General features: G+C 68.6%; 100 protein-coding genes (2 of these 100 only partly in view). 60 read left to right on the plus strand and 40 right to left on the minus strand.

Annotated features, from left to right (window positions below):
• The 6 genes from ASG17_RS04460 to ASG17_RS04485 all read left to right on the plus strand — a co-directional run.
• A protein-coding gene (locus ASG17_RS04460; protein ID WP_235560356.1) for a 2-dehydro-3-deoxy-6-phosphogalactonate aldolase crosses the window boundary here: on the plus strand, nt 1-548 show its 3' portion. The gene continues 85 nt to the left of window position 1, outside the view; only the last 548 of its 633 coding nucleotides appear in the window; the start codon falls outside the window, past its left edge; its stop codon occupies nt 546-548.
• 64 nt (nt 549-612) lie between these two features.
• Nucleotides 613-3,447 (plus strand): beta-galactosidase GalA, encoded by a 2,835-nt coding sequence (galA, locus tag ASG17_RS04465; RefSeq protein ID WP_082496110.1) that lies wholly within the window; start codon nt 613-615, stop codon nt 3,445-3,447.
• On the plus strand, nt 3,448-7,041 hold the full coding sequence (locus ASG17_RS04470) for a hydantoinase B/oxoprolinase family protein (protein ID WP_056099745.1): 3,594 nt from the start codon (nt 3,448-3,450) through the stop codon (nt 7,039-7,041). It abuts the gene before it with no gap.
• Nucleotides 7,042-7,055: 14 nt separating this feature from the next.
• Complete coding sequence (locus tag ASG17_RS04475; protein ID WP_056099748.1) at nt 7,056-7,745, plus strand: DUF969 domain-containing protein; 690 nt, start codon at nt 7,056-7,058, stop codon at nt 7,743-7,745.
• Nucleotides 7,742-8,704, plus strand: a complete 963-nt coding sequence (locus ASG17_RS04480; protein ID WP_056099751.1) for a DUF979 domain-containing protein — start codon at nt 7,742-7,744, stop codon at nt 8,702-8,704. Before ASG17_RS04475 ends, ASG17_RS04480 begins: the two co-directional genes overlap by 4 nt.
• Nucleotides 8,701-9,708: a DUF2891 domain-containing protein gene (locus tag ASG17_RS04485; protein ID WP_056099754.1), complete on the plus strand. Its 1,008-nt coding sequence runs from the start codon at nt 8,701-8,703 to the stop codon at nt 9,706-9,708. The genes ASG17_RS04480 and ASG17_RS04485 overlap by 4 nt, the downstream gene beginning before the upstream one ends.
• Here ASG17_RS04485 and gcvA read toward each other — a convergent pair.
• Complete coding sequence (gene gcvA / locus ASG17_RS04490) at nt 9,705-10,634, minus strand: transcriptional regulator GcvA (RefSeq protein ID WP_056099757.1); 930 nt, start codon at nt 10,632-10,634, stop codon at nt 9,705-9,707. The two genes, ASG17_RS04485 and gcvA, sit on opposite strands and share 4 nt — an antisense overlap.
• Before the next feature lie 128 nt (nt 10,635-10,762).
• Here gcvA and cysG point away from each other — a divergent pair, with 128 nt between their 5' ends.
• The 10 genes from cysG (at nt 10,763) to ASG17_RS04535 (ending at nt 22,823) form a co-directional block, all read left to right on the plus strand.
• Nucleotides 10,763-12,148 (plus strand): siroheme synthase CysG, encoded by a 1,386-nt coding sequence (gene cysG, locus ASG17_RS04495; protein WP_056099760.1) that lies wholly within the window; start codon nt 10,763-10,765, stop codon nt 12,146-12,148.
• On the plus strand, nt 12,145-12,417 hold the full coding sequence (locus ASG17_RS04500; RefSeq protein ID WP_056099761.1) for a DUF2849 domain-containing protein: 273 nt from the start codon (nt 12,145-12,147) through the stop codon (nt 12,415-12,417). Before cysG ends, ASG17_RS04500 begins: the two co-directional genes overlap by 4 nt.
• Nucleotides 12,417-14,084, plus strand: coding sequence for a nitrite/sulfite reductase (locus ASG17_RS04505; RefSeq protein WP_056099765.1), 1,668 nt, complete (start codon nt 12,417-12,419; stop codon nt 14,082-14,084). Before ASG17_RS04500 ends, ASG17_RS04505 begins: the two co-directional genes overlap by 1 nt.
• On the plus strand, nt 14,071-15,156 hold the full coding sequence (locus ASG17_RS04510; RefSeq protein ID WP_056099768.1) for a phosphoadenylyl-sulfate reductase: 1,086 nt from the start codon (nt 14,071-14,073) through the stop codon (nt 15,154-15,156). The genes ASG17_RS04505 and ASG17_RS04510 overlap by 14 nt, the downstream gene beginning before the upstream one ends.
• Before the next feature lie 23 nt (nt 15,157-15,179).
• Nucleotides 15,180-16,205, plus strand: coding sequence for a cysteine synthase A (locus tag ASG17_RS04515; protein ID WP_056099771.1), 1,026 nt, complete (start codon nt 15,180-15,182; stop codon nt 16,203-16,205).
• A 340-nt stretch (nt 16,206-16,545) separates the two neighbouring features.
• On the plus strand, nt 16,546-19,169 hold a 2,624-nt coding region (locus ASG17_RS15990; protein WP_304438784.1), incomplete at its 3' end, for a M10 family metallopeptidase C-terminal domain-containing protein.
• Between the two features lie 7 nt (nt 19,170-19,176).
• Nucleotides 19,177-19,443: a M10 family metallopeptidase C-terminal domain-containing protein gene (locus ASG17_RS16015; protein WP_369796689.1), complete on the plus strand. Its 267-nt coding sequence runs from the start codon at nt 19,177-19,179 to the stop codon at nt 19,441-19,443.
• A gap of 4 nt (nt 19,444-19,447) precedes the next feature.
• Nucleotides 19,448-19,807, plus strand: a complete 360-nt coding sequence (locus ASG17_RS04525) for a M10 family metallopeptidase C-terminal domain-containing protein (RefSeq protein WP_255354022.1) — start codon at nt 19,448-19,450, stop codon at nt 19,805-19,807.
• A gap of 46 nt (nt 19,808-19,853) precedes the next feature.
• Nucleotides 19,854-22,457 carry a DNA ligase D gene (gene ligD, locus ASG17_RS04530; RefSeq protein WP_056099781.1) on the plus strand — a complete coding sequence of 868 codons (2,604 nt, stop codon included), beginning with the start codon at nt 19,854-19,856 and terminating at the stop codon, nt 22,455-22,457.
• Nucleotides 22,458-22,640: 183 nt separating this feature from the next.
• Entirely contained in the window at nt 22,641-22,823 is a 183-nt protein-coding gene (locus ASG17_RS04535) for a DUF3606 domain-containing protein (protein WP_047413801.1), read from the plus strand.
• Here the strand turns inward: ASG17_RS04535 and ASG17_RS04540 are convergent.
• From ASG17_RS04540 to ASG17_RS04550, 3 genes are all read right to left on the minus strand, one after another.
• On the minus strand, nt 22,820-23,686 hold the full coding sequence (locus tag ASG17_RS04540; protein ID WP_056099782.1) for a Ku protein: 867 nt from the start codon (nt 23,684-23,686) through the stop codon (nt 22,820-22,822). The two genes, ASG17_RS04535 and ASG17_RS04540, sit on opposite strands and share 4 nt — an antisense overlap.
• 73 nt (nt 23,687-23,759) lie before the next feature.
• Nucleotides 23,760-25,289 (minus strand): alpha-N-arabinofuranosidase, encoded by a 1,530-nt coding sequence (locus ASG17_RS04545; protein ID WP_056099784.1) that lies wholly within the window; start codon nt 25,287-25,289, stop codon nt 23,760-23,762.
• Nucleotides 25,286-26,593, minus strand: a complete 1,308-nt coding sequence (locus tag ASG17_RS04550; RefSeq protein ID WP_056099786.1) for a sugar MFS transporter — start codon at nt 26,591-26,593, stop codon at nt 25,286-25,288. The genes ASG17_RS04545 and ASG17_RS04550 overlap by 4 nt, the downstream gene beginning before the upstream one ends.
• A gap of 92 nt (nt 26,594-26,685) precedes the next feature.
• Here ASG17_RS04550 and ASG17_RS04555 point away from each other — a divergent pair, with 92 nt between their 5' ends.
• Complete coding sequence (locus ASG17_RS04555) at nt 26,686-27,834, plus strand: aldose epimerase family protein (protein ID WP_056099788.1); 1,149 nt, start codon at nt 26,686-26,688, stop codon at nt 27,832-27,834.
• Between the two features lie 10 nt (nt 27,835-27,844).
• Here the strand turns inward: ASG17_RS04555 and ASG17_RS04560 are convergent, their stop codons facing one another.
• Nucleotides 27,845-28,624, minus strand: a complete 780-nt coding sequence (locus ASG17_RS04560; protein ID WP_369796653.1) for a FadR/GntR family transcriptional regulator — start codon at nt 28,622-28,624, stop codon at nt 27,845-27,847.
• A gap of 57 nt (nt 28,625-28,681) precedes the next feature.
• Between ASG17_RS04560 and araD1 the strand changes: the two genes are divergently transcribed.
• The 10 genes from araD1 (at nt 28,682) to ASG17_RS04610 (ending at nt 41,847) form a co-directional block, all read left to right on the plus strand.
• Nucleotides 28,682-29,665, plus strand: a complete 984-nt coding sequence (gene araD1, locus ASG17_RS04565) for an AraD1 family protein (protein ID WP_056099792.1) — start codon at nt 28,682-28,684, stop codon at nt 29,663-29,665.
• A gap of 197 nt (nt 29,666-29,862) precedes the next feature.
• Nucleotides 29,863-31,497, plus strand: coding sequence for a TldD/PmbA family protein (locus ASG17_RS04570; protein WP_056099796.1), 1,635 nt, complete (start codon nt 29,863-29,865; stop codon nt 31,495-31,497).
• Nucleotides 31,498-31,517: 20 nt separating this feature from the next.
• The gene (locus ASG17_RS04575) at nt 31,518-32,852 is read left to right on the plus strand and encodes a TldD/PmbA family protein (protein ID WP_056099799.1); all 1,335 of its coding nucleotides are present in this window, start codon (nt 31,518-31,520) and stop codon (nt 32,850-32,852) included.
• Between the two features lie 19 nt (nt 32,853-32,871).
• Nucleotides 32,872-33,573: a DUF4159 domain-containing protein gene (locus ASG17_RS04580; RefSeq protein WP_056099801.1), complete on the plus strand. Its 702-nt coding sequence runs from the start codon at nt 32,872-32,874 to the stop codon at nt 33,571-33,573.
• Between the two features lie 28 nt (nt 33,574-33,601).
• Nucleotides 33,602-34,588 (plus strand): MoxR family ATPase, encoded by a 987-nt coding sequence (locus ASG17_RS04585; RefSeq protein ID WP_056099802.1) that lies wholly within the window; start codon nt 33,602-33,604, stop codon nt 34,586-34,588.
• Nucleotides 34,589-34,605: 17 nt separating this feature from the next.
• Nucleotides 34,606-35,475, plus strand: a complete 870-nt coding sequence (locus tag ASG17_RS04590) for a DUF58 domain-containing protein (RefSeq protein ID WP_056099804.1) — start codon at nt 34,606-34,608, stop codon at nt 35,473-35,475.
• Nucleotides 35,472-36,629 carry a BatA domain-containing protein gene (locus tag ASG17_RS04595; RefSeq protein WP_056099806.1) on the plus strand — a complete coding sequence of 386 codons (1,158 nt, stop codon included), beginning with the start codon at nt 35,472-35,474 and terminating at the stop codon, nt 36,627-36,629. The genes ASG17_RS04590 and ASG17_RS04595 overlap by 4 nt, the downstream gene beginning before the upstream one ends.
• Nucleotides 36,626-38,746 (plus strand): DUF4175 family protein, encoded by a 2,121-nt coding sequence (locus ASG17_RS04600; RefSeq protein ID WP_056099808.1) that lies wholly within the window; start codon nt 36,626-36,628, stop codon nt 38,744-38,746. Before ASG17_RS04595 ends, ASG17_RS04600 begins: the two co-directional genes overlap by 4 nt.
• On the plus strand, nt 38,743-40,539 hold the full coding sequence (locus ASG17_RS04605) for a hypothetical protein (protein WP_056099811.1): 1,797 nt from the start codon (nt 38,743-38,745) through the stop codon (nt 40,537-40,539). The genes ASG17_RS04600 and ASG17_RS04605 overlap by 4 nt, the downstream gene beginning before the upstream one ends.
• Before the next feature lie 54 nt (nt 40,540-40,593).
• A complete protein-coding gene (locus tag ASG17_RS04610) occupies nt 40,594-41,847 on the plus strand; it encodes an MFS transporter (protein WP_082496111.1) in 1,254 nt (417 codons plus the stop codon).
• Here the strand turns inward: ASG17_RS04610 and ASG17_RS04615 are convergent.
• The 4 genes from ASG17_RS04615 to ASG17_RS04630 form a co-directional block, all read right to left on the minus strand.
• Entirely contained in the window at nt 41,844-43,331 is a 1,488-nt protein-coding gene (locus ASG17_RS04615; protein WP_056099821.1) for a tryptophan halogenase family protein, read from the minus strand. The genes ASG17_RS04610 and ASG17_RS04615 overlap by 4 nt on opposite strands.
• Entirely contained in the window at nt 43,328-44,386 is a 1,059-nt protein-coding gene (locus ASG17_RS04620; RefSeq protein ID WP_369796655.1) for a cupin-like domain-containing protein, read from the minus strand. The genes ASG17_RS04615 and ASG17_RS04620 overlap by 4 nt, the downstream gene beginning before the upstream one ends.
• A complete protein-coding gene (locus ASG17_RS15635) occupies nt 44,383-45,102 on the minus strand; it encodes a SapC family protein (RefSeq protein ID WP_200935025.1) in 720 nt (239 codons plus the stop codon). The genes ASG17_RS04620 and ASG17_RS15635 overlap by 4 nt, the downstream gene beginning before the upstream one ends.
• Nucleotides 45,103-45,229: 127 nt before the next feature.
• Nucleotides 45,230-48,355: a TonB-dependent receptor gene (locus ASG17_RS04630; RefSeq protein ID WP_162238771.1), complete on the minus strand. Its 3,126-nt coding sequence runs from the start codon at nt 48,353-48,355 to the stop codon at nt 45,230-45,232.
• 251 nt (nt 48,356-48,606) lie between these two features.
• On the opposite strand from ASG17_RS04630, the gene ASG17_RS04635 reads away from it, so the two are divergent.
• The 5 genes from ASG17_RS04635 to ASG17_RS04655 all read left to right on the plus strand — a co-directional run bounded on the left by ASG17_RS04635 (nt 48,607) and on the right by ASG17_RS04655 (nt 54,306).
• The gene (locus ASG17_RS04635; protein WP_082496113.1) at nt 48,607-49,617 is read left to right on the plus strand and encodes a LacI family DNA-binding transcriptional regulator; all 1,011 of its coding nucleotides are present in this window, start codon (nt 48,607-48,609) and stop codon (nt 49,615-49,617) included.
• 367 nt (nt 49,618-49,984) lie between these two features.
• On the plus strand, nt 49,985-50,890 hold the full coding sequence (gene cysD / locus ASG17_RS04640; protein ID WP_056099830.1) for a sulfate adenylyltransferase subunit CysD: 906 nt from the start codon (nt 49,985-49,987) through the stop codon (nt 50,888-50,890).
• Complete coding sequence (gene cysN, locus ASG17_RS04645) at nt 50,890-52,779, plus strand: sulfate adenylyltransferase subunit CysN (protein WP_056099833.1); 1,890 nt, start codon at nt 50,890-50,892, stop codon at nt 52,777-52,779. Before cysD ends, cysN begins: the two co-directional genes overlap by 1 nt.
• Nucleotides 52,776-53,528 carry a 3'(2'),5'-bisphosphate nucleotidase CysQ gene (locus ASG17_RS04650; protein ID WP_200935026.1) on the plus strand — a complete coding sequence of 251 codons (753 nt, stop codon included), beginning with the start codon at nt 52,776-52,778 and terminating at the stop codon, nt 53,526-53,528. The genes cysN and ASG17_RS04650 overlap by 4 nt, the downstream gene beginning before the upstream one ends.
• Nucleotides 53,529-53,532: 4 nt before the next feature.
• Nucleotides 53,533-54,306, plus strand: coding sequence for a sulfite exporter TauE/SafE family protein (locus ASG17_RS04655; protein ID WP_056099836.1), 774 nt, complete (start codon nt 53,533-53,535; stop codon nt 54,304-54,306).
• 3 nt (nt 54,307-54,309) lie between these two features.
• On the opposite strand, the gene ASG17_RS15560 is transcribed toward ASG17_RS04655, so the two are convergent.
• Complete coding sequence (locus ASG17_RS15560) at nt 54,310-54,483, minus strand: DUF4175 domain-containing protein (RefSeq protein ID WP_162238772.1); 174 nt, start codon at nt 54,481-54,483, stop codon at nt 54,310-54,312.
• On the minus strand, nt 54,480-55,568 hold the full coding sequence (locus ASG17_RS04660; RefSeq protein WP_056099839.1) for a PepSY domain-containing protein: 1,089 nt from the start codon (nt 55,566-55,568) through the stop codon (nt 54,480-54,482). Before ASG17_RS04660 ends, ASG17_RS15560 begins: the two co-directional genes overlap by 4 nt.
• Nucleotides 55,569-55,738: 170 nt before the next feature.
• Between ASG17_RS04660 and ASG17_RS04665 the strand changes: the two genes are divergently transcribed.
• The 5 genes from ASG17_RS04665 (at nt 55,739) to ASG17_RS04685 (ending at nt 64,074) form a co-directional block, all read left to right on the plus strand.
• Entirely contained in the window at nt 55,739-57,331 is a 1,593-nt protein-coding gene (locus ASG17_RS04665) for a DUF1800 family protein (RefSeq protein WP_056099841.1), read from the plus strand.
• Nucleotides 57,328-58,743, plus strand: coding sequence for a DUF1501 domain-containing protein (locus ASG17_RS04670; protein ID WP_056099844.1), 1,416 nt, complete (start codon nt 57,328-57,330; stop codon nt 58,741-58,743). Before ASG17_RS04665 ends, ASG17_RS04670 begins: the two co-directional genes overlap by 4 nt.
• Before the next feature lie 9 nt (nt 58,744-58,752).
• Nucleotides 58,753-59,904: an FMN-dependent L-lactate dehydrogenase LldD gene (gene lldD / locus ASG17_RS04675; RefSeq protein WP_056099847.1), complete on the plus strand. Its 1,152-nt coding sequence runs from the start codon at nt 58,753-58,755 to the stop codon at nt 59,902-59,904.
• 33 nt (nt 59,905-59,937) lie between these two features.
• The gene (locus tag ASG17_RS04680; RefSeq protein WP_082496114.1) at nt 59,938-62,082 is read left to right on the plus strand and encodes a response regulator; all 2,145 of its coding nucleotides are present in this window, start codon (nt 59,938-59,940) and stop codon (nt 62,080-62,082) included.
• A gap of 66 nt (nt 62,083-62,148) precedes the next feature.
• Nucleotides 62,149-64,074 (plus strand): hypothetical protein, encoded by a 1,926-nt coding sequence (locus tag ASG17_RS04685; RefSeq protein WP_056099850.1) that lies wholly within the window; start codon nt 62,149-62,151, stop codon nt 64,072-64,074.
• On the opposite strand, the gene ASG17_RS04690 is transcribed toward ASG17_RS04685, so the two are convergent.
• On the minus strand, nt 64,071-64,421 hold the full coding sequence (locus ASG17_RS04690; RefSeq protein ID WP_056099854.1) for a DUF2200 domain-containing protein: 351 nt from the start codon (nt 64,419-64,421) through the stop codon (nt 64,071-64,073). The two genes, ASG17_RS04685 and ASG17_RS04690, sit on opposite strands and share 4 nt — an antisense overlap.
• 101 nt (nt 64,422-64,522) lie before the next feature.
• Here ASG17_RS04690 and ASG17_RS04695 point away from each other — a divergent pair, with 101 nt between their 5' ends.
• Entirely contained in the window at nt 64,523-64,933 is a 411-nt protein-coding gene (locus tag ASG17_RS04695; RefSeq protein WP_056099857.1) for a response regulator transcription factor, read from the plus strand.
• Here the strand turns inward: ASG17_RS04695 and ASG17_RS04700 are convergent.
• Nucleotides 64,911-66,929 carry an ATP-binding protein gene (locus ASG17_RS04700; RefSeq protein ID WP_056099859.1) on the minus strand — a complete coding sequence of 673 codons (2,019 nt, stop codon included), beginning with the start codon at nt 66,927-66,929 and terminating at the stop codon, nt 64,911-64,913. The genes ASG17_RS04695 and ASG17_RS04700 overlap by 23 nt on opposite strands.
• A 169-nt stretch (nt 66,930-67,098) precedes the next feature.
• On the opposite strand from ASG17_RS04700, the gene ASG17_RS04705 reads away from it, so the two are divergent.
• The gene (locus ASG17_RS04705) at nt 67,099-68,271 is read left to right on the plus strand and encodes a glycosyltransferase family 4 protein (RefSeq protein ID WP_156367726.1); all 1,173 of its coding nucleotides are present in this window, start codon (nt 67,099-67,101) and stop codon (nt 68,269-68,271) included.
• Nucleotides 68,268-69,017, plus strand: a complete 750-nt coding sequence (locus tag ASG17_RS04710) for a hypothetical protein (protein WP_056099864.1) — start codon at nt 68,268-68,270, stop codon at nt 69,015-69,017. The genes ASG17_RS04705 and ASG17_RS04710 overlap by 4 nt, the downstream gene beginning before the upstream one ends.
• A gap of 53 nt (nt 69,018-69,070) precedes the next feature.
• Here the strand turns inward: ASG17_RS04710 and ASG17_RS04715 are convergent, their stop codons facing one another.
• The 5 genes from ASG17_RS04715 to ASG17_RS04735 form a co-directional block, all read right to left on the minus strand.
• On the minus strand, nt 69,071-69,337 hold the full coding sequence (locus ASG17_RS04715; protein WP_056099868.1) for a hypothetical protein: 267 nt from the start codon (nt 69,335-69,337) through the stop codon (nt 69,071-69,073).
• A gap of 166 nt (nt 69,338-69,503) precedes the next feature.
• Nucleotides 69,504-71,840: a TonB-dependent receptor gene (locus tag ASG17_RS04720; RefSeq protein ID WP_056099871.1), complete on the minus strand. Its 2,337-nt coding sequence runs from the start codon at nt 71,838-71,840 to the stop codon at nt 69,504-69,506.
• 309 nt (nt 71,841-72,149) lie between these two features.
• Nucleotides 72,150-74,594 carry an ATP-binding protein gene (locus ASG17_RS04725; protein WP_056099875.1) on the minus strand — a complete coding sequence of 815 codons (2,445 nt, stop codon included), beginning with the start codon at nt 74,592-74,594 and terminating at the stop codon, nt 72,150-72,152.
• Nucleotides 74,595-74,668: 74 nt separating this feature from the next.
• Nucleotides 74,669-75,235, minus strand: coding sequence for a hypothetical protein (locus ASG17_RS04730; protein ID WP_056099878.1), 567 nt, complete (start codon nt 75,233-75,235; stop codon nt 74,669-74,671).
• A 77-nt stretch (nt 75,236-75,312) separates the two neighbouring features.
• Entirely contained in the window at nt 75,313-75,726 is a 414-nt protein-coding gene (locus tag ASG17_RS04735; RefSeq protein ID WP_056099881.1) for a CBS domain-containing protein, read from the minus strand.
• A 121-nt stretch (nt 75,727-75,847) separates the two neighbouring features.
• Here ASG17_RS04735 and ASG17_RS04740 point away from each other — a divergent pair, with 121 nt between their 5' ends.
• The gene (locus tag ASG17_RS04740) at nt 75,848-77,347 is read left to right on the plus strand and encodes an aldehyde dehydrogenase family protein (protein ID WP_056099883.1); all 1,500 of its coding nucleotides are present in this window, start codon (nt 75,848-75,850) and stop codon (nt 77,345-77,347) included.
• Here the strand turns inward: ASG17_RS04740 and ASG17_RS04745 are convergent.
• Entirely contained in the window at nt 77,344-77,790 is a 447-nt protein-coding gene (locus tag ASG17_RS04745) for an endonuclease domain-containing protein (RefSeq protein ID WP_235560357.1), read from the minus strand. The genes ASG17_RS04740 and ASG17_RS04745 overlap by 4 nt on opposite strands.
• 129 nt (nt 77,791-77,919) lie before the next feature.
• Here ASG17_RS04745 and ASG17_RS04750 point away from each other — a divergent pair, with 129 nt between their 5' ends.
• Together ASG17_RS04750 and ASG17_RS04755 are read left to right on the plus strand one after the other, a co-directional pair.
• Nucleotides 77,920-78,240 (plus strand): DUF485 domain-containing protein, encoded by a 321-nt coding sequence (locus ASG17_RS04750; RefSeq protein WP_056099886.1) that lies wholly within the window; start codon nt 77,920-77,922, stop codon nt 78,238-78,240.
• Nucleotides 78,241-78,263: 23 nt separating this feature from the next.
• Nucleotides 78,264-79,940, plus strand: a complete 1,677-nt coding sequence (locus ASG17_RS04755) for a cation acetate symporter (RefSeq protein ID WP_235560358.1) — start codon at nt 78,264-78,266, stop codon at nt 79,938-79,940.
• 169 nt (nt 79,941-80,109) lie between these two features.
• Here ASG17_RS04755 and ASG17_RS04760 read toward each other — a convergent pair whose 3' ends face one another.
• From ASG17_RS04760 to ASG17_RS04780, 5 genes are all read right to left on the minus strand, one after another.
• Nucleotides 80,110-81,216: an HlyD family secretion protein gene (locus tag ASG17_RS04760; protein WP_082496117.1), complete on the minus strand. Its 1,107-nt coding sequence runs from the start codon at nt 81,214-81,216 to the stop codon at nt 80,110-80,112.
• A 17-nt stretch (nt 81,217-81,233) separates the two neighbouring features.
• Nucleotides 81,234-82,934, minus strand: a complete 1,701-nt coding sequence (locus ASG17_RS04765; RefSeq protein ID WP_056099896.1) for an MFS transporter — start codon at nt 82,932-82,934, stop codon at nt 81,234-81,236.
• On the minus strand, nt 82,931-83,482 hold the full coding sequence (locus tag ASG17_RS04770; RefSeq protein ID WP_056099898.1) for a TetR/AcrR family transcriptional regulator: 552 nt from the start codon (nt 83,480-83,482) through the stop codon (nt 82,931-82,933). Before ASG17_RS04770 ends, ASG17_RS04765 begins: the two co-directional genes overlap by 4 nt.
• 228 nt (nt 83,483-83,710) lie before the next feature.
• On the minus strand, nt 83,711-84,901 hold the full coding sequence (locus ASG17_RS04775) for a winged helix-turn-helix domain-containing protein (RefSeq protein WP_056099901.1): 1,191 nt from the start codon (nt 84,899-84,901) through the stop codon (nt 83,711-83,713).
• A 193-nt stretch (nt 84,902-85,094) separates the two neighbouring features.
• The gene (locus tag ASG17_RS04780) at nt 85,095-86,897 is read right to left on the minus strand and encodes a VWA domain-containing protein (protein ID WP_056099904.1); all 1,803 of its coding nucleotides are present in this window, start codon (nt 86,895-86,897) and stop codon (nt 85,095-85,097) included.
• A 143-nt stretch (nt 86,898-87,040) separates the two neighbouring features.
• Here ASG17_RS04780 and ASG17_RS04785 point away from each other — a divergent pair, with 143 nt between their 5' ends.
• From ASG17_RS04785 to ASG17_RS04800, 4 genes are all read left to right on the plus strand, one after another.
• Nucleotides 87,041-88,912: a monovalent cation:proton antiporter-2 (CPA2) family protein gene (locus tag ASG17_RS04785; RefSeq protein ID WP_056099905.1), complete on the plus strand. Its 1,872-nt coding sequence runs from the start codon at nt 87,041-87,043 to the stop codon at nt 88,910-88,912.
• Nucleotides 88,913-88,951: 39 nt separating this feature from the next.
• Nucleotides 88,952-89,971, plus strand: a complete 1,020-nt coding sequence (dusA, locus tag ASG17_RS04790; RefSeq protein ID WP_056099908.1) for a tRNA dihydrouridine(20/20a) synthase DusA — start codon at nt 88,952-88,954, stop codon at nt 89,969-89,971.
• Complete coding sequence (locus tag ASG17_RS04795) at nt 89,971-90,795, plus strand: sulfite exporter TauE/SafE family protein (RefSeq protein ID WP_056099911.1); 825 nt, start codon at nt 89,971-89,973, stop codon at nt 90,793-90,795. The genes dusA and ASG17_RS04795 overlap by 1 nt, the downstream gene beginning before the upstream one ends.
• A 95-nt stretch (nt 90,796-90,890) precedes the next feature.
• A complete protein-coding gene (locus ASG17_RS04800; protein WP_056099914.1) occupies nt 90,891-91,565 on the plus strand; it encodes a hypothetical protein in 675 nt (224 codons plus the stop codon).
• Here ASG17_RS04800 and ASG17_RS04805 read toward each other — a convergent pair.
• Entirely contained in the window at nt 91,562-92,074 is a 513-nt protein-coding gene (locus tag ASG17_RS04805) for a TIGR02281 family clan AA aspartic protease (RefSeq protein WP_056099916.1), read from the minus strand. The two genes, ASG17_RS04800 and ASG17_RS04805, sit on opposite strands and share 4 nt — an antisense overlap.
• A gap of 91 nt (nt 92,075-92,165) precedes the next feature.
• Complete coding sequence (locus ASG17_RS04810) at nt 92,166-92,381, minus strand: DUF1289 domain-containing protein (protein ID WP_056099919.1); 216 nt, start codon at nt 92,379-92,381, stop codon at nt 92,166-92,168.
• A 158-nt stretch (nt 92,382-92,539) separates the two neighbouring features.
• Here ASG17_RS04810 and ASG17_RS15640 point away from each other — a divergent pair, with 158 nt between their 5' ends.
• Nucleotides 92,540-92,692, plus strand: a complete 153-nt coding sequence (locus ASG17_RS15640) for a hypothetical protein (RefSeq protein WP_200935027.1) — start codon at nt 92,540-92,542, stop codon at nt 92,690-92,692.
• Between the two features lie 69 nt (nt 92,693-92,761).
• The gene (locus ASG17_RS04815) at nt 92,762-93,562 is read left to right on the plus strand and encodes a crotonase/enoyl-CoA hydratase family protein (protein ID WP_056099922.1); all 801 of its coding nucleotides are present in this window, start codon (nt 92,762-92,764) and stop codon (nt 93,560-93,562) included.
• A 38-nt stretch (nt 93,563-93,600) separates the two neighbouring features.
• Here the strand turns inward: ASG17_RS04815 and ASG17_RS04820 are convergent, their stop codons facing one another.
• The 3 genes from ASG17_RS04820 to ASG17_RS04830 are packed head-to-tail and all read right to left on the minus strand — an operon-like array spanning nt 93,601 to nt 96,535.
• Nucleotides 93,601-94,608: an HlyD family secretion protein gene (locus ASG17_RS04820; protein ID WP_056099925.1), complete on the minus strand. Its 1,008-nt coding sequence runs from the start codon at nt 94,606-94,608 to the stop codon at nt 93,601-93,603.
• Between the two features lie 14 nt (nt 94,609-94,622).
• Nucleotides 94,623-95,387 carry an ABC transporter ATP-binding protein gene (locus tag ASG17_RS04825; protein WP_056099929.1) on the minus strand — a complete coding sequence of 255 codons (765 nt, stop codon included), beginning with the start codon at nt 95,385-95,387 and terminating at the stop codon, nt 94,623-94,625.
• The gene (locus tag ASG17_RS04830) at nt 95,384-96,535 is read right to left on the minus strand and encodes an ABC transporter permease (RefSeq protein WP_056099932.1); all 1,152 of its coding nucleotides are present in this window, start codon (nt 96,533-96,535) and stop codon (nt 95,384-95,386) included. Before ASG17_RS04830 ends, ASG17_RS04825 begins: the two co-directional genes overlap by 4 nt.
• A gap of 142 nt (nt 96,536-96,677) precedes the next feature.
• Here ASG17_RS04830 and ASG17_RS04835 point away from each other — a divergent pair, with 142 nt between their 5' ends.
• Together ASG17_RS04835 and ASG17_RS04840 are read left to right on the plus strand one after the other, a co-directional pair.
• On the plus strand, nt 96,678-98,750 hold the full coding sequence (locus tag ASG17_RS04835; protein ID WP_056099934.1) for a S46 family peptidase: 2,073 nt from the start codon (nt 96,678-96,680) through the stop codon (nt 98,748-98,750).
• Nucleotides 98,747-99,271, plus strand: coding sequence for a GNAT family N-acetyltransferase (locus ASG17_RS04840; RefSeq protein WP_056099937.1), 525 nt, complete (start codon nt 98,747-98,749; stop codon nt 99,269-99,271). The genes ASG17_RS04835 and ASG17_RS04840 overlap by 4 nt, the downstream gene beginning before the upstream one ends.
• A gap of 93 nt (nt 99,272-99,364) precedes the next feature.
• On the opposite strand, the gene pgsA is transcribed toward ASG17_RS04840, so the two are convergent.
• The 6 genes from pgsA to ASG17_RS15565 are packed head-to-tail and all read right to left on the minus strand — an operon-like array spanning nt 99,365 to nt 104,254.
• Nucleotides 99,365-99,997 carry a CDP-diacylglycerol--glycerol-3-phosphate 3-phosphatidyltransferase gene (gene pgsA / locus ASG17_RS04845; RefSeq protein WP_056099940.1) on the minus strand — a complete coding sequence of 211 codons (633 nt, stop codon included), beginning with the start codon at nt 99,995-99,997 and terminating at the stop codon, nt 99,365-99,367.
• A 59-nt stretch (nt 99,998-100,056) separates the two neighbouring features.
• Nucleotides 100,057-100,683, minus strand: a complete 627-nt coding sequence (locus tag ASG17_RS04850) for a carbonic anhydrase (protein WP_056099944.1) — start codon at nt 100,681-100,683, stop codon at nt 100,057-100,059.
• Between the two features lie 41 nt (nt 100,684-100,724).
• A complete protein-coding gene (gene uvrC / locus ASG17_RS04855) occupies nt 100,725-102,617 on the minus strand; it encodes an excinuclease ABC subunit UvrC (RefSeq protein ID WP_056099947.1) in 1,893 nt (630 codons plus the stop codon).
• A 15-nt stretch (nt 102,618-102,632) separates the two neighbouring features.
• Nucleotides 102,633-103,079: a DMT family transporter gene (locus ASG17_RS04860; protein WP_056099951.1), complete on the minus strand. Its 447-nt coding sequence runs from the start codon at nt 103,077-103,079 to the stop codon at nt 102,633-102,635.
• Nucleotides 103,080-103,088: 9 nt separating this feature from the next.
• Nucleotides 103,089-103,562: an NUDIX domain-containing protein gene (locus ASG17_RS04865; protein ID WP_156367816.1), complete on the minus strand. Its 474-nt coding sequence runs from the start codon at nt 103,560-103,562 to the stop codon at nt 103,089-103,091.
• Complete coding sequence (locus ASG17_RS15565) at nt 103,556-104,254, minus strand: hypothetical protein (RefSeq protein WP_162238765.1); 699 nt, start codon at nt 104,252-104,254, stop codon at nt 103,556-103,558. Before ASG17_RS15565 ends, ASG17_RS04865 begins: the two co-directional genes overlap by 7 nt.
• A 91-nt stretch (nt 104,255-104,345) precedes the next feature.
• Between ASG17_RS15565 and ASG17_RS04875 the strand changes: the two genes are divergently transcribed.
• The 7 genes from ASG17_RS04875 (at nt 104,346) to ASG17_RS04905 (ending at nt 108,821) form a co-directional block, all read left to right on the plus strand.
• Complete coding sequence (locus tag ASG17_RS04875) at nt 104,346-104,846, plus strand: MarR family winged helix-turn-helix transcriptional regulator (RefSeq protein WP_056099959.1); 501 nt, start codon at nt 104,346-104,348, stop codon at nt 104,844-104,846.
• 51 nt (nt 104,847-104,897) lie between these two features.
• Nucleotides 104,898-106,007, plus strand: coding sequence for a dipeptidase (locus tag ASG17_RS04880; protein ID WP_056099962.1), 1,110 nt, complete (start codon nt 104,898-104,900; stop codon nt 106,005-106,007).
• A gap of 129 nt (nt 106,008-106,136) precedes the next feature.
• On the plus strand, nt 106,137-106,895 hold the full coding sequence (locus ASG17_RS04885; RefSeq protein WP_056099965.1) for an SDR family oxidoreductase: 759 nt from the start codon (nt 106,137-106,139) through the stop codon (nt 106,893-106,895).
• Between the two features lie 46 nt (nt 106,896-106,941).
• On the plus strand, nt 106,942-107,268 hold the full coding sequence (folB, locus tag ASG17_RS04890; protein ID WP_369796657.1) for a dihydroneopterin aldolase: 327 nt from the start codon (nt 106,942-106,944) through the stop codon (nt 107,266-107,268).
• Nucleotides 107,269-107,370: 102 nt separating this feature from the next.
• On the plus strand, nt 107,371-108,075 hold the full coding sequence (locus tag ASG17_RS15645) for a hypothetical protein (RefSeq protein ID WP_056099971.1): 705 nt from the start codon (nt 107,371-107,373) through the stop codon (nt 108,073-108,075).
• Between the two features lie 10 nt (nt 108,076-108,085).
• Complete coding sequence (locus ASG17_RS04900; RefSeq protein ID WP_056099975.1) at nt 108,086-108,484, plus strand: hypothetical protein; 399 nt, start codon at nt 108,086-108,088, stop codon at nt 108,482-108,484.
• A 49-nt stretch (nt 108,485-108,533) separates the two neighbouring features.
• On the plus strand, nt 108,534-108,821 hold the full coding sequence (locus ASG17_RS04905; protein WP_056099979.1) for a GNAT family N-acetyltransferase: 288 nt from the start codon (nt 108,534-108,536) through the stop codon (nt 108,819-108,821).
• 37 nt (nt 108,822-108,858) lie between these two features.
• On the opposite strand, the gene ASG17_RS04910 is transcribed toward ASG17_RS04905, so the two are convergent.
• On the minus strand, nt 108,859-109,863 hold the full coding sequence (locus ASG17_RS04910) for an SDR family oxidoreductase (RefSeq protein ID WP_056099981.1): 1,005 nt from the start codon (nt 109,861-109,863) through the stop codon (nt 108,859-108,861).
• Between the two features lie 77 nt (nt 109,864-109,940).
• On the opposite strand from ASG17_RS04910, the gene ASG17_RS04915 reads away from it, so the two are divergent.
• Nucleotides 109,941-110,597, plus strand: coding sequence for a DUF4126 domain-containing protein (locus ASG17_RS04915; protein ID WP_056099984.1), 657 nt, complete (start codon nt 109,941-109,943; stop codon nt 110,595-110,597).
• Between the two features lie 7 nt (nt 110,598-110,604).
• On the opposite strand, the gene ASG17_RS04920 is transcribed toward ASG17_RS04915, so the two are convergent.
• The gene (locus ASG17_RS04920; RefSeq protein ID WP_056099987.1) at nt 110,605-110,919 is read right to left on the minus strand and encodes a hypothetical protein; all 315 of its coding nucleotides are present in this window, start codon (nt 110,917-110,919) and stop codon (nt 110,605-110,607) included.
• 132 nt (nt 110,920-111,051) lie between these two features.
• Here ASG17_RS04920 and ASG17_RS04925 point away from each other — a divergent pair, with 132 nt between their 5' ends.
• Nucleotides 111,052-111,861, plus strand: coding sequence for a sulfotransferase (locus ASG17_RS04925; RefSeq protein WP_056099990.1), 810 nt, complete (start codon nt 111,052-111,054; stop codon nt 111,859-111,861).
• A 160-nt stretch (nt 111,862-112,021) separates the two neighbouring features.
• Here ASG17_RS04925 and nagA read toward each other — a convergent pair whose 3' ends face one another.
• The 3 genes in view from nagA to ASG17_RS04940 are tightly spaced (each overlapping or abutting the next) and all read right to left on the minus strand, a layout consistent with a single transcriptional unit that may run on beyond the window.
• Complete coding sequence (gene nagA, locus ASG17_RS04930; RefSeq protein ID WP_156367729.1) at nt 112,022-113,152, minus strand: N-acetylglucosamine-6-phosphate deacetylase; 1,131 nt, start codon at nt 113,150-113,152, stop codon at nt 112,022-112,024.
• Nucleotides 113,149-114,183: an SIS domain-containing protein gene (locus ASG17_RS04935; RefSeq protein WP_056099995.1), complete on the minus strand. Its 1,035-nt coding sequence runs from the start codon at nt 114,181-114,183 to the stop codon at nt 113,149-113,151. The genes nagA and ASG17_RS04935 overlap by 4 nt, the downstream gene beginning before the upstream one ends.
• Nucleotides 114,173-114,433: the final stretch of a GntR family transcriptional regulator gene (locus ASG17_RS04940; RefSeq protein ID WP_056099997.1), read on the minus strand. Its footprint extends 492 nt past the window's final position; the window shows 261 of its 753 coding nt (coding positions 493-753); its start codon lies beyond the right edge, outside the window; the stop codon is at nt 114,173-114,175. Before ASG17_RS04940 ends, ASG17_RS04935 begins: the two co-directional genes overlap by 11 nt.

A 114,433-nucleotide genomic window follows, 5' to 3' on the forward strand; every position in this document is an offset into this window, starting at 1 on the left:
TGGGCGAGGCCCTGCTGTCGGCCGGCTTCACGACGCTGGAGGTGCCGCTGAACTCGCCGGAGCCGCTAATCAGCGTGCGGCGGCTGCGCGATGCGCTGGACGGCCGGGCGGTGGTCGGCGCCGGCACGGTGTTGAGCATCGAGGCGGCGAAACAGGTCGCGGACGCCGGCGGGCAGATCATCATCTCGCCCAACAGCAATCCAGAGGTCATCCGCGCCACGCGCGACGCTGGGCTGGTCTCCATGCCCGGCTTCTTCACCCCGACCGAGGCCTTCGCCGCGCTGGACGCCGGCGCCGATGTGCTGAAGCTGTTCCCAGCCGAGATCGCCGGACCGGGCGGGCTGAGGGCGGTCAAGGCCGTGCTGCCCAAGACCACGCCCGTATACGCCGTGGGCGGCGCCGATCCGGCGTCGGTGGGCACATGGCGCGACGCGGGCGCTGACGGCTTCGGCATCGGCTCGGCCATCTACAAGGCCGGTCGCTCGGCCGCAGAGGTGGGCGAGCGGGCCAAGGCCTTCGTCGACGCCTGGACGGCTTCAACCCGCTAAGGGTTGGCCCCGCCCGCTGGGGCGGATAGACCTTTGCCTCATAAGGGGCGGCAGGGGTCTGGGAATGAATCGACGCGGCTTTCTCCTGAGCGTCTCGGCGACGGCCTTGGCTGCGCCGGCTCTGGCGCATGCGCATGGAGGGCTGACGGCGACGCCGCCGCCCCTGCCGCGCGAGACCTTGTCGCTGGACGACGGCTGGCGCTTCCACGAGGGCGACATCCCGATGCCAATCATCATCGGCCACGGCTGGAGCTACGCCAACGCCAAGGCAGGCGCCGCCTGGGGCGCGGCCTCTCCGGCCTTTGACGATTCGACCTGGGATCAGGTGCGGCTGCCGCACGACTTCGTGGTCAGCCAGCCGTTCGATCAGAACGCCAACATCTCGCAGGGCTACCGCAAGCGCGGCGTCGCCTGGTACCGCCGGGCGTTGCGTTTCGAACCGACCGATCGCGGCCGCCACATCGAGCTGCAGTTCGGTGCCGCGGCCACCAACGCCACCGTCTGGTTCAACGGCACGATCGTCGAGCGTAACTTCAGCGGCTACAACTCCTTCAGCGTCGATCTGACCCCCTTCGTCCGCTACGGCGACCAGACCAACAGCCTGGTGGTCCGCATCGACGCCAACGCCATGGAGGGCTGGTGGTACGAGGGCGGGGGCCTGTACCGCCACGTCTGGCTGGTGAAGCGCAGTCCGATCCACATCGCCACCGACGGCGTCCACGCCGACCCGCGCAAAGGCGCGAACGGCCAGTGGACCGTCCCGGCGACTGTGACGGTGGCGAACGTCTCGGAGACCAGGACCAATGCGCGTGCGGTGGTCGAACTGGTCGACGCCAGGGGGGCGGTGGTCTCCAGCGGCTATGGCGACGTCTCGGTCGATCCGCTGGAGAGCGCCGACGCCACCATGACCCTGGCGGTCGCCGATCCCAAGCTGTGGTCGGTCGATCAGCCCAACCTCTACACCGTGCGCGCGCGGGTCGAGGCCAATGGCGCGGCCAGCGACAGCGTGGAGCTGAAGACCGGCTTCCGCACCTTCCGTTTCGACGCCGAGGAGGGCTTCTACCTCAACGACCAGTGGATGAAGATCCACGGCGTCTGCGTGCACCAGGATCACGCGGGCGTCGGCGTCGCCGTGCCCGACGCCATCTGGGACTTCCGCACCCGGCGGCTGAAGGAGATGGGCTGCAACGCCATCCGCATCTCGCACCACGCGCCGGCGGTCGAACTGCTGGACGCCTGCGATAAATACGGGATGCTGGTCCTGGACGAGAACCGGGTCTTCAACCCCTCGCCGGAATACTTGGCCCAGCTGGAATGGCTGGTGCGGCGCGACCGCAACCGGGCCAGCGTCTTCATGTGGTCGGTCTTCAACGAAGAACCGATGCAGGCGTCCGAGCAGGGCTATCAGATGGTCCGCCGCATGCACGCGGCGGTCAAGGAGCTGGACGACAGCCGCCCGGTCACCGCCGCCATGAACGGCGGCCAGTTCACGCCGATCAACGTCTCGCACGCGGTGGACGTGGTCGGCTTCAACTACGCCCAGGACACCTACGACCGGTATCACGCGGCCAATCCCACGACGCCCATGCTGTCGACCGAGGACACCTCGGCCTTCATGACGCGCGGGGCGTGGGAGACGGACAAGGCGCGCAACGTCATCGCCTCGGACGACAGCTGGGGGGCCGACTGGGGTGCGACGCACCGCGCGGGCTGGAAGGCCGTGGCCGAGCGCAAATTCGTGGCCGGCGCTTTCGTCTGGACCGGCTTCGACTATCGCGGCGAGCCGACGCCGTTCGAATGGCCCTCGGCGTCCAGCTTCTTCGGCTGCATGGACCTGTGCGGCTTCCCCAAGACGGCCTTCTTCATGCACCAGGCCCAGTGGCGAAAGGACATACCGGTCCTGCACGTCGCGCCGCACTGGAACTGGCCCGACAAGGTCGGCCAGCCGATCAAGGTGATGGTGATCTCCAACGCCGAGGAGGTCGAGCTGGTCGTCAACGGGACGAACATGGGCCGCCAGCCCGTCGATCCGTACGAGTTCAACACCTGGGAGACGGTCTATGCGCCCGGCCGACTGGTCGCCATCGGCTACGCGGGTGGAGTGAAGGTATCGGAACAGGTCGTCGAGACGACCGAGGAGGCGCGCCGCATTCGCCTGACGCCCGACCGCACGCGGATGCTGGGCGACGGCCGCGACGCCCAGCCGATCACGGTCGAGGTGCTGGATCGAAAGAACCGCCCCATCCCCAACGCCGATACCGCGATCCGCTTCATCGTCGAGGGCGGCGCGATCATCGGCCTGGGCAACGGCGATCCGAACAGCCGCGAGCCCGAGAAGGGCGTGGCGCGCAGCCTGTTCAACGGGCTGGCGCAGGTGATCGTCCAGACATGGCCGAGTTCGCGCGGGCAGTTACGGCTGCGCGCCGTCTCGACCGACCTGCGGTTCGCCGAGGCGATCATCGATCTGGACCGGACGGAGGTCCCGTCGGCGCCCTTGGTCGCCCCGGTGATGATGGTCGAGGGCTGGCGGCACGCGCCGATTTCGGCCCAGAAGCCGGACCCCAATGTGCAGGTCTCGGACTCCGATCAGAACAGCTGGACCTGGGTCACGCCCGGCACCCTGATTCCGGCGCCGACCGAGAACGGTTTCGTGCTGATCCGCGTGAAGTTCACGCCCTATCAGGCGGCGCAGGTGCGCGGCGGGGTGCTGAACCTGGGCCGCATGACGGGGCCGGCCGAAATCTGGCTGGATGGTCAGAAGGCACGCGACGCCCAGCGTGACGAGCAGGCGACGCTGCGGATGCCGCCAAAGGCCGGCGAGCGCACGGTGGCCATCGTGATGGCCGTCCGCGCCGGCGAGGCGTTCGGCTTCCGCAACGCCGTGACGAGCGGATACTAGGTGGCTGACGCATCGTCGGGCTGGCGTTTCTGGATCGACCGGGGCGGCACCTTCACCGACATCGTCGCCCGCGCGCCGGACGGCTCGCTGAAGGTCGACAAGCTGCTGTCAGTCAACCCGGAGCGATATGCCGACGCGGCGGTCGAGGGCGTGCGCCGCTTCGTGGCGACGGACCCCGCGCCGATTGAAGCGGTGCGTATGGGAACCACGGTCGCCACCAACGCCCTGCTGGAACGCAAAGGCGCGCGCACGGCCCTCGCCATCACGGCCGGGCTGGGTGATGCGCTCAAGATCGGCTGGCAAAGCCGGCCTGCTCTCTTCGACCTGAACATCCGCCTGCCAGAGCCGCTGTACGATGCGGTGCTGGAGATCGATGAGCGGATCGGCGCCGACGGGGCGGTAGTGCGGCCGATGGATGTGGCGTCGGCGCGGGCGGGCTTCACACGGCTGCGCGCCGAAGGGATCGAAGCCCTGGCCATCGTCCTGATGCACGGCTGGCGGCACACGGCGCATGAGCGGTGGTTGGCCGAGATCGCGGCCGAGGTTGGTTTCGCACAGGTGTCGGTCAGCCATGAGGTCGCACCGCTGATCAAGCTGATCAGCCGGGGCGATACGACGGTGGCGGACGCCTATCTGTCGCCGGTCCTGCGCGCCTATGTCGACCGCGTGGCGACGGCGCTGGGCGCCGAGACTGAGCTGCAGTTCATGCAGTCGAACGGCGGGCTGACGGCGGCGCGTTCGTTCCGGGGCAAGGACGCCATCCTGTCGGGACCGGCCGGCGGCGTGGTCGGCATGGCGGCGACGGCCGAGGCGGCGGGCTTCAGCCGGGTCATCGGCTTCGACATGGGCGGCACCTCGACCGACGTCTCCCACTACGCGGGAGCCTATGAGCGGGTGTCCGAAAAGGCGGTAGCGGGCGCTCGCTTAAGGGCGCCGATGCTGGACATTCACACGGTGGCGGCGGGCGGCGGATCGATCTGCCGGTTCGACGGATCGCGTCTGCGGGTGGGGCCGGAATCGGCCGGCGCCGATCCGGGGCCGGTCGCCTATCGGCGCGGCGGGCCGCTGAGCATCACAGACTGCAACCTGATGCTGGGCAAGCTGCGGCCCGAGGACTTCCCCGCCGTGTTCGGGCCGGACGGAGACCTGCCTCTGGACGCTACGGCGGTGCGCGAGGCCTTCGATGCTTTGTGCGCGCAGGTCGAGGCGGCGACCGGTCAGGCGGCCGATCCGCTGGTGCTGGCCGAGGGCTTTGTCGAGATCGCCGTCCAGAATATGGCCGAGGCGATCAAGGCGATCTCGATCCAGCGCGGCCACGACCTGACCGGCTATGTCCTGCACTGCTTCGGCGGCGCGGGCGGCCAGCACGCCTGCAAGGTGGCCGACGCGTTGGGGATGACCCAAGTGCTGCTGCACCCGTTCGCGGGGGTATTGTCGGCGCTGGGCATGGGGCTGTCTGACGTGCGCGAGCTGCGCGAGGCGACGGCCGCGCTGCCGCTTGAAGGCGCCAGCGACAGTCAGGCCGAGGCGCGGATCGCGGCGCTGGCGGACGAGGCGAAGGCAGCCTTGGTCGCCCAGGGCTTTGCGGCCGATACCATCGAAATCGAGCGTCGGGCGGCCGTGCGCTTCGACGGATCGGACACCAGTCTGCTGGTCGACTTCGGTCCGGCGGAGGGGATGGCGGAGGCGTTCGAGGCGCAGCATCGCCGGCGCTTCGGCTACGGGGGCGCGGGCCGGCGGTTGGTGATCGAGAGCCTGCAGGTTGAAGCGGTCGGCCGGGCCGAACGCCCAGACCTGTCGCTGGCGCCTGAGGCGGTGCCCGCTTCGGCGATCGGCGCGGCGGCGGTGCGAACAGAGGGCGCGGCGCATCAGGCGACAGTCTGGCGGCGTGAAGCTCTGGGCGTCGGCGCCGAGGTCGCAGGGCCGGCCCTGGTGCTGGAGGCGACGGGCACGGTGATGATCGAGCCTGGCTGGTCCGGGCGGATCGACCCGCTGGGGAATCTGATCCTGACCCGGAAGGCGCCGCTGACCAGCGCGGGCTTGGGCGCCACGGCGGTCGATCCTGTGCGGCTGGAGCTGTTCAACAGCCGCTTCATGGCCGCCGCCGAACAGATGGGCGAGGCGCTGCGAGCCACCGCCTCGTCGGTGAACATCAAGGAGCGGCTGGACTTCTCCTGCGCCGTCTTCGACGCGGGCGGCGCCCTGATCGCCAATGCGCCGCATATCCCGGTGCATCTGGGCTCGATGGGCGAGAGCGTGGCGGCGGTGGTGCGTGCGCGGGGCGACTGTCGGGACGGGCGGGGCCTGAAACCCGGCGACGTCTATATGCTGAACGCGCCCTACAACGGCGGGACACACCTGCCGGACATCACCGTGCTGATGCCCATCTTCCTAGACGATGATGCGCCCGCCTTCTTCGTCGCCGCGCGCGGGCACCATGCGGACGTGGGCGGTCGAACACCCGGCTCCATGCCGCCGGACAGCACCTCGGTCGAAGAGGAAGGCGTGCTGATCGACGATTTCCTGCTGGTCGATCAGGGTCGGCTGCGGGAGGTCGAGACGCGGGCGCTGATGGCGTCGGGCCCCTGGCCGTCGCGCAATGTGGATCAGAACCTGGCCGATCTGGCGGCCCAGATCGCCGCCTGCCAGCGCGGCGCGGACGAACTGAGGCGGATGGTCGGCGAGTTCGGTCGGCCGGTCGTCGAGGCCTATATGGGTCACGTCCAGGACAACGCCGAGGAGGCCGTACGCCGCGCCCTGTCGGCGCTGAAGTCCGGCGCCGCCGAAATCGAGATGGACGACGGAGCATGCATCCGCGTCCGCATCGACATCGACGCGGACGCCCGCTCGGCGGTGATCGATTTCACCGGCACCAGCGCGCAGCGGCCCAACAACTTCAACGCCCCGTCGTCGATCACGCGAGCGGCGACACTCTATGTTCTGCGGACTCTGGTGGACGACGCCATCCCGCTGAACGACGGCTGCCTGCGCGCCGTCGAACTGATCGTGCCGGAGGGCTCGATGCTGAAGCCGCGCTATCCGGCGGCGGTGGTGGCGGGCAATGTCGAGACCAGCCAGGCGGTGGTCGACGCCCTCTATGCGGCGCTGGGCGTCGTCGCCTCCAGCCAAGGGACGATGAACAACTTCACCTTCGGCGACGACCGGCGGCAGTATTACGAGACCATCGCGGGCGGCTCGGGCGCCGGCCCCGGGTTTGACGGCGCGGACGCCGTACAGACTCACATGACCAACAGCCGCTTGACCGATCCGGAGGTGTTGGAGATGCGCTTCCCGGTGCGACTGGAGACCTTCGCAATCCGGCGCGGCTCGGGCGGAGCGGGGCGCTGGACGGGCGGGAACGGCGTGGTCCGCAAGGTGCGTTTCCTGGAGCCGATGACGGCCGCCATCCTGTCCAACCGACGGCGCGTGCCGCCACAGGGCGCAGGCGGGGGATCGAGCGCGGCGCCAGGCGTGAACGCGCTGGAACGGACGGACGGGTCGGTCGAGGCGCTGAGCTCGACGGCGACGGTGACGCTGGGCCCCGGTGACGCCATGATCATCCAGACGCCGGGCGGCGGCGGCTTCGGCGAATAAGGGGGTAGGGCGCCATGCTGGTTCTGCTGGGCATCGCGGTGGTGGTGGCGGGGTTCGCGCTGCGGCTCAATCCTCTGCTGACCATCGTGGTTGCCGCCATCGTCACCGGCGTGCTGGCGGCCGTAGCGCCGGGGGCTGGGATCGACGGCCTGACGAAGGCGGCGGTCGATACGCTGGCCCTCTTCGGCAAGGCTTTCAACGACAACCGCTACTTCCACATCACCTGGCTGGTGCTGCCGGTGATCGGCCTTTTGGAGCGTGAGGGGCTGCAAGAGCGAGCGCGGATGCTGATCCGGCGTATCCGGGCGGCGACGCCCGGGCGGCTGTTGATGGTCTATCTGGCGCTGCGCCAGGGGACCTCGGCCTTGGGCCTGACCTCGCTGGGCGGCCATCCGCAGATGGTCCGGCCGCTGGTCGCGCCGATGGCCGAGGGCGCGGCCGAGGCGGCCAATGCGGACATCAGCGAGGACAAACGCGTCCGCATCCGCGCCATGGCGGCGGCGACCGACAACATCGGCCTGTTCTTCGGCGAGGACATCTTCATCGCCATCGGCTCCATCGTCCTGATCGTCGGCTTCCTGGAACAGGCGGGGATCACAGTTGAGGCGCTGCACGTCTCGCTGTGGGCCATTCCCACGGCCATCGCGGCTTTCGCGGTTCACACCGTGCGGCTGTGGCTGTTCGATCGGGCGGTGCGCTCATGATCACGCTTGAGCACGCCTATGGGCTGGTCGGGCTGATGTTCCTGGCCTTCAGCGTCCTGACCGCGCTGGACCGGACCCACCCGACGCGGATCCGCTCCAGCCTGTTCTGGGGTCTGATCGCCCTGTCGATGCTTTTGGGCTCGCGGTTCGGCGATCTGGGCAATGGCGTGCTGGTGCTGTGCCTCGTGGCGCTGGCCGCCGTCGGAAAGATGGGCGTGGCCAGCCCGGCGACCACCAGCTTCGAAGAGCGCCGCGAGGGGGCCGAGCGGCGCGGCGGGGCGCTGTTCATCCCGGCCCTGATCGTGCCGATCGTGGCGGTAGGGGGCACGCTGGCGGCCAAGCACACGTCGGTGGGCGCCTGGCTGATCGGCCCGGTCCAGACCACGCTGATCGCGCTGGGCCTTGGCTGCGTGCTGGCCCTGATCGCGGCGATGAGCTGGCTGCGGCCGCCGGTTTCCGCGCCGGCGCAGGAGGGGCGGCGTCTGATGGATTCCATCGGCTGGGCGGCGCTGTTGCCCCAGATGCTGGCGTCGCTGGGCGCGGTCTTCCTGGCGTCCAACGTCGGCGGGGTGGTCGGTGAGGCGGTGACCCGCGTCATCCCCCTGACCTCGCCCTTCCTGGCGGTCAGCGCCTATTGCATCGGCATGGCCCTGTTCACCATCGTCATGGGCAACGCCTTCGCCGCCTTCCCGGTGATGACTGCCGCCATCGGCCTGCCGCTTGTGGTCCACCAGTTCGGGGGCGACCCGGCGGTCGTCTGCGCCATCGGCATGCTGGCAGGCTTCTGCGGGACGCTGCTGACGCCGATGGCGGCGAACTTCAACGTCGTGCCGGCGAACCTGCTGGATCTGCCGGACCGGGAGCGGCCGTTCAACGGGGTGATCCGCGCACAGGCGCCGACGGCGGCGATCATGCTGGTCGTCAACATCGTCCTGATGCAGCTTCTGGCCTTCCGATGACCCGCCTGACCGCAGAGACCGCCAGCCTGTTCGCCCGCACCGCGCTGGGCCACGTGGCGCGCGAATATCCGAACAAGATGGACCACGTCCTGTCAGGGCCGGAGGACGTACGGGGGCCGCGCGACCTGCATCCCATCTTCTTCGGCAGCTTCGACTGGCACTCCTGCGTACACGGCTGGTGGACGCTGATGACGGTCCGGCGGCTTCATCCCGAGATCGCAGAGACAGACGCGATCCGCGACCTGGCTGACCCCCTGTTCACGCCGGAGAACGTCGCCGTCGAGGTCGACTATCTGGCGTGGCCCGGTAGTCGGGGGTTCGAGCGGCCCTACGGTTGGGGCTGGCTGCTGGCGCTGGGCGCCGAACTGGCGCGGCATGAGACGCCCGAGGGCCGACGGTGGGAGGCGGCGCTGCGGCCGCTGGTCCAGGCCTTCGCCGAGCGATTCAAGGCCTATCTGCCCATCGCCACCTATCCGGTGCGCGTCGGCACGCATTTCAACACCGCCTTCGCCCTGATCTTGGCGCTGGACTACGCAGAGGGCTCCGGCGATGTCGTACTAGCCGACCTCTGCCGCGAGCGGGCTTCGGCCTGGCACATGCACGATCGCGACTGTCAGGCATGGGAGCCCTCTCAGGACGAGTTCCTGTCGCCGGCCCTGATGGAGGCCGAGCTGATGCGGCGGGCCTTGCCGCCCGAGGCCTTCGCGGCCTGGCTCCCAGCCTTTCTGCCCCATCTTGACCGGGAACAGCCCGCCACCCTGTTCCACCCGGCGTCGGTCAGCGACCGCTCGGACGGCAAGATCGCGCACCTGGACGGGCTGAACCTGTCGCGGGCCTGGTGCTGGCGCGGACTGGCGTCGTCGCTGGACACGCGCGATCCCCGTCATGAGGTGATGCTGCGCGCCGCCGACCGGCATCTGGTCGCCGCCCTGCCGCACGTGACCGGCGATTATATGGGCGAGCACTGGCTCGCCAGCTTCGCCTTGCTGGCCCTGACGGCCTAGAGCTCGCCCAGGGCGTCGTCCTGCTCGAAGGCCTTCTTCTTCAGCCACTGTGCGAAGACATTGGCGCCGGGCGTCGGCGCGCGGTCGCGCGGCAGGATGACGTAATAGGCGTATCCGACCGCCTCTGATCCATCGGGGAACGGCGCGATCAGGCGTCCAGAGGCCAGGTCCTGCTGGGCCAGAGTGCGTTTGGCCAGGGCCACCCCTCGACCGGCTATGGCGGCCTCGATCAGCAGGCTGGACTGGTTGAAACGCGAGCCGCGCCGCGCGTCCGGATGCTTCACGCCCCGCGCCTTCAGCCACATGGACCAGTCCGGCCGGCTGGGGTCGTCGTCGTCCGAAACGTCGTGCAGCAGGGCGTGGTGCTGCAAATCCCCCGGCGTCAGGATCGGCTGCTCGCCCTTCATCAGCGACGGCGCACAGACCGGCAGCACCGTCTCGCCCATCAGCTTGTCGGCGATATAGCCCTCATAGCCGCCCGGCCCGTAGCGGACAGCCAGATCGGCGGCCATGTCATAGAGGTCCACCGGCTCCAGGTCGGCCGAGATCCAGACCTCGATCTCGGGATGCGCCGCATGGAAATCGTCCATGCGCGGCATCAGCCATTTGGCGGCGAAGGACGGCGTGACGCTGACCGAAACCTGCCGGCGGCGTGGCGGCTCGCGCAGCAGGGATGAGGCGTCCATCAGGCGCTCGAACCCTTCGCGCAACAGAGGCGCGGCGGCGCGGCCCAGCGGCGTCAGCTGCAGGCCGCGGGCTTCGCGCTTGAACAGAGGGCCGCCCACGGTCTCCTCCAGCAGGCGGATCTGCTGGCTGACGGCGCCGGGCGTGACGAACAGTTCGTCCGCCGCGCGGGAGAAGTTCAGGTGCCGGGCGGCGCTTTCAAAGGCGCGAAGGGCGTTCAGGGGCAGGAGAGGGCGGGCCATGCCTGTAGAAAACCTATTGGCGCGCCCAAGACAATCTCGTTTGAACGGGGCGGGCGCCGACACGATGTAGGTCTCCTGCCGACGTGCCGCCTGTTTCCTCAGGTCCGCCGGACCCAAAGGAGCGTTCGATGCGTGTATTCCTGGCTTCCATCCCGCTGGACGGCGCGCGCGTCGTCGTGGTCGGCGGTGGCGAGCCGGCGATCGCGAAGCTGAGACTTTTCCTCACGGCGCCGTCACGCCTGGACTGGTTCGCCCCGGACGGCGCCCCCGCCGCCATCGATACGCCCCAGGGCGCGCCCCTGCCTGTGGTCGCTACGCCGTCGGCCGAGGACTTCGCCGGGGCGCGTCTGGTCTTCATCGCGCTGAGCGATGCGGCTCAGACGGAGCGTCTGGTCGGTCTGGCACGCGCGGCCGGCGCCCAGGTCAATGTCGTGGACCAGCCCCATTTCAGCGACTTCCACACGCCCGCCCTGGTCGACCGTGACGAGGTGGTGATCGGCATCGCCACGGGCGGCTCCGCGCCGATCCTGGCGCGCGACATCCGCTCGAAGATCGAGGCGGTGCTGCCGCAGGGGCTGGACAATGTCGCCCGCATGGCGCGAGAACTGCGCGACACGGTCAAGGCCAGCGTGCCGGACTTCCTGGCGCGCCGCCGGTTCTGGGAGAAGGCCTTCCGTGGTCGCGCCGCCGATCTGGCCGCGGCCGGCCGCACGGCCGAGGCGCGCCGCGAGATGCTGCGCCTGCTGAACGTCGCGGCGCCGGAACAAGGTGTCGTCCACATCGTCGGCGCGGGCCCGGGTGATCCTGAGCTGCTGACGCTAAAGGCGCTGCGAGTGCTGCAGGACGCCGATGTCATCATCCACGACCGTCTGGTGCCCGAGGCGGTGCTGGAGCGGGCGCGGCGTGACGCCAAGCGCCTGTATGTCGGCAAGACGCGCGGCCATCATTCGGTGCCGCAGAACGAGATCGAAGACCTGATGATCGCCGAAGCCAGGGCCGGCCACCGGGTGGTGCGCCTGAAAGGGGGCGACCCGTTCGTCTTCGGACGCGGCGGCGAGGAGCTGGACGCCATGCGCGCGGCCGGGGTGCCTGTGTTCGTCATCCCCGGCGTGACGGCGGCCCTGGCCTGCGCGGCCTCGGCGGGCATTCCGCTGACGCACCGCGACCACGCACAGGCGGTCACCTTCGTGACCGCGCAGGGCAAGGTCGGTGGCGAGGACGCCGACTGGACCCGGCTGGCTGCGCCGAACCACACCCTGGCCATCTATATGGGCTCGGATCGCGCCGACGAGACGGCCGCGCGCCTGATCGAGGCAGGCCGCGCGGGCTCGACCCCCGTCGCCATCGTCGAGAACGGCAGCCGCCCGGACGAGCGGGTGCTGACCGGGACGCTGGACGGCCTGAGCGCCCTGGTGCGCGGCGCGAACCTGACCGGCCCGGCCTTGCTGTTCGTCGGTGAGACGGCGGCCTTTTCCGCCGCCCAGCTGGACGTGCGGGCGGAGGTCGCGGCGTGAAGATCGTCACCGCCAATCGCCTGTCGGACGGCCGTGTCATCTACGTCGGCCCAGGCGACCATCCGGTCGAGCACATCGGCCAAGCGGCTGTCTTCGACGACGAGGGCGCCGAGTTCGCCCTGGCCGCTGCGCAAGCGAACCCTGGCGTCTTCGTCGGCCCCTATATCTTCGAGACCGAGGGCCACATCCCGTCGGGCCGCGATCGGCTGAAGGAGCGTATCCGCTCGGCCGGGCCGACCGTGGGCAACAGTTTGAAAGCCCACGCCTGATGTATCGCTACGACGAGTTCGACCACGCCTTTGTCCGCGAACGGGTCTCGGAGTTCGCCGATCAGGTCGCGCGCCGCGCGTCCGGTGCCCTGACCGAGGACGAATTCAAGCCGTTGCGCCTGATGAACGGCGTCTACCTGCAACTGCACGCCTATATGCTGCGGGTCGCCATCCCCTACGGCACCTTCAACAGCCGCCAGATGCGTCAGCTGGCCCACATCGCCCGCACCTATGACAAGGGCTATGGCCACTTCACCACGCGGACGAACATCCAGTACAACTGGCCCGCCCTGACCGACCTGCCGGCGATCCTGAGCGATCTGGCCGACGTCGAGATGCACGCCATCCAGACCAGTGGGAACTGCATCCGCAACACCACGACCGACGTCTTCGCCGGCGCGGCCGATGACGAGTTGGAGGATCCGCGTCCCTGGTGCGAGATCATCCGCCAGTGGTCGACCATCCACCCCGAGTTCTCCTTCCTGCCGCGCAAGTTCAAGATCGCGGTGGTGGCGGCCGAGAAGGATCGCGCGGCGATCCGCACCCACGACGTGGGCCTGCAGATCGTGAAGGGGTCGGACGGCCAGACCGCTTTCCGCGTCTTCGTCGGCGGCGGGCAGGGCCGGTTGCCGCACATCGGCCAGGAGATCGCCCCGGCGGTCCCGGCGACCGAGATCCTGGCCTATCTGACCGCCATCCTGCGGGCCTGGAACCTGCTGGGTCGGCGCGACAACATTCACAAGGCGCGGATCAAGATCCTGGTCGCCGCCGTCGGCATGGACGCCTTCCGCGCGGAAGTGGACAAGCATTACGCCACCCTGCGCCACGAGGACCTGCGCATCCCCGACGCGGAGGTGGCGCGCATCCAGGCCTATTTCGCCCCGCCGCCCTTCGCCGACCTGCCGCGCACCAGCGATGCGTTTGATGCGGCGGTGCTGGCCGACCGCGACTTCGCCCGCTTCAGCCGCAACAACGTGCGCCGCCACCGTCAGTCCGGATACGCCTCGGTGATCATCTCGCTGAAGCCCGTCGGCGGCGTCCCCGGCGACATCACGGCCGAGCAGATGGACGCCGTCGCCGACCTGGCCCAGCGCTATTCGTTCGACGAGATCCGCGCCGCCTATGAGCAGAACCTGGTCCTGCCGCACGTCCGGCTGAACGACACGCCGTCGCTCTTCGCGGCGCTGAAGGCCATCGGCCTTTCGACGCCCAACGCCGACCTGCTCAGCGACGTCATCGCCTGCCCGGGTCTGGACTACTGCAGCCTGGCCAACGCCCGGTCCATCCCGGTCGCGCAGGCCCTGTCGAAGCGTCTGGCCGACCTGGACTATCAGGAGAAGATCGGCCCGGTCCGCATTAATATGAGCGGCTGCATCAACGCCTGCGGTCACCACCACGTCGGCCACATCGGCGTGCTGGGCGTCGATCGCAAAGGCGAGGAATACTACCAGATCACCGTCGGCGGATCGCCGGACGAACAGGCGGCCCTGGGCGACATCGTCGGCAAGAGCCTGCCGTCCGACGAGGTCGCCCCGGCCATCCAGCGGACCCTGGACCGCTACCTCGAAATTCGCACGGACGGCGAGCGCTTCATCGACACGGTGCGCCGCGTCGGTCCCGACCCGTTCCGCGACGCCATCTACGAGGCCCTCGATGCAACTGCTTGACGAAGCCGAGATCGGCCTGCGCCTGTCGGTGATTACGCCGCTTGAAGAGGTCGAGGCCGCCGCTGCGGGCGCCGACCGGCTGATCCTGGAGTTCGACGCCTTCCGCGACGGGCGCGGCTTCTCGCTGGCCGCCATCCTGCGCGAGCGGGGCTACAAGGGTCGACTGATCGCCGCCGGCAAGCTGCTGCCCGATCAGGCGCGGCACCTGCGCCGCACCGGCTTCGACGCCGTCGAGCTGTCGCCCGGCGCGGACAAGGCCGCCTGGACGCGGATGGATCAGGCCTTCTCCGCCGTCTATCAGCCTGCCAACGACGTCGAGCGCCCGATTTGGAACCGCCGTACGCTTCGCCCGGTCCCGCCGTCCGACGATCTGGACGCCCTGGCGGCGGATTTGAACGCCCGATACGCGGATGCCGACGCCTCCGAGATCCTCGCCGCGACGATGGACCCGCGCCTGGGCCTGCGCACCGCCGCCATCTCGTCGTTCGGCGCCGAGTCGGCCGTGCTGCTGGACCTCATCGCGCGCGAGAACGCGGCCACGCCGGTGATCTTTCTGGAGACAGGCCAGCACTTCCTGCAGACGCTGCAATATCGCGGCGAGCTGACCCAGCGCCTGGGCCTGACCGATGTGCGCGTTGTCGTGCCGAACGCCGAGGAGAAGGCGTCGCTGGATCCGAAGGACGACCTGTGGCGCACAGACGCCGACGCCTGCTGCGACCTGCGCAAGGTCCGGCCGCTGGCGCGCGCCTCGGCGGGCTTCAACGCCCTGATCACCGGCCGCAAGCGGTTCCAGACCTCCAGCCGTTCCCAGCTGCTGCCGTTCGAGGTCGTGGACGGCACGCTGCGGATCAATCCGCTGGCGAACTGGGCCGCCGAGGATATCGAGACCTGGCTGGAGGCGCGCGACCTGCCGCGTCACCCGCTGTCGGAACAAGGCTTCGCCTCCATCGGCTGCTGGCCGTGCACCCGTGCCGTACAGTCGGGCGAAGATGCACGCGCCGGACGCTGGTCGGGCATGGACAAGACCGAGTGCGGTATCCACTTTGGCCGTCGTCAGGCCGTCGGCGCCTGACACCCGCTTTCAGGACGCCTCCCGTGACCGTCTCATCCGTCATCGACCTCATCGGCAACACGCCGCTGATCCGCCTCAACCGCGTCTCGGACGAGACGGGCTGCGAGATCCTGGGCAAGGCGGAGTTCATGAATCCCGGCCAGTCCATCAAGGACCGCGCCGCCTTGTCGATCGTGAAGAAGGCGCTGGCGTCCGGCGCCCTCAAGCCCGGCGGGACCATCGTCGAGGGCACGGCGGGCAACACCGGCATAGGCCTGGCGCTGGTCGGCTCGGCGCTGGGCCACCCCGTCGTCATCGTCATTCCGCGCACCCAGTCCGAAGAGAAGAAGGCGGCTATCCGATCGCTGGGCGCCCGCCTGGTCGAGGTGGACGCCGCGCCCTTCTCCAGCCCCAACCACTTCGTCCACTATTCCGGGCGTCTGGCGCGTGAGTTGAACGAGAGCGAGCCGAACGGCGCCCTGTGGGCCAACCAGTTCGACAACACCGCCAATCGCGACGCCCACTATGAGACGACAGGCCCGGAGATCTGGGCCCAGACGGACGGCAAGCTCGACGCTTTCGTCAGCGCGGTCGGCTCCGGCGGCACCATCACGGGCGTCTCAGCCTATCTGCGCGAGCAGAACCCGGACGTGAAGATCGCCCTGGCTGATCCGGCCGGCGCGTCGCTGTTCAACTGGTACACCCGGGGCGAGATGTCGGGCGAAGGTTCGTCCATCACCGAGGGCATCGGCGTGGCGCGGATCACCGGCAATCTGGAAGGCTTCGCGCCCGACTATTCGTACCGGATCGAGGACGCCGAGTTCCTGCCCATCCTGTTCGATCTGGTGCGGTATGAAGGGCTGTCAGTGGGCGGTTCGGCCGGTGTGAACATCGCCGGCGCGGTGCGACTGGCGCGCGACCTGGGACCGGGCAAGACCATCGTCACGGCGCTCTGCGACCCCGGCGCGCGCTATTCGTCCAAGCTGTTCAACGCCGAGTTTCTGGGCGCGCGCGGCCTGCCCGTTCCGCCCTGGACGGCAGGCGCGGCCACCCCTGCGGAAGCAGCCTGAGCAGCCTGCAAGCTTAGCTGGAACCCAGGCCGTGGCTCGCCGCTCGCGCGTAATTCACTGGCGTGAGGCGGACTGATCCGATAGCCCTGTCAAGGGGATCGCCAGCCCGGCGACGCCGTGTGGGGAGTATCCGATCATGCCGACCAACCTTGCCGGACCGGGTGATTTCGACTCTGGCCAGCCATCCTGGCTGTTCGGCAACGACACGCGCGGCGGCACCTCCAGCAACCCGGATTCCTTCACGATCGAGGGCGCGGCCGGGCAGATCGCGCGCGACGGATCGAGCTGGGGCGTGGGCGCAACCCTGACCTTCGCCTTCCGCTCGACGGCGCCGGGAACCATGCCCGACGACACCACGGGCTTCAGCCAGTTCAACGCCGCCCAGATCGCCGCCACCCTGCTGGCGCTGCAGGCCTGGTCCGACGTGGCCAACATCAACTTCACGCGCGTCGGTTCGGGGACGTCGGGTTCGGGCGCCTTTTCGAACAACGCCACCCTCCTGTTCTCCAACTACAGCGACGGCTCCGACGGCGCGGCGGCCTTCGCCTACATGGCTCCGTACGGCGCTCGCGGCGGCCGGGGTACGGGTGATGTCGAGGGCGACAGCTGGTACAACAACTCGCTGGCCTACAACGCCACCCCTGTGCTGGGCGGCTATGGTCGCATGGTGCTGATCCACGAAATCGGCCATGCGCTGGGTCTGTCGCACCCGGGCGACTACAACGCCGGCGATGGTGATCCGTCCTACGCCGACGCCGAGTATCGCGAGGACAGCACCCAGTACACGGTGATGAGCTATTGGTCCGAGGCCGAGACCGGGGCCAACTTCCTCGGTTCGAGCGGTGGCCCCTACTATGCCGCTGCACCGCTTCTGGACGACATCGCCGCGATCCAGATGCTCTACGGCGCGAACATGTCGACGCGCACAGGCGACACGACCTACGGCTTCAACTCCAACACCGGTCGCGATTTCTACTCCGCCGCCTCCGGCGCCGACAAACTCGTGTTCGCCGTCTGGGACGCGGGCGGTTACGACACCCTGGACTTCTCGGGCTATGGCCAGACCCAGACGATCGACCTTCGTCAGGGCCAGTTCTCCAGCGTCGGCGGCCTCATCGGCAACGTGTCCATCGCCCAGGGCGCCGTGATCGAACACGCCATCGGCGGGTCCGGCAACGACACCATGGTCGCGCAGGCCTATGCCGCGCCGGTCTTCGTGGCCGACATCACCAAGGCGCAGAGCACGGCCAACGTCAGCCGCGGCTCGGCCGTCTCGCTCGAAGGCCAATTCGGTCTTCAGTTCGACGTCAACATCATCTCGTCGACCGCCATCCCCCACGCGACCGTCAACGCGACGTCCGCAGGCGGCACGGACTACTATGCGGTGACCGTGGTCGCCGGACAGCAGATCACGATCGACATCGACTCCGCCAACACCTTCGACGCGTGGGTCACCATCCAGAACAGCTCAGGATCGCGGCTGGCCTATGACGATGACGGTCCGCAGGACGCCGGCAGCGCCGCACCGCAGGATTCCTTCCTGACCTACACCTTCACCTCGGCGGGCACCTACTACATCGCCGTCGGCCAGTTTAAGGACAACAGCCTGAACGGCGATCCGCTGACGGCCGGCTCGCGATACACGCTGAACGTTTCGCTGACCGGCGAAGACGCGCCTGTCGGAACGCCGACGGGGTCGCGGCTCGATGGGGGCGCGGGCGACGACGTGCTCACGGGATCGGCGGGGGCCGACATCTTGAACGGCGGCTCAGGCGCCGACAGCATGAGCGGCGGCGCGGGCGACGACATCTACTATGTGGACGGCGGCAGCGACACGGTGCGCGAGGCCTCCGCCAGCGGCGGCTCCGACACGGTCCGCTCGGCGATTACCTACACATTGGGGGCAAATGTCGAAAACCTGATCCTGGACGGGACCGGCGGTCTGTCGGGCACGGGCAATGAACTGGCCAACCGCCTGACCGGCAACACCGGCGCCAATGCGCTGGACGGCAAGGCCGGCGCGGACGTCCTGATCGGGGGCGGCGGCGCGGACACGCTGACGGGTGGGTCGGGCGCGGATGTCTTCGTATGGAACAGCCTGTCTGATTCCACCTCAGCGTCGACCGACCTCGTCACCGACCTGAACGATGCGATCGACAAGCTGGACTTCAGCAACATCGACGCCGACATCACCACAAGCGGCATGCAGGAGTTCACTAAGGTCAGCGCCTTCTCGCGCACGGCCGGCGAGCTGGTCATGACCTACGACGCCACGACCAACACCACCTCGTTGACGGTGGATGTGGACGGCGACGGCGTTGCGGACATGCGGGTCAACTTCACCGGCGACCACAGCGCCTTCGGCGGCTTTGGATCAGCCGACGAGGGCATGGTGCTGACGGGGACGTCGGGCTCGGACATCCTGACCGGCGGCGCGGGGCGGGACACGCTGGACGGACGCGCCGGCGCGGACACCATGTCGGGCGGCCTGGGCGCCGACACCTACTATGTCGACAACGCCGGCGACCTGGTGATCGAGGCGGCGGGCGGCGGCGTCGATACGGTGTCCAGCTCGGTCAGCTTCCGGCTGGGCGCCTACGTCGAGAACCTGACCCTCACCGGCTCGGCCGGCACGGCGCGCGGGAACGACCTGGACAACATCCTGATCGGCAACGCCCGCGACAACTTCATGCGCGGCGGCGCGGGCGCGGACACGATGTCGGGCTCGACCGGGGACGACCGCTACTACGTCGATAACGCGGGCGATCAGGTGATCGAGCTGAGTTCGGAAGGCCGCGACTGGGTCTATAGCGAGATCAGCTGGACGCTGGGCGCCAACATCGAGGCCCTGACGCTGACGGGCGAYGCGTGGATCAACGCCACCGGCAACTCCAAGGGCAACGCCATCTACGGCAACGCCGGGCGCAACGTCATCACGGGCGGGCGCGGGGCGGACGTGATGACNGCGTGGATCAACGCCACCGGCAACTCCAAGGGCAACGCCATCTACGGCAACGCCGGGCGCAACGTCATCACGGGCGGGCGCGGGGCGGACGTGATGACGGGCAAGGCGTCCTCCGACACCTTCGTCTTCACCTCGACGGCGGATTCGACCGTGGCGGAYTCAGACCGSATCACCGACCTGAACGACACGTCGGACAAGATCGACTTCCGCCAGATCGACGGCGACGTGAACACGGCTGGGGTCCAGGGCTTCACCATCGTGGACAGCTTCTAACGTCATCACGGGCGGGCGCGGGGCGGACGTGATGACGGGCAAGGCGTCCTCCGACACCTTCGTCTTCACCTCGACGGCGGATTCGACCGTGGCGGATTCAGACCGCATCACCGACCTGAACGACACGTCGGACAAGATCGACTTCCGCCAGATCGACGGCGACGTGAACACGGCTGGGGTCCAGGGCTTCACCATCGTGGACAGCTTCAGCGGTCACGCGGGAGAGTTGGTGCTGAGCTACGACGCCGGAACCGACATCACCTCGCTGACCGTCGACGTGAACGGGGACGGGCAAGCCGACATGCTGGTGCGGCTGAACGGCGAGCACGAGAGCTTCGACCGGTTCCTGTTCGGCGGGGGTTGATCGCTAGAGCGCGTCGCGCGTTGAGTCCGCCGCAAGGGAGGGCGAGATGCGCGGCGAGCTCGACACCTATCAGGCCAAGCGGAACTTCGGCGATACGCCAGAGCCCAAGGGCAAGAAGGCTGTCTCCAAACGGGGACGGCCGCTTCGCTACCTGATCCAGCGTCATGCGGCGACGCGCCTCCACTATGACTTCCGCATCGAGGTCGACGGCGTCCTGAAATCCTGGGCCGTGACCAAGGCGCCCTCGCGCGACGGCAAGGTGAAGCGGCTGGCGGTCGAGGTCGAGGACCACCCCCTGGACTATGGCGACTTCGAAGGGACGATCCCGGCGGGCAACTACGGCGCCGGGACGGTCCAGATGTGGGACACCGGACACTGGGAGCCGCAGGACCCGGATCTGGACGCCGCTTTCAAGGCGGGCGAGATCAAGATGGTCCTGCACGGCGAGCGGCTGAAGGGCAAATGGGCTCTGATCCGGCTGAAGAGCGACCGCGGCAAGCCCTCGAAACGCAACAACTGGCTGCTGATCAAGGAGCGAGACGAGTATCGCGTCGAGGGCGAAGGCGACGCCAATATGGAGATCGACGCCTCGGTCGTCAGCGGCCGGACCATGGCCGAGATCGCCGACGGCGAGACGCAATGGAAATCCTCCAAGACGACCAATCGGGCCCCGCCGGCAAAGCCCAAGGCGACGAAGGCGCAGCGGCAGACCGCGACCAGGCCACCGGCCTTCGTTCCCATCCAGCTGTGCAAGGTGGGCGACTATCCACCGCGCGGCGACGGCTGGGCCCATGAGATCAAGTTCGACGGCTATCGTATCCAAGTCGGCGCGGGCGGCGGGAAGGCGGTGCTGCGCACCCGCAGCGGGCTGGACTGGTCGGCGAAGTTCGAGGCGCTGGCGGCCGACGCGGGTCAGTGGCCGGATGGGGTGGTGGACGGCGAGCTTTGCGCCCTGGCCGGAGATCACATGCCCGACTTCTCGGCGCTCCAGGCGGCGATTTCCGGAGGAACGACAGACGAGCTGATCTACTTCGCTTTCGACCTGCTGTTTGAGGGATCGGAGGACCTACGCAAGCTGCCGCTGTCGCATCGCAAGGCGCGCTTGCAGGCCTATCTCGACCGCATTCCCAAGGCGGCAGGCGCGCGCGTCCGCTTCGTCGAGCATTTCGCCAGCACGGGCCAGGCGGTGCTGGAGAGCGCCTGCCGGATGGATCTGGAAGGCGTCATCTCCAAGGATCTGAATGCGGCCTACACGGCGGGACGATCGACGACCTGGATTAAGTCCAAATGCCGGGGGCGCGACGAGGTGGTGATCGGCGGCTGGACCAGCGAAGGCGACCGCTTCCGCTCACTGATCGTCGGCGTACAGGACACGGACGCCAAGCAAGGCAAGGGTCTGCGGCACCTCGGCAGGGTCGGAACGGGCTACAGCGCGTCCGTCGTCAAAACGCTGGTGCCGGCGTTGAAGGCGGCGGCGTCGGACGCCAGCCCGTTTGTCGGCAAAGGCGCGCCGAGGAAGGCGACGGGCGGGTTGACCACGCACTGGCTGAAGCCCGTGCTGGTCGCCGAAATCGAGCACGGCGGCTACACCGACAGCGGCTCTCTGCGGCAGGCGGCGTTCAAGGGCCTGCGCGAAGACAAGACCGCGCCCGAGGTGACCGCCGAGCCTCAGGCGCCGACCAAACTGAAGGGCGGGTCCGCCAAGGCGCCGCCGCAACTGACGCTGGGCGCCCCGAAGACCGTGGGCAAGGCTGGAAAGCTGGTGGTCGCGGGCGTGACCATCTCCAATCCGGACAAGGTGCTGTGGCCCGCAGCCGACGGCCACGATCCGATCACCAAGGCCGACCTGGTGCGCTATTACGAGATGGCGGCCGAGCGCATCCTGCCGCACGTTTCAGACCGCCCGACCTCGATCATCCGTGCACCAGAGGGGATCGTCGGCGAAACCTTCTTTCAGCGCCACGCCATGCCCGGATCCAACCCGAGGCTGAAGCTGATCGACGTGCATGAGAGGAAGCCCTACGTCGCCGTCACCGATGTCGGCGGCCTGGTCGCCATCGGCCAGTCGGGTGGGCTGGAGCTACATCCCTGGGGCTGCATGCCGGGCGACCCGGAAACGCCCGAACAGATCACCTTCGACCTGGACCCCGACGAGGGGCTGGACTTCGATGACGTGATCGCCGCGGCCAAGGTGATGCGAAAGGCGCTGGAGGCTCTGGGTCTGCCCAGCTTCGTCAAGACGACGGGCGGCAAGGGCCTGCACGTCGTGGTGCCGATCAAGACTGACGCCCGATCGCGTATCAGCTGGGATCAGAACAAGGCCTTCGCCAAGGCGGTGTCCGAACGGGTCCGCCAGGCCGCGCCAGAGCGCTTCACCACCACCCTGGCCAAGAAGGCGCGGGGCGGGAAGATCTTCCTCGACTATCTCCGCAACGGGCGGATGGCGACGGCGGTGGCGCCCTGGTCGCCGCGCGCGCGACCGGGCGCGGGCATCGCCTTCCCCCTCAGCTGGGGCCAGGTGAAGACGGGGCTGAACCCTAAGGCCTACACCCTTCGCACAGCCCCGGCGCTGCTGAAAAAGGCTGACCCATGGGCGGACTTCCGCGCCAGCGCCGTCAGCCTGAAGCCGGCGTTGAAGTCGGTGTCTTAGGGCCTATCGCGCCATCAGAAAGACCGCGGCCCAGATCAGGACGAAGAAGGCCACGAAGACCAAGCTCCCGACCAACTGGCCCTTGCGGACCAGACGCGGCCTGCGCGGCCCGGGCGCTGGCTGAGGGTTCTCCGGCGGCGTCTTCATGCTAGGCAACCTGTTCCAGGAATAGGCGGGCGTCTCATGGCGGGATTGAAGGACAAGCGCGGCTTCATCGACAAGGATCGGCTGGACCTGTCGGAGCGGCAGGCCGTCGAATACTGGATGAAGCGGTGGGGCGTCACGCGCGACCAGATCACCGCCGCCCACCGCAAGGTCGGCCGGATGACCAAGGACATCGCCGCGGAGTTGGGCAAGAAGCGCTAGGCCGCCTTCTTCTTCGCCGTCGCCTTTTTGGCCGGAGCCTTTGGCGCGGGCTTCTTGGCCGTCGTCTTCTTCGGCGAGGCCTTGGCGGCGGGTCCGCCCTTCAGGCTGTTCCGCAGCGCTTCCATCAGGTCGATGACGTTGGTGTCGTCCGGCTCGGGCGCCTCGACCACGCCCTGTCCCTTCTGCTTGGCCTTGACCATCTCGCGCAGGGCCGTGTCGTAGCGATCTGTGAAGTCCTTCGGATCGAATTCCGCTTCTTTCTGGGCGATGATCCGGCTGGCGATCTCGACCATGTCCTTGTCGGCCTTCACCGTTGGGATGTCATCGAAGTAGTCGTCGGCCTCACGCACCTCTTCATGCGGCCGCAGGGTGTAGGCGATCAGCCCCTTGTCGCGAACCTCAAGCGCGAGCTGGCGCTCGCGGCCCCGCAGGACCAGCTGGCCAAGGGCGATCTTGCCGGCCGATTTCATCGCGTCCCGGATGACGGCGAAGGCTTCGACGCCCGCACCTTTTTCTGGAACGACATAGAAGGGATCGTCCCAGTACAGGCGGTCGATCTCGTCCTCGTCCACGAACTTGTCGATGGAGATGGTGCGGGTGCTCTCCAGCCGGACCTTCTCGAAGTCGGCGTCGTCGAACAGGACGTACTCGTCCTTCGACACCTCATATCCCTTCACCAGGCTGGAGCGCTCGACCGGGCCGGTGTCCGGGTCGGTGGTGACCATGCGAATCCGGTTGTTGGTCTCGGGATTGATCAGGTGGAAGCTGATGTGGCTGGCGCTGGACGTGGCCGTGTAGAGCGCCACCGGGCAGGTGACGAGCGACAGCTTGAGATGTCCTTGCCAGGTCGGACGGGGGGCCATGACGCGTCTCCTTGAGAGGCGACTCAATGCTCGAGCCGGCGAATCGGTTCGGCCTTCCTGTCTCGGGGCACGGCTAGTCCAGCGTCAGGACCACCAGAGACTTAGCCGGCAGGCGCGCCGTGAGGCGGCCGTTCGCGATCCGGGCTCCGGTGAAGGCGACGGGGTGGACGGCGTCGGGCGCGTCGAAGGTGTTGTGCGCATCCATCGCCCCGGCGGTCAGGACCTGGCCGGAGACCCGGCGGGCTGTTCCGCCTCCCACGCTGACGTTCACATCCGCCGCGTCGTCGGGATTCAGGTTGATCAGGGCGATGTGGACCTTGCCGTCCGTCCCGCGCGCGGCCGTGCCGTCCACGGCCTTCACCTCGCCCTGAGCCGGCGACTGGAGGGTCAGCGGCAGGACCGTCGCCCCCTGGAAGGGCCGGTACATCGCAAAGGCGTGGTAGGTCGGGGTCAGGGCCATGCGCGGCCCGTCCGTCAGGATCATGGCCTGCAGGACGTTGACCATCTGGGCCACGTTGGCGATCCGCACCCGGTCCGCGTGGCGGTGGAAGATGTTGAAGTTGGCGGCGGCCAGCAGGGCGTCGCGCAGGCTGTTTTGCTGCTGCAGGTAGCCCGCGTTCGTGCCCGGCGTGGGATCATACCAGGCGCCCCATTCATCGACGGCGATGATCTTTTTGTTCTCGGGATCGGTTTCGTCCATGACCGCGTCGTGGCCCTGGAGGAAGCCTTCCATACGGTAGGTCTGGGTGAAGGTGGCGTTCCACTGCGCTTCATCGAAACCTAGAGCAGGACCCTTGGTGGTCCAGTCGCCGGTCGGCAGGGTGTAGTAGTGCAGGGACAGGGCGTCGAAGTCGTTACGCGCCTGCTCCATCATCACCCGCGTCCAGGTGTAGTCGTCGCCACTAGGGCCGACCGCGATATTGGGCGTGCCGTTGGCGGTCACGAAGCCCACGAACTGACGGTAGACATCGGCGTAATAGGGCGCGCGCATACGGCCGCCGCAGCCCCAGGTCTCGTTGCCGATGCCCAGATAATCGATCTTCCACGGCGCATCGCGGCCGTTGGCGCGGCGCATCTCGGCCAGGCGCGAGTGTCCGGGGGCGGTGACGTATTCGATCCAGTCGGCGGCCTCGGCCGGCGTGCCGGAGCCGACGTTGATGCTGAGATAGGTCTTGGCCCCGATCAGCTCGGCGAACTCGAAGAACTCGTGCGTGCCGAAGTGGTTGTTCTCTTCCTTGTTGCCCCACCAGCGGTTCAGGGTGACGGGCCGCTGAGCACGCGCGCCGACCCCGTCGCGCCAGTGGTAGATGTCGGCATAGCAGCCGCCCGGCCAGCGCACGACCGGCACCTTCAGCGCCTTCAGCGCCTCGACGACATCGGTGCGATAGCCGCGGACGTTGTGGATGGGCGAGTCCGGGCCGACCCACACGCCTTCGTCGATGCCGGTGCCCAGTTGCTCCATGAACTGGCCATAGACCTCCGGCGCGATCACAACGCCGGGCTGGTCGAGGCGCAGTTCGGCCGTGGCGGTGAATGGCTCGGCATAGGCGGCGCCGGCGATCAGCGCGGTGGTCGCTGCGAGGGCGGTCAGCAGGCGCTTCATGCGGCGGTCTCAGGCTGGAGGTCGGGCAGGGCGTTGGTCGGCTTGGAGCCCCACAGGGCGTAGAACAGGATGTAAAGCTCGCAGACAGCGGTCAGCAGGAAGGACAACTGCAGGCCGTAAGTGTCGGCCAGCCAGCCCTGCACCACCACCAATGCACCGCCCGCGATGGCCATGATCAGCAGGCCCGAGCCTTCCTCGGTCAACGGTCCCAGCCCCTTGATGCCCAGGGTGAAGATGGTCGGGAACATGATCGAGTGGAACAGGCCCACCGAGATCAGCGCCCACATGGCCAAGGGGCCGCTGGTGAAGGTGGTGACGATCATGGCCGCGAAGGCGCCGATGGCGAAGACGGCCAGCACCTTGTCCGCCGGGAACCGGTGGGTCAGGAAGCTACCGATGAAACGGCCGACCATCATGCCGCCCCACAGGATGGCCAGATAGCGCGCGGCCTCGGCGTGGCTGATGGCGGCGATGTTGGGCTGGCTGACGAAGTTGATGAACAGGTTCGCCACGCCGATCTCGGCGATCAGATAGATGAAGATGGCCGGCACGCCCCACACCAGGTTGCGGTGCTTCCACAGGGACAGGCCCTTGCGCTCGGCGGCGGTCGCGCGGCGCGAGGCGTTGTGCATCGAGGGCAACGGGAAGCGGGCGATGACGACCGCCAGCAGCACCAGCACCGCCGCGACGATGATGTAGGGCAGAATGACCGTCTGGGCGTCGGCATAGCGCTCGGCGGCGGTCAGCACGACCTCGCCGTCGGCGACGCCGCCCTTGGAGCGGCTTAGGATCAGATAGCCGGCGAACAGCGGCGCCAGGGTGGTGCCCAGCGAGTTGAAGGCCTGCACCAGATTGAGGCGCGACGAGCTGGTCGCCGGCGGTCCGATGACGGCGACGTAGGGGTTGGCCGCGACCTGCAGCAGGGTGATCCCGCTGGCGATCACGAACAGGGCGATCAGCACCAGCTCATAGGACGCCAGCCGCGCCGCCGGGACCATCGCCAGGGCGCCGACGGCCATGGCCAGCAGGCCGACGACCATGGAGCGCTTGTATCCGATCCGCTCGATCAGCTTGGCCGATGGGATCGACGCCACGAAATAGGCGATGAACCAGACCGACTCGATCAAGGTGGTGCGGGTGTAATCCAGCACGAACACGCTGCGCAGGTGCGGCAGCAGCGCGCCGTTGATGACAGTGATGAAGCCCCACATGAAGAACAGCGAAGCCAGCAGCGTCAGCGCCGGGCGATAGGGTATCGACCCGCCGGATGCGGTCGCGGTCGAAGGTCCTGTGGATGCAGGCATCGTTTCCTCCCGACCGCTTGGCGCGGCTCTATTTGTCGGAGTATAACGACGCCAATCGCGCGTCAACGCGCTGAACCTTCGAGGGAGGGGTCATGACCGCAAGTCGGTTCCCGGGTCTGGCGGCCGGCGTATTCGCCGCCGTCGCACTGGCGTCCACGGGCGCGCTGGCTGCCGACGCGCGGCGCGAGGCGGCCGGAACGCTGGCCGACGGGCGGGCGGTCGAGGCGGTCGTGCTGAGCAACAGTCACGGCGTCTCGGCGCGCGTCCTGACCTATGGAGCGACGCTGCAGTCGCTGATCGGACCTGACCGGCAGGGGCGTCCGGCCGATGTGGTGCTGGGCTACGACAACGCGGCCGACTTCGAGAGCCGGCCCAACTACTTCGGGGTGACGGTCGGGCGCTACGCCAACCGCATCGCCGGCGGCCGGTTCGACCTGGATGGACGCACCTACCAGCTGCCGCTGAATGACACGACCAACAGTCTGCATGGCGGGACCGTCGGGTTTGACAAGGCGATCTGGCGGGTGAGCGAGATGCGCAGCGGCGACGCGGCCTTCGTGACCCTGGCCCTGACCAGCCCCGACGGCGACCAGGGCTATCCGGGAAAGCTGGATGTCACGGTCAGCTACAGCCTGGACGAGACCGGCGCCCTGACGATCGCCTTCGGAGCCGAGACGGACCGGCCGACCGTGGTCAATATGACCAACCACGCCATTTTCAACCTGGCGGGCGAAGGCGCGCCGGGCGGGGTCGAGGGGCATCGGATGACCATTCCGGCGACGGCCTACACCCCGATCGACGCCGCCCTGATCCCGACCGGCGAGCTGCGTCCCGTCGAGGGCACGGTGTTCGACTTCCGCAGCGGCCGGATCATCGGCGAGGGTATTCGCGACGGGCGGGACGATCAGATCGTCCTGGGCCGCGGCTACGACCACAACTTCGCGCTCGACAAGGGCCAGACGGCGACGCCCGAGTTGGCGGCGCGGCTTGAGGATCCGGCGTCGGGCCGGGTGCTGGAGGTGCTGTCCACCGAGCCCGGCCTGCAGGTCTATACCGGCAACTTCCTGACCGGCCTCTTGGTCGGCAAGGGCGGCCACCTGTACCGCATGGGCGACGGCATCGCGCTGGAGCCGCAGAAGTTTCCCGATACGCCGAACCGCCCCGCCTTCGGCTCGGCGCGGGTCGAGCCGGGCACGCCCTATCGCCATGTGATGGTCTATCGGCTCAGCGTCGCCGACTGACGCCCGCCGTCTAGGGCTGTGGCGTCATGGCGCTGTGGGTGTCGTCCAGCGCTAACGTGACCAGATCGCGCATCGCGGCCTCGGCCGCCGCGCCGTCTTGCGCGGCGATGGCGTCATAAACGCGGGCGTGGTCCGGGATCGGATTGCGCGGCAGGTCGCGGGCCCGCTGCTTGAACTCGGTGGTCCAGTTCACCGCCGCGCCGATGCTGGCGCTCAGCGTCGTCAGGGCGTCGTTCTGCGTCGCCTTCAGGATCAGGTCGTGAAAGTCGCGATCGGCCGCGCGGCCCTCGTCGGTGGCCAGGGTGTGCCGGTCCATCAGGTCCAGCGCCGCCTTCATCTGGGCCAGCTCTTCGTCACTGCGGCGCTCGGCGGCCATGCGAGCGGCGGCGGGCTCGATGACCGCCCGCAGTTCGAACAGGCTGCGGACCAGACGCGGATCGGGCTCTCCGGCAAAAGCCCAGGCGAGAACGGCTGGGTCCAGCAGGTTCCAGCGGTGACGCGGCAGGACGCGGGTGCCGGTCTTCGGCCGGCTTTCCACCAGACCCTTGGCGGCCAGCGCCTGCATCGCCTCTCGGTAAGCGCCGCGCGAGACGTCCAGTTGTTCGGAGAAGGCCACCTCGCCCGACAGGATGTCGCCGGGCGCGTGCTCGCCTGACAGGATCGCAACGCCGATACGGTGCGCGATCGACCCGTGCAGTCGTCGGCCGGGTCCGCGCAGGGTGCGCGCCGCCTCGGGAAAGTCGCTCATCGCATGATGATCGCTGAACGCTCCGGCAGCGGCAATCGCCAAGATTGCATCCAAGCCCCCGACGGGCATATGTCGGAGTAATAGCTGAGGACAAACTGCATGCGCCTGCTCCAACACCGCTCCGAAGACGGTCGCCGCCAGGTGATCGTGGCATTCGGCGACGACGCAGCCTTTGTGGACGGCGTCGACAGCGTGCGCGCGCTGGCGCTGCACGCCATTGAGTCGGGCGTCGGGCTGGAGGCGGCGGTACGGTCGCTGGGGCTCGGAGGCGCGGTCGATCTGGTCGAGGCCCTCGAAGCGGGGCGGCTGGTTGCGCCGATCGATCACGATGAGCCCGCACGCGTGACCCTGTCAGGGACCGGCCTGACCCACCTCGGCTCGGCCGAGGGGCGGGACAAGATGCACAAGGCCGCAGCCGCCGGGCAGACCACGGACTCCATGCGGATGTTCCTGGAAGGACTGGAAGGCGGCAAGCCCGCGGAAGGCCAGCTCGGCCAGCAGCCGGAGTGGTTCTACAAGGGCGACGGGTCGCAGCTGGTCGGGCCAGAGCAGCCGCTGACCATGCCCGACTTCGCCAAGGACGGCGGCGAGGAGCCGGAGCTTGCAGGCGTCTATCTGATCGGGCCGGACGGTACGCCGTGGCGCCTGGGTCTGTGTCTCGCCAACGAGTTCAGCGACCACGTCACCGAGCGGCACAACTATCTCTGGCTGGCCCATTCCAAGTTACGGCCGGCCTCGATCGGGGCGGAGCTTCTGACCGGCGCACCGCCGTCCGACGTGCGGGGAACCAGCCGCATCCGACGCGGCGCCGCCGTGGTCTGGGAGAAGCCCTTCCTGTCCGGGGAGGCGAACATGAGCCACGCCCTTGCCAATCTGGAAGGGCATCATTTCAAGTACGACCTGTTCCGGCGGCCGGGCGACGTCCACGTCCATTTCTTCGGAACGGCGACCCTGTCGTTCGCCGACGGGTTCGAGACACAGGCGGGCGACCGGTTCGAGATCGAGGCTCAGCCATTCACCCTGCCGCTGCGAAACACCCTCCGGCGCGCCACGGGGCGGGCGCCCGGGGTGCGGGCGCTCTAGAACGCCTGCGATCCCGGCGCGTGCGGCGAGGGCGCACGGGGTTCCAACCTGACAAATGTTTAACCTGGGTCGGCCGCTAAACGTTTGACCCACCTACCGGCCACGACGATGATCCCAGCCCATCCGAGGAGGGGCTGGATGCGCCTCCTTTCGACATCGCGACGCCCGGGGGCGGGCGCGCAGGGGAGAGGCACATCATGCTGAGACGAGACTTCCTGTCGCTGGCGGCGATGGGAGCTGGCGGGCTTGCCCTACCGGCCTCCTTCGGCACGCCGGTGGCCGCCCAGGAACTGATGACGGTCATGGATGTGGCCAACAAGAAGCGGCTGGCGGACGCGGCCATGAACGCCGCGACCGGCGCGGGCGCCACCTACTGCGATGTGCGGGTCGGCCGCTATCTGCGCCAGTTCGTGATCACCCGCGAGGCGACGGTCCAGAACATCGTCAACACGGAATCGACCGGCGTGGGCGTGCGCGTCATCGCCGGCGGCGCCTGGGGTTTCGCGGCGACCAACAGCCTGACCATCGAGGCGGTCGCCGCCGCCGCCCGTCAGGCCGTCGCGATCGCCAAGGCCAATGCGCCGACGCTGAGCGCGCCAGTCCAGCTGGCCCCGACGCCCGGCGTGGGCGAGGTGACCTGGCGCACGCCGATCGCCAAGAACGCCATGGAAGTGCCGATCGAACAGAAGGTCGAGCTGCTGATGGGCGTCAACTCGGCGGCCATGGCCGCGGGCGCCGACTTCATCAACTCCATGCTCTTCCTGGTGAACGAGCAGAAGTATTTCGCCTCGACCGACGGCTCCTACATCGACCAGGACGTTCACCGCATCTGGGCGCCGTCGACGGCTACCGCCATCGACAAGACCACCGGCAAGTTCCGCACCCGCGAAGGCCTCTCGGCGCCGATGGGCATGGGCTACGAATATCTGGACGGCGCGGCGTCAGGCAAGTTCACCACGCCCAACGGCGTCATCAACTACGGCAAGTCCTATGACCTGCGCGAAGACATGGTGGCGGCGGCCCAGCAGGCCCGCGCCAAGCTGACCGCGCCGTCGGTCGAGCCGGGCCGCTACGACCTGGTCCTGGACCCCTCGCACACCTGGCTGACCATCCACGAGTCGGTCGGCCACCCGCTCGAGCTGGACCGCGTGCTGGGCTACGAGGCCAACTATGCGGGCACCAGCTTCGCCACCATGGACAAGATGCGCGACCGCTTCCAGTACGGCAGCGACAAGGTCAACATCGTCGCCGACAAGACCCAGGTCGGTTCGCTCGGCGCCGTCGCCTACGACGACGAGGGCGTTGCCACCAAGAAGTGGGACCTGATCCGCGACGGCAAGCTGGTCGGCTACCAGGCCATCCGCGACCAGGCCCACATCGAAGGCAAGGCCGCTTCGGACGGCTGCTGCTACGCAGACAACTGGGCCAATGTTCAGTTCCAGCGCATGGCCAACGTCTCGCTGGAGCCCAGCAAGACCAAGCACAGCGTGTCGGACATGATCGCGGGCGTCGAGAACGGCATCTACATCATCGGCGACGGTTCATTCTCGATCGACCAGCAGCGCTACAACGCCCAGTTCGGCGGCCAGCTGTTCTATGAGATCAAGAACGGCGAGATCACGCGCCAGATCGAGGATGTGGCGTATCAGATCCGCACGCCGGAGTTCTGGAACGCCTGCGTCGGCGTCTGCGACGAGAGCGACTATCGCCTGGGCGGCTCCTTCTTCGACGGCAAGGGCCAGCCGAGCCAGGTTTCGGCCGTGTCGCACGGGTCTTCGACCGCCCGCTTCAACGGCATCAACGTCATCAACACCGCGCGCGCGCTCGGCTGATCGCCCCAGGAGACCGACAGATGAGCATTCTTCCTGAGGCCCAGACCAAGGCCATCCTGCAAAAGGTCATCGCCCTTTCGACGGCCGATGACACCTATGTCCAGATCGACGGCGTGACGCGCGGCAACGTCCGCTTTGCGCGCAACGACGTCTCGACCGCCGGCGTCGTCGACAACACCGACCTTCAGGTCCAGGTGGCGTTCGGCACCAAGACCGGGACGGCGACGATCAACCAGTTCGACGACGCCTCGCTGGAACGCGTGGTGCGGCGGGCCGAGGCCCTGGCGCGCCTGGCGCCGGAAAATCCGGAGTACATGCCGCCGATCGATCCCGAGACCTATGTCTCGACCTCGACCTTCAGCCAGGCGACGGCGAACATCGACGCCGCCTATCGCGCCAAGGTCGCCAGCGACTCCATCCAGCCGTGCAAGGCGGCCAATCTGGTGGCCGCCGGCTATCTGGAGGATGCGGCCGGCTTCACGACCTTCCTGAACAGCAAGGGCGCCTACGGCTATCAGACCTCGACCTCGTCGGACTACACCTGCACGGTGCGGACCGAGGCGGGCACGGGGTCGGGCTGGGTCGGCCACAACGTCCAGGACGTGACGACCTTCAACGCGGCCGACGACGTCGCCATCGCCATGCGCAAGGCGGCCGCCTCGGCCGACGCCCGTGCGCTGGAGCCCGGCAAGTACACGGTCATCCTGGAGCCCGCCGCGGCCGCCGGCCTGGTCGGCTTCATGCTGAACTTCTTCGACGCCCGTTCGGCGGACGAGGGCCGCAGCTTCCTGTCCAAGGCGGGCGGCGGCAACAAGATCGGCGAACAGGTCTTCGGGCCCGAGGTCACCATCTTCTCGGATCCAACCTACGACGGCGCCGCCGCCCTGCCGTGGGACAACGAAGGGATGGCCCGCAAGCGCCTGCCCATCGTCGAGAACGGCGTGGTCAAGAGCCTGATGTACAGTCGCTATTGGGCGAAGAAACAGGGAACCACCGCGGACGCCGGTCCGGGCAACATCATCATGGTGGGCGGCGACAAGTCGACGGCCGAGATGATCCGCACCACCGAGCGCGGCATCCTGGTCTCGCGCACCTGGTACATTCGTCTGGTGGACCCGCAGACGGTGCTGCTGACCGGCCTGACGCGGGACGGGACGTTCTACATCGAGAACGGCGAGATCAAGTACCCGGTGAAGAACTTCCGCTTCAACGAGTCGCCCGTGATCATGCTGAACAATGTCGAGGAACTCGGCCGTTCGGTGCGGGTGCAGGCGGACGAGGGCGGTCCGATCATGGTGTTGCCGCCGATGAAGCTGCGCGACTTCACCTTCACGTCGCTGTCGGACGCCGTCTGATGAAAGCCTCTCCGGCCGCATGAACCGAGCTCAGTTTCTCCGGTTTGCGGCCGGGGGTGTGGCGTCCCTCGCTTTGGCCCGGCCGTCCGCAGCGCGGGCGGCCGGCGCCTACGACTTTCGGTTCACGCGGTTGCGCTACGATTCGGGCGACTGGGACGTCGACCAGCGCATGCCGTCGAACATGATCACCTCGCTGATCGACTACACGACCCTGCGCGTCGATCCGGAGGAGCACGTCATTCCGCTGTCGGATCCGCGGATGCTGACAGCGCCCTTCTGCTACATGGCCGGCCACAAGCTGGTGGAGTTCTCGCCCGCCGAGCGGCGCAACTTCGAGCGTTATGTCCGCAACGGCGGCTTCGTCTTCGTGGACGACTGCAACCACGACATCGACGGCCTTTTCGCCCGTTCGTTCGAGGCCCAGATGCGCGCCATCTTTGGGCCTCAGGCGCTGAAGATCCTGCCCAACGACCACGGCGTCTATCGCAGCTTCTTCCGCTTCGATGGTCCGCCGAACACCTCGATGGAGCTGAACGGCTGGGGCGACGACATCGTCCACGACCATCTGAAGGGCATCGAGATCGAGGGCCGGCTCGGCGTCCTCTACAGCAACAAGGATTACGGCTGCGAGTGGGATTACGACTGGCGCAACAAGCGCTTCCTGGCCGAGGACAACACCAAGTTCGCGGTCAACATCGTCATCTACGCCCTCTCCAGCTGACCGACCTTCTCCTCCCCGGAGCACGACCATGACCGAAGCCGAAATCCAGAGCCGACTCGATCGCCTGAAAGACCTTCGCGCCGCCATCGGCCGCGCCGTCGTGGGGCAGGAGGCGGTGGTCGAGCAGTTGCTGATCGGCCTGCTGGCCGGCGGACACTGCCTGCTGGAAGGCGTGCCGGGGCTGGGCAAGACCCTGCTGGTCCGCTCGCTGGGTGAGGCGCTGCATCTGGAGTTCCGGCGCGTGCAGTTCACCCCCGACCTGATGCCCAGCGACATCCTGGGCGCCGAAATCCTGGAAGAGGACCACGGCACGGGCAAGCGCAGCTTCCGTTTCCAGCCCGGCCCGGTCTTCACCAATCTGCTGCTGGCCGACGAGCTGAACCGCACCCCGCCCAAGACCCAGGCGGCGTTGCTGGAGGCCATGCAGGAGAAGACTGTCAGCTATGGCGGCGTGACCCACATCCTGCCCAAGCCCTTCTTCGTCCTGGCGACCCAGAACCCGCTGGAACAGGCCGGCACCTACCCGCTGCCGGAGGCGCAGCTGGACCGCTTCCTCCTGCACATCCGCGTAGATTATCCGACCGAGCAGGAAGAGGCCGACATCCTGCGCCAGACGACCGGAAACAAGGCCGATGCGGTGCCGGCGGTGATAGGTGGCGACGACATTCTGGCGCTGCAGGGACTGGTCCGCGACGTTCACTTCAGCGAGGGGCTGCTGGCGTGGGTGACGCGTCTGGTGCGATCCAGCCGGCCGGGCGACGGCGCACCAGACGTGATCCGCCAGTATGTTCAGTGGGGCGCGGGCCCGCGCGCAGGCCAGTCCCTGATCCTGGCGTCCAAGGCGCGGGCGCTGCTGAACGGGCGGCTGGCGGCGACGCGTGAGGACGTGTTGGCCCTGGCCGCGCCGGTGATGCGCCACCGCATCCTGCTGTCCTTCGCGGCCGAGGCCGAGGGCCGCAGCGCCGACGCCGTCGTGGCCGACCTGCTGCGCGCCGTGCCGCCGCCAGCCGGCTGATCGCAAGGGTCAAGGGCGTGATCGACTTCCTCGCAGCGGACGAACGGGCGCGGCTGAAAAGCCTGCGGCTCGCCTCGCGCCGCGCGCAGGGCGCCGACGGCCTGGGCCAGCACCAGAGCCGCAGCCGGGGCGCCGGTCTCGAGTTCGCCCAGTACCGCGCCTATGAGCGCGGCGACGAACCGCGCCGGGTCGACTGGAAACTGTACGGCCGCTCGGACAAATTCTTCGTGCGCGAGGCCGAGCGCGAGAGCCCGGTCAACGCCTGGATCATTATCGACGCCAGCGCCTCCATGAGCCAGGCGGACGAGGCGCGTCCGGATCATGCGCGGCTGGACGCGGCCAAGGGGCTAGCCCAGGCGGTCGCCGAGGCGGCGCTGCGACAGGGCGACAGGTTCGGCTGGATGACGCTGAGCGCGGCGGGCGTGCGCTTCGGTCCGGCGTCAGGCGGCGCCCGGCACCGCGACCGGATGCTGCTGGATCTGGAGCCGCTGAAGGCCGACGGCGACTTCGCCGGCGACGATGTGGTGCGGCCCCTGCTGGCGCGGATCGGCGCGCGCGATCTGTTGGTGGTGCTGAGCGACGGGTTCGAGGCGGCGTTGGTCGAGATCGCGACGAAGATCGCCTCGGCGGGGCGCGAAGTGCTGTTCGTCGAAATGCTGACGGCGGCCGAGCGCGACTTCGACATCAAGGACGGTCGCCGCTTCATCGATCCCGAGACCGGGCGAGAGCTGCTGGGCGACGGGCCGGCGCTGAAGGCGACCTTCCTGCGGCGGTTCGGCGCGGCGCGCGCGGACCTGCATGCCCGGCTCGACGCCGCGGGCGTGGTGCGGACCGACCATGTGCTGGGCGAGCCGCTGGACCGGCCGCTGAGGCGGCTGTTCGGATGACGCCGCTGCTGCTCCTTCCAGCGGGACTGCTGGCGCTGGTCGCCCTGGCGGCGCCGCTGATCCTCCACATCGCCCGGCGTCAGCAGGAGCGATTGACGGTGTTCGCCGCACTGCGCTGGCTGGACCCGAGGCCGAAGCCCCGGTCTCGGCTGCGCTTCGACGAATGGCCGCTGCTGATCGCGCGACTGGTGCTGGTCGCGCTGGTCGCGCTGTGGCTGGCCCGGCCGGCGCTGGAGGGAGCGGGCGGGCCGTCCGGCTATATCGCTGTGGCCCCCGGCGCCGACCTTACCCAGGCGCGCTCCATTGCCGGCGAGGCTCCTCTGCACTGGCTGGCGCCGGGCTTCGCCGAGGTGGAGGCGGGCGCGACCTTGGCCGCTCCGGCCGTGGGCCAGACCGCCAGCCTGATCCGCCAGCTGGACGCCGAGCTTTCCAAGGGCGCGACGCTAACCATCGTGACGCCGCCGGTGATCCAGGGCGTGGACGCCGAACGGCTGAAGCTGTCGCGCAAGGTCGACTGGCGCGTGGTCCCCGGCGTCATGGCCACGCCAGAGCGGCCGGCCGTCCCGCCGCCGATCCTGACCATCCGCACCGACGCCGCCCACGCGTCCGGCGCCCGCTATCTGCGCGCCGCCGCCGAGGCCTGGGTCGAGGACGGTCGGTCGGTCGAAGTCGGCGCCCTGGACGCCGCCCTGCCGCCGGATGGACAGGCGTTGGCGCGGCTGGGCGCCGGGGGTGTCCCCGAGGCTGTCGCGGACTGGGTCGAACGGGGCGGCGTGGCGCTGGTGTCGTATGACGCCGTCTGGCCGGCGGGGCTCGAGCCCTCGGTCTTGTGGCGCGACGATACAGGCGCGGCCTTGGCCACCGGCGCGGCGATGGGGCGCGGGCGGCTGATCCACCTGAGCCGCCCTCTGACGCCCGGCGACATGCCCGTCCTGCTGGACGCGGCCTTCCCGGCTCAGCTGCGTGACCTGCTGCAAGGTCGGATGCAGGCGCCGACTGGCATGGCGGCGACGGACTATCGGCCCGCGACCGGCGGACCATCCTATCCGCAGCCGCCGCTGGAGATGCGGCCGTGGCTGGCGGTCCTGATCGGCCTCGTCCTGCTGGTCGAACGGTTTCTGGCGACGCGGCGTCGCCGGGCGGACGCGCCATGAGCCCCGGCGCCCTGATCGCCCGCTGGACCGCGCCCGCTCGCCGGGCCGAGGCCGCCTATGACGCCCTGATCGCCCTGCCGCTGATCGTGTCAGCGACGGCCGTGGCGTGGCGGCTGGGCGGGGGCGGCGTCGCGTTGGTCGCGGCATTGGCGACCCTCGCAGCGGCGGTCGTCGTGGCGTGGCTGCGGGTGAAGCGGTTCGATCTGACCTGGCTGGTCGCGCGCCTCGATGCGCGGCGGCCGGAGCTGGAGGACAGCGCCGAACTGCTGTTCGCCTCGGCGCCGCTGGGTCCGTTGCAGTCGCTGCAGCGCGACCGGCTCATGGCGCGGCTGGATGCCGGATCGCCGGAGGCGCTGGCGCCTGAGCGCGACCGTCGCTGGGTGATCGCCGCATGGATCGCCGGGACCCTGATCGCGGTCGCCGCGGTCGCCTGGCCGCGTCCGGGCGACCTGCCCCAGACCCTGGCGCCGGTGACGGGACAGGCCGCCGCGCCTGGCGCGCCGCGTCTGGTCGCCCAGGGCCTGCGCATCCGCCCGCCCGCCTACACCGGCCTGCCCGTGCGCGATCAGGGCGAGCTGGATGCGCGCGTGCCGGAGGGGACACGGCTGGAATGGACGTTCCGCTTCTCGCCCGAGGCGACCGCGCCGCGTATCGAAGTGCTGGGCGGCGCGAGCCCGACGCTGCGCCATGAAGGCGACGTCTGGCAGGCCGAAATCGTCGCCCGACAGTCCATGCTCTACCGCGTCCAGGCCGGGCCGGACGCCGCCGTGGGGCCTCTGCGCCGCATTGACGTGACGCCCGACGCCCCGCCGCAGGTCCGCGTCCTGTCGCCCGAGAACAGCCTGACCTTCGTCATCGCCGGCCAGCGCAGCTGGACGCCGGTCTTCTCGGCGACCGACGATTATGGCGTGGCGGCCAATGCCCGCCTGCGCATCACCCTGGCCATCGGCGAGGGCGAGAACGTCACCTTCAGCGAGCGCGAGATTTCGATCACCGCGCGCGGCGCTGCGCGCGATCGTCGCTTCGCCCCGGTGCTGGACTTCGGCCAGCTTGGCTTCGCGGCCGGCGGCGATCTGGTGGTGCAGCTGGTCGTGCGCGACACCCGCTCGCCCGGTCCGCAGGAGGTGCGCGGGCCGAGCCTGATCCTGCGCTGGCCCACCGCCGATCCGCAGAGCAGCGGGCTGGAGGGCATGATCAACACCACCCTGCCGGCCTATTTCCGCAGCCAACGCCAGATCATCATCGACGCCGAAGCCCTGATCCGTCAGCAGCGCCGTCTATCCGATGCCGACTTCCTGCGCCGGTCCGAAAACCTCGGCGGCGATCAGGCCATCCTGCGCGGCCGCTACAGCCAGTTCCTGGGCGGAGAGACCGAAGGCGCGCCACAACTGCCGACCAGTGACGCCGCCGCGCCCGCCCACACGGACGACGACGGTCACGACCACGGTGCGCCCCCGCCTGCAACCGCCGGCGGGGGCTTCGGTCGGATGGAGGACGTGCTGGCCGAATACGGTCACGAGCACGGAGAAGCGGAGGCGTCGGGTCTGGATCCGAATACGCGCAGACTCCTGCGCCAGGCGGTCGACGCCATGTGGCTGTCCGAGCGGGAGCTGAAGACCGGCCACCCCGACCGTGCCCTGCCGCATGCCAACGAGGCGCTGGATCGGATCAAAGAGGTGCAGCAGGCGACCCGCATCTTCCTGAACCGCGTCGGGCGCGAACTGCCGCCCATCGATCCGACGCGTCGAATGACGGGCAAGCGCGAGGGCATCGACAGCCGTGACCTTCCGCTGGGCGCCGTGGAGGCCACCGACGGCCCGGCCGTTGAGGCGTGGCGCATCCTGGAGCAGTCGCGGCCGGGGAGCGGTGAGGCGGCGGCGCTGAGTGCGCTGGAAACCTGGGTGCGAGCGAACGGCGAGCGGCTGCCCGACCCGCTGGCGATCACGGCGGCGCTGGACGCCGTGCGGCGCGATCCCGGCTGCAGCGCGTGTCGCCAGCGGCTGCGCGGCGTGCTCTGGACGGCGATGGAGCGACCTGAAGCCGAGGTGCTGCGTCGACGGACGCCGGACGCGACGGGTGCGCGCTATCTGGATCGTCTGGCCGGAGGCGGTCGATGAGCCCGGCGTGGATCCTGGCCTGCGTGCTGACGGTGGCCGTGCTGGGCGCCTGGATCAGGCTCGCCCTGTGGCGGCGCGCGGCGGCTGAGCGACGCGGCGCGTCTTGGCGGTTCGCGGTTCTGGTGGCGCTCCAGCCGGTCTGCGCGGCTCTGCTGCTCTTCGGCATGTTCCCGCCGGATCGCCCGGCACCGGCCTCGGCGATCATGGTCGCCACGGCTGGCGCGCCGGCGTCCCTGAGCGGTGACGGCGCACGCCTCTACGCCTTGCCCGAGGCGCTGCCCATCGCCGGGGCCGAGCGTGCGCCGGACCTGGGGACCGTGCTGCGACGTCATCCCGGAGTGCGACACATCGCCGTGGTCGGCGCCGGCCTGACGGCGCGCGACCGTGAAGCCTTGGGCGACGTCGCCGTCTCCTTCCGCCCCAGCGTTGGGCCCAAGGGCCTGGTCGCTTTGAACGGGCCGGATCGTGTCGCGCCGGGCGCGGCCTTCACCGCCGGAGGACAGGTCGACGGCGTCCCGGGCGGTCGTGCCGAACTGCTCGATCCGGCGGGTCGGGTGACCGACGCGCAGCCGCTCGCGGCGGACGGCGGTTTCGCCCTGAACGGCTCCACCCGCGCCGCCGGCCTGACCGCCTTTCAGGTGCGGATCAAGGATGCGCGCGATCAGGTGGTAGAGACCGCCGCCCTGCCGGTGCGGGTCGAAGCGACGGCCAGGCCGCGCCTGCTGATCCTCGCGGCGGCGCCCAGCGCAGAGGTCAAATATCTGCGTCGCTGGGCGACCGATGCGGGCTTCGACGTGGTTGCTCAGATCAGCATCGGGGGCGGTGTGGAAGTGGGCGATCCGCAGGCGAGAATGGACGCAGGCGCGCTGGGCCGGTTCGACGCCGCCGTCATCGACGACCGCAGCTGGCGGGCGCTCGGCGGCGGACGCGGCGCGGTGCTGGCGGCCGTGCGCGGCGGCATGGGCCTGGTCCTGCGACCCTCCGGTCCGCTGGACGCCGGCTCGGCGGGAGACTGGCGGGCGCTCGGCTTTTCGCTGAGCGGGCAGGGCGGCCTGACGACGCTGGCGCTGCCGGCGCCACGAGCGGAGGCCGCGCAGCGCACCCGCCTGGGCGTTCCGCCCGCTGACCAGCCACTGGATGCCGGGTTCGCCGAAGCGGTGGCGCCTGACCTTCAGCGGCTGGGCCTGATCCCGGGCGGCGGCGAGACTGCGCCGTTGCTCCGAGACGCCAAGGGAACGACGCTGGCGGCCTGGCGCGCCTTTGGTCGGGGGCGGATCGCTGTCTTCACGCCGATCGACAGCTACGCCCTGACCCTGACCGGTCGCCGCGACCTCTATGCCGAATGGTGGAGCGACCTATTGTCCACGACGGCGCGCCCCGGGCCGGCCTCCGCCGCCATGCCCGGCAAGGCGTGGGTAGGCGAACGCACCATTGTCTGCGGTTTGAAGTCCGGCGCGAAGGCCGAAAGCGCGAGCCTGATCGTCGATCCCGCGGGGTGCGCGGCCTTCTGGCCCGCGCGTGCTGGCTGGATGGCCATCGAAGCCGGGAACGGCGCGATGACGCCGCTGTTCGTCCACAGCGCCGACAGCTTGAGCGCACTGCGCACGAGACGCGATCGTGACGCTACCCTGATGCTGCCCAAGACCGCGCCCGGCGCACCGCCGGCCGAGCGCGCGCCCGGCTCTTCCTGGCCCTGGCTTGCGGCGTGGTTTGTCGCGAGCGTCGCGATGTGGGCCCTGGAGCGCTCGCGCCTTGGTCGCCGCCGCGACACCGCGCCACCACCACTTGTCTGACCATTCGCCGAACGGTAAGCCTTTGACGCTGCGGCAGAGGGCTCCATCGGCGCGATGTCATCACCACCGAACGACGCCATTCCCTTAACGCCGACGGACAGCGTCACCGCGCGCTTTGTGGGCGGCTATACGCTCGCGCAGATCGGCGCCTTCATCGGCTTCGTGCCGCTGCTCAACGTCCTGCTGCCCATCAAGGCGGCCCAGATCGACAGCGAGATCGCGTCGCTGGTCCTCAGTCAGGCAGCCATGTGGGGGGCCGCGGCGGCGGGGCTTTCGCATCTGATCACCGGCCTGCTGAGTGACAGCACACGCTCGCGATGGGGCCGCCGCCGGCCGTGGATCCTGGTCGGCGGCGTCCTGACAACGCTGTCCTACGTCGGCGTCTACTGGGCCGACACGCCGGGACGCTTGATCGCGGCCATCGTCGCCTTCCAGGTCGCTTTCAACGTCATGTTCGCGCCCTTGGTGACCGTCTACGCCGATCGCGTGCCGGATCGGCAGAAGGGCGTGGTGTCGGCCTTTTTGGGTGTCGCCTATCCGATCGCAAACCTGTTCGCGGCACTGGTCATCGCTGTGGCGCTGAGCGGCGCGGCCGAACGCTACTGGGTGGTGGGGCTGACGGTCGCCGTCCTGACCGCCCCCTTCGCAATCTTCGGTCTGCGCGAGACGGCCGCCCCCGCGCCGCGCCCGCCGATCCGGCTGAGCCGCTCGTTCAGCGCCTTGGCCGACCGCGATTTCCGGATCGTCTTCGGCTCGCGCGTGTTGGTCCAGACCGCGATGGCGCTGAACAATCTCTACCTGCTGTTCTATCTTCAGCAGGACGCCGATGTGGCCAGCCGACTGCCGTCGATGCGGCCGGAGGCGGTGATGGGGCTGCTGATCGCGGGCGCCACGGCGACGGGTCTGACCTGCGGCTTCATCGGCGGTGTCTGGTCGGACAGGGTCGGCAACCGCAGGCTTTTCGTCGCCGTGGGCGCGGTGGGACTGGCGGTGGGCGCGGCCGTGATGGCGATAACGCCGGCCTGGCCCGGGCCGCTGGTCGGCCAGTTGATTTACGGACTGGGGTCGGGCCTGTTCGCCACGACCGACAATGCGCTGGTCGCCCAGGCGCTGCCCAAGCGCGAGAACATTGGTCGGGATCTCGGCATCATGAACATCGCCATCACCGTGCCCCAGATTCTGGCGCCGGCGCTGGGGATATTGCTGATCACCACGCTGGACTGGAGCCTGTCGGCCTTGTTCGGCGTGGCGGCGGTCTCGGCCCTGGCGGGCGGACTGGTCGTCCTGGCGGCGCGGCGGTCGCTCTAGGCGACCGCTTCCGCACAATAGCTGTCCACGAACGCCTGATGGGTGGGCAGCCGATCCACGGCGCGATCGATGTTGCTCTTCAGGTCGGCGAGCGCGCCGGCCAACTGATCGGTCGGCATCATGCGCGCCATGGCGTGGTGGGCGCGCGGCGTCAGATTCTGGCCCAGCATGACCTGCATCCATGACCCGACGCGGAACAGTTCGTCCGGCGCCTGATAGGCCTGGGCCTGCTCGCCGAAGAGGGCCAGGCGGTCCTTGAGCGTCTGGGGCACGTCATTCTCGCGATGCGCTTTCCAGAACGGCTCGTCGCGCTGGTTCAGGTGATAGTGCAGGACGATGAAGTCGCGGATCCGCTCCATCTCCTCGCGCGACTGGGCATTGAAGCGGTCGACCACGGCCGGGCTGATGCCGTCGAAGGGGAAGGCCTGAACCAGCCGCGCAAGGCCGGTCATGATCAGGTGGATGCTGGTCGATTCCAGCGGTTCGACGAAGCCTGCCGCGAGGCTGAGGGCGATGCAGTTGCCCTCCCACGTCTTCAACCGGCGACCGGTGCGGAAGCGAATCAGGCCCGGCTCGATCAGGCGCTCTCCGTCGATGGACGACAGCAGGCGCGCCTGGGCCTCGTCGTCCGACAGATGGTCCGAGGCGTAGACCAGGCCGTTGCCGACCCGGTGCTGCAACGGGATCTTCCAGCGCCAGCCGGCGTCATGGGCGATGGCGCGTGTGTAGGGCGCGGCCGGCTCGGTGGAGACGGTCTGCACCGCCAGCGCCCGGTTGGTCGGCAACCAGTGACCCCAGTCCTCGAAGCCGACACCCATCGCATCGCCGATCAAGAGACCCCGGAACCCCGTGCAATCGAGGAAGACATCGCCCTCGACGCGCCGTCCGCCGTCCAGCGCCAGCGCCGTGATGACGCCGCTGCCGGCGTCGCGCTCCACCGTCTCGATCTTGCCCTCGACACGCGTCAGACCGGCCGCCTCCGAATGGGCGCGCAGGAAGCGGGCGTAGCGGCCGGCGTCCAGGTGGTAGGCGTAGTTCAGGCGCCCATCGCCGCCGGCCGCGAACTTGCCTGCGTCGGCCGCCTGATGCTCGAAACAATAGTCGCCCAGCGCACCGGCCACGCCGCGATCGCGCGCCTCGAGCCAGAAATGCTGGAAGTCTCCCATCCAGGTCGATTTTCCGACGTCGCCGAACGAGTGGATGTAGCGATCGCCCGTGCGGCCCCAGCCCTCGAAGCTGATGCCCAGCTTGAAGGTGGCGCCCGTCGCGGTCATGAAGCCGCGCTCTTCGACGCCGATCAGGGCGTGAAAGCGCGTCACCGTAGGAATGGTGGATTCGCCCACGCCCACCGTGCCGATCTGTTCGGACTCGACCAGGGTCACGTCCAGCAGCGGGCCTAGCTGGCGGGTCAGCAGCGCCGCCGCCAGCCATCCGGCCGTCCCGCCGCCGGCGATCACCACGCGCGTTCGTTTCGGCTGGGTCATCGGTTCAGCTTCTGCTGGATGCGCGCGCGCAAGCGGCGTGCGGCCAGGGCGTCCAGCGGCGCCAGATCGCCGCGCGCGGCTTCTGGAATATGGGCGGTGGCGCGGTCAGGCGCGCCGAACAAATAGTAGTCGAACAGCGCGCGCCAGGCCTGCTTTTCGGCGTCAGGCCGATCGCGCAGGCTCAGCAGCCCGTGCAGCAGGGTTGTCATCGGCGTGTCCATGAAGGCCGGCGATCGGTTCCACCAGACGTTGATCATGGCGTTGAAGGGCTCCAGCGCCTCGACGTTGTGCCACCACAGGGCCGGGTAGAAGAGGACGTCGCCGGGCTCCAGCTCGGCCACCTGGCCCGCCTCGGCGGCCAGGGCGTAGCGGGGATAGCGCACCAGATCGGGCGCGGACGGGTCGACCAGACTGACAACCTGCCCGCCGGGCGTCGGCTCCAGCGGGCCAGGGTACAGGTTCTGGACCTGCTCCGGCGGGAACAGGGTGAAACGGCGCCGCCCGACCAGCGAACAGGCCAGATTGTTGGACATGTCGAAATGGGTCGCCGCCGTCGTGCGGTTGCCCAGCCAGATGCTGACCAGCGGCGGCGCGGCTCCCGGCGCGGGCGGCGGCAGGCTCAGCGAATTCTCGGCGCGCAGGCCGGGCAAATACCCGTCCAGATCCGTGGACCCGATATAGAAGGATGGCGGGTTGGGATCGTCCAGGTGATCGGCCACGGCGTCGAGATATCGTCTCAGCGAGACCGGTCGACCCTCGAAGTTCAGGCCGGTCATGGCGTCGTCGTAGAAATACCGGCCGCCGATGCCCGGTGCGCCGGTGTAGCCGACCACCGGCCGCCCGGCGTCGAACTGCTTCAGATAGTCGATGGCCGCCTTAGGGCCCTTCCGGCCGGCGGCGGCCAGCGCCCAGCCGCTCGCCAGACCGCGAAAGATCACCGGCTCCTGCGCAGCCAACAGGTCGTCCAGCGGCAGGGGACCAGAGGGCGCCTCGACCACGCGCGTGCGCCGCGTGACGACGCCCACGTCTGTGGTCTGGGCCGCGGCGGCTGTCACGCCCAGCCTTCGCGCGTGTTCTTCAGCCGCACCAGCAGGTCGATGTTCGAGATCGACGTCGCGGCCAGGATCGCCAGTGTCAGCCAGCCCTTCTGATGCAGCGACTGCAGCGTATCGCCGCTCAACGCCGCAAGCTTGTCGCGCGAAACGGCCAGGAACTGGTCGATATCGTAGCGCCGACCGTCGCCGACCGTCACGTCGATGGCGACGCCGTCCAGCAGACCTGCGTCGACCCAGGCCCCGATCATCGGATCGACCAGGCGAATGCCGTCGTAAAGCGCCGACAGAGTGTTCGAGGCGCCGTCCAGATAGGGTGTCGATCCGCCGTGCGGCAGGAAGACGGGCTCGCCCGCCTTCGTGATGCGGGCGTGGTCCAGGTCGACGTTGATCTTGGCGTCGCGCGGATCGGGCGCGTCGGGGCCCGGCAGATTGATTGAGAAGGGGCCGCGCCGATGCGCCATCGGCACATAGCGGGCCCGCCATTCGTCACCGACCAGGAACAGGTTCTCGTCGCGGTCCAGCCCCAGCAAGGCGACGGGGTCGATCTTGCCGTCAGGCGTCTGCTTGAACAGGATCGGATATTCGCGGGCGACGGCCTCGAACTCGTTGGGGAAGACGCGGGTCACATTGACGGCGTCGCCGTATGCCGCGCCATAGCCCTGGGCCACCCGAAGATCGGCGTGGTCCACGTTGTTCAGCATTACGATATTCGTCACTCGGAGCCTCGGCGTGTTGGCGACGGGACCGACGCGGCGAGTCCCACGATGTCACCATATCATCTGAGCAAAAAAGCACAGGGCCGCCGCGACGCGACGGCCCTGCTTTCTTCGGTGGTCTTCGCGATCAGAACCGGGCGCGCAGGCCCAGCAGATAGCGGGGGCTCAGCTCCTGGGCGAAGTAGAGCTGGCGCTCGCTTCGTCCATAGGTCCGGACCGTCTCGCTGGTCAGGTTGATGGCCTCGAACGACACCGCCATATTGTCGGTGATGTCGTAGCTGACGTTCATGTCCAGCGTGCCGAAGGGCGCAGTGAACACCGGGTTCCGGTTGGAGCCGTCACGGTTGGTCTGGGTCAGGTATTTGTCACGCCAGTTGTAGGCGAGACGCGCCGAGACGCCGTGGTTGTCGTAGATCAGCGTGACGTTGCCGCTGTTGCTGAGGCCGAGCAGGGCGAACTGGTCGATGCTCGGATCGGCGCCGACGTCCACTTCCACGTCGCCGTTCACGATCGTGTACGACCCGGCGATACCGAAGCCGGTGTCGCCCAGGAAGTATTGTCCGGCGATTTCAAAGCCGTCGATGTTGGCCTCGCGGTTGTTGACCGGTTGCGACACCGCGAAGTTGAACAGCGGATCGTTGCCGTTCGCGGAGATGTCGTAGGCGGCCAGCACCTGGTCGACGAAGCCCTGGTTCAGCGAGCCGTTCGGTCCGGTGCGCTGGGCATTGAACTGGGCGTCGGTCTGCGCCGTGTTGCCGTTGTTCTGGATCAGCAGCGCCGTGTAGGTGAACAGGTTCACGTCGGACAGATCCGCGCCGAGCGAGGTCAGGCGGCCCTGAGCGATGCCGGAGTTCGAGCCTGCGGCGCCCGAGCTGGGGTCGCGCAGATCGAACAGGGAGCGGTTGACCACGCCCTGGCCGATGAAGTTCCGGACGCGCTTGTCGAAGTAGCCGACCGACACATAGCTGGACGGGGCGAAGTACCATTCCGCCGAGAAGTCCAGGTTGTCTGAAACCAGCGGCAGCAGGTTCGGGTTGCCCGAGTTGCCGGTCGCCTCGCCGCCCAGAGCAGTCGGACGGCCCGGGGCGTTCACGGTGGTGGCCGAGAACAGGGCGCCGTAGTCGGCACGCGCCAGGGTGCGGCTGAACGAAGCGCGCAGCTTGATGTCTTCGCGCGGCTCGATCGAGAAGTCCAAAGCCGGCAGGACGTTGTCGTAGCCGCCCGTGCCGGTCACGGGCTGAACCGTGGCGCCGACGATGCGGGTGAAGTCGTTGTCAGAGACCCAGCGGATTTCGGTCGGGACCGAGATCAGCGAGGTCGACTCGACGTCGGTGCTCTCATAGCGAACACCGGCGACGACCTGGTAGGGCCAGCTGCCGAGGTCGCCTTCCAGGGTCACCTGGCCGTAGAGAGCCCAGGTGTCCTCGGCCACCGTGTTGTAGTCCTGGCCCGTGATCGAAACAGGGCTGCCCGCGTCGGCGACGCCGTTGAAAGGGTTCTTGTCCGCCGCATAGGCGGCCGACAGGGCGTTGTAGAGGGCGATGGCGTCGCCGCGGAACGCGACCAGCGAGGAGCCGGTCGAGCCGGGGTCGAAGCTGTCGAACCGGCAGGTCAGGCAGAACTCTTCCAGCAGGCCCGGCGCGATGGCGTTGACGTCGCCGGGATTGTTGACGCCCCAGTCGCCCAGGGTTTGCTGGGTTTGGACGCGCTGGCTGGTCATGTCCGACGAGATGTACTCGGCGCCGAAGTCGAACCGGCCGCCGGTGCTGAAGTCATAGCGACCCGAAACGCGGATCTCCTGGACTTCCTGCATCTGCTGCGAGGCGTTGGTGCGCGCGATGGAGCTGCCGACATCGGGTGTGTCGAGCACGCCGTTGTTGTTGCCGTACAGGTCGTCGCGGAAGACCACCGTCTGGACCGGGATGTCGCCCGAGAAGTCCACCGAGTGACCGCCGACGATCTTGGCGCCCAGACCGATCAGGGTCGAGGAGGCGCCGTTGGAGCCATTGGGCGTGCTCTCGGCCGTCGACGAGTGGGCGTCCAGCTCGAAGCTGAGGTTGTCGGTCGCGTCCCACTGGGCGTTGAAGCCGAACGACTCCAGGGTGTCCTTGGTCGCCCGATACTGCTGCTCGAAGCCCTCGTCCTTGGCCCCGCCGATGGTCTCCTGCAGGAAGACGGCGGTGGCGACCTGGTCGTTGTCGTCGAACCGGATCTGGCCGAACGGGCGGTTGAACCAGTTGGTCTGATCGGTGCGGGCCTCGTCCGTGGTCGTCTCGGCGTAAAGCGCATCGACGGTGAAGCGCAGGCTGTCCGACGGACTCCACTGCACGACGGCCTGGCCGTTCATGCGTTCGCGGCTGGACTCCGAGAAGTGGTAGCGGCTGTCGTTCGGGATGGCGACCAACTGGTTGGTTGACGGCGCGTTCGACACGGTCGTCTGGGCGTTCACATAGGGGCCGGCCGGGTTAAGGGCGACGTCGCGGCGCACGATGTTCCAGGCGTTGACGGTCGAGCTGGCCGCTGCGCTGTCGCGGCGCTGATAGCTGCCGAACAGAGAGACGCCGAAGGTGTGGCTGTCGTCGACCCAGTTGAACAGGCCGGAGACTTCAGGAGTGACGTCGTCGCCCCGATCGACGCTGGCGTCGTGCACCGCCTTGACGCCGATGCTGCCGCTGGCGCCCTCTTCACTGACGTCCAGGGGACGGCGCGTGACGATGTTGACGGTGGCGCCGATGCCGCCCGACGGGATGGCCGCGCGGCCGGTCTTGTAGACCTCGAGGCGGCTGACGCCTTCCGACGCCAGGTTCGAGAAGTCGAACGAACGGCTGGTCGCCGTCGAGAAGTCCACGTTCTGGTCGCCGCCGACGGCCACGACGTTGGCGGTCGGCATCTGACGCCCGTTCAGGGTCACCAGGTTAAAGCCGCCGCCGAAGCCGCGAACCGTGACTTCCGAGCCTTCGCCGTTCACCCGGTTGATCGACACGCCGGATACGCGCTGCAGCGACTCGGCCAGGTTGGTGTCGGGGAACTTGCCGATGTCCTCGGCCGAGATGGCGTCCACGACGCCGGATGAATTGCGCTTGATGTCCATGGCGGCGTCCAGGGACGCGCGAACGCCGGTGACGATGACGTCGTCGACCTGCGCGGTATCCGCGTCCTGAGCGTGCGCCAGAGCCGGCACTGACAGCGCTGTCAAAAGCGCGAGCGCCGACGACGAGCGCGCGAGCGCGCCCATGAATGTTCTACCCCTCATGTTTCCCTCCGCGGCGGCTTGTCGCCGCCGTCCGTTGTGTTTTGCCGCTGGGACTGTGACGCCAGCCGGTTGACCGTCTCTCCATTGTCCTACGCTGTCAACGGAAATGTTAGCGCTATCGGCCGATGGACGTTGCGGTGTGGCTGGAGTGACCGTCCGTCGACGCCGTGTTTGACTGGACCGCGGCGCGGGGAGGGGATAGCTGAGATGCTCAACGGCTCACCGGAGAGATCGTCTCGGTGCTGACAGGCATGCGACGCACGACCATCAGCGACGTCGCCCGCGAGGCGGGCGTCTCGACCAAGACGGTCTCGCGCGTCTTCAACGACGAACCCAATGTCACCGACCAGGTGCGCAAGCGTGTGCGCGAGACGGCCGAGGCGCTGAACTACCATCCCAACGTGCTCGCCCAGGCGCTGGTGCGGCGCCGCTCCCACCTGATCGGTCTGGTCTACGAGAACCCGTCGCCAAGCTACGTTGTCGAGTTGCAGATGGGGGTGCTCGAACGGCTGAAGAACGAGCGGTACCGCCTGGTCGTAATCCCGGTCTCGTCCGTGGCGGAGCGGGAACGCGAGGTCGTGGGCCTCCTGCGCTCGGCCGCGCTGGACGGCGTGGTGCTGGCGCCGCCGGCGGCGGACAACACCCGCATTCTGCAGGACCTGACGGCGGCGGGCATCCGCTTCGCCCGTATTGCACCGATGGAGAATCTGGAGGCCGGGCCCGGCACCCTGATCGACGACGTGTCGGCCGCGCGCGAGGCGGCACAGCACCTGCTTGACCTGGGTCACCGCGAGATCGCCGTCATTCGCGGCGACCCCACCCATGCGTCCAGCGTCGCGAGAACCCGGGGATACGACCAGGCCTTCGCCGCGGCCGGCGTCACTCTGCGTCCCGAGCGAATCAAGCAGGGCCTGTTCACACGCGACAGCGGGCACCAGGCGGCTTGCGAACTGCTGGATGGGGCGGATCGTCCGACGGCTATCCTGGCGCAGAATGACGACATGGCGGTGGGCGCCCTGATGGCCGCACGCGAACGCGGCATTGATGTGCCGGCCCAGGTTTCCATCGTCGGCTTCGACGATTCCGAGGTCTCCCGCATCACCTGGCCTCGCATCACGACGGTGCGCCAGCCGGTGTTCGAAATGGCGGTCGCCGCGACCGACATGGTCATTGCCCAACTGGAAGACGGGGGATCTTCGGAGCACCGCAAACACCCCTTCCAGCTGCTGGTCCGTGAATCGTCCAGCCCCCCGCCCACCTGACCGAGCGAACGAGGTGGTACCGGTATCAATTCGTCATTGACAACGCTGTCAACGGTTGGGCATTCTGACGTCGCCAGCCGCAAGAGGCGCGGGTGGCGAGAGGTCATTCGTGACTTCCTGGAATTCCTTTCCCACCTTCCCACGCCGCGACGACTCCCGTGCGTCGCGGCGTTTTTCTGTCCGCTTGGCAGGCCTTCTGAGAGACGTGGCGAGAATTTATCAGGTAGCGCATCGGCTCTGCGCGCGGCCCGCCCGCGAAGGGAGGGTGACAAGTCCCCTGTTCCTTCGCCATATGACCGCCGCGTGATCCGCGACGTCGGGCCGCCAGGGGACTGCTTTTGTCGACTTCTTGCTCCGAGGGCCACGCATGACGGCGTCCCTGACCCATCTTCAGCGGCTCGAGGCCGAAAGCATTCACATCCTGCGGGAAGTGGCGTCCGAGGCCGAGAACCCGGTGATGCTGTATTCGATCGGCAAGGATTCGGCCGTCATGCTGCATCTGGCGCGCAAGGCCTTCTTCCCGTCGCGCCCGCCGTTCCCGCTGCTACACGTCGACACGACCTGGAAATTCCAGGCCATGTACGAAATGCGCGAGCGTATGGCCAAGGAGCTCGGCTTCGAGCTGCTGGTGCACAAGAACCCTGACGCGGTGGCGCAGGGGATCAACCCGTTCGACCACGGCTCGGCGCTGCACACCGACGTGTGGAAGACCGAGGGCCTGAAGCAGGCGCTGAGCCAGTACGGGTTCGACGCGGCCTTCGGCGGCGCCCGTCGCGACGAGGAGAAGTCGCGGGCCAAGGAGCGCATCTTCTCGTTCCGCTCGGCCGAGCACCGCTGGGACCCCAAAAACCAGCGGCCTGAGCTGTGGAAGCTCTACAACGCCCGAAAACGGCCGGGTGAGAGCATTCGGGTCTTCCCGATCTCCAACTGGACCGAGCTGGACATCTGGCAATACATCCACCTGGAGCAGATCCCGATCGTGCCGCTGTATTTCGCTGCCGAACGGCCGGTGGTGGAGCGCGACGGCATGCTGATCATGGTCGATGACGACCGCTTCCCGCTGCGCGACGGCGAGACGCCGCAGATGCGCTCGGTGCGGTTCCGCACCCTGGGCTGCTACCCCCTGACCGGCGCGGTCGAGAGCACGGCGGCGACCCTGCCCGAGATCATCCAGGAAATGCTGCTGACCACCACCTCGGAACGCCAGGGCCGGGCCATCGACCACGACCAGTCCGCCTCGATGGAGAAGAAGAAACAGGAGGGCTATTTCTGATGGCTCACCAATCCGACCTCATCGCCAGCGACATCCTGGCCTATCTGCAGTCGCACCAGAACAAGAGCCTGCTGCGCTTCATCACCTGCGGCTCCGTGGACGACGGCAAGTCGACCCTGATCGGGCGGCTGCTCTACGACTCCAAGATGATCTTCGAGGATCAGCTGGCGGCCCTGGAGGCCGACAGCCGGCGCGTGGGCACGCAAGGCGACGACATCGACTTCGCCCTTCTGGTCGACGGCCTGGCCGCCGAGCGGGAGCAGGGCATCACGATCGACGTCGCCTACCGCTTCTTCTCGACGGATCGACGCAAGTTCATCGTCGCCGATACGCCGGGGCACGAGCAGTACACGCGCAACATGGTCACCGGCGCATCGACCGCCGATGCGGCCGTGATCCTGATCGACGCGCGGCGGGGCGTCCTGACCCAGACCCGGCGGCACTCGTATCTCGTGTCGCTGCTGGGCATCCGTCACGTCATCCTGGCCATCAACAAGATGGATCTGGTCGACTGGTCGCAGGAGACCTTCGACAGCATCCTGGCCGAGTATCGCGAGTTCGCCGAGCAGATCGGCCTGACCAATTTCCACGCCATCCCGATGTCGGCGCTGAAGGGCGACAACATCACCGAGCCCAGCGACAAGGCGCCCTGGTACGACGGCCCGCCGCTGATGCGGCTGCTGGAGACGCTGGAGATCGACGACGTCCTGGCCGCCGATCCCTTCCGCATGCCGGTCCAGTGGGTCAACCGGCCGAACCTGGACTTCCGCGGCTTCTCTGGCCTGATCGCCTCGGGCACGGTGAGGCCTGGGGATCCGATCCGCGCCCTGCCGTCGGGCCGCACCAGCACTGTGGCGCGCATCGTCACTGCGGACGGCGACCTGGATCAGGCCGTCGCCGGCCAGTCCATCACGCTGACGTTGGCAGACGAGATCGACGTATCGCGCGGCGACATCCTTGCAACCGGCGACAATCCGCCGGAAGTCGCCGACCAGTTCGAGGCCACCCTGGTCTGGATGGACGAGGACCCGATGCTGCCGGGCCGTCCCTATCTCCTGAAGGTCGGCGCCAAGACCGTCTCGGCCTCGATCACCGAGCCCAAGTACAAGGTCAATGTGAACACCCTCGAGCAGCAACCGGCCAAGCGGCTGGAGCTGAACGAGATCGGCGTCTGCAACCTGTCGCTGGAGACCGCGACGGCGTTCGAGCCCTACGGGACCAGCAAGGACCTGGGCGGCTTCATCCTGATCGACCGGATCACCAACCGGACGGTGGCGGCTGGGCTGCTGCACTTCGCCCTTCGGCGCTCGCACAACATCCACTGGCAGGCGCTGTCGGTCGACAAGGCGGCGCGGGCGGCGATCAAACGCCAGAAGGGGCGGGTCGTCTGGCTGACCGGCCTGTCGGGCGCGGGCAAGTCGACCATCGCCAATCTGGTCGAGAAGCGTCTGCACGCCGATGGGCGGCACACGTACCTGCTGGACGGCGACAACGTCCGACACGGGCTGAACCGCGACCTTGGCTTCACCGAGGAAGACCGGGTCGAGAACATCCGCCGGGTCGCGGAAGTGTCCAAGTTGATGGTCGAGGCCGGTCTGATCGTCCTGGTCAGCTTCATCTCGCCGTTCCGGGCCGAGCGCCGCATGGCGCGCGACATGATGGGCGAGGGCGAGTTCGTCGAGGTGCACGTCGACACGCCGTTGGCTGTCGCCGAGCAACGCGACGTCAAGGGCCTCTACAAGAAGGCGCGGGCGGGCGAACTGGCCAACTTCACCGGCATCGACAGCCCCTATGAGACGCCGGAGCACGCCGAGATCGTCATCGACACCACGGCCATGACCCCCGCCGAGGCCGCCGAGGCCATCGTGGCCTGGCTGGACAAGGCATGAGCACGCTGTCTCCGGGACTGGCGGCCGACATGAGCGACGCCGAACTGGCTGTCGCTCTGGCCGACGGCGCGGGCCGGCTGTTGGTCGCGCTGCGCGACACGGGGATGTTCGCCGGCAAGGCGCTGGGCAAGGCGGGCGACGCGGTGGCGCACCAGTTCCTGGTCCACGCGCTGGCGCATCTGCGGCCCGAGGATGGCGTGCTGTCCGAGGAGGGTGCGGCCGATCCCAAGCGGCTGTCGATGTCGCGTGTCTGGATCGTGGATCCGGTCGACGGCACGCGGGAGTACGGCGAGGCGCGTTCGGACTGGGCGGTGCACGTCGCCCTGTCGATCGACGGCAGGCCGGCCATCGGCGCGGTGGCGCAGCCGGACCTGCCGGCGACCTACAGCACCAGCGACTGCGCCTTGGGCGACTGTCCCGGTGAGCTGCGCATCCTGGTCAGCCGCACCCGGCCGCCGGAACAGGCCGAGCGCGCGGCGGCGGCCCTGGGCGCCCGTCTGGTCGGCATGGGCTCGGCGGGCGCCAAGACCATGGCGGTCGTGCGCGGCGAGGCGCAGGCCTATGTCCACGCCGGCGGCCAGTATGAATGGGACAGCTGCGCCCCGGTCGCGGTGGCGGCGGCGGCGGGCCTGCATGTCTCGCGGCTGGACGGCTCGCCTCTGATCTACAACCGAAGCGACCCCTACCTGCCCGACATCGTTGTCTGCCGGCCCGAGCTGAGGGATCGTCTTCTGGCGGCGCTGAGGTGAGCCGATGAGCACGGAATTCTGGATCTTCCTGCTGGTCGGCTTCGGCGCTCAGATCGTCGACGGAGCCCTGGGCATGGCCTACGGCGTGGTCTCGACGACAGCCCTGCTGTCGATGGGCGTGTCGCCCGCCGCTGCTTCCGCCAGCGTCCATGCGGCCAAGGTCTTCACGGGCGCCGCCTCGGCCGCGTCGCACGTGGCGCACAAGAACGTCGATTGGAAGCTGCTGACGCTGCTGTCGATCGGCGGCGTCATCGGCGGGGTGGCGGGCACCTATCTGATCACCTCGGTGGACGGAAAGCTGATCCGACCCTGGGTTATCGGCTGGCTGTTCCTGATGGGCCTGATCATCCTCTACCGCGCGTGGAAGAGCGCCCGTCCGCGCGCGCTGCCGGTACATGGCCCGGCGCCTCTGGGCCTGATCGGCGGCTTCTTCGACGCCATCGGCGGCGGCGGCTGGGGTCCGATCGTGACCTCGACCCTGCTGAGTTCCGGCGCGGATGTCCGCAAGGCCATCGGCACCACAAACACGGCCGAGATGTTCGTCGCGATCGCGGTTTCGACGTCCTTCATCGCCGCGCTGCTGACCGGCCACTGGAAGAATACCGAGATGGCCGATCACCTGTGGCCGGTGCTGGGGCTGATCGTCGGCGGCGTCATCGCCGCGCCGGTCGCCGGCTGGGTCACCAAGGTGATGCCGCTGAAGCTGTTGACCTGGATGGTCGGTTTCCTGGTGACCGGCCTGGCTGTCTGGCAGGGGCTGCAGCTGGTCCTGAAGTAGGCTTCAGGGCCGGCGCGTGCGCGCCCAGACGACGGCGGCGATCGACGCCCCCAGCAAGACGGCGCCGATCTCATCCCAGGCGCCGTCCCACAACAGCGCGCCGACAAGGCCGACAAGGCTCAGCACGCCCAGGACGACGGGCCAGCCGAAGGTCGAGTTCAGCCACCGCCGGATCATGACCGCCTCCGCGAGCGGGCCAGCCACAGGTAGAGGCCGGACCCCAGAATGACGATGGTGATGAGGTCCAGCACGCCCCAGACGATCTTGAGCCCCATGCCGCCATAGTCGCCGAAGTGCAGGGGCTGGGACAGCGACAACGCCTTGACGTACCAGGGCGTGGGGGCCAACGCCGACAGCTCGCCGGTTCGCGCATCGATCAGGGCCGGCGTCGTCAGATGGCGCGTCAGCGACGTCTCGCCGTGGAAGAAGACCGCATAGTGGTGGTCCGTCGAATAGTCGGTGCCGGGGAAGGCGACGAACTGCAGCGTCATGCCGGGCAGGGCGGCCTTGGCCTTCTCCACCGCCTGGTCCAGCGACGCACGCTGACCCGTCGGCGCAGGCGTGTCGTAGGCCGTGGTCAGGGTCTTCAGCGCGTCGTTCTTCCAGAACTCCAGGATCGGCGTGGCCAAGGTGTTGACCACCCCCGTGCCGCCCACCACCAGCACCCAGGCCGCGGTCACCACGCCCAGCAGGTTGTGCCAGTCCAGCCATCGGGTCCGGGCCGCCTTCTCGATCCGCAGCGTCCCGAACGGCAATCGCCGCATGAAGGGCGCGTACAGAACCACCCCCGACACGGTGGCGACGATCAGCAGCAGACCCATCGCGCCGAGGAACAGCATGCCCGGAAGGCCCAGGAACATCTCGGTGTGGAGCTGGAGCAGGAACTCAAGCACCGGATGGCCGGCGACCGCGGGCGCCGGCTCGCCCGAGGTCTGGTCGATGGGCTGGAAGCTGTAGCGGCCGGTCGGTCCGTTCGGATCGATACTGGTGACGTTCACCACCGGCCGGTCTTCGTCGAAGCTCATGAAGGCGGCGACTTCGCCTGGCCTCCGGGCCAGGGCGGCGTCTAGGACCTGATCGAGATTCAATCGATGCCCGTCCGCGCGCGTCGGCGCCCAGGGCTCGTCCATCAGCAGTTCGTTCAGCTCGTGACTGAACACCAGCGGCAGGCCGGTCAGGCAGAGCATCAGCAGGAAGGCGGTCGAAATCAGGCTCGACCATTTGTGGGTCCAGGCCCAGGCGCGGATCGTTCCGCTTTTCATGCTTCAGCCCCCCTCAGCGACGTGACTTCGCTATCGGACCGTCGGGGGGCCGCAAAGGTCCAAGGTCATCACGACGGGGGTGCCAATGGGGCCGCTGGCGGGCGTCATCCTGCCACGCTTGCTACCGGGCACGGCGACGTTATTGTCGGACCAAAGAGGGTGGGGACCCCATGGAACGACCAGGAAAGCCGACACGCGCAGAGGCCGCGCGCTTCTTGCTGCGTGCGCAGTTCAGCGCCGATGAGGCTGACCTTCAGGCGCTGACCGCCGAGGGCTACGACGCCTGGCTGGAGGCGCAGTTCGCCAAGCCCGCCTACATGACGGGCGCACAATGGCTGGACGCCCGCGGCCACAACGCCGTCACGGCCGAGGCCCGCTACTTCTGGCCGATGGCCGGCGACCACATGATCTGGAACCAGCTGCTCGCCGCGCCGGACCAGTTCCGCCAGAGGGCGGCCTTCGCGCTCAGCCAGTTCTTCGTCGTCTCGCTGAACCCCATCGACGGCTTCTGGCCGCCCTACATGATGGCGGGCTACTGGCATGTGCTGACGCGCAACGCCTTCGGCGATTTCCGCACACTGCTGGAGGAGATCACGCTGAACCCCGCCATGGGGAAGTATCTCAACACCCAGGGCAATCTGAAGGAAGACCCCGCCACGGGTCGCCAGCCTGACGAGAACTACGCGCGCGAGATCCTGCAGCTCTTCTCCATCGGCCTCTATGAGCTGAACCCCGACGGCACGGAGAAGCTGAACGCCGCCGGCCAGCCGATCGAGACCTATGTCCAGGCCGACATCTCCAACCTGTGCCGCGTCTTCACCGGCTACGACCACGACCTCAGCCACACATCCAAGACCAACGTAAGCTGGCAGGACTATCCGGTCCTGGGCACCCGCTTCTGCTCCGATCCGATGAAGCTGGATCCCGGCAAGCATTCGAACCTTGAGGTCAACTTCCTGGGCCGCACCATTCCGGCCGGGACGCCGGGACCGGATGCGCTGAAGATCGCGCTGGACCACATCGCCGCCCACCCGAACGTCGGGCCGTTCTTCGGCAAGCAGATGATCCAGCGGCTGGTGACGTCGAACCCTAGCCCCGCCTACGTCGCCCGCATCGCCGCCGCCTTCGACGACAACGGCCAAGGCAAGCGCGGTGACCTGAAGGCTGTCTGGCGCGCGGTCCTGACCGATCCGGAAGCCCTTAAGCCCGTCGACGCGACAGACCCTCTAGCCGGCCGCCTGCGCGAGCCGGTCGCGCGCATGGTCAGCTGGGCCCGCACGGCGGGGGTCGCCTCCGAAAGCGGCGCCTATGAAGTCTACGACCTGTCTCGCAGCGACGAGGGCCTCGGCCAGAGCCCGCTGCGCTCGCCCTCGGTCTTCAACTTCTACCGGCCCGGCTATGTCCCGCCGCATACGGGAATATCCGAAGCGGCGCGGCTGGCGCCGGAGTTTCAGCTGCAGAACGAGACCAGCATCGCCGGCTACATCAACTTCATGCGTGACGCGGTCCGCTGGGGCGTGAACGACGTCAAGCCGACCTATGCGGAGATGACGCCCCTGGCCCACGACGTGCCCGCGCTGATCGATTTTCTGAACCTGAAGCTGGCCGCCAATCAGCTGTCTGAACCGACGCTGGAGCTGATCCGGACGGCGTTGGCCAGCAAGGGCGTCACCGCCGACAGCTCCGTCCCCGCCAAGCGCGACGTGCTCGCTTCGGCCTGCCTGCTGGTCCTCGCCAGCCCCGAATACCTGGTGCAGAAATGAGCGGTTTCGGCGACCTCAACCGCGGCCACAGCCGCCTGACCCGCCGCGCCTTGCTGGGCCGCGCCGGGGCCTTGGGCATGATGGGGGCGGCCGCGCCCCTGGCCATGAACCTGGCCAGCGCCGGCGAAGCGGCGGCCATGAGCAACGGCGACTACCGCGCCCTGGTCTGCGTCTTCCTCTACGGCGGCAACGACCACGGCAACACCCTGATCCCGTACGATCCGGTCAACCACCGCCGCTACGCCAACATCCGTGGCTCGGTCGCCATGGGCCGCCAGCATCTGGCGGCGACGGCGCTGCATCCGGTTCAGCCCCAGACCCTGACCGACGACATGTCGTTCGCCCTGGCGCCCTATCTGCCGCGCATGAAGGTGCTGTTCGACTCGGGCAAGGCGGCGGCCCAGCTGAACGTCGGCTCGCTGGTCACGCCCCTGACCCTGGCACAGTACGAAAGCTCCAACCGCGCCCTCTATCCCCTGCCGCCCAAGCTGTTCTCGCACAACGACCAGCAGTCGGTGTGGCAGGCCTTGGGGTCCGAGGGATCCAGCGTCGGCTGGGGCGGGCGTCTGGGCGATCTGGCGCTGTCGGGCAACGACAACAGCCTGCTGACCTGCATCTCGGCGGCGGGCAACGCCGTCTTCGTCTCGGGCCGCAACGCCCTTCAGTACCAGATCAGCCCCTCCGGCGCGATCAAGGTCAAGGCGATCAAGGAGCCGGCCTACGGCTCCCCCGCCATCAGCGAGGCGCTGAACCAGCTGATCACCCAGCCGCGCGACCATGTGTTCGAGAATGAGCTGACTGTCCTGGCTCGCCGGTCCATCGCCATGGAAGGCACGGTCAACGCGGCCTTGTCGAAGGTCGATCTGACCACCTCTTTCGACACCACGCCGGGCGAGAACTCGTTGGCCGACCAGCTGAAGATCGTCGCCCGTCTGATCGGCGCCCGCAACGAACTGGGCTCGCGCCGTCAGGTCTTCTTCGTCTCGCTGGACGGCTTCGACCACCACAACGACCTGACCAACAAGCACACCGAGCTGATGGCCAAGGTCGACGAGGCCATCGCAGCCTTCTACGTCGCCACCGTCGAGCTGGGCGTGGCGCAACAGGTGACGACCTTCACCGCCTCGGACTTCGGCCGCACCCTGGTCAACAACGCCGACGGTTCCGACCACGGCTGGGGCAGCCACCACTTCGTGGTCGGCGGCGCGGTCAAGGGCGGCCGCTTCTACGGCACGGCGCCGCACATCTCGGTCGCCACAGACGACCAGGTGGGGCAGGGACGCCTGCTGCCCTCCACCGCCATCGACCAGTACGCCTCCAGCCTGGCGCGCTGGTTCGGCGTGCCCGAAAGCGAGATGGCGACCGTCTTCCCCAACATCAGCAACTTCGACCGCGGCCCCGCCTTCGTCTAAGGCTGGGTCGTGATCATCTCCTCGCCTGAAGACTATCGCGAAGCGGCGCGGCGCAAGCTGCCGCCCTTCCTGTTCCACTACCTCGACGGCGGCGCCTATGCCGAGGAGACGCTGCGCCGCAATGTCTCCGACTTCCGCGGCGTCTCCCTGCGTCAGCGGGTGTTGAAGGATGCGACCGGACTTTCGCTCGAGACGAAGCTCTTCGACGAGACCCTGGCCATGCCGGTGGTGATGGCGCCGGTCGGCCTGACAGGCATGTACGCCCGGCGCGGCGAGGTGCAGCTGGCCAAGGCCGCGGCGTCTCGCGGCGTCCCCATGACCCTGTCGACGGTCTCTGTCTGCCCGATCGAGGAAGTGGCGCCCGCGATCGATCGCCCGATGTGGTTCCAGCTGTACGTCCTGCGCGACCGGGGCTTCATGAAGGACGCGCTGGAGCGGGCGAAGGCGGCCGGCGTGAAGACGCTGGTGTTCACCGTCGACATGCCCGTGCCGGGCGCCCGCTACCGCGACGCGCATTCGGGGATGAGCGGGCCGAACGCGGCGATGCGCCGTCTCTGGCAGGCGGCGACCCACCCGGCCTGGGCCTGGGATGTGGGCCTGCACGGCCGCCCGCACGACCTGGGCAACATCTCGCGGTTCCTCGGCCAGTCCACGGGTCTGGCAGACTACATCGGATGGCTGGGCCAGAACTTCGACCCCTCGATCTCGTGGAAAGACCTGCAATGGATCCGCGACGCCTGGGACGGACCGATGATCATCAAGGGCGTCCTCGACCCCGATGACGCCAGGGACGCCGTCGCATTCGGCGCCGACGGCATCGTGGTGTCGAACCACGGCGGACGCCAGCTGGACGGCGTTCTGTCCAGCGCCCGCGCCCTGCCGTCCATCGCGGAGGCCGTGGCCGGCCGCCTGCGCATCCTGGCCGACAGCGGCGTGCGCAATGGCCTCGATGTCGTTCGCGCCCTGGCGCTGGGCGCCGACGCCGTCATGCTGGGCCGACCCGCCATCTACGCGCTCGCCACGGACGGCGCCGCCGGTGTCGCCAATCTGCTCGACCTGATCGACCGGGAAATGCGGGTCGCGATGACCCTGACGGGCGCCAACTGCATCGCCGACATCGGTCCGCACTGTTTGGTCAAGACCGCCGCCTCTGCCGAGTAGAGAGTTTTAAGACGTGCGCCTTAGGGTTGGCGCATGGACAGACGGTTGGGGGCCAACGACATTCGTTGGCGACTGTTTCGGCATGATGGGGGCAGGGCGGCGGGGCCGCCCGCCTGGGCCTATGTCCTGCTGTTCGCGGCCTGCCAGCTGGTCGGCTTGTGGAGCGCACATACCTTCCATGCGACAGTGCTTTGGCCCGCGAATGCGGTGCTGGTCGCTGCCCTCCTGCAACTGCATCGGCGTCAGGCGCTCACCGTTCTGGCGGCCTGCGTGGCCGTCAACCTGGGCAGCAACATCGTTCGCGGCGATCCGGGCCTGTTCGGCATCGCCAACGTCATTCTGAACGTCATCCAGGCCGGCATCGCCACCATCCTGGCGCGGCGCTTCTGCGGCGCTGCGCTGGACATGCGGCGGCCGCGACGCCTGTTTCGCTTCGCCCTTCTCGCCGCAGTTCCGGCCGTCGCCGTCAGCACCGTGATGGCTGCCGCACTGGCCTTGAGCATGCACCGGATCCCGCTGGGGGGTCTGTCGTTCCGCGTCCACCATCTGTTCGACATGGAACTGCTGGCGTTGATGATCGTCGCGCCGTCCCTGTTGCTGTTGGCGCGCAAGCATCGCTTCCGCACCGACGACGTCGCGCCGAAGTGGGAAGCGGCGGCGCTGCTGGGCCTGGTGCTGGCGGTCAGCCTGTGGGTGTTCGGCCAGAGCACGGCGCCGATCCTGTTCGCCGTCTTGCCTCCGCTCGTGCTTCTGGCGTTCCGCCTGTCGCCGCCCTGGACCGCCGCCGCCGTCATTCTGGTCGCCGCCATCGGGGGCTTCGCGACGGTCATCGGTCACGGGCCGGTGCCGCTGACGGTGGTGACTCCCGATCCGGCGCTGGCGGGCGTGCCGGACATCATGCGGCAGATGAACGTCTTCCACCTGTTCCTGCTGGGGATCGTCGCGACGGCCCTGCCGATCACGACCGTCTCCACCGAGCGGCGCCGCCTGACTGCGCGTCTGAAGGCCCAGACCGCGGCTGCCCTGGCGGCGCGTGAGCGGGCCGAGAAGGCCGATGCCGCCAAGTCGCGCTTCCTGGCCCTGATGAGCCACGAAATGCGCACACCCCTGACCGGCATCGCCGGTTATTCCGACGTGCTGTCCCGCGCCCCCGGGTTGAACACCGAGACGCGCCGTCAGATCGACGCCATCCGGGTCTGCGGCGACGCCATGCTGCGCCTGGTCGAAGACGTGCTGGAGGTTTCGCGTGGCGGGGACGAGGTGGCGATGGCCGTCACCGACCTGAACGTCCTGATCGAAGAGGCCGTTTCGCCGGCGCGCGCCTGGGCCGCCGAACGCGGCCTCAGCTTCGAACTTCTGGTTACGCCGGACGTGGGCTCCTACGTCTGCACCGACGGCCGTCGTTTGCGTCAGGCCCTTCAGCACATCGCAGGCAACGCCGCGAAGTTCACCAGCAAGGGCGGCGTCTGCGTCGCCGTCGATCGCGTCGGCGACCGCCTGCGCTTCGTTGTTTCCGACACCGGATGCGGCATGGGCGACGATCTCGTGGCGCGCATCTTCAACCTGTTCGAACAGGTCGATCCCTCAATCAGCCGAGTCCACGAGGGCGCCGGGATCGGCCTGGCGCTGGCCAAGGCTCACGTCGACCGGCTGGGCGGGACCATCGCGGTCAGAAGCGCCGAAGGGCATGGCTCGACCTTCACCCTCGAGGTGCCCGCCGCCATCGCCGAAGCCCCTGTGGAGTCGGCGTCCGCCGCCGCCGATCCGCGCGACGATGATCAACCGCTGCGCGTCCTGATCGTCGACGATCACCCGACCAACCGCGACTTGCTGCGCATCATGCTGCAGGCCGCCGGCTGCGAGACCCAGGAGGCGGCCGATGGGCAGGAGGCGGTCGACGCCGTCGCCGCCGCCACCTTCGACATCGTGCTGATGGACGTGCGGATGCCCATCGTCGACGGGCTGGCCGCCACTCGCGCGATCAGGGCTATGGCGTCGCCGGCGTGCGACGTGCCGATCCTGGCCGTCACGGCCGAGGCCATGCCAGAAGACGCCGCCCGCTGCGTCGCCGCCGGCATGGACGGCCACCTGGCCAAACCGGTCACCCAGGCCAAGCTGTACGATGCGGTCGAGCTGACGCTTGCCGCGGCGGCGGAGCGCGCTAAAGTAGCGGCCTGACCAATGTTCCTCCATTGGTCGTGAAGGTCTCCGCCGTGTGGCGGGCGCCAGGGCCCGGAGGCACCCATGCGGACCGCCATCCTCGTTCTGGGCATGCATCGCTCGGGGACGTCCGCTCTGACCTGGCTTCTGGGACAGGCGGGGGCGGTGTTGCCGGCCGACCCATTGCCGCCCCAGCGCGACAATCCGATGGGCTTCTGGGAGAGTCGCTCTCTCGTTGCAGAGCACAATCGGTTGCTGCGTCAGGCCCGGTCGGCGTGGTCGGATTTTCGGCCGCTCGATTTGACCCGGCTGAAGCCGGAGGAACTGGCTGACGCCAAGTCGCGCATCGGAAACGCCATTCAGGCGGCCTGGCCAGACGCGCCGTTGCTGGCGATCAAGGATCCCCGCGTCTGCCGGTTCGCGCCGCTGTTCGTCGAGATCCTGGAAGACCTCGGCATCGAGACGCGCGTCGTGCTAGCCCTGCGCTCGGCCGACAGCGTCGCCCAGTCACTGCAGGCTCGCGAGGAAATGAGCGGCGACTACGCGCGTCTGCTGTGGCTGCGGCATATGATCGAAGCGGACCGCGACAGTCGCGCCTTCCCGCGCGTCGCCGTCGACTACGACGCCCTGATGGGCGACTGGCGCAGCGCCCTTCCGGCGGTTTCGAAAATTCTGGGTCGCGACTGGGCGCCGGACGCCGCGCAGGCGACGGCGATCGATGCATTTCTGCAGCCCGCGCTTCGCCACCATCTCCCGACGATCGACACGCCTCGGGGCGTCCTCACAAACACCGTCGATCGCGTGTGGCGGGGTCTGAGCGCTCTGACGCGGCAGGACGGCTTCGAAGAGCGCCGAGAGCTGACGCGGGCCAATGATCGATTCGACGAGAAGCACTGGCTGCAAAGCGATGTGATGTACGCCGAGACCCGCCGGCTGCGGGGCGAAGCGCGTGGAGGCTGGCGACCCGAGCCGAGGGCGGCGCGGACGGGCGCCATGCGTGTCCATATCGTCGCCGCGCTGGGGGCCGGTGGGCCGCAGTCCTCGGCTTACATTCGCCTGCTTTTGCCCCTGTCCGACGCGGCGCTGGGCGAGCGGGTGACGGTTTCGCTGGACAGGTGGACCGGCGTCCTGCCCGACTGCGATGTCTGTATCGTGCAGCGTGCGGCGCTGCCGCACCATGAGGCGGCCGGATCGCTGTTGGCGCTGACCGAGCGGCGCGGCGTCCCTCTGGTCGTCGACCTCGATGACGACTTCACCGCCATGAGCGCGGAGCAGATCACGGCCGGCGGCTACGGCGATCGGCTCGACGCGCTGGAAAAGGTGCTGGCGGGGTCGAAGGAAGTCTGGTTTTCGACCTATCAGCTCGCGGCGCGGCATGCCGGCGTCATTGACCGAGCCGTCGTTGTGCCGAACGCCATCGATCCCAAACTGTGGCGTGACTGGCGACGGGTCTGGTCACCGGACGAGGACGACATGACCCGGTTCCTCCACATGGGCACCGGCACCCACGCCGAAGACTTCGCGACCATTCGCCCGCACCTGGATGCGCTTTGGCGCGATCGCGAAGGCCGGTTCGACGTGACCCTGATCGGCGTCGCGGATGAAGCGACGCCCGCGCCCTGGTTGACCCACATTCAGCCCCCGCCGGACTGTCGGGCCTATCCGAAATTCGTCGCGTGGCTGCGTCAGCAGGGACCGTTCGACGTCGGCTTGGCTCCGCTCGCCGAAACGGCCTTCAACCACGCAAAGTCGGACATCAAGCTGCTGGACTACTCGGCGCTGGGTCTGCGTTCCCTGGTCTCCGACAGCCCTGCGTACCGGGCTGATCCGGGCTTCCGATCGGCGCTCGTGACGGACTGGCCACAAGCCCTGCGTGACGCGGTGGACAACCGAGGCGACCAGCGCAGGCAGGCGGCCGCGGCGACGGCGCATACCTGGCTGAACCGGACAACGCCCCACGCAGCCGTCGTCATGATGGATCGGCTGGAGACCTTGGTGGGCCGTCCCTAGGTCCGGAGGATCTTCTCCATCGCCTTCCCTTTGGCCAGCTCGTCGATAAGCTTGTCGAGGTAGCGGATCTCGCGCATCAGCGGGTCGGCGACGTCCTCGACACGCACACCGCACACCGTCCCGGTGATGCCCTTGCGGGCCGGGTTCATCGTCGGGGCGTCTGCGAAAAAGGTTTGGATGTCCGCTTTGGACTCCAGCACCGCGGCGAACGCTGCGGGGCTATACCCGGTCAGCCATAGGATGATCCGGTCGACCTCTGCCCGCTGGCGGCCTTTGCGCTCCGCCTTGGCGACATAGGCCGGATAGACGCTCGCAAAGGGCATGGCGAAGATGCGGTGGCCGGTCATCACGCCAGGCTAGCAGTGAAGCGCGTCTCCGTCAGCCGCTCCGCTTGCACGAGGCGACGGGGGCTCTAGGCTTAAGGTGTTCAGTTGAAAGGGAATCGCCCTTGGCCCGCATCCTGGTCGCCGAAGACGACGCCGACATTCGCGATTTCCTGGCTGTCGTGCTGACGGGCGCGGGGCATGAGGTGACGCCCGTTGCGGACGGCGCCGAGGTGCTGACCCGCTTGGCCTTTCCGCCGCCGAGCATGGTGCTGATCGACCTGCACATGCCCGGCCTTTCGGGACTGGATGCGCTGAAGCAGATCCGCACCGTTCCAGCCTGGGGCAAGGTGCCGGTTGTCTTTCTGACGGCGTCCGGTGCGACTGACGACATGGTCCGTGCGCGCACGCTGGGCGCGCAGGGCTATCTGGTGAAGCCGATCCGATCGGCCGACCTGCTGGCCAAGATCAGGGTCGTGCTGGAGGACCGCAGCCTGATATGGCTGGACGACATCACGCAGTCCCGATCCGCCTGAGCGCGTCCGGCGCCGCCAGGGCCTCGGCGACGGCGGCGATGAGTTCTTCCGCCAGCAGCGGCTTGCCGACCACGCCGACAAACCCTTTGCTCAGCCATTCGGCGACCGTCGAGGGGTGGGCGTCGGCCGTGTAGGCCAGGACCGGCGTCGCCTGGCTCAGGCCGCCTGAGCGGATGGCTCTCAGCGACGTCTCGCCGTCCATCACCGGCATACGTCCGTCCATCAGAATCAGGTCGAACCGGCGCGCGGCGGCCAGGTCTGCGGCCTCTCGGCCATTCACGGCCTGGGTGACCTGCGCGCCGAAGCCGGCCAGGAACAGCCGGGCCAGCTCCCGGTTCGACGGGTGGTCGTCGGCCACCAGGATGTCGAGCCCGTCCAGGGTAAAAGCGGCAGGCTCGGCCGACCTGCCTGCAAAGGAGGCGGAGGGAGCGACCGCCGCCGCCTCGGCGGCGATCTCGAACCAGAAACGACTGCCGACGCCCAGCGTGCTCTCCACGCCCACCGTTCCGCCCATGGCCTCGCTGAGGCCCTTGCAGATGGCCAGGCCCAGGCCGGTGCCGCCCGCCTTGCGCGTGGCGGATCCGTCGATCTGGCTGAAGCGCTGGAACAGCCGCGCGGCCTGTTCGTCCGTCATGCCGGGTCCGGTGTCCGTGACCGAGCCGGTCAGACGACCGTCGGCCCACGCCATCTCCAGCGTCACGTGGCCGACCTGCGTGAACTTCACGGCATTGGAGACCAGGTTCAGCAGGATTTGGCGGATCCGGTCGGGATCGACGCTCAGCATCAGACCCGGCGACGCCTTGAGGTCCAGGGACAGATCTTTGGCGCCCACCTGCGGCGCGAACAGTTCCAGCACATCACGCGACAGCCGCTCGACATCGGTCGGCTCCGGTCGGATGGCGACCTGTCCGGCCTCCAGCTTCGAGAAATCCAGGATGTCATTGACCAGGCACATCAGCGACCGACCGGCGTTGTCGATCCGGCGCATGTAGTCCCGCGTCATGGGCGCCAGATCGTCGCGCGCCATAGCCAGGTCGGTGAAGCCGATGATGCTGGTCAGGGGCGTGCGCAGTTCGTGGCTCATGTTGGCCAGGAAATCCGACTTGACCGCCGCAGCCTCTTCGGCGGCGCGCAAGGCCGCGCGCTGTTCGGTGACGTCCTGGAACACGCCATAGAGAAGGGCAGGCTGGCCATCGGCGTCGAAGGCGCATGCGCCCTTGGAGATGACGCGGCGCGCCTCGCCGTCCCGGCGATTGAAGTCCAGCTCCAGCTCGAACGGGCCACGACCTGCCAGGGCGGCTTCAATGGCCGCGGTCAGCTCCGCGCCCGAGGCGGGCGCATAGAAGGCGATGGCGTCGCCATACTGCGGGTCATAGCCGTTCCGATCGACGCCGTGGATGGCGTAGACTTCGTCCGACCAGAAGATGCGTCCCGACGGCAACTGCATGCGCCAGTGACCGACGCCGCTCATGGCCTCGGCCATCTTCAGCATGTCTTGCTGCTGTTCGCGGCGGCGCTCGGAGCGCGCGCGTTCCAATTCGGCGACGACCAGCCCGGCCAACGTCTTCAACTGCTCAAGCTCGGTGTCCAACGGTCGGACACGCGGCACCGTGTCGATGACGCACAGGGCGCCCAGGTTGAACCCGTCAGACGTGGTCAACAGCGCGCCGGCGTAAAAGCGTACGCCCGGCTCGCCCGTCACCATGGGATTGTCGCGGAAGCGCGCGTCGAGCGCGGCGTTCTCGACGACCATGACGCCGCCGGGCGGCAGTTCGATCGTCAGGCTGCAGAAAGCGTCCTCACGCTCCGTCGAACATGTGTCTATCCCCGTGCGGCCGAGCAGCCACTGGGTGTCATCGTCGATCAGGCTGACGGACGACATGGGGCAACGGAACAAGTTGGCGGCCAGCTCGGTCGCGCGCTTGATAATCGGACTGTCCAGCGTGTCCGCCGCGCGGAAGGTGCGCACTTCGGAATCACGGGCGAAAGCGGTCATGGGCAGGTCTCGGATCGAAGCGCTGAGAATTGCCGATTAGTTTTATCACGCGGTTAAATATGCACTTTTCCCGGCCAGGTAGTCAGTCGGCCTGGCCTCGCCTTTTTCATGTCGTCGCGATTGCCGATGCGACGGCGTTCGCTTAAACGCCGGGTGTCCGGGGGAGAACGTGCGCGTCCTGATTACAAACATGCGGCTGGCCCGGTTCAGCGGCACGGAGGTGGTGGTCCAGCATACGGCGGACGGACTGCGCCGCGCCGGGCATGAGCCTGTCGTCTATGCTCCCGAGCTGGGCGAACAGGCCGAGTCCATGCGGGTCCAGGGTCATCGCGTGGTGGATCGGCTCAGCGCGGTCCCCTTCCGCCCGGACGTCATCCACGCCCAGCATGTGACGCCGACGCTGATGGCTATGGCGGCGTTTCCGGACACGCCCGTCGTTCACGTGTGCCACAGCGCCATGTTCCATATCGAGCGGCCTATTCTGCACCCCCAGATCCGACGCCATGTCGCCGTGGACCAGCTGTGCAAGGAGCGATGCCTTGCGGCGGGCGTCGATCCGGAGCGGCTGGCGGTTGTCTACAATCCCGTCGACGAGACCCGCTTCGCCAGGCGCGGATCGCTGCCTGCCAAGCCGAAACGCGCGCTGTTGCTGACCAAGACGCGCGAGCAGCGCAAGGCCGTGGCCGACGCCTGCCGGGTGCGGGGCATCGAACTTGTGGAATTGGGTCGGGCCGTCGGCCGGTTCAGCAACCGGATCGAAGACGAACTACAAGGCTTCGATCTGGTCTTTGCGACCGCGCGAATGGCGATCGAGGCCGCGGCGGTCGGATGCGCAGTGGTCGTCGGTGACGGACGCGGCGTGGCGGGGATGCTGACGCCGGACAGGTGGCCGACCTGGCGTCACAACAACCTGGGCGCCGCCCTGTTGTCCCAGCCGGTGACCGCCGAGGCGTTCGGCGCGGCCATCGACGCCTATGACGCGGAGCAGGCGCGCGCCGTCGGCGACGCGGTCCGACGCGACGCCTCGCTGGATGGCTACATCCGCGAGATGGCGGCGATCTACCAATCCGCCATTGACGATCCCGCCCTGGCGGACCCCGCCCGCACCGCGATGGCCACGGCGTCTCTGCTGGAGGATTGGCTGCCCAGCCCGGCGGAGCGGACGTGGCGGGACGTCGTATCGGAAATGGGGTGGGCGGCCCGGCGGAATGCGGAGCTTCGCGAGGTCGAGGCGCGACTGCGGACGACGACGAGCGAGGAGGCCCGCGCGACGCGCCGGTCCCTGAAGCGTGCAATGCAGGACCTGAAGGCGGCCATGGCGAAACCAGGACCGAAATCGTGAGCGCGGCGCGACCTCTGCTGGTCGTCGGCCACCCCGGCCACGAGCTATATCTGCACGGCTGGATGGAGGTGGAGGCGCCGACGGTCTGTGTCCTGACCGACGGATCAGGCCGTCATAATCCCTCGCGCGTCGACTACTCCCGTGACTGCGTCCAGCGCGCGGGCGGCACGGTCGGCGAACTGTTCGGGCAGCGTTCGGATCGGGACTGGTACGCCAGCCTGATGGATGGAGACCACAGGCCGTTCGCCGCAGCGGCGGACATGCTGGTGGCGGCGATGGAGACCGAGGGCAGCCGTCTGGTGATCTCGGATGCGCGCGACGGCTATAATCCGATGCACGACGCCGCCTTCCATCTGACCACGATCGCAGTGGAGAAGGTGCGACGGCGGGGCCTGGCGATCGACCACCTCGTCAGTCCGGCCGTCGGGACGCCGCCGAACGAACCCGCCCTGATCCGTGTCCTGGACGACGCCGCCGTCGCCCGAAAGGAAGCGGCGTTCCAGCGCTACATGCCGCTGAAGGATGAGATCAGTCACGTCCGCTCGAGCGGCACGTTGCAGACGGAGCGGGAGGCCGCCTATCCCATCTACGACGCCGTGAAGCCGGGCGAGGCGCCCGGCTATGAGCAGCACGGGGCTGAGCGGGTGAAGGCGGGCGCTTATTCGCGGTCGCTGGAATACACGCGCGACTACCGCGTGGTTATGGACGCCGTCCGCAGGGCCGTCATCTCCGATCTTCACGCATGAAAAAGGCCCGGCCGGCGCACGCCGACCGGGCCTGAAGCCGTCGAAAACGGGCCTTATTGAGCCGGGTTGACCCGATCCGCAGCACGACCAGCGGCGTCGCCGACCTGATCGGCAGCGCCGGCGACGCTGGCGGCGGCGTCGGAGACGGCGTCGGTGCGCACTTCTTCCTGGCGGTTCATGTTCAGCAGGAAGAAGGCGATGATGGCGACCAGGGCCAGGCCGATGATGACGGCGATGATGGTCCCGGCGCCCGATCCGCTCTTGCGCTCGATGATGACCGGGTTGGCGGTTTCGGTGCGTTCTACGCGGGTCTCAGTCATGAAGCTCTCTCCCAGGGTTGACTTGCCCCACAGAACCCCGCCGCCGCAAAGCGGTTCCGGCTTAGCTTCAGCGCAAGGAAAACGGCGCGCCTGCGTTGCCGCCGGCGCGCCGTTGAAAGGGTCGTCGCAACGCCCGTAAAGGGCGCCGCGGCGGGGATAGGATGTCCTAGTAGCGGACCGTGGCCAGGATGCCGAAGGTGCGCGGCATGTTGAAGTTGCCGTAGTCACCCAGGGTGGCGCGGTTGGACGGGTCGCGGCGGTAGACCACGGTCTCGTCCAGCAGGTTGCGGGCCCACAGAGCGACTTCCAGCTCGGCGCCGGCCTGGGTCGGGATGTCGCCGATCGCCAGGCGGCCATTCACGATGAACGACTGGTCGTTCTTGATCTCGAACTGGTCGAAGCTCTGGGTCGCGTCAGAGTAGTTGGCGTCGACATGGGCGCGGAAGGTGGCGCCCATGAAAGGCGATTCCCAATCAGCGGCCACCGAGCCGGCGTTCGGCGGGGTGTAGGCGATGAAGACCTTCTGGCTGACGCCGTTGAAGGGGTTCACCGTGTCCGGGATCTGAGCGTCGGTGTAGGCGTAGGAGGCCGACAGACGCAGGTTCTCGGTCACCTGGAACGCGCCTTCCAGCTCGACGCCGCGGATTTTGGTCGTGCCCGGCGCGTTCACCGTTTCCAGCGTGTTTCGGGTCGAGGCGCCGATCACGGTCACCAGGCTGAAGTCGATCTGGCTGTCGGTGCGGTCCATGGCGTAGACGGCCGCGTTCAGGCGCAGGCGGTTGTCCAGGAAATCGCCCTTCAGGCCGATTTCGTAGGCTTCCACTTCTTCCGGATCGAACGAGCGATAGGTCAGCGAGCGCGAGGAAGCCCCGCCGGCGCGGTAGCCGGTCGAGTATTTGGCGTAGACGTTGACGTCGTCGCTGACGTCATAGGCCAGTGTGACCAGCGGATCGAAGCGGTTGACCGACGAGTCGAAGTGCAACTCGCCCGCCACGCCGTTCACGACCGGGAGGGCGTTGCTGACCAGCTCCAGCGTGCCGTCCTTGTCGTCCCACGTGTAGCGACCGCCGACCGTCAGGTGCAGGGCGTCGTTCAGGACCGCAGGGGTCCAAGTCGCCTGGCCATAGATGGCCTTGGACTCGGCGTGCGCGGTCGACTTGCGGTCCAGGAAGCGGTTGCCGCGAATGGTCGGCAGCGGATCACGGATGGTGTAGCCCGTGCCGTCGGCGTTCCAGGTGTTGGTCGACGGGGTCGCCGCGTCGTCCGACACGGTTTCCTTGAAGTAGTACAGGCCCGCCACGTAATCGAGGCGATCCAGCGAACCGATCGCCTGGAACTCCTGGCTGAACTGGTGCTGCCAGAAGCCGGCCAGCGAGTAGCGGCTGAAGTTGCCGTTCGGGCCGGTGACGGGCGGACGGTGGGCGCCGGCGATATTGTCGTACTGCTCGACGTCCAGATCGCGATAGGCCGTGATCGAACGGATCGTCAGCGCGTCGTTCAGGTCATAGTTCAGGTGCAGGTCCATGCCGCGCGTGTCGTCGACCGACCATTGCTGCGGCACGCCGATGTCGGCGCGGGTCATGCGCTCTTCGCCTTCGACCACGACGATCGGGGCCAGGTCGCGAATGCTACCCGACGGGACCGAAGCGGACGTCCAAGGCACGACCGGCAGGCCGTTCGGGTTGAAGTTCAGCAGCTGCGAATAGAACGGGGTGTTCTTGTCCTTGCCGACGTCGGCGGCGAAGTCGGCCGTGAAGTTGTCCGACGGGGTCCAGCGGGTCTGGAAGCGCAGGCCGCGACGGTCGTACTGGCCGAAGCCTTCTTCACCCGGCAGGATGTTGTCGGTGACGGCGCCTTGCACCTGGATCACGCCGTCGACCTTGAAGGCGAAGTCGCCCAGGGCCGGCAGGTTCAGGTGCAGTTCCGAGGTATAGCTGTCCAGGTTGCCGACGCCGGCGACGGCGCGCAGGCCGAACTGGCCCGTGGGCTTGCGGGTCACCAGCGACAGGGCGCCGCCTTCGGTGTTGCGACCGAACAGGGTGCCTTGCGGACCCTTCAGGACTTCGACGCGCTCGATGTCCAGCAGGGCCGAGGCCAGGCCGTGCTGGCGGGCCAGGTAGACGCCGTCGACATAGACGCCGACGCCCTGTTCACGCGCGGGCTGGTTGGCGTCGTTCGGGACGATGCCCCGGATGCCGATGGTCAGGGCCGACTGGCGGGCTTCGAAGGTGGCGATGCGCAGGCCCGGGACCGAACCGTCGGCCAGGTCCATCAGCGACTGGACGTGGCGGTTCTCCAGGTCCTCGGCGCCGACGACCGAGATCGAGATCGGGGTGTCTTGCAGGTTCGTTTCGCGCTTGGTCGCGGTGACGATGATGTCGCCCAGGCTGGCTTCGCCGGAAGCGGACGCGTCGGCCATGTCCTGCGCGAAGGCGCCGGTGGCGGTGAGGGCGGTCAGGGCGCTGCCGAGCAGGAGGCCGGCGCGCAGATGTTTGGTGTTCATGGATATCCCCGGTGAAAGCGGGGCTGGCTCTAAGCTCGGCCGGTGTCGCTAAGGTCTCACTTTCGCGATGCGTGTGCGTCAGGCGGGCGGCAGTCGCGTGACGAATGGGAGGTGGCCTGAGGGATTGTCGCGGTTCGGTCGTGTGGCAGCAGGGGTCACTGTACTGATCGTGAACGGAAAACCGTCAAGGGCTGCGCATGGACCGCTCGCAGACGTCACGCGCGACAGCGTGTCACGTAGCGGTCTCGAAGATGTCCGAACGGTTACCGACAGCGGCCAAGCTGTGGCGCCCGGGCCACCGTATGGCTGTCAGGCCGCCTTGCGATGGGGCTCCGCGGCGGCTGGGACGGAGCGGTGAATCGGCAGGTCGAAGCTGACGGTGGTGCCGCGACCGGGCTCCGAATCCATCGCCAGCGCCCCGCCGTGCATCTCGATCAGGGATTTGGTCAGCGACAGGCCCAGGCCGGTGCCTTGCGTCGTCTTGGAGTGCTGGTTCTCGACCTGCTCGAACGGCCGGGCCAGACGCGCCAGATCCTCGGCCGCGATGCCGATGCCCGTGTCGGCGACGGCGACCCGTACATAGTCCACGTCCGGCCGGGTCAGCCGCACGACGATCTCGCCCCCCTCCGGCGTGAACTTGATCGCGTTGGAGATCAGGTTGAGCATGACCTGCTTGCAGCCGCGATGATCGGCCTCGATCTCGGGCACGTCGTCGGCGGCTTCCAGCGACAGGACCAGGCCCGCCTCCTGCACCTTGCCTCGCATCAGGCGGATGGCGTCCTCGCTGATCTCCTGCAACGACACGGGTTCGTAGTGCAGGACGTGCTTGCCCGCCTCGATCTTGGCCATGTCGAGAATGTCGTTGATCAGGCTGAGCAGATGCTGGCCCGACTTCAGGATGTCGGCGGCATAGCCCTTGTACCGCTGGTCCCCCAGCGGCCCGAACATCTCGCCCGCCATGATCTCCGAGAAGCCGTTGATCGCGTTCAGCGGCGTGCGAAGCTCGTGGCTCATATTGGCCAGGAACTCGCTCTTGGCCTGGTTGGCGGCCTCGGCGCGGGTCATGGCGACCTCGTACTTGCGGGCCAGCAGCGACAGCTTTTCCTGGCTGGCCTCCAGCTGTTCGACAGTCAGCCGCAGGGCGTCTGCGGCGCGTTGGCGTTCGGCCTCCTGGTGCTTGATGTCGGTGATGTCCGCGGCGGTGACGACCGAGCCGCCATCCGAGGTGAAGCGCTCGGAAAGCTGCAGCCAGCGCCCGTCCTGTAGCTCGACTTCGCGGGCCCCGGCGCGGCCGCCCGCCGCGGCCTGGTCGTGACGGATGGCCAGGGCGGCGATGCGGTTCAGCTCGTCCTTCATCGCCCCCCGCCGAACCATCTCCGGCTCATAGTTGAAAGCGTCCACGAAGGCCTGATTGCACAGCAGCAGCCGCCCCTGGCGATCGAACAGGACAAAGGCGTCGGAGATGCTTTCCACCCCGTCGCGCAGGCGGCTTTCGGCGGCCTGTGCGGCGGCCTTGGCGCGCCGGGCCTCGGTGATATCCAGCGCAACGCCCAGGATCTCGGAGAAGCCGGCGTCGCCGCGCGCACCCCGCGCCTGGCCCCGCGCGTCGATCCATCGGGCGCGGCCGTCGGGCGCGGCGACGGGGAAGGTGACCTCGAAGGCGCCGAAGGTGGAGGCCTGGCTCAACGCATGCTCGACTTCCGGGCGATAGCGCGGATGGATGCGGGCCATGACGGCGTCGGCCGCGATGGCGCCGCCCTTCGGCAGGCCCAGCATCTCGGCCATGAAGTCGGAGACGGTGACGGTCTCGCCTTGCAGGTCCCACTCCCAGACGCCGCAGCGTGCGGCCTCGACGGCGACGCGGAAGCGGTTCTCGGAGGCGGCCCACTGCACGCGCGACCGGCCCCGTCGCCAGGCGGACAGCAGCATCAGAAGCATGACCACCACACCGACGGCCAGGGGCGCGCCCAGCACCCAGGCGTCGTTCAACAGGGCGGCCGCGCCGCTGGGAGCGGGCGCGACGGCGACCGCCGTCAGGCCGGTGTCCCCCACAGGCGCGGCGGCCACGACGCCGCCCTTCACCGCGCGGGGCGCTGTCTGGGTGCGCAACTCCGGGAGGTCCAGGCCGAACGCGGCCATGGAAGTCTGGCCCAACAGGCCCGGCGCGGCGGCTGCGACGACGCCTTCGGAGGCGCTGGCCAGGGCCAGGCGCGCGTCGCCCTCCCCCGACAAGGCGCCGACAGGTATGCGAGCGACGATGCGCGGCTCGCTTCCCACTGTGACCAGCAGGGCCTTGCCGTCACGCGTCGCGGCGGGGACGGGACCGGCGGCTTCGGGACGGCGGGCGCGGAAGGCTTCGGCCGGCGCGCCCAGCACCGCCTGCGCTTCGCCATCGACGCCGATTAAGGCGAAGGCGGCCTCGGGCGCGGTGGCGCGGGCCAGCTCCAGCGCCGCCAGGGGCGCACCGGCGTCCCGGCCCAGCGCGGCGGACGCGGTCTTCAGCGCGGCATCAACGGGGGCCAGCCTGGCGCGGGTCTCGGCGGCCAGCAGGCGAGCGTTCTGCTGCAACGCGGCTTCACGCAGGGCGTCCGCTTCGCGAATGGGCAGAGACAGGCCACGCGCGACCAGCAGCACATAGGCCGACACGCCCAACGCCGCGACGAGGAGCAGCACGCGCACCCAGTCATTGGTGCGCGTCCGCCGATCGGCGGCCCGGCGACCCGGCATGGCGACACGGCGCTCAGTGCCCGGCAAGGGCGATCTCCCGACGATCCAGCGAACAGGCGAATCTAGGCTGCGTCGCGGATTCGTGTCGAGGCTTGCCGAGATCAGGCCGCCTTTCGCGCCACCGACACTGTGGATGGCGAGGCGACCGTCTCGGTGACGTCGCTCAGCGCGGCGCGCGCCTGGCGGGCCAGATCCAGCATCACGGGAGGCGCATCGTCGGGGCTTTCGGACACTACTTCGATCAGCGCCTCGGCCAGGGCCATCAGACGAGGCGCGGCGGCGATCAGGCGCGCCTGCAGCTCCATGCGGTCGGGATCGCGATCGTATTCGGCCCCCGGCACCCGCCAGCCGCCCCAGTCGGCGTCGTCCGTCACGACGACCGGATAGGTGCCGGGGAAGGGGTGATGCGGGCAGTCGTCGGCCTGTTGCCACTTGTTGCGCGCGCGGAGCAGGCGCCACTCGCCCATGCCTGCAGCGGTGGCGACCTCATCGGCCGGCAAGGCCAGTTCGTTGGCCAGAAATTCGCGGCCCAGACCCACGTCGTAGGTTACCCGCACCGGCTCGTCGAAGCCCTTGGCCCAGACGGGCTGCACCTTCTCGATATGGGCCCAGGCGCCGACGCATTCGACCCAGACCTTCTGGCCTTTCTGGAATTGTGCGCGCGCCATCTGGGCCAGCCTCCCGTATTCGGAGCGAGACTGGCCCACAGGCCGTGAACGACGCGTTCTTGGGGAGGGTTAACGCGTCAGTCGGGGCGGGAAATGTCTTCCAGCGTCTCGCCGGTGTACTTTTCCTTCACGCGCGTCGACAGGTCGCCCAGTGAGACCACGCCGACCAGCCGGCCGTTCTTGTCCAGCACCGGCGCGCGGCGCACCTGGCGGGTGCCCATCAGGTCCAGGGCCGTTTTCAGGTCTTCGTCATCGCGCACGGTCCAGGGATCGCGGCTGATGAACTCGACCACCGGCGACGAGGGCGCGGCGCCCCCGGCCACCGCGCGCACGGTGATGTCGCGGTCGGTGATGGTCCCGATCAGGCTGTCGCCGTCCGCGACCGGCATGAAGCCGAAATCGCCCTGGCTCATCCGCCCCGCCACTTCCTGCAGCGTGTCGCCCGGCCGGGCGACGTGGACGTCCTTGCTCATGATGTCGCGAATCCGCATGGGGCTCTCCTGTCGGTGAATCTGGCGGCAGAATGCGGGGGGTGGGGACGGAGTTCCGGCGGCCGCCATTTCCCCATGCGCGCCGTGGGCCTAGAAGCGTCGCCGCATTGAGGAAACGCCCATGACCACGCCCACCGACGACATCCGCGCCACGCTGACGCGTCTGGGCGTCGATCCGTGGGCCGAAGGCGGACTGGCGGTGAGTTCGCCCATCGATGGGGCCCTCCTGGGCCATGTGGCCGAGACGACCGTGGGCGCGGTGGAGGCTGCGGTCGCGCGGTCGGTCGCCGCTTTCGAGGCCTGGCGGCGGGTTCCGGCCCCGCGGCGAGGGGAGCTGGTTCGGCTGCTCGGCGAGGAGCTGCGGGCGTCGAAGGACGACCTGGGGCGGCTGGTGACGCTGGAGGCGGGGAAGGTCCTGTCCGAGGGGCTGGGCGAGGTGCAGGAGATGATCGACATCTGCGACTTCGCCGTCGGCCTGTCGCGGCAGCTGTATGGCCTGACCCTGCCCAGCGAACGGCCCGGGCACCATATGCGCGAGACGTGGCAGCCGCTGGGGCCGGTGGGGATCGTCACCGCGTTCAACTTCCCGGTCGCGGTCTGGGCGTGGAACGCGGCGCTGGCGCTGGTGTGCGGCGACCCGGTGATCTGGAAGCCGTCGGAGAAGACGCCGCTGACGGCGCTGGGCGTCATGGCGGTGTTCGAGCGGGCCGCAGCCCGGTTCGGGGACGCGCCCGAGGGGCTGGCGCAGGTTCTGATCGGCGGGCGCGAGGTGGGCGAGGTGCTGGCGGCGGACGTGCGCGTGCCGCTGATCTCGGCGACCGGGTCGACCCGAATGGGCAAGGCGGTGGCGACGACCGTGGCCGGGCGGCTGGGGCGCAGCCTGCTCGAACTGGGCGGCAACAACGCCATGATCGTGACGCCGAGCGCGGACTTGGAGCTCGCGGTGCGGGCGGTGGCGTTTTCGGCCGTGGGCACGGCGGGCCAGCGGTGCACGACGCTGCGGCGCCTGCTGGTGCATGAGGATGTGGCCGAGGCGCTGCTGGCCCGGCTGGTCGCCGCCTACGGCAGCCTGCCCATCGGCGATCCGCGCGAGGCGGGCACACTGGTCGGGCCGCTGATCGATGAGGCGGCGGGGGCGGCCTTCGATGCGGCGCTGGCGCAGGCGGCCGCCGAGGGCGGCGAGGTCCTGATCGGCGGCGGTCGCGAGGGCGAGGCGGGCGTCTATGTGCGGCCGGCCATCGTGCGCATGCCAGGCCAGACGCCAGTGGTGATGACGGAGACCTTCGCGCCGATCCTCTATGTCATGACGTGGCGCGACTTCGACGAGGCCGTGGCGATGCAGAACGCGGCGCCGCAGGGGCTGTCGTCGTGCGTCTTCACCGATCGGGTGTCGGAAGCCGAGGGCTTTTTGTCGGCCTGGGGCTCGGACTGCGGCATCGCCAACGTCAACATCGGGCCCTCCGGCGCCGAGATCGGCGGGGCGTTCGGCGGCGAGAAGGAGACGGGCGGCGGGCGAGAGTCGGGTTCGGATGCGTGGAAGGCGTATATGCGCAGGCAGACCCAGACGGTGAACTTCTCCGGCGCCCTGCCCCTGGCGCAGGGGGTCAGGTTCGATCTCTAAAGATCCTCACCCATTGGGGGAGGGGGACCCCGAAGGGGTGGAGGGGGCTCGCGGCGAACGCGCCGCTCGATCCGCTCGACCACCTCGGCCAGATCCTGAAGCACGTCGCGGGCGGGAATGCGCCAGACCTCGATTCCGCGCGCGCCTAGCCATGCGTCGCGCGCAATGTCCGCGCGCGCCTGATCCGGTCGTTCATGGCCTTCGCCGTCGACCTCGAGCGCCAGCTTCAGCGCGTCGCAATAGAAGTCGAGGATGTAGGGGCCGACGGGATGCTGACGTCGGAAGCGGGCGCCGCCGACCTTGCTCCCACGGATCGCGGTCCACAGCACAACCTCGGGCAGGGTGAGTTTGCGACGGAGGTCGCGGGCGCGGTCGATGGTCGGCTTTGGGGCATCCACGCAGGGATGATCGCACAGGTTGCGCTTGCTGCGAGCCCCCTCCACCGCTTCGCGGCCCCCCTCCCCCCATGGGGAAGGATCTAGGGCCGAAAACTCAGACGTTTCCCTTGCGTCCGCGCCCGGCCGATGGCCCTATCGCGGCGAAGCTGGCGGTAGTCCGGCACGGGAGTCGAGATGAGTGAACAGGGCGCGCCGCACTGGCGCAGGATCGCGGACAATCCGAAATATCGGGCGCTGGTGAAAGAGCGCAGCCGGCTGGGCTGGACGCTGGCGACGGTGATGTTCGCCTTCTACGTCGCCTATCTGCTGCTGATCGCCTTCGACAAGGCGCTGCTGGCCAAGCCCATCTTCGCCGGCGGCGTGACCAGTTGGGGAATTCCGGCGGGCTTCGGGCTGATCGTCTTCGCCATTCTCATCGTCGCCTTCTACGTCGCGCGCGCCAACAGCCGCTTTGACCGCCTGACCCGCGAAATTCTCGAGGACGCCGCCCAATGAATCGCGGACGGTTGATGCTCTTCATGGCGGCGGCCCTGGCCGTCATCGCCGGGCCGGCTTTGGCCGATGCGCTGACGGGCGAGACCCAGCAGCAGGCGACCAACTGGATCGCCATCGGCATGTTCGGCGCCTTCGTGCTGCTGACGCTCGGCATCACCCGCTGGGCCGCCTCTCAGACCAAGACGACGGCCCAATTCTATACCGCCGGCGGCGGCATCAGCGGCTTCCGCAACGGGCTGGCGATCGCCGGGGACTATATGTCGGCGGCGTCCTTCCTGGGCATTTCGGCCCAGATCTTCACAGACGGATACGACGGGCTGATCTACTCGATCGGCTTCCTCGTCGGATGGCCGATGATCCTGTTCCTGATGGCCGAGCGGATCCGCAACCTGGGGCGCTTCACCTTCGCGGACGTGGCTTCGTTCCGCTTCGCGCAGGGGCCGGTTCGGACCTTCGCGGCGATCAGCACCCTGCTCGTCGTGGCCTTCTACATGATCGCCCAGATGGTGGGGGCGGGTCAGCTGATCAAGTTGCTGTTCGGCCTGCCGTACAACTATGCGGTCATTCTCGTGGGCGTCCTGATGATGGCCTATGTGATGTTCGGCGGCATGACGGCGACGACCTGGGTCCAGATCATCAAGGCGGTGATGCTGCTCAGCGGCGCGACGTTCATGGCCATCATGGTCATGGCCCAGTTCGGCTTCTCGCCGGAGGCCCTGTTCGCAAGGGCGGTCGAGGTGAAGACGAACCTGGCCGCCGCCAACGGAACGGCCGATCCGGCCGCGGCCGGGCGAACCATCATGGGGCCAGGCGGCTTCATCAAGGACCCCATATCCGCGATCTCGCTGGGCCTGGCGCTGATGTTCGGGACCGCCGGCCTGCCGCATATCCTGATGCGCTTCTTCACCGTTCCGAACGCCAAGGAGGCGCGCAAGTCGGTGCTGTGGGCGACCACCTGGATCGGCTATTTCTACCTGCTGACCTTCATCATCGGGTTCGGCGCCATCGTGCTGGTGGCGACCAATCCGGGATATCTCGACGCGGCGGGCGCCTTGCGAGGCGGCGGCAACATGGCGGCGATCCACCTGGCCCATGCGGTCGGCGGCGACGCCTTCCTGGGCTTCATTTCGGCCGTGGCCTTCGCGACCATCCTGGCGGTGGTGGCGGGACTGACGTTGTCGGGCGCCTCGGCGGTGTCGCACGACCTCTACGCCATGGTGATCAAGCCGTCGGCGGCGGGGACCAAGTCCGAGCTGCAGGTGTCGCGAATCACGACCCTGGTGCTGGGCGCCGTGGCCATCGTGCTGGGGATCCTGTTCGAGAAACAGAACGTCGCCTTCATGGTGTCGCTGGCCTTCGCTCTGGCCGCTTCCGGCAACTTCCCTGTCCTGATGATGAGCCTGATGTGGAAGGACTGCACCACGTGGGGCGCGACCATCGGCGGGCTTGTGGGCGTGGTGACGGCGGCGGTGCTGACGGTCCTGTCGCCGGCCATCTGGGTGAAGGTGCTGGAGAATCCCGAGCCGATCTTCCCCTATGCCTCGGCGGCGATCTTCTCGGTGCCGGTGGCCTTCTTCACCATCTGGCTGGTGTCGATGCTGGATCGCGGGCAGCGGGCGGTGATCGACCGCGCCGGGTTCGAGGAGCAGCGGGTGCGGTCGGAAACGGGGCTCGGCGCATTCGCAGCGAGCGATCACTGAGGCCTTTCAGATCCTCCACCGTGTAGCGAAGCGAAACGGGGGAGGGGGACCGCTCTTGCGGTGGAGGGGGCGGAAGCGGGGCGCCGCGGCAGCCGTCTGACTGCGTGGATGCCCTCGCCCCCTCCACCCCTTCGCGGTCCCCCTCCCCCGCGAAGAGCGGGGGAGGATCTTAGCGTCCCCGCGTATCCACCCGCGCCACGACGCTGAGGCCTGGCGCCAACCGGTCCATCCCGTCCTGCCCCGGGTCGATGCGGATGCGCACCGGCACCCGCTGCGCCACCTTGGTGAAGTTGCCTGTCGCGTTGTCCGGGCGGATGACGCTGAACTCCGAGCCTGTGGCCGGGGCGATGCGTTCGACGCGGCCTGTCAGCACCTGTCCGCCCAGGGCGTCGACCTTCAGTTCGACCGGCTGGCCGACGCGGATGTTCGGCAGCTGGTTCTCCTTATAGTTGGCCGTGACCCACAGGACGTCGGGAACGATGGCCATCATTTGGGTTCCGACCGCGACCTGCTGGCCCTGCCGCACCGAGACTTCACCCAGCCGTCCGTCGCGCGGGGCGATGATGCGGGTGTTGGCCAGGTCGATCTCGGCCAGATGGACCTGGGCGCGAGCGTTCTCGACAGCGGCCTCCAAGGCGCCGCGGCCGACGACGGCGGAGGTGACGCCGGTCTCGGCGATGCTCTCCTGCGCCTGGCCGGCGGCCAGCTGAGCCTGGGCGGCGCGCAGGGCGGTGCGGGCGACGTCGACCTGGGCCTGGGCGACCCAGCCGCCGTTGAACAGGGTCTGGGTGCGGTTGAAGTCGGCCTGGGCCTTGGCGACGGCGGCTTGGGCGCCGGCGATGGTCGCCTCGGTCTGGGCGACCGAGCCGCGCGCGGAAGTCTGGCTCTGGGCCGAGTTGGCCAGTTGCGCCTCGGCGGCGTGCAGCACGGCCTGGGCCTGTTCCAGCTTCTGGCGATAGATGCGGTCGTCGACGACAGCCAGCACCTGACCCTGGCGGACGGCCTGGAAGTCCTGGACGTTGACGGCGGTGACGTAGCCCGAGACCTGGGGCGCGATGACGGTCACCTGACCGCGCACATAGGCGTTATCGGTGCGCTGAACGCCGCTGGTGAAGGGCGGCAGTTTCCATGCCCACAGAACCAGCAGGACGCCGATCAAGGCGACGGCGATCAGCAGGATGGAGACCAGCACGCGCTTGCGCGGCGGGCCGGCCATCGGGGTCGCGGGTGCGGCGGCTGTAGCTGAAGCGGGTTGGGCGGGGGCGGTGTCGGTCATGGCTTTCGTTCGGGGCTCTATTCCACGGCGGCGACAGCGGCCGCCGTTTGGTCGTCGGAGTGGGGGTGGCGCGCGGCCCAGCGGGCCTGAAGGCGCGGACGGAAGTGGTGGAACGTCACCCAGGCGCAGCCCAGGGCGGCGAAGGCGCTGATCAGCAGGAAGACGTCGTTGTAGGCCAGGACGTGGGCCTGCTGGGTGATCTGCTGTTGCAGCAGGATCTGACCCTCGGCGGTGCGCAGGGCCGGGTCGCCGATGACACGGGCGTATGCGCCCGACAGCTGTTGCAGGCGCAGGACGACCTGGGGGTCGCCCAGGGTGATGGCCTCGCTGAGCTGGTTCGAGTGGAATTTCTCGCGCACCGTCTCGATCGTGCCGACCAGGGCCGAGCCCAGCAGGCCGCCGACGTTCTGGCCGATGCCGAAGACGACGATGAAGCTGACCAGGTTCTGCGCGCCCTTTTGCAGCACCTGGGTGATGCCCTGCATCAGGGCCGGGCCGATGAAGAAGGCCGAGGCGAAGGCCAGCAGGGCCTGGCTGAAATACAGTTGGGCCGGGCGGGTCAGGGTCGTGGAATGGGCGTCGATGAAGGTGCCGATGGCGATGAGGCCCAGCGCGATGGCGATCGGCTTGTCCAGCTTGGCCATGTTCAGGGTCAGGGCGCTGGTCAGGCTGCCGACCGCGGTGGCGATCAGGACAATGGCGAACAGGCCGTGCATCTGGTCCGGGCCGACGCCGAGTTGGCTCAACAGGCCGACCGCACCCGAGGTCTGTTCCGACAGGACGATGCGCACCCCGACGATGGCCAGGGCCAGACGGATCATGACGGGGCCGGTCAGCCAGCCCAGGTTGATCAAGGGCGTCTTGCGGTTCAGCTCGACCACCAGGGCGGCGGTCAGCAGGATGATGGAGCCGGCGCTGGCCCAGCCGATCCAGGCGGCCTCGGTCCACCAGACGATGCGGCCCAGACCCAGCACGGCGCAAAGCAACGCCATGCCCGGCGCGAACAGGGCGAAGGTGACGAAGTCCAGCGGATCGAACGCCTTCATCCGCTCGGACGGCGGCAGGCGCAGGGCGAAGACGGCGGCCAGCGACAGCAGCGACAGCCCCAGCTCGAAGACGTGAAAGCCGGTCCAGTCGGATATCTCCACCAGATGGTTGGAGAACAGGCGCACACCCGGCAGGGCCAGGCTGGAGGCGCCGATGGCTAGGATCAGACCCTTCAGCCGGATCGGCTGGGGGAAGGCCTGGATGATGTAGAGGAAGCCCAGCGACGACAGCGCCGCCGAGGCCATGCCGGCGAAGGCGCGCACGGCCAGGGTCGAGGCATAGTCCTCGAAGAACAGGGCGCCGACGCCGATCAGGGCGTAGGCGATCAGAAAGATCTGGGCGAACAGACGCAGGCCGTACTGCTGACGGAACTTGATCAGCAGCAGGTTCATGCAGGCGTTGGTCATGACGAAGACGACCGGCAGCCAGGCCGCCTCTGTCGTCGAGACGCCCAATGCCCCGGCCAGTTGCTGCGTATTGGCGCTGACCATGGCCGCGCCGATCGAGCCGGTGGCGGTGACCAGCAGGCCGACGGCGGCGTAGGCGGCGCGGTAGGCGGGCGCGTGGTCCGGCGTCGCGGGCGAGCCGGGCAGCATCGGCCGCTCATGCGGCTGCAGCGTCTGGACGTAGTCGGCCCAGGGCAAATGGAAGTTGCGACGGTTGCCGCTCATGGCCGCGTCCTCACGGCGTCGATCACAAGTTCTAGCGTGCGGCGGGCGATGGCGTTGCGTTCGCGCGGCGCGGCCTGGTGCAGACCCGCGCCCAGCATGGCCGACAGCACGCGCATGTCAGCGGACGTCAGGTCGGGGCGAATAACGCCGGCGGCCTGAGACACCTTTATCGGTCCGGCGCAGGCCTGGCGCATTGCGGCGCGCAGGGGCGTCAGCAGTTCGTTAGACGGCGCGGCGCGCACGACACCGCCCAGAGCGGTGTTGCGGACCAGCCGCTCGGACAGGGCGGTCAGGAAATCGATGAAGGCCTCGTCGTGGTCGGCGTCCTCGAACCGCGCACCGAGGTCAGCCACGTCGTCCATCAGCACGGCCAGCGCGATCTCGGTGCGGCCGGGGAAGTTTCGATACAGGGTGGCGCGTCCCACGCCCGCGCGCTCTGCGATCCGGTCGAGCGGCGCGTCGATGCCCTCCTCGGCGAACACGGCGCGGGCGGCGTCGAGAATGGCCGAACGGCGGAGGGCGGCATCCTTGCGAAGAGGCTTGTCCATGACGGAGCGTTAAGTGGACATGCGTGTCCACTTGTTCAAGGGGAGGGTCAAGCGGCTTATCCCTCTCCCAGAGGGAGAGGGCTTTTAGCGCCTGAGAGCCGAAGGCGATCAGTCTTGCGCGAAAGGGTGAGGGGTGAAGGGTTACCGGACAGGGCGCACCCCTCACCCTTTCGGCTGTTCCAATCGCTTCGCTCTTGGAGCCTCAAGTCCTCTCCCTCTGGGAGAGGGTTACAGTTCTTGGGCCAACGCTCCCGCCAAATCCCCCGGTCCGGTGACGGCGACTTCGCCTAACCCCAGCCACCCCGCCATCAACTTCAGCTCCCCCGCTAAACTTGCCGCCGTGTCCGCCGTCACATCCGGCTCGGCCCACGCAGCCTGCACCCGCAGCACACCCGCCTGCCGGTCCGACTTCAGGTCCACACGCGCGGTAATCGCCTCGTCCTCCAGGAACGGCAGGACGTAGTAGCCGTGCGTCCGCCTGTGGGCCGGGGTGTAGATTTCCAGCCGGACCCGCACGCCGAACAGGCGCTCGGTGCGGTCGCGGGCCCAGATCAGGTTGTCGAACGGCGACAGCAGCGCCGCCCCCTCGACCTTGCGTGGACGGCGGGCGCCGGGCGCCAGATAAGCCGTGTGGCGCCAGCCCTTGATCGTTACAGGCGTCAGCTCGCCGGCCTCGACCAATTCGGCGACGCGGGCCCTGGCGTCTGCGACGGGCAGGCGGAAGTAGTCACGCAAGTCGACCTCGGTCGCCACGCCCATGGCGCGCGCGGCGATGCGGACCAGTTCGCGCTGGGCGTCGGCCTCACTGGGCGTCGCGATGTCGAGGATACGGGCGGGCAGGGCGCGCTCGGGGATGTCATAGACGCGCTCGAAGCCCCGGCGCGTCACGGTGGTGATGAAGCCGGCCCAGAACAGCCACTCCAGCGCCCGCTTGCCGTCCGACCACGACCACCAGCCGGGGGCGCCGCGCGGCGTGTCGGGGGCGAAGTCGGCACCGGTAACCGGCCCACGCTGCTCGATCTCGGACAAGACCGTATCGATGTAATCGCGGCGCTCGCGCCCGAAGCGGCTGAGGCCGGTCCACATGGCCCCGTCGCGCGCGCGCTCCATGCGCCAGCGGAACAGGGGCTGGAGTTCGAGGGGAAGGAGGGAGGCCTCGTGGCCCCAGTATTCGAAGAGGGTGCGACGCTTGCCCCAGGCCTCTGCCTCCAGCGCTTCGCGGGGGTAGGCGCCGAGGCGGGAAAAGGCGGGTAGGTAGTGGGTTCGGCTGACGACGTTGACGCTGTCGATCTGGATGACGCCGAGGCGGCGGGCGATGTCGCGGACGTGGCGGGCGGTAGGCGTGTCAGGACGCGGACGGCCGAAGCCCTGAGCGGCGAGGGCGATACGACGGGCGGCGGCGGGGGAGAGCGAGTCCATACGCTCAGAATGACGCCTTCCCTCTCCCGGCGGGAGAGGGCTTGAGGCTCCAAGAGCGAAGCGATTGGCCCAGCCGAAAGGGTGAGGGGTGGACCATGTCCTGTGAGCCTCCACCCCTCACCCTTTCGCGCAAGGACGACGGCTTCGCCGCCGTGCGCTCAAGCCCTCTCCCTTTGGGAGAGGGAAGGCGAGGTTACGGCGCCGTCCTTGCCGGCAACGCCGCCGCCGCTCGGACCATCTGCACGAACTCCGCGCGGTCGCCGTACGGGTCTTCGCCGCGCGCGCCTTGGGCCTGTTCGAGGATGGCGTCCCAGCCGTAGTCCCCGCGCATCCACGGGTCCGCTCGCAGCTTCTGGCCAAAGGCGGCGACGGCGATGGCCCAGCGGGTGCTCTCGGGCGGAACCGAGGATATGGGGCCGCTTGCCCGGTTCGACACGGGCTGCTGGATCAGGCGCGACCTCTCCTGGCCAGGCAGTTTGTAGCGCACCTGCACGAAGGCCATCTCGCCGTTCGGGTCGCCGCGCGGCGCGGTGCGGTTGGCCTCGTAGCGGCGGTCGGGGACCTGCGTCGGGCCGCCGACGGGAATGATTTCGTAGAGGGCGGTGACGGACGCCCCCGAGCCGACCTCGCCCGCGTCGACCCGGTCGTTGTTGAAGTCTTCCTCGTTCAGCAGCCGGGTCTCGTAGCCGATCAGGCGGTATTCGGCGACGCGGGCCGGGTTGAACTCGACCTGGATCTTGACGTCGTCGGCGATGGGGAAGGCACCCCGGTCGAACATGGGGCCGAACAGGCGGCGCGCCTCCCGCAGGCTGTCGACATAGGCCGCCACGCCGTTGCCGGCCTGGGCGATCGTCTGCATCCGTTCGTCCTGATAGTTGCCGCGCCCGAAGCCGTAGACCGACAGGTAGATGCCCGTGGATCGCTTGGCGGCGACATAGTCCTCGATCCGCTGGTTGTCGGTGACGCCGACGTTGAAGTCGCCGTCGGTGAACATGAGGATACGGTTGACCTTGTCGGCGCCGAAGGCCGCTTCGGCCTGCTGGTAGGCGTTGACCATGCCCTGCGCGCCAGCGGTCGATCCGCCGGCGTTCAGGGTCGCGACGGCGCAGCGCAGTTTCAGCTTCTCATCGCCCGGCGTCGGGCCGACAGCGGTGCCGACGTCGGAGGCATAGAAGGTGACGGCGACGCGGTCCTCGGGACGCAGCCGGTCGATGATCAGGTTCATCGCCTTCTGGGCCATCTGCAGCTTGTCCGGCGACTGCATCGAACCGGAGACGTCGACCATGAAGGTCAGGTTCAGCGGCTTGCGCTCACCGGCCGGCAGCTCATAGCCCTGCAGGCCGATGTGGACGATCTGGCGCCCCTCCCTTTCACCTTGGGGCGCCCAGGGCGCGGCCGCGACGGCCGTGGTGATGGCGAAGGGTTCGGCGGCGCTGGTCGGCCGGGCGTAGCCGTAGTCGAAATAGTTCACCATCTCCTCGACCCGCACGGCGTCCGGCGGCGGGGCGCGGCCCTCGTCGATGAAGCGGCGGACGTTGGAATAGCTGGCGGTGTCGACGTCGATAGAGAAGGTCGAGACGGGCTCGTCGGCGGTGCGCCGCACCGGGTTGGGCGTGGCGTCGGGATAGCGTTCGGTGTCCTGCTGCACGGGCTGGCCGGGCACGATGCGCGAGCCGGTGACAACGATGTCCTCACGCTTGGAAGGCTCGATGTTCACCGTCACTGGAGGCGGCTGCAGCGGGCTCGGCGGAGGGGGCGGAGGCGGAGGCGGAGGGGGCGGCGGTGGTCCGGCCGTGGCGGTCATCGGCATGACGCCGCCGATCGCCCGCTCCTGCCGATACGGATCCTGCACCGCGAACCCCAGGGCTCGGCAGGCGGCGGGCGTGGGCTCGCCGTCGGAAGGCTTGGCCACGGCGATGGTGGGCGCCACGGCGGACGGGGCGACGACCGCCAGACCCATCACAGCCGTCAGGGCGGCTCTCAGAATGCGGCTCATGACGTCACCTCCTCTTGGCCCCCGATACGGAGGTGACGCACGCCGTTCGGCGAAACTGTGGCGGGGATCCGATACGGCCAAGGTCTGGCGCAAACGGGTCACAGCCCCCACTATCCACGGCTCGCGAAAGACAGGGGCACGGCATGAGCGAAGCGGCACACGGACTGGATCTGGCGCCCGCCGCCGCCCTGCTGGCCGCCGCCGTCGTCGCCGTGCCGGTGTTCCGCAAGCTGGGGCTGGGCTCGGTGCTGGGCTATCTGGCCGCCGGCCTGGCCATCGGCCCGTTCGGCCTGGCCCTGTTCCGCGAACCCGAGACCATACTGCACGTCGCCGAGTTCGGCGTGGTCATCTTCCTGTTCATCATCGGGCTGGAGATGCGACCGCGCCGGCTTTGGGCGCTGCGCAAGGACATCTTCGGCCTGGGCGCAAGCCAGGTGATGCTGTGCGGCCTCTTGCTGACCCTGGCCGCCTGGGCCGTGGGCGTGCCGCCGGCCGTGGCCTTCATCGGGGCCATGGGCTTCGTCCTGTCGTCCACTGCCGTGATCATGCAATCGCTGGACGAGCGGGGCGAGATTTCCGCGCCGTCGGGCCAGCGGGCGGTGTCCATCCTGCTGCTGGAAGACCTGGCCATCGTGCCGCTGCTGGCCATCGTCGCCGTCCTGGCCTCGACCATGGGCGTGTCGCACGAGCAAGCGCCGCCCCTGTGGCAGACCATCGGCTTCGCGGTCGCGGCCGTGGGCGGCGTCCTGCTGGCGGGCAGCTATGCGATCAATCCGATCTTCCGCTTCCTGGCCAAGAACGGTGGGCGCGAGGTGATGACCGCGGCGGCGCTGCTGGTGGTCGTCGGCGCCGCCTGGGCCATGTCGCTGGGCGGTCTGTCGATGGCCATGGGCGCCTTCCTGGCCGGGGTGCTGCTGTCCGATTCCACCTTCCGGCATCAGCTGGAGGCAGATGTAGAGCCGTTCCGCGCCATCCTGCTGGGCCTGTTTTTCCTCAGCGTCGGCATGTCGCTGGACGTCGGCGTGGTGATGGCCGACTGGCGCTTGGTGCTGGGCGGGCTGGCGGCCTTCATGGTCATCAAGGCCCTCGGCATCTACGGCGTGGCGCGGCTATTCAGATCCGGCCACCGCGAGGCGCTGGACCGCGCCGTCCTGTTCGCCCAGGGCGGGGAGTTCGCCTTCGTCCTCTATGGCGCGGCCTTTGCGGTCGGCCTGTTCGACGCGCGCACATCGTCGGTAATGTCGGCGATCGTCATCCTGTCGATGGCGCTGACGCCGCTGACCAGCCTGGCGCTCAAGGCGCTGACGCCGCCGGACACCGGCCTGTCGCCCGACGACGCCGAGGGCGTGGACCGCGCGGACGGCCTGGTGGGCCGGGTGCTGATCATCGGCTTCGGCCGCTTCGCCCAGGTCGTATCGCAGCCGCTGCTGGCGCGCGACGTGGACGTGTCGATCATCGAGAACGACGTCGAGATGATCCAGGCGGCGGGAAACTTCGGCTTCAAGATCTACTATGGCGACGGATCCCGGCTGGATACGCTGCGGGCGTCGGGCGCCGCGACGGCCGAGGCCATCCTGGTGTGCGTCGACAAGCCGGAGACCGCCGACCATATCGTCGAGCTGGCGCGCGCCGAGTTCCCGCTGGCCAAGCTGTTCGTCCGTTCCTACGACCGCGGCCATTCGCTGCGCCTGATCCAGGCGGGCGTCGATTACCAGATCCGCGAGACGTTCGAATCGGCGCTGAAGTTCGGCGCCAATGTGCTGGCCGAACTGGGCGTGTCGGACAGCGATGTGGCCGACACCGTCGCCGATGTCCGCCGCCGCGACGACGCCATTCTGGACGTCCAGGTCACCGGCGGTCTGGCGGCCGGTCGCGGCATGATGCGCGGCAACATGGTCACCCCGACGCCCGAGCCCTACGTCAAACCCCGCCGCGAAGGCCGCGTCATCAACGCCGACGCGGCCGAGGGCGCCATCGAGGCCGAAGAGCGGGCGGAGAAGGCCGGGGTGGACTGAGCCTCCCGTCCGGCGTGCCGTTAGTGTAGGAGGCCTCGCATGACCGCCCCTCCCCACAGGCTGTCCGTCGCGCCGATGATGGACTGGACCGACCGGCATTGCCGAGCGTTCCACCGCGCGCTGTCGAAGCGGGCGCTGCTCTATACGGAGATGGTGACCTCGCTGGCGGTGATCCACGGCGACCGCGATCGGTTGCTGGGGTTCGACGCGGTCGAGCATCCGGTGGCGCTGCAGCTGGGCGGGTCGGAGCCGGCGCAGTTGGCTGAGGCGGCGCGGATCGGCGCCGACATGGGCTATGACGAGATCAACCTGAACGTCGGCTGCCCGTCCGACCGGGTGCAGTCCGGCCGGTTCGGGGCGTGCCTGATGCGGGAGCCGCAGTTGGTTGCCGAGTGCATGGCCGCCATCGGCGCGGCGGTGGACGTGCCCGCGACGGTGAAGTGCCGCATCGGCGTGGACGATCAGGAGCCTGAGGTCGCCCTCTTCGACCTGGTCGACGCGTGCGCACAGGCGGGCGTGAGCACCTTTATCGTCCATGCGCGCAAGGCCTGGCTGAAGGGCCTGTCGCCCAAGGAGAACCGCGACGTGCCGCCGCTGGACTATGGCCTGGTGCGGCGGCTGAAGCGCGAGCGGCCGGCGCTGACCATCGTGCTGAACGGCGGGGTGCCGACGATGGAGGCGGCGGTGGAGCATCTGCGGGCTGACGACGGGGTGCAACTGGACGGCGTCATGATGGGCCGCGCCGCCTATCACGAGCCGGCGCTGCTGGGCCGGGTGGACCGGGCGCTGTTTGGCGCCGAAACCGACGTGGACGCCTATCAGGCCATCGAGGCCTACAAGCCCTATATGGCCGTGCGGCTGTCGGAAGGCACGCCGCTGCACGCCATGACGCGGCACATGCTGGGGGTCATGCACGGACGGCCGGGCGCGCGAACCTTCCGGCGCATCCTGACGGTCGAGGCCATCGACCGCAGCGCGGGGCTGGATGTGGTGGATCGCGCTGTCCAGGCCGTGCGCGAGGCCGAGGCGCGCCGCGACGACGTGGCCGACGCCGCCTGATGCTGGGACTGCCGCTCGGCGAGATCGTGACCCTGCTGGCCGCCGTCATCGCGGCGGGGCTGCTGGGCGGGCTGGTCGCGGGCCTGTTCGGCGTGGGCGGCGGGACGGTGATCGTGCCGGCGCTGTTCTATGCGTTCGAGACGCTGGGGCTGGGCGGCGAGAGCAATCTGCACGTCGCCATCGGCACCTCCCTGCTGACCATCGTCGCCACGTCCTGGCGGTCGCTGAGTGCGCATCGCAGCCACGGGGCGGTGGACGAAGAGGTGCTGAAGACGTGGAGCCCGTGGGTGGCGGGCGGCGCCCTGATCGGCGCGGGGATCGCCGGCTTTACCTCGATGGCCGGGCTGGCCATCGTCTACGGTACCTGCCTGGCCGTGGTGGCGGCGCAGATGGGATTGTTGCCCGAGCGGATCACCCTGTCGAAGACCCTGCCGACCGGCTGGGTGCGGCGCATTCTGGCTGCGGCCATCGGCGGACTGTCGGCCATGATGGGCGTGGGCGGCGGCAGTCTGGGCGGCATGGCCCTGACCCTGTGCGGACGGCCGATCCACCAGGCGGTGGCGACGGCGTCCGGCCTCGGCATCGCCATCGGCGCGGCCGCGACCCTGGGCTTCGTGGTGTTCGGCTGGGATGCTATCGGGCGGCCGGCGTTGTCGCTGGGCTATGTGAACGTGCCGGCGGCGATCCTGATGGGGCTGCTGACCACGGCCGTCGCGCCTTACGGGGCCAAGCTGGCGCACCGGCTGGACAAGCGGGTGCTGCGAAAGGCCTTCGCCCTCTACCTGCTGGCCACGGCCGTGTCGGTGATGATCAAGGCGCTCTGAACATACCGAACGTCGTTAAGGGAACGTAAGCGGTCGGAGCCGATCCTGGCGGCCTGCTCCCCGATTCTCCCCCCGAGCGTTCAAGGACGACCGAGATGCTCCGCGCCGCAATATACGCCTCTGCCTTGATCGCTGCCATCGCACTGACGGCCGGCGCCGCTGACGCCCAGACCAGCCGTCTCGCCGTCGGTGTGCAGGGCGGCACGCTCGGCGCCGGCGCCGGCGTCCAGTTCTCGCTCAACGACTACCTTGTGCTGCGCGGCAGCTACGACGCCTTGTCGATCGAGCGCGACGATACCTATGACGACATCGCCTATAACGGCGATGCGGACTTCTCGTCGCCTGGCGCCTTCGTGGACCTGCACCCGTTCCGCAACGCCTTGCTCATCTCGGGCGGCGTCTATCTCGGGGACCGAAGCGTCAGCATCGACAGCACGCCTACCGGCTCGACCGAGGTGGGCGGCGTCACCTTCACGCCTGAGCAGATCGGAACGCTGAAAGGCTCGATCGATCTTGAGGGGACCGCGCCGTTCGTTGGGGTCGGCTTCGACAACACCTTCACCAGCGGCGGTCACTGGGGCTGGCGCGTGCTGGTCGGCGCGGCCTTCAGTGATGAGCCTCAGGTCGATCTGGCGAGCGAAGGCGGCACGGTCTCCGCCACGCCCCAGTTCCAGGCGGCGTTGGCCGTCGAGGAAGCCGAGATTCAGGCCGAGGCGGATGACTACAACGTCCTGCCGGTCGTGCAGGTGGGCCTGAACTACCGGTTCTAGGGTCGCAGCGTCAGGCCGGACGGCGTGGCTTCCATGCTGGACAGCTTGCCCAGATAGCTCATGCCCAGGAGGGAATAGGGCAGGCCCTCCTCCACGATCAGGGCCTGCACCTGACGTACCTCGGCTCCGGCGACGGCGACGACGCTCAGCGTGACCGGCGCGGCGCGAACAGGACCGGATGCGGTCTCGACGCGGGCGGTGAAATCTTCGGACTTCGGCGACAGGCCCAGACGCGCGGCGTCGTCCCGGGTCAGGGCCACGACGCTGGCGCCCGTGTCGACCAGCACCCGCACGGCGCGCCCGTCGATGCGCGCCTCGGCCCAGTAGTGGCCGTCCGGTCCCTTGACGATCTGAGTATCCGATCCGCGGGCAACGGGTGCGGCGGCGACCACAGCGGGCGCGGCCTGGGCCGTACCTGGCTGGTCCAGCCTATGGATCCAGAAAGCCGCAGAGAGAGAGGCGCAGAGCGCCGCAACAAAAACGCCGAGGGAGGACAGGTCGAAACGCATGGATCCACGCTGAACGCGCCGCTTCTGCGGCCACGACCTGTCTAGGCGACCGGGGTTGGAATGCGGTGAATGGATGTGGTGGACGCCGCGTTTACCCTTTGAAACCAACCCGGAAGGCTTCGGGCAGGCGATCCACGCGCGCGGGCAACTCGGCCATGATCTGCGCCCGCCGCTCGTCGTCCAAGCGCGACCATTCGGCGATCTCCTGCAGGCTACGCAGGCAGCCCAGACACAGACCGGACGCCCCATCCACGGCGCAAACCTTGACGCATGGAGTGATGACGGGGCGGGGTGGGGCGTCGGTCATTTATGACATCCTAACGAAAAACACTCCGGCATCGGATCAAAAAACTTGCCAATCGCTACGGGATGCGTATCCTGTAGTGGACACGAAACGACTATGAGGGTGAGACCCCCTGCAAGCACGACGTGTCTCTTTTCTTCGTTCACGAAAGGAGACACCCGATGAACGAGCGCGACCGCAATCTACAGCACGCCATGATGTCCTTCGCCCTTTTCGGCGGGATGCTGGTGAACACACGACGGCAGAGCGAAGGGCGACATACCAGCCCTTCTTCGGCCTTCAGCCCGATTTCGCCGCGAAAACCGCGGCGCTGAAGCCATCGCCCTTGCAGTCAACGACCCCGGTCCCGAAAAGGCCGGGGTCGTTGCAACTTGGGGGTCCTGATGACCGCATTGATCCGCGAAAGCCGCCAGGGCGACATCGCCGTCTGGACCTTGGACCGCGCAGACCGGCTGAACGCCGTGCCGGACCTGGGGGATGGCGACGCCTTCGCGGCCGCCTGCGAGCGGGCCAATGCGGACCCGTCCCTGCGCTGCATCGTCCTGACCGGGGCCGGGCGGGCCTTCTCCGCCGGCGGCGACCTGAAGGCCATGCGTGACCGACGCGATCTGTTCGAGGGCTCGGGCCTGGCGATCCGCGAGCGCTACCGCCGCGTGGTGCATCGGATCATGCGGTCGCTTTACGGGCTGGAGCTGCCGCTGATCGCGGCGGTGAACGGTCCGGCCATGGGCCTGGGCTGCGACATCGCCGGCCTCGCGGACCTGCGGGTCGCCTCCGATCGCGCCAGCTTCGGCGTGCCCTTCCTGAAGCTGGGCATCGTGCCGGGCGACGGCGGAGCGTGGCTGTTGCCGCGCAATGTCGGCTACGTGCGCGCGGCGGAGATGTTGTTCACCGGCAAGGTTCTGGACGCCGATACGGCGCTGGCGTGGGGGCTGGTCAATGCAGTGACGCCGCACGACGGTCTTATGGCGGAGGCCATGCGGCTGGCGCAGGAGGTCGCGTCCCGCCCGCCTCACGCCCTGCGCCTGACCAAGGCACTGCTCCGTCAGGGACGCGACGCAACCTTCGACCAGATTTTGGAGCAGTCGGCGGCCATTCAGGCCCTGGCTCACCTCAGCGCCGACCATGCCGAAGGCGTGGCCGCGGTGATCGAGAAGCGGGCGGGCGTCTTTCGGGGCGAGTGATCTCCCGTCGGCGCAATGTCGGCGCGAGACCCTGCGCTTTACGCCGCAGGCCGCATCGAACGCTCGGGACCGACGCCCGGCGAGACCGGACGCGGGGCGCCCGCCTGCTGGCCCGCCTTCATGAACTTCACCAGCACCCGCTGGCCGATCAGCAGTGGCGCTGTGTCGGCCGACACCACCACCTCGACCACCCGCTCGTCGGTGGCCTGCGACTGGTCTTCCGACGACAGGCGGCGGGCGCCGAACAGGGGGGCGATGCGGATCACCTTGCCGACATAGACCTTGGACTGATCGGCTTCCGAGACGATCTCGACGTCCTGGCCGGGCGTCACATTGGGGATGTCGCTCTCGATGATCTCGGCGCGGACGATCCGCTGTGTGTCGGGCTGCAGGTCGAACATGTTGGACACGTTCAGGGTCGAGGCGCCGGCGCCCGGGTTGGCGTAGCGACGCACGATCCGGCCGGCCATCGGCGCGCGGATGATGGTCAGTTCCAGATTGTAGGCGGCCTCGTTCAGGCGGGCGCGAGCGGTCATGATCGAGGCCTGCTGCGCGGCGTAGTTGGCGCGGGCGGCGTCGATGGCGTCCTGGGCCTGGTCGATACGCTGGGCGGCGACGAAGTTGGTGGCGACCAGCTTCTCCAGCCGCTCGCGTTCACGCACGGCGGTGTTGATCTGAACCTGGAGCATCCGCAGCTGGCTCTCGGCCTGGGCGACTTCGGCGCGGGCGCGGGATACGGCCAGACGTGGCTCGTCGTCTTCCTGGCGGGCCAGGATCTGACCGGCGGTGACGCGATCGCCTTCCTGCACCAGAACCTCACGCACCACGCCGCCACGGCGCGCCGCGACGTTGATGATGCCGCCCTCGACGTCGGCCTTGCCGTTGGCGACGGCGGAGTAGGGGCTGACGACCGCCTCGGCCGACGCCTTCTCGACCTCGGCCTTCTTGGCCTTGCTGGCGTTCGACATGACGACGAAGCCGACGACCAGGACGATGATCGCCAGGACGCCGATCCAGAGCCACTTGTTCTTCAGGAAGCGAGGCATGGGTTCTAAGGCTCTCAGTGCGACGCCAGCACGGCGTCGGGCTGCGGCGTGCGCCGCTGGTCGTCGAGGATCTTGCCGTCCTCGATATGGATGACACGGTCGGCCCAAGCTTCCAGGCGCGGGTCGTGGGTGACGCAGATGACGGCGGCGCCGTGCTCGGTGGCCGCGCGGCGCAGCAGGCGGATCACCACCTGGCCGTTCTCGCCGTCCAGAGCCGAGGTCGGCTCGTCCGCGAACAGCAGCTTGGGGTTCTTGGCCAGGGCGCGGGCGATGGCGACGCGCTGCTTCTCGCCGCCGGACAGGGCCGAGGGCTTCTGGTTGATGCGGTGACCCAGGCCGACCTCTTCCAGCGCAGCGACGGCGCGCCGGCGGGCCTCGGCCTTGTCCAGCCCCTGGTACTTCAGGACGGTCATCACCTGCTGCAGGGCGCTCAGCGCCGGGAACAGGTTGAAGCCCTGGAAGATGAAGCCGCAGTGGTCCAGGCGGAACTTGTCCAGCGCCCCGGACGACAGCTTCCACATGTCATCGACGTCCAGCGCATCGACACGGCCCTCTTCAGGCTTGAGCAAGCCCGACAGCGCCGCGATCAGGGTCGACTTGCCCGAGCCGGAGGGGCCCATGACCATGGTCAGATCGCCGTGGCGCGCGTCGAAGTCGACGCCCTTCAGCACCTCGACGAAGCTGCGGCCCGTCTTGAAGCGTTTGACGACGCCCTTGGCCTCGATGGCGAAGTCTCCGTGCTTGCCGTGGACACTGGTGGTGTGATGCAGGGCGGTCATCGCAGCAAATCCGCCGGCTGGCTGTTTTTCAGCACGCCCAGCGACAGGAAGCCGCTCATCAGGGCGATCAGGATCAGCATGACGCCCACCAGCACCAGCACGCTAGGCGGATAGGCCATCACCACATTGCCCGCCGCCGCCAGCAGCGAGATCAGCCAGGTGAGGATGAAGGACGCCAGCAAGCCGACGATGCCGACCCAGAAGCTCAACTCCATGACGATGTTTCGCAGTGAGCTCATGGAAACGCCCAGAGCCCGCAGCGAGGCGAACTCCTTGATGTTGGCCATGATGGCCCCGCGCAGCGTCTGCCAGGTGATGGCCACCCCGATCAGGGTGCCCAGGAAGACCGAGAAGCCCAGCATGATGCCGACGATCTGGAACTTGACCATGTCGATCAGACTGAACTTCGACAGGTTTGTCCGGGTCTCGGCTTTATAGAGGCCATTGGCGGTGCGGTTCAGTTGGTTGGCCACGATCTCGGCGCGCCCCGGATCCTTGATCCGCACCATCAGCGGCCCGACGCGGTTGCCGTTGTTCGCCTCGCCCAACATCCGCAGGGTGTCGCGGCTCATGACCACGCTCGCGATCTGCATGTTGGGATAGCCGCGCAGCACGGCGCGGACGTGAACCGTCTTCCCGTTGTAGATGGCCTTGTCGCCCAGCTGGACGCCGAGGCGGCCCAGCGAGGTCTCGTCCACGGCGATGGCGAACGGCTGGCGCAGGGCCTCGACCAGCTCGGTCGAATAGTCGCTGGGGATCGTCACCGCGTCGGGGCCGGTGTCGATGGCGGTGATCTGAACCTGTTCGGGCTGGCGCGGCTTGCTGGTGTCGTCGCCCGGCTTGGGAATGCTGCGCAGCCGGCCCCACGACCCGTCCAGGTCGGCTACGGCCTCGACCTCGGGATGGCTCCAGACCATGGGCATGACCCGGCGCGGCAGGCTGGCGCCGCCGCCCTGCAGGCCTTCGGCGCCGGGCGGCAGGATCATGATGTCGGCCGTCGCCCGGTCGATGGTCGCCGTCCAGGCCTTGCCCATGCCGACGAACATGCCGAGTTGGGCCAGGACCAGCAGGCCCGAAAACGCCAGCGCAACGACGGCGGCCATGTAGCGGCGCCATTCATAGAGCAGCGTGGAAAGCGCTAGCGACATACGCGGATTGTTCTCCCCCGCTTCGCTATGACGAGCCGCGCGTGCGCTTCCAAGTTAAATCGGGGTAAGGCGCCCCCCCTGCGCTTGCGCGTCGCAGGCGGGCGCGCCAAGACCGTGTCTGTTGCCTTTCCGTGAGTTGTCCATGCTCAAGCGTCTGTCCTCCGTCGTCCTCGCCCTGTCCCTGGGAGTGGCGACCGCGCCGCCGGTTCTCGCCGATGAGGGGATGTGGACCTTCGACGCCTTCCCGATCCAGGCGGCGAACCAGGCGACGGGCGCGCGCATCGATCAGGCCTGGCTGGACCGGGTGCAGCAGGGCGCGGTGCGCCTGCGCGGCTGTTCGGCCTCGGTGGTGTCGGATCAGGGCCTGGTGGTGACCAACCATCACTGCGTCGTCTCCTGCGTCCAGGCCCTGTCGGACGCCCAGCACGACTTCGTCCGCGACGGCTTCATGAGCGCGACGCGTGAGGAAGAGCGCCGCTGCCCCGGCCAGACGGCCGAGATCCTGACCCGCATCACCGACGTCACCGAGCGGGTCCAGAACGCCGGCGCCGGACTGACGGGCGCCGACTTCGTGCGGGCGCGCGCCGCCGAGATTCAGGCCATCCAGACCGCCGCCTGCAACGGCGATCCGAAGCGCACCTGCCAAGTCGTGACCCTGTTCCGGGGCGGCCGGTTCTCGCTCTACGAATACGCCAAGTACGAGGACGTGCGCCTCGTCTTCGCGCCGGAGTTCCAGGCGGCCTTCTTCGGCGGTGATCCGGACAACTTCAACTTCCCGCGCTATGCGCTCGATGTCGGTTTCCTGCGCCTCTATGACGACGGCAAGGTGGTCTCGACGCCGCAGCATCTGACCTGGAATCCGGCTGCGCCGCGCGACGGCGAAGCGACCTTCATCCCCGGCAATCCCGGCTCGACCCAGCGCCTGCTGACGGTCGCCCAGATGGAGCGCCTGCGCGACCAGACCAATCCGACGACCCTGATCCATACGTCGGAACTGCGCGGGCGGCTGCTGCAATACGCCATGCGCGACGACGAGGCGCACCGCGTCTCGGTCGATCCGATCTTCAGCGTCGAGAACGGCTTCAAGGTCTACGACGGCCAGCAGGGCGCGCTTGTGGACCCGGTCTTCTTCGGCGCGCGTGAGCAGGCGGAGACGGACCTGCGAGCCGCCATCTCGGCCGATGCGGCGCTGGCCGAACGCACTGGCGACCCGTGGGGCGAGATCGCCGCCTCCGAGAGCAAGGCGCGCTCTCTTTATCTGCCCTATCGTCAGCTGGAGCAGGTCGCGGGCCAGCGTTCGGCCCTCTACGGTTTCGCGCGCGACATCGTCCGCATGGCCAAGGAGCGCGCCAAACCGGTCGAACAGCGGCGCGCCGGTTACACAGACGCCGACCTGGCCGCCCTGGGGCGCCGGCTGGCCACGGCCGCGCCGGTCGAGACCGATCTGGAGCAGATCTATCTGGCCTTCTGGCTGTCCAAGACGCGCGAATATCTGACCGTCGATGACGCCCGGGTCCGCGCCCTGCTGGGCCGCGAGAGCCCGGAAGCCCTGGCCCAGCGGCTGGTCGAAGGCTCGAAGCTGGGCGACGCGGCTTTCCGCGCCCAGGCCCTGACCATGACGCCGGAACAGCTGGTCGCGTCCGGCGATCCGCTGCTGGCCTTCGTGATCGCTAACGACGACCAGGCGCAAGCCGTCCGTAACCAGTGGGAGGCCGAGGTGGCTGGCCCGACCGACCGCGCCGCCCAGCGCATCGCCCAGGCCCGCTTCGCCCTCTACGGCGACGCCCTCTATCCCGATGCGACCTTCAGCCTGCGCCTGTCCTACGGCCGGGTCTCGGGCTGGCAGGAGAACGGCCAGACGGTCGGGCCCTTCACGCGCTTAGGCGGCCTTTACGACCGCGCCACAGGCTCGGCGCCGTTCAACGCCCCGGCGCGCTTCCTGGCGGCGCAGGAGCGCGTGGCCAAGGACACCGTCTACGACTTCACCACCACCAACGACATCATCGGCGGCAACTCCGGTTCGCCGGTGCTGAACGCGAAGGCCGAGGTGATCGGCCTGGCCTTCGACGGCAACATCCACTCGCTGGCCGGCAGCTTCGGCTACGACTCCGAGAAGAACCGCACCATCGTGGTCTCCGCCGCCGCCGTCACCGAGGCGCTGCGCACCATCTACCCGAGCCCGGCGCTGCTGCGAGAACTGGGCGTTCGCCGTTGACGCTGACCCTCCGCGCGGCCGCCCCCGACGACGCGCTGGCCTTGCTGGCGCTGATCGAGGGCGCCTATCGCGGGGACAGCGCGCGGCGCGGCTGGACGCACGAAGCCGATCTGCTCGGCGGCCAGCGGACCGATCTGCAGGACCTGCGGGAAGTCATCGCCGACCCGAAGCGGGCGCTGCTGCTGGCCGAGGCCGACGGCGTGCCGTTCGCCTGCGTGCAACTGGTCGATCAGGGCAGCGGCGCCGCCTACCTCGGCATGCTGACGGTCGATCCGGCGCGACAGGGCGAGGGGCTGGGCCGCAAACTGCTGGCCGCCGCCGAGCCGGAGGCCGCCGCCCGCTTCGGCGCCGACCGGGTGCGGATGACGGTCATCCGTCAGCGGCCGGAGCTGATCGCCTGGTACGAACGGCGCGGCTATGCGCTGACCGGCGAGACCGCGCCCTTCCCCTTAGATGACCCGCGCTTCGGCCTGCCGAAACGGCAGGACCTGGCGTTCTTGGTGCTGGAGAAGCGGCTTTAGGCGACTACGCCGATTCATCCCGCGCCTTACCCTCAACCATCGTCGTCATCCTCGGATCAAGTCCGAGGATGACGAAGCCTTTCAGATGCTGGCCTAGGCCTTCGCCGCCATCTGTTCGCGGGCCTTGGAGAAGTACTGCCAGCCGGTCCACAGCGTTACGATGGCGGCGACCCAGATCAGGATGTAAGCGAAGACCTGGAAGTCCGGCTGCCATTCCAGGGGCAGGCCGAACCCGTCCCACAGCAGGATCAGCTGAAGCGCGCCCAGGGCGATCATCTGCAGCGTCGTCTTCCACTTGGCCAACAGGGTCACGGGCAGATGAACCTTGCCCGAAGACGTCTCGCGCAGGGCTGAGACCGCGAACTCGCGGAACAGGATCAGGCCGCACGGAATGGCGATGAAGGTCACCGAGCCGCTGGTCAGCAGGCCCAGGATGGCGCCGGTCACCAGCACCTTGTCGGCGATGGGATCCAGGATGGCGCCCCACCGGGTGGTGGCGTTCCAGCGACGGGCCAGGAAACCGTCGACCCAGTCGGTCGACGCGGCGACGATGAAGATGATGAAGGCCACGCGGTACAGCGCGAACTGGTCATCGGGGCTCAGATAGTTCGACAGAATCGGCGTGCCGGTCACGCCGGCCAGGATCAGGAACATCACCACCCCGGCGGCCAGACGCACGCCGGTCAGGATGTTGGGGATCGGGTTGGTGTGGGGCGTGGCGCTCATCGGTTCGTCCTCATCGTGCGCCGGGTTTGGCACGGTTCGCCGGCTCTGGCGAGAAACCCTCAGGCGACCGGCTTGAACGCCTCGCCCCGGCCCAGAACGCGCAGCACCCCGTCCGCGATGCCGAAGTGCAGGCCGGTCAGCGCCAGACGGCCGTCCGCCTCCCGCTCGGCGATCCAGGGGAAGGAGCGCAGGTTGGTCAGGGACTGACGCACCACCGCCTCCTCAGCCGCCGATTCCGCCCGCTCGGGACCGGCCGCCTGGGCCGCCTCGCGGGCTATGGGCTGGGCCTGCTCGACCCAGGGCTGGACGAAGTCGCGGCAGCTGTCGGGCGAGCCCTTCAGCATGGCGGCGACGCCGCCGCAGCGGGCGTGGCCCATGACCACGATGCGCGAGACCTCCAGCACCTTGACCCCGAACTCGAGCGCCGCCGAGACGCCGTGCAGGCCGCCGTCGGGTTCATAGGGCGGGACCAGATTGGCCACGTTGCGCACAACGAACAGCTCGCCGGGCTTGGCGTCGAAGATGAGGGCCGGGTCGGCGCGGCTGTCGGAGCAGGCGACGATCAGGGTGTGCGGCTTCTGGCCCGCCTCGGCCAGGGTCTCGTATTCGGCGCGGGCGTCGGGCCAGCGCTCGATGCGAAACCGGCGGTAGCCGTCGAACAGGAAGTCGGGGGCGCGATGAGGCATGCGCGCCTTCTAGCCGCGCCACCCCCGTCGCGACAATCGTTTCAGGCCTTGTGGAAGAAGGCGTGGATGCGTTCGGCCAGCGGCTGGCTGACGCCCTGCACCTTGACCAGGTCGACCACGGAGGCGCGGCCGACGCCCTTGGCCGAGCCGAAGGCGTGCAGCAGGGCCTTCTTGCGGCCGGGGCCGATGCCCTCGATCTCGTCCAGCGGGTTCTTCTTGATGTCCATCGACCGGCGCGTGGCGTGGGCGCCGTTGGCGAAGCGGTGGGCCTCGTCGCGCAGCCGCTGGATGTAATACAGCGCCGGCGACTTTAGCGGCAGCATGAAGGGCGGCTTGCCGGGCACGAAAAACCGCTCCAGCCCCGCGTCGCGGTCGGGCCCCTTGGCCACGCCGACGGCCAGGATGTCGTCCAGCCCCAGATCGGCCAGCACCGCCTGCACCTCGGCCAGTTGTCCCGCGCCGCCGTCGATCAGCAGCAGGTCGGGACGTTCCGCGCCTTCCGCCTCTTCCTCCTCCTTGACCAGACGGCTGAAGCGGCGACGCATGACCTCGCGCATCATGCCGTAGTCATCACCGGGCGCCAGGTCGGTGCTCTTGATGTTGAACTTGCGGTACTGGTTCTTGCGGAAGCCCTCAGGCCCGGCGACGACCATCCCTCCGACCGCGTTCGTCCCCTGGATATGGGCGTTGTCGTAGATTTCGATCCGCTCGGGCCGGCCGTCCAGACCGAAGGCCTCGCAGACGTCGTCCAGGATTTTCCCTTGGGCCGAGCTCTCGGCCATGCGGCGACCCAGCGCCTCGCGGGCGTTGGTCAGGGCGTGATCGACCAGGGCCTTGCGGTCGCCGCGCTGGGGGCGGTCGATCGAGACAACGCGGCGCCCGTCGGTGATCTTGGCGCGCAGGGAGAAGGCCTCCTCCAGCAGCTCCTTCTCGAACGGAACGACGTTGGACAGGATCTCGCGGGGGACGGGCTTGTCCTCATAGAACTGGCCCAGGAAGGCGGACAGGATCTCCGGGTCGGTGTCCGCCTTGTCCACGCGCGGGAAGTAGGCCCGGCCGCCCCAGTTCTGGCCGCCGCGATAGAAGAAGACCTGCACGCACGCCTGACCGCCCTCGGCGAACAGGGCGAAGACGTCGGCTTCGGCCACGCCCTCCGCACTGACGCTGTTCTCCATCGAGATGGCCGACAGGGCGCGGATGCGGTCGCGCACACGGGCAGCCTGTTCGAAGTCCATATCGTCGGACGCCGCCTGCATGTCCTGCGACAGCCGGCCGATGACGGCGCGCGACTTGCCGCGCAGGAACTGTTCGGCCTCGTCGACCAGGGCGCCGTAGTCCTCCAGCGAGATCAAGCCAGTGCAGGGCGCCGAGCAGCGCTTGATCTGGTGCAGCATACAGGGGCGGGTGCGGGTCTCGTAGACGCTGTCCGAACAGGACCGCAGCAGGAAGGCCTTCTGCAGCGTCGTCAGGGTCCGGTTCACCGCCCAGGTCGAGGCGAAGGGGCCGAAATAGTCGCCTTGGGTCGTGTGGGCGCCGCGATGCTTGCGGACCTGCGGCGCGCGATGGTCCCGGCGGATCATCAGCTCGGCGAACGACTTGTCGTCGCGCAGCACCACGTTGAAGCGCGGCTTCAGCTTCTTGATGAAGTTCGATTCGAGCAGCAGCGCCTCGGTCTCGGACGCCGTGACCACCAGCTCCATCGAGCGGGTCAGCGAGACCATCAGACCGATGCGCTGGGTGTGGAACCGCCCCTGCGCGTACTGCAGGATGCGCTTCTTGATCGAGCGCGCCTTGCCGACATACAGGCACGACCCGTCCTCGCCGTACATGCGGTAGACGCCCGGCTTGTCGGGCGCGCGCCGCGCCTCGTCGCGGATCAGATCGGCGGCCTTGCGGCCCGAGGGGTTCGCCGGCTCCAGAACAGCTTCAGCCATGACTGCGATATAGGGTCAGAAACGGCGGACGAGGAGGACGCCGGCAATCACCAGGGCGACACCGGCCGCGCGGCCCAGCGAAAGCGGCTGCTGCGGCACGCCCAGGGCGCCGAAATGATCGAGAAACAGACTGATCAACAACTGGCCAGCCACCATCAGGGTTATGGTCAGGGCCACGCCAAGCCGAGGCACGGACCAGGCGGCGGCCACCACGAAGACGACGCCGTATAGGCCGCCCATCCAGGCGTACCAGGGCAGGGCGCGCGTCGCCGCCCAGTCCGGCCGCGTCTGGAAGACCGCCGCCAGCACCGCCAGCGCCAGGGCCCCGACCGTGAACGACACAAAGGCGGCGTTGACCGGAGAGCCGACCGCCGTCGCCAGCCGCGCATTGGTCGGGGCCTGCATGGCGGTCGCGCCACCCGCGAGGATGATCAGGACGATGGGAAGAATCGACGGGTTCATCCCGCCAGCCTACCAGACCGGATCGGGCGGCGCGCCGGTCAGCACCTCTCGGATTCGCCGCGCGCTGGCGGCGTTCATGTCGTCCGGCAGGGCCGCGGGATCGAACCATTCGGCGGCCTCGATCTCGCCGTGGCTGGTGCGCTCGCCCGGCTCGAACCGATCGATGGCGAAGACCAGCACATGGTCGCCGGGAAAGAACCGCTCGTTGGAATGCACCGACAACAGGCGCGGCGCCGACAGGGCGACCAGCCCCGCCTCCTCGCGCAGTTCCCGCACCGCCGCGTCCTGCGTCGTCTCGCCCTTGTCCACCCCGCCGCCGGGCAACCACCAGCCGGCGAGATAGGTGTGCTTGACCAGCAGCACCCGTCCGGCCTCGTCGCGCACGAGCACGCGCACGCCGAGGGTCATGCCCCGCGTCGCGCGCGAGAATGCGAAGAACAGCGGGCGGGTGAAGGGCTCGATACGGCGGCGCCAGGTCACGATAAGGAAGAACCCGGGGATTTCGTCGAACCTCGGCTCTGTGCCGCAACCGTCTCCATGTGTCGCGCGGCAACAACGCTGATGCCGATGCCGAACGCCGAACTCACCACGCTCACCACACAGTTCCAAGCCAGGACGCTGGCGACCACCCATGTCGCCTTGGTTAGATCAGCGTCAGAGGTTGCCCTATCCATAGCTCCAAAAGCGAAGCTGGAGATTGCCAAAGGCCATCGCAGACCTTTAGTCGCGGCCCATGCGGCGCCGAGGCCGATCCAACGTCCGGCTCTGGCCTGTAGCAACGGCCAACCCGACAGGACGCCAAGCAGAAATGGCAATGCGAGCATGGCCGGGACCAGGAAGAGAAGCGCCCACCACTGATGGCTTCGCACAGCCAAAATGAGGACGAGCAACAAGGCGCCCACAGGCGCGATCAGCAAGGTAGCGCCAGCGGCGTACCGCAGTACCCGCGGCAAGGTGGGTCGCTCGCCGGAAGCGGCGATTGAAATGGCGAAGTAGATGAAGGCAGCGCCAACAGTGGCGACGCCTAGAGCGATCCACTCAGGCGTGGATAGTGTGCGGCCAACAAACTGCTCGAACAGTGTCGCGGCCGCACTCATAGCAATGATGCAGGTCCATCCCCAGCGTGGGATGCCTCTGATCGCTAGGGACAAAGTCCGAAAGTAGTCGTGGAACATCGTTGAATCCCCCCTAGTTCGAACATGACGTGAGCGGCGAGTTTCGTCCACGCCGTCGCACGCCGGCCGGAGGGTCTGCTATGTCCACCCCATGGCGGATAAATCGGACTACAGCCGCAGCCACGGCGGCGCCGCGCTAGGCGCTCGGCTGCGGCGGGCGTCGGAGCGGATCGATCGGGACGGGACGCGGGTCTATGCGACGCGCGCCGTGCGGTTCGAGCAGCGCTGGTACGGCGTGCTGCGCCAGCTGGTGGAGCAGGGGCCGATGTCGGTGGGCGATGTGGCCGCCGTGCTGCGCATCACCCATGTCTCGGTCAGCGAGGCCAGCCGGTCGATGGAGAAGGCCGGGCTGATCGCCTCGGCGCCGTCGCCGCAGGACGGCCGGCGCCGCGTGCTAAGCCTGACCGGCAAGGGCCGGGCGCTGGTCGCGGAGCTGACGCCCCTGTGGGAAGCCTTCAACGACGCTGCGCGCGAGCTGAACGACGAGGCGGGCGATCTGGTGAAGCTGCTGGACCGGCTGGACGACGCCCTGGATCGCCGCGCCCTCTATGACCGCATCCTCGATCGGCTGCCCAAGCCCGGCGGCGATTGACAGATATGTAGGCTCCTACATAATCGGTGCATCGCAGCCGTGGAGCGCACGATGAAGCTGGACCGACGATCCGTCCTGGGCGGGATGGCGATGCTGTCCGCCGCCGGTTGCGCAATCGTGCCGGCCGAGGATGCGGCTGTCCGCGCGCGGCGGCTCTATGCGCGGGCGACGGTCATCAACGGCAATCTGGTCGCGCCGCTGGACGATACCGGGCCGCTGGACGCCGAGACGGCGGCGCAGGTGCGCGCCTCGGGCCTGACGGCGGCCAAGGTCACCATCGGCGGACCGGGCACGGAGACGCGGGCCGAGGTGCGCGAGTCCATCGCCGGCTACGCCAAGGCGGTTGAGATGAGCGACGGCCTCTATCGCAAGATCACCCGCGTCGCCGATATCGATGCGGCCAAGGCGGCGGGGCAGATCGGCCTGATCTTCTCGTTCGAGGCCGCCGAAATGCTGGAGGGCGACCTGGACGCCATCGATGCCTTCCGCGCACTCGACGTCATGGTCATGGGGCTGAGCTACAATCGGAACACGCCCTTCGCGTCGGGCGTCATGTCGAGCGAGCCGACCGGCCTGACGCCGCTGGGTCGCCAGGCGGTCGAGCGGATGAACGCGTGCGGCGTGACGCTGGACGTCAGTCACAGCGACGAGGCCTCCAGCCTGTCGGCCGTCGCGGCGTCGTCCAGGCCCGTGACCATCACCCACGCCGGCTGCGCCGCCGTGCACGCCCATCCGCGCAACAAGTCCGACCGGCTGATGAAGGCGCTGGCCGACAAGGGCGGGGTCATGGGCCTGTACGAACTGTCCTATCTGACCACGCCGGGCCAGCCGACGCTGGAGGTCTATATGGCCCACCTGCTGCACGCCCTGAGCGTCTGCGGCGAGGATCACGTCGGCATCGGCAGCGACGCGTTGCTGACCCCGTTCGACACCTCGCCCGAGAGCATGGCCCAGTGGGACGCGTCCATCGCGGCGCGTCGCGAGGCCGCGGTCGCGGCGCCCGGCGAGGGGCCGCCGCCCTTCGTTATCGGCCTGAACCAGCCAGACCGGATGGTTGTGATCGCCGAGGCCCTGATGAAGCGCGGCTATTCGGACCGGGCGGTGGAAAAGGTGCTGGGCCTGAACTTCCGCCGCGTCTTCGCCGAGACATGGCGCGTCTGAGCGCTTGAACCCGGCGGCCGGTCGCTCTAATCGGGCGCCATATCAAGGAGCGACCCATGCTGGCTCTCGGCGTCATCTTCGGCTTCATCGCCGTGCTTATGGCTATCAACTTCTTCGAGTTCGGCCGGGTTGACTGACCGGCCGGCACGCACCGGCGCGGCGCTCGTCACCGGCGGGGCGCGCCGGATCGGGCGCGCCATCTGCCTGAGGCTGGCCCAGGCCGGCTTCGACATCGCCATCCATCACCATGCGTCGGCCGATGAGGCCGAAGAACTGGCCGGGTTGATCCGCGCCATGGGGCGCCGCGCGGCCACCGTGTCGGCCGACCTGACTGACGAGGCGTCGGTGAGGGGGCTGGTTCCGACGGCGGTTCGGGCTCTGCGGCCGCTGCAGGTTCTGGTCAACAACGCCTCCGTCTTCGAGGACGACCGCGTCGGCGCATTGGAGCGCGCGACCTGGGACAAGCATATCGAGACCAATCTGCGCGCACCCATCGTCCTGTCGGAGGCCTTTGCGGCCCAGGCCGGCGACGGCGCCGCCATCGTCAATCTGCTGGACCAGCGGGTGCTGAAGCCGGATCCACGCTTCGTCTCCTACGCCCTGTCGCGGAACGGCCTGTGGTGGGCGACGCGGACTCTGGCCCAGGCTCTGGCGCCGAAGATTCGCGTCAACGGCGTCGGGCCCGGTCCGACGCTGCCCTCCATCCATCAAACGCAGGCCGACTTCGACGCGGAGGCGCAGGCCGTCCTGCTGCAGAAGCCCGGCCGTCCCGAAGCCGTGGCCGACGCCGTCGCCTGGCTGGTGGACGCGGACCTGGTGACGGGCCAGATGATCGCCGTCGACGGCGGCCAGCACCTGGCCTGGCGCACGCCCGACATCGCGGAGTAGCGACCTGTCCGACTTCACCCCCATCCACGAGGCGCTGACGGTCTTCGTGCGCGGCCTGCGGCTCGACGCCGGCATCGGCGTCTACGCGCACGAGCAGGGCCGCCTGCAGCCGCTGATCGTCGATGTCACCCTGACCCTGAGCGCCGGGCCGGTCGAAGAGCTGGGCGACACGGTCAACTATGAGCGGGTCGCCGAGGCGGCGCGCGGCCTGGTCGACGCGGGTCATATCGAGCTGGTCGAGACCCTGGCCGAACGGCTGGCTATCGCCTGTCTGAACCTGCCCCGCGTCCAGCGGGCGGCGGTGCGGATCGAGAAGCCGGAGGCGCTGGCGGGGGCCGATGCGGCCGGGTGCGAGGTCGTCCTCGCACGCTGACCTGACGTCCTGGCGAGCGTCAGCGGTTGCGCCCCGGTCGCCGCCCGGCCATTGTCAGGCTGAACACGAGCCGCCGGACAACGGCGGCGGGCGGAGACACCGATGGCCGGACCCGGCGATCCCGACGAGCCGAAATCCACGCTGGCTCACGACCCCGACGATCTGGTCGGTTTCGCCTCGCCCGCGCACCTGACCGGCCGCGCCCGCGCGCCCGAGCCGGCTCCTGAGCCGGAGCCCGAGCCCGTGGTGAAGGCGGTGGAGCCGAACCCCGAACCCGAGCCGACCCCGGCGCCGGCGACCGAATCGATGGCCCGCACCGAAGAGCCTTTGGTGGTCGAGGCGCACGAGCCGGCGCCCGTCGCCGCTGCGCCGATTATGCCCCCGCCCCCGCCGCGCATCGAGCGGGCGGCTTTGCCGGAACGCACCCGCGCGGCGCCGGCCCCGCCCGTCGCCCGGCTTGCAGTCTCCGCGCCGGCCGTTGCCGCGCCGATGAGCCTTTACGCCGTCTACGCCCTGATCCTGTTCGCCGTCCCGACCCTGGGGGCCTCGGCGGCGCTGGCGTTGCTGGCGGTGACCGGCCGCGAGGGGCCGAGCGATGCGGTGGCCGGCAGCCACTTCATCTTCCAGCAGCGCACCCTGTGGACCGGCGCCGTGGTGGCCCTGCTGGGGGTCATCCTGATCGTGATCAACGTGGGCGTCTTCGTCCTGTTCGTCGTGGCCTTGTGGCTGATGGCGCGCGGCGTCTGGGGCGTGCTGAGGCTAAAGGCCGGGCAACCGATTCCCAATCCGCGCGGTTGGTTGTTCTGAAGGAGCCAAGATGACCGACCTGCCGCCGACCGATCAGCCCCGCCTGGAAGCGGGTCATCCCTCCGAGGGCAAGGTGGCCGCCGCTGCGGCGTGGGGCCTCTACATCCTGTCGATCCCCAGCGCGAACATCCTGGTGCTCGTCGGCCTGGTCGTCGCCTACGCCGCGCGCGGCAGCGCCACGGGCGTGGCGCGTCAGCACATCGAGGCCCAGATCGCCCTGTTCTGGTCGGTCTTCTGGTGGACGATCGGCCTGTGGATCCTGGTGGTCATCAGCGGGTTCGCCTCCATCCTCCTGATCGGCATTCCCTTCCTGCTGGTGTTCCTGCTGCTGCTGCTGGTCCTGCACATCTGGTTCACGGTGAAGAGCATCATCGGCCTGCTGCACCTGCTGAGCGACAGGCCGGCGTAGCGGAACCGGCGTGCGTCGCAGCGGGTTCGGTCGGCTCAAGGAGAGCGACATGACCGACTTCAGCGACAACACCGCCGAGCAGCGTTTCGAGCAGGATTTCGAGGGGCCGGACGGCGGGACCCACTCCGTCTGGGCCGATTACGCCGCCCACGGCGAGACCCGCACGATCCTTCACGTCGAAGCCGATGCCGCGCTGCGTGGCGGCGGCGCGGCGAGCAGGTTCATGCAATCCTTGGCCGAGCACGCCCGCGCCGAGGGACTGAAGCTGGCCCCGCGCTGCGGCTACGCCGTCGCATGGCACAAGCGTCACAAGGATTTCGACGACGTACTGGCCTGAAAATCCTCCCCCCGGTGGAGGGAGGATTTGGCCCGCCTCACCCGCCGGGATAGCCGCCGATGATCGGCAGCACCTCGCCGGTGATGAAGCTCGACATCTGCGGCGACGCCAGGAAGACATAGGCCGGCGCGATCTCTTCGGGTTGCGCCGGCCGCTTCATCACTGTCTGCGCACCGAATTCGGACACGCTCTCGGCGTCCTTGTCGGCCGGGTTCAGCGGGGTCCAGACCGGGCCGGGCGCCACGACATTCACGCGGATGCCGCGCGGCGCCAGGTGGGTGCCCAGGGACCGGGCGAAGGCGTGGATGCCGCCCTTGGTGAGCGAATAATCAAGCAGGTCCTTGTTGCCCTGCAGCCCCGTGATCGAGCCGGTCATGACGATGGCAGCGCCGGACTTCAAGTGCGGGACCGCCGCCTTCACCAGGTTGAAATAGCCGTAGAGATTGGTTTTCAGCGTCCGGTCGAAATGCTCGAACGTCAGGTCTTCCAGCGCCTTCACATGCTCCTGGAAGGCGGCGTTGGGCACCACGACATCCAGACGGCCGAAGGCCTTCAGGGTCTCGGCGACCGCCATCTCGCTGAAGGCGGGGTCGGAGACATCGCCCTGCAGGATGATACAGCGCCGCCCTTCCGCCTCGATGGCCCGCTTGGCGTCCTCGGCGTCGCCGGCCTCGTCCAGATGGCAGATGGCGACGTCGGCGCCTTCGCGTGCAAACAACACCGCGACCGACCGGCCGATCCCTGAATCGCCTCCGGTGATCAGGGCCGCGAAGCCCTCCAGCTTTCCTGATCCCTTCCAGAAGGGCGCGTCATACATGGGCGCGGGGTCCAGCATGGCCTCGTCGCCCGGTTTAATCTGGTGCTGCTTGGGAAAGGGCGGCTCGGGATATTTGCGAGCGCCTGCCTGCACCGCGCCCTCCACCCTGTCACCTGCCTTGGCCTCGTCGTGCTTGGTCTGGGCGTCCTTGGCGTCAATCGCCTTCTGGATCGAACGCTCCTGGGTCGCGATGTCCTCGGCGCGCTTGACGGTGAGATCGTCCATGGGAAGCTCCTTGCTCGGGTGGCCTTTTGAACCGACCACCTCCACAGGGGTTCCGAGAAGGTTCACGGAGCGGCGATATGGACGGCATCGACTGGGCAGGGCTGGCGAACGGCGCGGGCGCCGCGGCGCAGCCGTTTCAGGTCTGGGTGCTACCCGTTCTGCTGGGGCTGGGACTGGCGTCTGCCACGGGCTTCCGTACCTTCCTTCCGCTGTTGATGCTGGCGGTCGCCGCTCGCTTCGAACTGTTCGGCGTCCAGTTGAACGACCATTTCGCCTGGCTGGGTTCGCTCTCGGCCATCGGGGCGCTGGGCCTTGCGGCGACAGCCGAGTTTCTGGGCGACAAGATCCCCGTCGTGGATCATGCGCTGAACGCCATCGGCTGGGTCACGCGACCTCTTGCGGCGGCGCTGGCCGCCGGCGGCATGTTCTGGGCGCTGGATCCGACCGCGGCGGCGATCGCGGGCGTGATCGTCGGGGCGCCCACAGCGCTGCTTTTCACCGGCGCTCAAGGGGGCGCGCGTCTGACCTCGACGGCGACGACCGGCGGCGTCTTCAATCCGGTCGTATCGTTCATCGAGGACGCGCTGGCGGTCGGGATGGTGATCCTGACCTTCCTCGCGCCCATTCTAGTGCCGATCCTGCTGATCGGACTGCTGGTGCTGATCTACCGCCTGGGCCGTAGCATCCAGCGGGCGAGAGCCCGGCTGGTCGGCGAGCGACCCGATCTGGTCTGATCGCGGTTTAAAGCGTCCGCTGAACGATGACGCGGATGGTCTCGGCCTTGGACGGCAGATCCGCGACCAGGCGGGACGCGATCTCGCGCGCCCCGACGGGATAGGCGTCGCCGCCTTCGGCGATGGCCTTGGCCTTGGACGCAGCGTCGAGCAGGACGCGCTCCAGCGCCTCGACCTCCTCCAGCGCCAGGGCCTTGGCCTCCATCTGCAGGCGCTTGACCCGTTCCGCCGTGTTCTCGGGCGCGCGCATCAGGTCGTAAATCTCGGCGTCGCCGACGACCCGCAGCTGCGGAGGTGACTTGGTCTTGATAGGTTTGGCCATCGGTACGCTCCCGTTCAATCTGGCCAATGCAGGAATCAGCGACACCGTTCCGCCGGTTCTCAGCTTCACCTTAAGTGTTGCGTTCGCGCATCAGGCGATTGACGCGCGGGGGCGGGCAGGGGACGACAGGGTATGGCCTCCGGTCTCGTCCTGCCCCTGATCGTCTGCGGTTTTCCACGCTCCGGCACCCTGACCTGCGCCCAGGCCCTGAGCCTCTCGCCGGTGGTCGAGCTTCAGGGCGAGATGGCCCTGCCGGACCAGACCCTCGACTATCTGGCGGCGTTGAAGGCGTGGCACGACGGGCAGGGCGCGCGCAGCGCGCTGTGGCGAGACCGGTCCTATGAGGTGATGTTCGACGCCTTCGCCGGGGCGGCGCCGGGGCGACGGATCGTGCGGCCGGGCGCGACCTATCGCGGGCACAAGACGCCCCGTCACGAACGCTATTTCGACCGCTACGAGGCGCTGTTCGACAAGGCCGAGGCGCCCGCGCGCTACGTTTACTGCCTGCGCAATCCGTGGGCCGTATGGCGGTCGCTGAAGATCATGCCTTGGAACAGTTTCCGCACGGTCGGCGCCTTCGTCGAGGCGTGGGGACGATCGGTGGAGACGTTCGAGCGGATGCAGGAGACGGCGCCGGGACGGGTGCTGCTTTTCGACCTGGACGCCTTCGTCGCGGCTCCGGACGCCGAGACCTTCCTGGACGAGGCCCTGTTTCGGCCGTTGGGCCTCGATCCGGCGTCATTCCTCAAGCCTGTCTCCAGCCTGGCCAACAACAACGCCGCGACCGTGAAGGCGGGCCGCGCGCCTCCTCCGCTGTTCCGGGACGAGATCGACCGGATCGGCAGCGATGCGAAGAGCCGGCGATGGGTGGAGGCCTATTTCGCCGACGTGGTCCCGGCGGAAGGGCCGACGCGAGGGTGGCTGGAGCGGGTGCGGGGCTGAAAGATCCTGCACCGTGCAGCGCAGCGAAACGGGGGAGGGGGACCACGCAGTGGTGGAGGGGGCGAATGCTGGGTCGAAGACCAGCAGCAGACGGCGTGGATGCCTCCGCCCCCTCCACCGCAAGCGGTCCCCCTCCACCGCCCAAGAGCGGTGGAGGATCTTAGGAAGCCCGCCCCGCAATCCAAGACCGGCGCACGCTGAGGTCGCTGTTCAGCTCGACCAGATCGGCCCGTAGTCCCGGCGCGATGCGGCCGGTCTGTGCTTCCAGGCCCAGGAAGGCGGCGGGGCTGGCGCTGGCCATCTCGACCGCCTGCGGCAGGGTCAGGTTCAGCCAGGCGACGGCGTTGCGCACCGCGCCGGCCATGTCGAGGTCCGAGCCGGCCAGCGAGCCGTCCGGCAGGCGCGCCTGACCGTCCGCGACCGTGACCCGGCGGCCCTGCAGCATGAAGTGGTCCTCCGGCGAGCCCACGCCCGGCATGGCGTCGGTCACCAGCATGAAGCGGTCGTGCGGGCGGCAGGCCAGGGCGATGCGCAGCACCGCCGGATCGACGTGCCAGCCATCGGGAATGATGCCGCACCAGGCGTCCTGGTTCTCAAGCGCGGCGCCCACCGCGCCCGGTGCGCGGCTGGTCATCGGCGACATGGCGTTGAACAGATGGGTGACGCCGGTCACGCCGTTCGAGAAGGCGGCCTTCAGCGTCTCATAGTCGGCGTCGGTATGGCCCGCGCAGATGCGCACGCCGCGTGCGGCCAGGGCGCGGGTCATCTCGGGCGTCGTGGTTTCAGGCGCCAGGGTGACCAGGGTGCGGCCGTGACGGGCGCTCGACAGCACTCCCAGCGCAGCATCGTCCAGCCGGCGGATCTTTGTCGCGTCATGAACGCCGCGCCGGTCCATGTTCAGGAACGGCCCCTCGATGTGGACGCCGAGAATACCGGGCACGCCCGCCTTGATGGCGGCGTCGGTGGCCGCGATGGCGGCGGCGATGACGTCTAGGTCATCGCTGATCAGCGTCGGAAGCAGGCCGGTGGTGCCGAAGCGGCGGTGGGCGGCGGCGATGGTCGCCACCGTCTCGACGCTGGGGTCGTCGTTGAACAACACCCCGCCGCCGCCGTTGACCTGAACGTCGATATAGCCGGGCGCGAGGACGCGGCCCTCGAGGTCATAGACCTCGGCGTCCAATGGCGGGGCGTTGGTGACGGCGGCGATGCGGTCGCCGTCCAGCACGACGCTGAGCCCCTCGCGCAGCTCGCCATCGACGACGATTCGACCGTTGACCAGCGCCTGCATCAGACGGTCTCCGTCACCTTGTTCAGGTGCGGCGGCCGGTCGGGATCATAACCGCGCGCGACCGACAGCAACGCCGCCATGCGGTAGAAGCTCTGCACCAGCAGCACCGGCTCAATCGCCGGGTGCGCCTTGACCGCCGGCAGGGCGATGGGGCCAGCGACCGGCTTCCCAGGGCCCGCCAGCAGCACCTGCCCGCCGCGTTCGGCGAAGCTCTGGGCCAGGGTTTCGATGTCGTCCCAGGTCTCATCCGACTGGCCGAACATCAGGACTGGGAAGCCCTTGCCGACCAGGGCCATCGGGCCGTGGCGCACCTCGGCCGCGCTGAAGGCCTCGGCGTGCAGGCCGCACGTCTCCTTGAACTTCAGCGCCGCCTCACGGACCACGCCGAAGCCCAGGCCGCGTCCGACGACATAGAGGTGCTGCGCCGCCTCCAGAACGGGCAGGGCGGGCGACCAGTCCTGGTCCCACGCCTGCCGCATCTGGCCGGGCAGGGCGTCCAGCGCGGCGGTCAGCTCGGCGTCCCCGCGCCAGGCGGCGACCAGCTGCAGGATGGCGGTCAGGCTGGCGATGAAGGTCTTGGTGGCGGCGACCGACTTTTCCGACCCGGCGCGCAGCGGCAGGACGGCGTCGGCCGCCTTGGCGAGCGGCGAATCCTCGACATTGACCAGGGCGATGACGAAGGCGCCGCCCTCGCGCGCCGCCTGCACCGAAGCGACCAGATCGGGGCTCTTGCCCGACTGCGAAATGGCCAAGCACAGCGCGCCCTTCAGGTGCGGGGTGCGGTCATAGACGCTCGACACCGACAGGGCGGCCGGGCTGACCATCAGACCGGTGCGCGTCTCGATCAGATAGCGGGCGAAGACCCCTGCGTTGTCCGAACTGCCGCGCCCGGAGATCAACACGGCCGACGGCGGCTGGCGGCGCAGACGTTCACCCAGTTCCGCGCACAGCTCGCGGTTGGCGGCCAGCTGGGCCTGGACCACATCGGCGGCCGAGGCGGCCTCCTGGAACATCAGGGTGTCTTCAGCGCGCATCGGCGGGGCTTTCGGAGAGTTCGGCGATGAAATCGTAGGCGTCGCCCCGGTACCAGGAGCGGGTCAGCTCGACGGCCTGGCCGGTCGAATCGAAGCCGCGGCGTTCGATCAGCAGGCCGGGAGCGCCGACGGTGGTCTGCATCCGCGCGGCCTGGTCCTCGGTGAAGGCGACGGCGCGCAGGCGCTGCAGGGCGCGCATGGGGCGCCGACCGGCGGCCTCCAGCGCGGCGTAGAGCGATGTCTCGACCGC

The organism is Brevundimonas sp. Leaf363, assembly GCF_001424025.1.
Lineage (GTDB): Bacteria > Pseudomonadota > Alphaproteobacteria > Caulobacterales > Caulobacteraceae > Brevundimonas.

Excerpts from the sequence above, each read along its gene's own strand:
- galA (WP_082496110.1), top strand. The coding sequence starts at position 613 with ATGAATCGACGCGGCTTTCTCCTGAGCGTCTCGGCGACGGCCTTGGCT.
- ASG17_RS04475 (WP_056099748.1), top strand. The coding sequence starts at position 7,056 with ATGCTGGTTCTGCTGGGCATCGCGGTGGTGGTGGCGGGGTTCGCGCTG.
- ASG17_RS04480 (WP_056099751.1), top strand. The coding sequence starts at position 7,742 with ATGATCACGCTTGAGCACGCCTATGGGCTGGTCGGGCTGATGTTCCTG.
- ASG17_RS04485 (WP_056099754.1), top strand. The coding sequence starts at position 8,701 with ATGACCCGCCTGACCGCAGAGACCGCCAGCCTGTTCGCCCGCACCGCG.
- gcvA (WP_056099757.1), bottom strand. The coding sequence starts at position 10,634 with ATGGCCCGCCCTCTCCTGCCCCTGAACGCCCTTCGCGCCTTTGAAAGC.
- cysG (WP_056099760.1), top strand. The coding sequence starts at position 10,763 with ATGCGTGTATTCCTGGCTTCCATCCCGCTGGACGGCGCGCGCGTCGTC.
- ASG17_RS04505 (WP_056099765.1), top strand. The coding sequence starts at position 12,417 with ATGTATCGCTACGACGAGTTCGACCACGCCTTTGTCCGCGAACGGGTC.
- ASG17_RS04510 (WP_056099768.1), top strand. The coding sequence starts at position 14,071 with ATGCAACTGCTTGACGAAGCCGAGATCGGCCTGCGCCTGTCGGTGATT.
- ligD (WP_056099781.1), top strand. The coding sequence starts at position 19,854 with ATGCGCGGCGAGCTCGACACCTATCAGGCCAAGCGGAACTTCGGCGAT.
- ASG17_RS04535 (WP_047413801.1), top strand. The coding sequence starts at position 22,641 with ATGGCGGGATTGAAGGACAAGCGCGGCTTCATCGACAAGGATCGGCTG.
- ASG17_RS04540 (WP_056099782.1), bottom strand. The coding sequence starts at position 23,686 with ATGGCCCCCCGTCCGACCTGGCAAGGACATCTCAAGCTGTCGCTCGTC.
- ASG17_RS04545 (WP_056099784.1), bottom strand. The coding sequence starts at position 25,289 with ATGAAGCGCCTGCTGACCGCCCTCGCAGCGACCACCGCGCTGATCGCC.
- ASG17_RS04550 (WP_056099786.1), bottom strand. The coding sequence starts at position 26,593 with ATGCCTGCATCCACAGGACCTTCGACCGCGACCGCATCCGGCGGGTCG.
- ASG17_RS04555 (WP_056099788.1), top strand. The coding sequence starts at position 26,686 with ATGACCGCAAGTCGGTTCCCGGGTCTGGCGGCCGGCGTATTCGCCGCC.
- araD1 (WP_056099792.1), top strand. The coding sequence starts at position 28,682 with ATGCGCCTGCTCCAACACCGCTCCGAAGACGGTCGCCGCCAGGTGATC.
- ASG17_RS04570 (WP_056099796.1), top strand. The coding sequence starts at position 29,863 with ATGCTGAGACGAGACTTCCTGTCGCTGGCGGCGATGGGAGCTGGCGGG.
- ASG17_RS04575 (WP_056099799.1), top strand. The coding sequence starts at position 31,518 with ATGAGCATTCTTCCTGAGGCCCAGACCAAGGCCATCCTGCAAAAGGTC.
- ASG17_RS04580 (WP_056099801.1), top strand. The coding sequence starts at position 32,872 with ATGAACCGAGCTCAGTTTCTCCGGTTTGCGGCCGGGGGTGTGGCGTCC.
- ASG17_RS04585 (WP_056099802.1), top strand. The coding sequence starts at position 33,602 with ATGACCGAAGCCGAAATCCAGAGCCGACTCGATCGCCTGAAAGACCTT.
- ASG17_RS04595 (WP_056099806.1), top strand. The coding sequence starts at position 35,472 with ATGACGCCGCTGCTGCTCCTTCCAGCGGGACTGCTGGCGCTGGTCGCC.
- ASG17_RS04600 (WP_056099808.1), top strand. The coding sequence starts at position 36,626 with ATGAGCCCCGGCGCCCTGATCGCCCGCTGGACCGCGCCCGCTCGCCGG.
- ASG17_RS04605 (WP_056099811.1), top strand. The coding sequence starts at position 38,743 with ATGAGCCCGGCGTGGATCCTGGCCTGCGTGCTGACGGTGGCCGTGCTG.
- ASG17_RS04610 (WP_082496111.1), top strand. The coding sequence starts at position 40,594 with ATGTCATCACCACCGAACGACGCCATTCCCTTAACGCCGACGGACAGC.
- ASG17_RS04615 (WP_056099821.1), bottom strand. The coding sequence starts at position 43,331 with ATGACCCAGCCGAAACGAACGCGCGTGGTGATCGCCGGCGGCGGGACG.
- ASG17_RS04630 (WP_162238771.1), bottom strand. The coding sequence starts at position 48,355 with ATGAGGGGTAGAACATTCATGGGCGCGCTCGCGCGCTCGTCGTCGGCG.
- ASG17_RS04635 (WP_082496113.1), top strand. The coding sequence starts at position 48,607 with ATGCGACGCACGACCATCAGCGACGTCGCCCGCGAGGCGGGCGTCTCG.
- cysD (WP_056099830.1), top strand. The coding sequence starts at position 49,985 with ATGACGGCGTCCCTGACCCATCTTCAGCGGCTCGAGGCCGAAAGCATT.
- cysN (WP_056099833.1), top strand. The coding sequence starts at position 50,890 with ATGGCTCACCAATCCGACCTCATCGCCAGCGACATCCTGGCCTATCTG.
- ASG17_RS04650 (WP_200935026.1), top strand. The coding sequence starts at position 52,776 with ATGAGCACGCTGTCTCCGGGACTGGCGGCCGACATGAGCGACGCCGAA.
- ASG17_RS04655 (WP_056099836.1), top strand. The coding sequence starts at position 53,533 with ATGAGCACGGAATTCTGGATCTTCCTGCTGGTCGGCTTCGGCGCTCAG.
- ASG17_RS15560 (WP_162238772.1), bottom strand. The coding sequence starts at position 54,483 with ATGATCCGGCGGTGGCTGAACTCGACCTTCGGCTGGCCCGTCGTCCTG.
- ASG17_RS04660 (WP_056099839.1), bottom strand. The coding sequence starts at position 55,568 with ATGAAAAGCGGAACGATCCGCGCCTGGGCCTGGACCCACAAATGGTCG.
- ASG17_RS04665 (WP_056099841.1), top strand. The coding sequence starts at position 55,739 with ATGGAACGACCAGGAAAGCCGACACGCGCAGAGGCCGCGCGCTTCTTG.
- ASG17_RS04670 (WP_056099844.1), top strand. The coding sequence starts at position 57,328 with ATGAGCGGTTTCGGCGACCTCAACCGCGGCCACAGCCGCCTGACCCGC.
- ASG17_RS04680 (WP_082496114.1), top strand. The coding sequence starts at position 59,938 with ATGGACAGACGGTTGGGGGCCAACGACATTCGTTGGCGACTGTTTCGG.
- ASG17_RS04685 (WP_056099850.1), top strand. The coding sequence starts at position 62,149 with ATGCGGACCGCCATCCTCGTTCTGGGCATGCATCGCTCGGGGACGTCC.
- ASG17_RS04690 (WP_056099854.1), bottom strand. The coding sequence starts at position 64,421 with ATGACCGGCCACCGCATCTTCGCCATGCCCTTTGCGAGCGTCTATCCG.
- ASG17_RS04700 (WP_056099859.1), bottom strand. The coding sequence starts at position 66,929 with ATGACCGCTTTCGCCCGTGATTCCGAAGTGCGCACCTTCCGCGCGGCG.
- ASG17_RS04715 (WP_056099868.1), bottom strand. The coding sequence starts at position 69,337 with ATGACTGAGACCCGCGTAGAACGCACCGAAACCGCCAACCCGGTCATC.
- ASG17_RS04720 (WP_056099871.1), bottom strand. The coding sequence starts at position 71,840 with ATGAACACCAAACATCTGCGCGCCGGCCTCCTGCTCGGCAGCGCCCTG.
- ASG17_RS04730 (WP_056099878.1), bottom strand. The coding sequence starts at position 75,235 with ATGGCGCGCGCACAATTCCAGAAAGGCCAGAAGGTCTGGGTCGAATGC.
- ASG17_RS04735 (WP_056099881.1), bottom strand. The coding sequence starts at position 75,726 with ATGCGGATTCGCGACATCATGAGCAAGGACGTCCACGTCGCCCGGCCG.
- ASG17_RS04740 (WP_056099883.1), top strand. The coding sequence starts at position 75,848 with ATGACCACGCCCACCGACGACATCCGCGCCACGCTGACGCGTCTGGGC.
- ASG17_RS04750 (WP_056099886.1), top strand. The coding sequence starts at position 77,920 with ATGAGTGAACAGGGCGCGCCGCACTGGCGCAGGATCGCGGACAATCCG.
- ASG17_RS04755 (WP_235560358.1), top strand. The coding sequence starts at position 78,264 with ATGGCGGCGGCCCTGGCCGTCATCGCCGGGCCGGCTTTGGCCGATGCG.
- ASG17_RS04760 (WP_082496117.1), bottom strand. The coding sequence starts at position 81,216 with ATGACCGACACCGCCCCCGCCCAACCCGCTTCAGCTACAGCCGCCGCA.
- ASG17_RS04765 (WP_056099896.1), bottom strand. The coding sequence starts at position 82,934 with ATGAGCGGCAACCGTCGCAACTTCCATTTGCCCTGGGCCGACTACGTC.
- ASG17_RS04770 (WP_056099898.1), bottom strand. The coding sequence starts at position 83,482 with ATGGACAAGCCTCTTCGCAAGGATGCCGCCCTCCGCCGTTCGGCCATT.
- ASG17_RS04775 (WP_056099901.1), bottom strand. The coding sequence starts at position 84,901 with ATGGACTCGCTCTCCCCCGCCGCCGCCCGTCGTATCGCCCTCGCCGCT.
- ASG17_RS04780 (WP_056099904.1), bottom strand. The coding sequence starts at position 86,897 with ATGAGCCGCATTCTGAGAGCCGCCCTGACGGCTGTGATGGGTCTGGCG.
- ASG17_RS04785 (WP_056099905.1), top strand. The coding sequence starts at position 87,041 with ATGAGCGAAGCGGCACACGGACTGGATCTGGCGCCCGCCGCCGCCCTG.
- dusA (WP_056099908.1), top strand. The coding sequence starts at position 88,952 with ATGACCGCCCCTCCCCACAGGCTGTCCGTCGCGCCGATGATGGACTGG.
- ASG17_RS04795 (WP_056099911.1), top strand. The coding sequence starts at position 89,971 with ATGCTGGGACTGCCGCTCGGCGAGATCGTGACCCTGCTGGCCGCCGTC.
- ASG17_RS04800 (WP_056099914.1), top strand. The coding sequence starts at position 90,891 with ATGCTCCGCGCCGCAATATACGCCTCTGCCTTGATCGCTGCCATCGCA.
- ASG17_RS04805 (WP_056099916.1), bottom strand. The coding sequence starts at position 92,074 with ATGCGTTTCGACCTGTCCTCCCTCGGCGTTTTTGTTGCGGCGCTCTGC.
- ASG17_RS04810 (WP_056099919.1), bottom strand. The coding sequence starts at position 92,381 with ATGACCGACGCCCCACCCCGCCCCGTCATCACTCCATGCGTCAAGGTT.
- ASG17_RS15640 (WP_200935027.1), top strand. The coding sequence starts at position 92,540 with ATGAACGAGCGCGACCGCAATCTACAGCACGCCATGATGTCCTTCGCC.
- ASG17_RS04815 (WP_056099922.1), top strand. The coding sequence starts at position 92,762 with ATGACCGCATTGATCCGCGAAAGCCGCCAGGGCGACATCGCCGTCTGG.
- ASG17_RS04820 (WP_056099925.1), bottom strand. The coding sequence starts at position 94,608 with ATGCCTCGCTTCCTGAAGAACAAGTGGCTCTGGATCGGCGTCCTGGCG.
- ASG17_RS04825 (WP_056099929.1), bottom strand. The coding sequence starts at position 95,387 with ATGACCGCCCTGCATCACACCACCAGTGTCCACGGCAAGCACGGAGAC.
- ASG17_RS04830 (WP_056099932.1), bottom strand. The coding sequence starts at position 96,535 with ATGTCGCTAGCGCTTTCCACGCTGCTCTATGAATGGCGCCGCTACATG.
- ASG17_RS04835 (WP_056099934.1), top strand. The coding sequence starts at position 96,678 with ATGCTCAAGCGTCTGTCCTCCGTCGTCCTCGCCCTGTCCCTGGGAGTG.
- pgsA (WP_056099940.1), bottom strand. The coding sequence starts at position 99,997 with ATGAGCGCCACGCCCCACACCAACCCGATCCCCAACATCCTGACCGGC.
- ASG17_RS04850 (WP_056099944.1), bottom strand. The coding sequence starts at position 100,683 with ATGCCTCATCGCGCCCCCGACTTCCTGTTCGACGGCTACCGCCGGTTT.
- uvrC (WP_056099947.1), bottom strand. The coding sequence starts at position 102,617 with ATGGCTGAAGCTGTTCTGGAGCCGGCGAACCCCTCGGGCCGCAAGGCC.
- ASG17_RS04860 (WP_056099951.1), bottom strand. The coding sequence starts at position 103,079 with ATGAACCCGTCGATTCTTCCCATCGTCCTGATCATCCTCGCGGGTGGC.
- ASG17_RS15565 (WP_162238765.1), bottom strand. The coding sequence starts at position 104,254 with ATGTTCCACGACTACTTTCGGACTTTGTCCCTAGCGATCAGAGGCATC.
- ASG17_RS04875 (WP_056099959.1), top strand. The coding sequence starts at position 104,346 with ATGGCGGATAAATCGGACTACAGCCGCAGCCACGGCGGCGCCGCGCTA.
- ASG17_RS04880 (WP_056099962.1), top strand. The coding sequence starts at position 104,898 with ATGAAGCTGGACCGACGATCCGTCCTGGGCGGGATGGCGATGCTGTCC.
- ASG17_RS15645 (WP_056099971.1), top strand. The coding sequence starts at position 107,371 with ATGGCCGGACCCGGCGATCCCGACGAGCCGAAATCCACGCTGGCTCAC.
- ASG17_RS04900 (WP_056099975.1), top strand. The coding sequence starts at position 108,086 with ATGACCGACCTGCCGCCGACCGATCAGCCCCGCCTGGAAGCGGGTCAT.
- ASG17_RS04905 (WP_056099979.1), top strand. The coding sequence starts at position 108,534 with ATGACCGACTTCAGCGACAACACCGCCGAGCAGCGTTTCGAGCAGGAT.
- ASG17_RS04910 (WP_056099981.1), bottom strand. The coding sequence starts at position 109,863 with ATGGACGATCTCACCGTCAAGCGCGCCGAGGACATCGCGACCCAGGAG.
- ASG17_RS04915 (WP_056099984.1), top strand. The coding sequence starts at position 109,941 with ATGGACGGCATCGACTGGGCAGGGCTGGCGAACGGCGCGGGCGCCGCG.
- ASG17_RS04920 (WP_056099987.1), bottom strand. The coding sequence starts at position 110,919 with ATGGCCAAACCTATCAAGACCAAGTCACCTCCGCAGCTGCGGGTCGTC.
- ASG17_RS04925 (WP_056099990.1), top strand. The coding sequence starts at position 111,052 with ATGGCCTCCGGTCTCGTCCTGCCCCTGATCGTCTGCGGTTTTCCACGC.
- ASG17_RS04935 (WP_056099995.1), bottom strand. The coding sequence starts at position 114,183 with ATGCGCGCTGAAGACACCCTGATGTTCCAGGAGGCCGCCTCGGCCGCC.